General features: G+C 62.7%; 100 protein-coding genes and 2 pseudogenes (2 of these 102 running past the window's edge). 61 read left to right on the top strand and 41 right to left on the bottom strand.

The window, feature by feature from the left end; translation table 11 throughout:
* The 12 genes and pseudogenes from ACVWW6_RS34415 to dhaK all read left to right on the top strand — a co-directional run.
* Nucleotides 1–711, top strand: partial view of an ABC transporter substrate-binding protein gene (locus ACVWW6_RS34415; RefSeq protein ID WP_011086348.1) — the 3' portion only. It extends 648 nt beyond the left edge of the window; 711 of the gene's 1359 nt are visible here — the last part of the coding sequence; its start codon lies off the left edge, out of view; it ends in the stop codon at nucleotides 709–711.
* A 70-nt stretch (nucleotides 712–781) separates the two neighbouring features.
* Nucleotides 782–1756, top strand: a complete 975-nt coding sequence (locus ACVWW6_RS34410; protein WP_011086349.1) for a carbohydrate ABC transporter permease — start codon at nucleotides 782–784, stop codon at nucleotides 1754–1756.
* Complete coding sequence (locus ACVWW6_RS34405; RefSeq protein WP_051000396.1) at nucleotides 1753–2730, top strand: carbohydrate ABC transporter permease; 978 nt, start codon at nucleotides 1753–1755, stop codon at nucleotides 2728–2730. The genes ACVWW6_RS34410 and ACVWW6_RS34405 overlap by 4 nt, the downstream gene beginning before the upstream one ends.
* Nucleotides 2727–2927, top strand: a complete 201-nt coding sequence (locus ACVWW6_RS34400; RefSeq protein WP_011086351.1) for a hypothetical protein — start codon at nucleotides 2727–2729, stop codon at nucleotides 2925–2927. Before ACVWW6_RS34405 ends, ACVWW6_RS34400 begins: the two co-directional genes overlap by 4 nt.
* Nucleotides 2928–2937: 10 nt before the next feature.
* Nucleotides 2938–4036 (top strand): annotated as a pseudogene (locus ACVWW6_RS34395) (ABC transporter ATP-binding protein).
* On the top strand, nucleotides 4029–5057 hold the full coding sequence (locus ACVWW6_RS34390; RefSeq protein WP_011086353.1) for an ABC transporter ATP-binding protein: 1029 nt from the start codon (nucleotides 4029–4031) through the stop codon (nucleotides 5055–5057). The pseudogene ACVWW6_RS34395 and the gene ACVWW6_RS34390 overlap by 8 nt, the downstream one beginning before the upstream one ends.
* 12 nt (nucleotides 5058–5069) lie before the next feature.
* The gene (gene dhaL, locus ACVWW6_RS34385; RefSeq protein WP_051000397.1) at nucleotides 5070–5693 is read left to right on the top strand and encodes a dihydroxyacetone kinase subunit DhaL; all 624 of its coding nucleotides are present in this window, start codon (nucleotides 5070–5072) and stop codon (nucleotides 5691–5693) included.
* Nucleotides 5690–6082, top strand: coding sequence for a dihydroxyacetone kinase phosphoryl donor subunit DhaM (dhaM, locus tag ACVWW6_RS34380; protein ID WP_011086355.1), 393 nt, complete (start codon nucleotides 5690–5692; stop codon nucleotides 6080–6082). The genes dhaL and dhaM overlap by 4 nt, the downstream gene beginning before the upstream one ends.
* A 25-nt stretch (nucleotides 6083–6107) precedes the next feature.
* The gene (locus ACVWW6_RS34375) at nucleotides 6108–6413 is read left to right on the top strand and encodes an HPr family phosphocarrier protein (protein ID WP_011086356.1); all 306 of its coding nucleotides are present in this window, start codon (nucleotides 6108–6110) and stop codon (nucleotides 6411–6413) included.
* A 4-nt stretch (nucleotides 6414–6417) separates the two neighbouring features.
* Nucleotides 6418–8037: a phosphoenolpyruvate--protein phosphotransferase gene (gene ptsP / locus ACVWW6_RS34370; protein WP_456682238.1), complete on the top strand. Its 1620-nt coding sequence runs from the start codon at nucleotides 6418–6420 to the stop codon at nucleotides 8035–8037.
* Nucleotides 8030–8461 carry a hypothetical protein gene (locus ACVWW6_RS34365; protein WP_456682237.1) on the top strand — a complete coding sequence of 144 codons (432 nt, stop codon included), beginning with the start codon at nucleotides 8030–8032 and terminating at the stop codon, nucleotides 8459–8461. The genes ptsP and ACVWW6_RS34365 overlap by 8 nt, the downstream gene beginning before the upstream one ends.
* 29 nt (nucleotides 8462–8490) lie before the next feature.
* On the top strand, nucleotides 8491–9474 hold the full coding sequence (gene dhaK / locus ACVWW6_RS34360; protein ID WP_456682236.1) for a dihydroxyacetone kinase subunit DhaK: 984 nt from the start codon (nucleotides 8491–8493) through the stop codon (nucleotides 9472–9474).
* Nucleotides 9475–9644: 170 nt separating this feature from the next.
* Here dhaK and ACVWW6_RS34355 read toward each other — a convergent pair whose 3' ends face one another.
* Entirely contained in the window at nucleotides 9645–9968 is a 324-nt protein-coding gene (locus ACVWW6_RS34355; RefSeq protein WP_011086360.1) for a response regulator, read from the bottom strand.
* A gap of 136 nt (nucleotides 9969–10104) precedes the next feature.
* Complete coding sequence (locus ACVWW6_RS34350) at nucleotides 10105–11154, bottom strand: hypothetical protein (protein ID WP_456682235.1); 1050 nt, start codon at nucleotides 11152–11154, stop codon at nucleotides 10105–10107.
* Between the two features lie 509 nt (nucleotides 11155–11663).
* On the opposite strand from ACVWW6_RS34350, the gene ACVWW6_RS34345 reads away from it, so the two are divergent.
* Nucleotides 11664–12566: a hypothetical protein gene (locus tag ACVWW6_RS34345; protein ID WP_456682234.1), complete on the top strand. Its 903-nt coding sequence runs from the start codon at nucleotides 11664–11666 to the stop codon at nucleotides 12564–12566.
* A gap of 119 nt (nucleotides 12567–12685) precedes the next feature.
* Here ACVWW6_RS34345 and ACVWW6_RS34340 read toward each other — a convergent pair whose 3' ends face one another.
* Together ACVWW6_RS34340 and ACVWW6_RS34335 are read right to left on the bottom strand one after the other, a co-directional pair.
* Entirely contained in the window at nucleotides 12686–13684 is a 999-nt protein-coding gene (locus tag ACVWW6_RS34340) for a hypothetical protein (RefSeq protein ID WP_231166683.1), read from the bottom strand.
* A gap of 212 nt (nucleotides 13685–13896) precedes the next feature.
* Nucleotides 13897–14775: a hypothetical protein gene (locus ACVWW6_RS34335; protein WP_456682233.1), complete on the bottom strand. Its 879-nt coding sequence runs from the start codon at nucleotides 14773–14775 to the stop codon at nucleotides 13897–13899.
* A 135-nt stretch (nucleotides 14776–14910) separates the two neighbouring features.
* Here ACVWW6_RS34335 and ACVWW6_RS34330 point away from each other — a divergent pair, with 135 nt between their 5' ends.
* Nucleotides 14911–15606, top strand: coding sequence for a hypothetical protein (locus ACVWW6_RS34330; RefSeq protein WP_456682232.1), 696 nt, complete (start codon nucleotides 14911–14913; stop codon nucleotides 15604–15606).
* Between the two features lie 89 nt (nucleotides 15607–15695).
* Here ACVWW6_RS34330 and ACVWW6_RS34325 read toward each other — a convergent pair whose 3' ends face one another.
* From ACVWW6_RS34325 to ACVWW6_RS34285, 9 genes are all read right to left on the bottom strand, one after another.
* Nucleotides 15696–17282, bottom strand: coding sequence for a methyltransferase regulatory domain-containing protein (locus ACVWW6_RS34325; protein ID WP_456682231.1), 1587 nt, complete (start codon nucleotides 17280–17282; stop codon nucleotides 15696–15698).
* A gap of 5 nt (nucleotides 17283–17287) precedes the next feature.
* On the bottom strand, nucleotides 17288–19927 hold the full coding sequence (gene tssH / locus ACVWW6_RS34320; RefSeq protein ID WP_028170695.1) for a type VI secretion system ATPase TssH: 2640 nt from the start codon (nucleotides 19925–19927) through the stop codon (nucleotides 17288–17290).
* Nucleotides 19928–20024: 97 nt separating this feature from the next.
* Complete coding sequence (tssG, locus tag ACVWW6_RS34315; RefSeq protein ID WP_011086369.1) at nucleotides 20025–21089, bottom strand: type VI secretion system baseplate subunit TssG; 1065 nt, start codon at nucleotides 21087–21089, stop codon at nucleotides 20025–20027.
* The gene (gene tssF, locus ACVWW6_RS34310) at nucleotides 21053–23020 is read right to left on the bottom strand and encodes a type VI secretion system baseplate subunit TssF (RefSeq protein ID WP_028170696.1); all 1968 of its coding nucleotides are present in this window, start codon (nucleotides 23018–23020) and stop codon (nucleotides 21053–21055) included. The genes tssG and tssF overlap by 37 nt, the downstream gene beginning before the upstream one ends.
* Nucleotide 23021: 1 nt before the next feature.
* Nucleotides 23022–23570, bottom strand: a complete 549-nt coding sequence (gene tssE / locus ACVWW6_RS34305; RefSeq protein WP_082756541.1) for a type VI secretion system baseplate subunit TssE — start codon at nucleotides 23568–23570, stop codon at nucleotides 23022–23024.
* A gap of 182 nt (nucleotides 23571–23752) precedes the next feature.
* Entirely contained in the window at nucleotides 23753–24238 is a 486-nt protein-coding gene (locus tag ACVWW6_RS34300; RefSeq protein ID WP_011086373.1) for an Hcp family type VI secretion system effector, read from the bottom strand.
* Nucleotides 24239–24288: 50 nt separating this feature from the next.
* Complete coding sequence (gene tssC / locus ACVWW6_RS34295) at nucleotides 24289–25791, bottom strand: type VI secretion system contractile sheath large subunit (RefSeq protein WP_038967726.1); 1503 nt, start codon at nucleotides 25789–25791, stop codon at nucleotides 24289–24291.
* A gap of 16 nt (nucleotides 25792–25807) precedes the next feature.
* Complete coding sequence (gene tssB / locus ACVWW6_RS34290; protein ID WP_063713277.1) at nucleotides 25808–26335, bottom strand: type VI secretion system contractile sheath small subunit; 528 nt, start codon at nucleotides 26333–26335, stop codon at nucleotides 25808–25810.
* Nucleotides 26336–26474: 139 nt separating this feature from the next.
* Nucleotides 26475–27788, bottom strand: coding sequence for a type VI secretion system protein TssA (locus ACVWW6_RS34285; RefSeq protein WP_456683216.1), 1314 nt, complete (start codon nucleotides 27786–27788; stop codon nucleotides 26475–26477).
* A 347-nt stretch (nucleotides 27789–28135) separates the two neighbouring features.
* Between ACVWW6_RS34285 and ACVWW6_RS34280 the strand changes: the two genes are divergently transcribed.
* The 9 genes from ACVWW6_RS34280 (at nucleotide 28136) to ACVWW6_RS34240 (ending at nucleotide 41746) form a co-directional block, all read left to right on the top strand.
* Nucleotides 28136–30004, top strand: coding sequence for a type VI secretion system Vgr family protein (locus tag ACVWW6_RS34280; protein ID WP_456682230.1), 1869 nt, complete (start codon nucleotides 28136–28138; stop codon nucleotides 30002–30004).
* 5 nt (nucleotides 30005–30009) lie between these two features.
* Nucleotides 30010–30573 carry a DUF6931 family protein gene (locus ACVWW6_RS34275; protein ID WP_011086378.1) on the top strand — a complete coding sequence of 188 codons (564 nt, stop codon included), beginning with the start codon at nucleotides 30010–30012 and terminating at the stop codon, nucleotides 30571–30573.
* A 12-nt stretch (nucleotides 30574–30585) separates the two neighbouring features.
* A complete protein-coding gene (gene tagH / locus ACVWW6_RS34270; protein WP_456682229.1) occupies nucleotides 30586–31965 on the top strand; it encodes a type VI secretion system-associated FHA domain protein TagH in 1380 nt (459 codons plus the stop codon).
* A 48-nt stretch (nucleotides 31966–32013) separates the two neighbouring features.
* Nucleotides 32014–33351, top strand: a complete 1338-nt coding sequence (gene tssK, locus ACVWW6_RS34265; protein WP_456682228.1) for a type VI secretion system baseplate subunit TssK — start codon at nucleotides 32014–32016, stop codon at nucleotides 33349–33351.
* A 287-nt stretch (nucleotides 33352–33638) separates the two neighbouring features.
* Nucleotides 33639–34874, top strand: a complete 1236-nt coding sequence (gene tssL / locus ACVWW6_RS34260) for a type VI secretion system protein TssL, long form (protein ID WP_456683215.1) — start codon at nucleotides 33639–33641, stop codon at nucleotides 34872–34874.
* Between the two features lie 43 nt (nucleotides 34875–34917).
* On the top strand, nucleotides 34918–38460 hold the full coding sequence (gene tssM / locus ACVWW6_RS34255) for a type VI secretion system membrane subunit TssM (protein WP_456682227.1): 3543 nt from the start codon (nucleotides 34918–34920) through the stop codon (nucleotides 38458–38460).
* The gene (tagF, locus tag ACVWW6_RS34250; protein ID WP_011086383.1) at nucleotides 38457–39158 is read left to right on the top strand and encodes a type VI secretion system-associated protein TagF; all 702 of its coding nucleotides are present in this window, start codon (nucleotides 38457–38459) and stop codon (nucleotides 39156–39158) included. The genes tssM and tagF overlap by 4 nt, the downstream gene beginning before the upstream one ends.
* Nucleotides 39159–39164: 6 nt before the next feature.
* Nucleotides 39165–39941, top strand: coding sequence for a PP2C family protein-serine/threonine phosphatase (locus ACVWW6_RS34245; protein WP_028170703.1), 777 nt, complete (start codon nucleotides 39165–39167; stop codon nucleotides 39939–39941).
* Nucleotides 39938–41746 (top strand): protein kinase domain-containing protein, encoded by a 1809-nt coding sequence (locus ACVWW6_RS34240; RefSeq protein ID WP_456682226.1) that lies wholly within the window; start codon nucleotides 39938–39940, stop codon nucleotides 41744–41746. Before ACVWW6_RS34245 ends, ACVWW6_RS34240 begins: the two co-directional genes overlap by 4 nt.
* Nucleotides 41747–41755: 9 nt before the next feature.
* On the opposite strand, the gene ACVWW6_RS34235 is transcribed toward ACVWW6_RS34240, so the two are convergent.
* Entirely contained in the window at nucleotides 41756–42739 is a 984-nt protein-coding gene (locus ACVWW6_RS34235) for a DUF4424 domain-containing protein (protein ID WP_038967721.1), read from the bottom strand.
* Between the two features lie 98 nt (nucleotides 42740–42837).
* On the bottom strand, nucleotides 42838–43095 hold the full coding sequence (locus ACVWW6_RS34230; protein ID WP_236842226.1) for a hypothetical protein: 258 nt from the start codon (nucleotides 43093–43095) through the stop codon (nucleotides 42838–42840).
* Between the two features lie 183 nt (nucleotides 43096–43278).
* On the opposite strand from ACVWW6_RS34230, the gene ACVWW6_RS34225 reads away from it, so the two are divergent.
* The 3 genes from ACVWW6_RS34225 to ACVWW6_RS34215 are packed head-to-tail and all read left to right on the top strand — an operon-like array spanning nucleotide 43279 to nucleotide 47506.
* Nucleotides 43279–45000 (top strand): hypothetical protein, encoded by a 1722-nt coding sequence (locus ACVWW6_RS34225; RefSeq protein ID WP_456682225.1) that lies wholly within the window; start codon nucleotides 43279–43281, stop codon nucleotides 44998–45000.
* A 39-nt stretch (nucleotides 45001–45039) separates the two neighbouring features.
* Nucleotides 45040–46839 (top strand): caspase family protein, encoded by a 1800-nt coding sequence (locus tag ACVWW6_RS34220; RefSeq protein WP_011086389.1) that lies wholly within the window; start codon nucleotides 45040–45042, stop codon nucleotides 46837–46839.
* Nucleotides 46840–46858: 19 nt separating this feature from the next.
* Nucleotides 46859–47506, top strand: coding sequence for a DUF4384 domain-containing protein (locus ACVWW6_RS34215; protein WP_011086390.1), 648 nt, complete (start codon nucleotides 46859–46861; stop codon nucleotides 47504–47506).
* 27 nt (nucleotides 47507–47533) lie between these two features.
* Here ACVWW6_RS34215 and ACVWW6_RS34210 read toward each other — a convergent pair whose 3' ends face one another.
* Nucleotides 47534–48526 carry a hypothetical protein gene (locus tag ACVWW6_RS34210; RefSeq protein ID WP_456682224.1) on the bottom strand — a complete coding sequence of 331 codons (993 nt, stop codon included), beginning with the start codon at nucleotides 48524–48526 and terminating at the stop codon, nucleotides 47534–47536.
* Nucleotides 48527–48666: 140 nt separating this feature from the next.
* A complete protein-coding gene (locus ACVWW6_RS34205) occupies nucleotides 48667–50442 on the bottom strand; it encodes a caspase family protein (RefSeq protein WP_038967716.1) in 1776 nt (591 codons plus the stop codon).
* A 974-nt stretch (nucleotides 50443–51416) separates the two neighbouring features.
* Between ACVWW6_RS34205 and ACVWW6_RS34200 the strand changes: the two genes are divergently transcribed.
* From ACVWW6_RS34200 to ACVWW6_RS34140, 13 genes and pseudogenes are all read left to right on the top strand, one after another.
* A complete protein-coding gene (locus tag ACVWW6_RS34200; protein WP_370204074.1) occupies nucleotides 51417–52052 on the top strand; it encodes a zinc metalloprotease in 636 nt (211 codons plus the stop codon).
* 888 nt (nucleotides 52053–52940) lie between these two features.
* Nucleotides 52941–53900: a hypothetical protein gene (locus tag ACVWW6_RS34195; RefSeq protein ID WP_456682223.1), complete on the top strand. Its 960-nt coding sequence runs from the start codon at nucleotides 52941–52943 to the stop codon at nucleotides 53898–53900.
* Nucleotides 53901–54499: 599 nt separating this feature from the next.
* Nucleotides 54500–55684, top strand: a complete 1185-nt coding sequence (locus ACVWW6_RS34190; RefSeq protein WP_027544772.1) for an ABC transporter substrate-binding protein — start codon at nucleotides 54500–54502, stop codon at nucleotides 55682–55684.
* A 12-nt stretch (nucleotides 55685–55696) separates the two neighbouring features.
* A complete protein-coding gene (locus tag ACVWW6_RS34185) occupies nucleotides 55697–56569 on the top strand; it encodes a branched-chain amino acid ABC transporter permease (protein WP_011086396.1) in 873 nt (290 codons plus the stop codon).
* A 43-nt stretch (nucleotides 56570–56612) separates the two neighbouring features.
* Nucleotides 56613–57600 (top strand): annotated as a pseudogene (locus tag ACVWW6_RS34180) (branched-chain amino acid ABC transporter permease).
* On the top strand, nucleotides 57597–58367 hold the full coding sequence (locus ACVWW6_RS34175) for an ABC transporter ATP-binding protein (RefSeq protein WP_456682222.1): 771 nt from the start codon (nucleotides 57597–57599) through the stop codon (nucleotides 58365–58367). The pseudogene ACVWW6_RS34180 and the gene ACVWW6_RS34175 overlap by 4 nt, the downstream one beginning before the upstream one ends.
* Complete coding sequence (locus ACVWW6_RS34170; RefSeq protein WP_011086399.1) at nucleotides 58360–59100, top strand: branched-chain amino acid ABC transporter ATP-binding protein; 741 nt, start codon at nucleotides 58360–58362, stop codon at nucleotides 59098–59100. The genes ACVWW6_RS34175 and ACVWW6_RS34170 overlap by 8 nt, the downstream gene beginning before the upstream one ends.
* 54 nt (nucleotides 59101–59154) lie before the next feature.
* Nucleotides 59155–60363 carry an aspartate transaminase gene (locus ACVWW6_RS34165; protein ID WP_028170717.1) on the top strand — a complete coding sequence of 403 codons (1209 nt, stop codon included), beginning with the start codon at nucleotides 59155–59157 and terminating at the stop codon, nucleotides 60361–60363.
* A gap of 155 nt (nucleotides 60364–60518) precedes the next feature.
* On the top strand, nucleotides 60519–61457 hold the full coding sequence (nac, locus tag ACVWW6_RS34160) for a nitrogen assimilation transcriptional regulator NAC (RefSeq protein ID WP_404522856.1): 939 nt from the start codon (nucleotides 60519–60521) through the stop codon (nucleotides 61455–61457).
* 162 nt (nucleotides 61458–61619) lie between these two features.
* Nucleotides 61620–63686, top strand: coding sequence for a hydantoinase/oxoprolinase family protein (locus ACVWW6_RS34155; RefSeq protein ID WP_456682221.1), 2067 nt, complete (start codon nucleotides 61620–61622; stop codon nucleotides 63684–63686).
* A gap of 12 nt (nucleotides 63687–63698) precedes the next feature.
* Complete coding sequence (locus ACVWW6_RS34150; RefSeq protein ID WP_456682220.1) at nucleotides 63699–65381, top strand: hydantoinase B/oxoprolinase family protein; 1683 nt, start codon at nucleotides 63699–63701, stop codon at nucleotides 65379–65381.
* A gap of 7 nt (nucleotides 65382–65388) precedes the next feature.
* On the top strand, nucleotides 65389–66192 hold the full coding sequence (locus tag ACVWW6_RS34145) for an SDR family NAD(P)-dependent oxidoreductase (protein WP_011086404.1): 804 nt from the start codon (nucleotides 65389–65391) through the stop codon (nucleotides 66190–66192).
* Between the two features lie 16 nt (nucleotides 66193–66208).
* Complete coding sequence (locus ACVWW6_RS34140; RefSeq protein WP_011086405.1) at nucleotides 66209–66910, top strand: HpcH/HpaI aldolase family protein; 702 nt, start codon at nucleotides 66209–66211, stop codon at nucleotides 66908–66910.
* Nucleotides 66911–66987: 77 nt separating this feature from the next.
* Here the strand turns inward: ACVWW6_RS34140 and ACVWW6_RS34135 are convergent, their stop codons facing one another.
* Complete coding sequence (locus ACVWW6_RS34135) at nucleotides 66988–67680, bottom strand: SDR family NAD(P)-dependent oxidoreductase (RefSeq protein WP_011086406.1); 693 nt, start codon at nucleotides 67678–67680, stop codon at nucleotides 66988–66990.
* Between the two features lie 237 nt (nucleotides 67681–67917).
* Here ACVWW6_RS34135 and ACVWW6_RS34130 point away from each other — a divergent pair, with 237 nt between their 5' ends.
* The 9 genes from ACVWW6_RS34130 (at nucleotide 67918) to ACVWW6_RS34090 (ending at nucleotide 76680) form a co-directional block, all read left to right on the top strand.
* The gene (locus ACVWW6_RS34130) at nucleotides 67918–68721 is read left to right on the top strand and encodes an SDR family oxidoreductase (RefSeq protein ID WP_404522852.1); all 804 of its coding nucleotides are present in this window, start codon (nucleotides 67918–67920) and stop codon (nucleotides 68719–68721) included.
* Nucleotides 68714–69916, top strand: a complete 1203-nt coding sequence (locus ACVWW6_RS34125) for a pyridoxal phosphate-dependent aminotransferase (RefSeq protein ID WP_456682219.1) — start codon at nucleotides 68714–68716, stop codon at nucleotides 69914–69916. The genes ACVWW6_RS34130 and ACVWW6_RS34125 overlap by 8 nt, the downstream gene beginning before the upstream one ends.
* 218 nt (nucleotides 69917–70134) lie before the next feature.
* Nucleotides 70135–71067, top strand: a complete 933-nt coding sequence (locus tag ACVWW6_RS34120) for an ABC transporter permease (RefSeq protein WP_039184219.1) — start codon at nucleotides 70135–70137, stop codon at nucleotides 71065–71067.
* Entirely contained in the window at nucleotides 71067–71870 is an 804-nt protein-coding gene (locus tag ACVWW6_RS34115; RefSeq protein WP_456682218.1) for an ABC transporter permease, read from the top strand. The genes ACVWW6_RS34120 and ACVWW6_RS34115 overlap by 1 nt, the downstream gene beginning before the upstream one ends.
* Nucleotides 71871–71898: 28 nt before the next feature.
* Nucleotides 71899–72963 (top strand): extracellular solute-binding protein, encoded by a 1065-nt coding sequence (locus ACVWW6_RS34110; RefSeq protein ID WP_231166689.1) that lies wholly within the window; start codon nucleotides 71899–71901, stop codon nucleotides 72961–72963.
* An 11-nt stretch (nucleotides 72964–72974) separates the two neighbouring features.
* A complete protein-coding gene (locus ACVWW6_RS34105; protein ID WP_456682217.1) occupies nucleotides 72975–74069 on the top strand; it encodes an ABC transporter ATP-binding protein in 1095 nt (364 codons plus the stop codon).
* Nucleotides 74070–74207: 138 nt separating this feature from the next.
* On the top strand, nucleotides 74208–74903 hold the full coding sequence (pxpB, locus tag ACVWW6_RS34100; RefSeq protein ID WP_039185074.1) for a 5-oxoprolinase subunit PxpB: 696 nt from the start codon (nucleotides 74208–74210) through the stop codon (nucleotides 74901–74903).
* Nucleotides 74900–75877: a 5-oxoprolinase subunit C family protein gene (locus ACVWW6_RS34095; protein WP_456682216.1), complete on the top strand. Its 978-nt coding sequence runs from the start codon at nucleotides 74900–74902 to the stop codon at nucleotides 75875–75877. The genes pxpB (ACVWW6_RS34100) and ACVWW6_RS34095 overlap by 4 nt, the downstream gene beginning before the upstream one ends.
* 35 nt (nucleotides 75878–75912) lie before the next feature.
* Complete coding sequence (locus ACVWW6_RS34090; protein ID WP_028170730.1) at nucleotides 75913–76680, top strand: LamB/YcsF family protein; 768 nt, start codon at nucleotides 75913–75915, stop codon at nucleotides 76678–76680.
* Here ACVWW6_RS34090 and ACVWW6_RS34085 read toward each other — a convergent pair.
* From ACVWW6_RS34085 to ACVWW6_RS34060, 6 genes are read right to left on the bottom strand one after another with little or no spacing between them, the layout of a single operon-like run.
* The gene (locus ACVWW6_RS34085) at nucleotides 76673–77098 is read right to left on the bottom strand and encodes an acetyl-CoA carboxylase biotin carboxyl carrier protein (protein WP_011086416.1); all 426 of its coding nucleotides are present in this window, start codon (nucleotides 77096–77098) and stop codon (nucleotides 76673–76675) included. The two genes, ACVWW6_RS34090 and ACVWW6_RS34085, sit on opposite strands and share 8 nt — an antisense overlap.
* A complete protein-coding gene (locus ACVWW6_RS34080) occupies nucleotides 77083–78066 on the bottom strand; it encodes a 5-oxoprolinase subunit C family protein (protein WP_011086417.1) in 984 nt (327 codons plus the stop codon). The genes ACVWW6_RS34085 and ACVWW6_RS34080 overlap by 16 nt, the downstream gene beginning before the upstream one ends.
* Entirely contained in the window at nucleotides 78063–78725 is a 663-nt protein-coding gene (pxpB, locus tag ACVWW6_RS34075) for a 5-oxoprolinase subunit PxpB (protein WP_011086418.1), read from the bottom strand. Before pxpB (ACVWW6_RS34075) ends, ACVWW6_RS34080 begins: the two co-directional genes overlap by 4 nt.
* On the bottom strand, nucleotides 78722–80077 hold the full coding sequence (gene accC, locus ACVWW6_RS34070; protein WP_011086419.1) for an acetyl-CoA carboxylase biotin carboxylase subunit: 1356 nt from the start codon (nucleotides 80075–80077) through the stop codon (nucleotides 78722–78724). The genes pxpB (ACVWW6_RS34075) and accC overlap by 4 nt, the downstream gene beginning before the upstream one ends.
* Nucleotides 80077–80523, bottom strand: coding sequence for an acetyl-CoA carboxylase biotin carboxyl carrier protein (locus tag ACVWW6_RS34065; RefSeq protein WP_028170732.1), 447 nt, complete (start codon nucleotides 80521–80523; stop codon nucleotides 80077–80079). The genes accC and ACVWW6_RS34065 overlap by 1 nt, the downstream gene beginning before the upstream one ends.
* A gap of 47 nt (nucleotides 80524–80570) precedes the next feature.
* On the bottom strand, nucleotides 80571–81329 hold the full coding sequence (locus tag ACVWW6_RS34060) for an SDR family oxidoreductase (protein ID WP_011086421.1): 759 nt from the start codon (nucleotides 81327–81329) through the stop codon (nucleotides 80571–80573).
* Nucleotides 81330–81515: 186 nt separating this feature from the next.
* Here ACVWW6_RS34060 and ACVWW6_RS34055 point away from each other — a divergent pair, with 186 nt between their 5' ends.
* The 3 genes from ACVWW6_RS34055 to ACVWW6_RS34045 all read left to right on the top strand — a co-directional run bounded on the left by ACVWW6_RS34055 (nucleotide 81516) and on the right by ACVWW6_RS34045 (nucleotide 84296).
* Nucleotides 81516–82502: a LysR substrate-binding domain-containing protein gene (locus ACVWW6_RS34055; RefSeq protein WP_051000296.1), complete on the top strand. Its 987-nt coding sequence runs from the start codon at nucleotides 81516–81518 to the stop codon at nucleotides 82500–82502.
* Between the two features lie 96 nt (nucleotides 82503–82598).
* A complete protein-coding gene (locus ACVWW6_RS34050) occupies nucleotides 82599–83270 on the top strand; it encodes a 4-carboxy-4-hydroxy-2-oxoadipate aldolase/oxaloacetate decarboxylase (protein ID WP_011086423.1) in 672 nt (223 codons plus the stop codon).
* A 39-nt stretch (nucleotides 83271–83309) separates the two neighbouring features.
* Complete coding sequence (locus tag ACVWW6_RS34045; RefSeq protein WP_028170733.1) at nucleotides 83310–84296, top strand: peptidyl-alpha-hydroxyglycine alpha-amidating lyase family protein; 987 nt, start codon at nucleotides 83310–83312, stop codon at nucleotides 84294–84296.
* 762 nt (nucleotides 84297–85058) lie between these two features.
* Here ACVWW6_RS34045 and ACVWW6_RS34040 read toward each other — a convergent pair.
* The 4 genes from ACVWW6_RS34040 to ACVWW6_RS34025 all read right to left on the bottom strand — a co-directional run bounded on the left by ACVWW6_RS34040 (nucleotide 85059) and on the right by ACVWW6_RS34025 (nucleotide 90493).
* The gene (locus tag ACVWW6_RS34040; RefSeq protein WP_456682215.1) at nucleotides 85059–86021 is read right to left on the bottom strand and encodes a hypothetical protein; all 963 of its coding nucleotides are present in this window, start codon (nucleotides 86019–86021) and stop codon (nucleotides 85059–85061) included.
* Nucleotides 86018–86932: a hypothetical protein gene (locus ACVWW6_RS34035; protein ID WP_456682214.1), complete on the bottom strand. Its 915-nt coding sequence runs from the start codon at nucleotides 86930–86932 to the stop codon at nucleotides 86018–86020. The genes ACVWW6_RS34040 and ACVWW6_RS34035 overlap by 4 nt, the downstream gene beginning before the upstream one ends.
* A gap of 148 nt (nucleotides 86933–87080) precedes the next feature.
* Entirely contained in the window at nucleotides 87081–88922 is a 1842-nt protein-coding gene (locus tag ACVWW6_RS34030) for a glycosyltransferase family 4 protein (RefSeq protein ID WP_011086428.1), read from the bottom strand.
* Nucleotides 88919–90493, bottom strand: a complete 1575-nt coding sequence (locus ACVWW6_RS34025) for a glycosyltransferase (RefSeq protein ID WP_456682213.1) — start codon at nucleotides 90491–90493, stop codon at nucleotides 88919–88921. The genes ACVWW6_RS34030 and ACVWW6_RS34025 overlap by 4 nt, the downstream gene beginning before the upstream one ends.
* 257 nt (nucleotides 90494–90750) lie before the next feature.
* Here ACVWW6_RS34025 and ACVWW6_RS34020 point away from each other — a divergent pair, with 257 nt between their 5' ends.
* Nucleotides 90751–91389 carry an acetyltransferase gene (locus ACVWW6_RS34020; protein WP_049832365.1) on the top strand — a complete coding sequence of 213 codons (639 nt, stop codon included), beginning with the start codon at nucleotides 90751–90753 and terminating at the stop codon, nucleotides 91387–91389.
* Complete coding sequence (locus ACVWW6_RS34015; RefSeq protein WP_456682212.1) at nucleotides 91386–92528, top strand: DegT/DnrJ/EryC1/StrS family aminotransferase; 1143 nt, start codon at nucleotides 91386–91388, stop codon at nucleotides 92526–92528. The genes ACVWW6_RS34020 and ACVWW6_RS34015 overlap by 4 nt, the downstream gene beginning before the upstream one ends.
* On the opposite strand, the gene ACVWW6_RS34010 is transcribed toward ACVWW6_RS34015, so the two are convergent.
* The 3 genes from ACVWW6_RS34010 to ACVWW6_RS34000 are packed head-to-tail and all read right to left on the bottom strand — an operon-like array spanning nucleotide 92525 to nucleotide 94462.
* A complete protein-coding gene (locus ACVWW6_RS34010; protein WP_011086432.1) occupies nucleotides 92525–93307 on the bottom strand; it encodes an ABC transporter ATP-binding protein in 783 nt (260 codons plus the stop codon). The genes ACVWW6_RS34015 and ACVWW6_RS34010 overlap by 4 nt on opposite strands.
* Before the next feature lie 9 nt (nucleotides 93308–93316).
* Nucleotides 93317–94165 (bottom strand): ABC transporter permease, encoded by an 849-nt coding sequence (locus tag ACVWW6_RS34005; RefSeq protein WP_456682211.1) that lies wholly within the window; start codon nucleotides 94163–94165, stop codon nucleotides 93317–93319.
* Nucleotides 94166–94198: 33 nt separating this feature from the next.
* Nucleotides 94199–94462, bottom strand: a complete 264-nt coding sequence (locus ACVWW6_RS34000) for a hypothetical protein (protein WP_456682210.1) — start codon at nucleotides 94460–94462, stop codon at nucleotides 94199–94201.
* 533 nt (nucleotides 94463–94995) lie between these two features.
* On the opposite strand from ACVWW6_RS34000, the gene ACVWW6_RS33995 reads away from it, so the two are divergent.
* Complete coding sequence (locus ACVWW6_RS33995; protein ID WP_456682209.1) at nucleotides 94996–95463, top strand: hypothetical protein; 468 nt, start codon at nucleotides 94996–94998, stop codon at nucleotides 95461–95463.
* Nucleotides 95432–96304, top strand: a complete 873-nt coding sequence (locus ACVWW6_RS33990) for an O-antigen ligase family protein (RefSeq protein ID WP_456682208.1) — start codon at nucleotides 95432–95434, stop codon at nucleotides 96302–96304. The genes ACVWW6_RS33995 and ACVWW6_RS33990 overlap by 32 nt, the downstream gene beginning before the upstream one ends.
* Before the next feature lie 600 nt (nucleotides 96305–96904).
* Here the strand turns inward: ACVWW6_RS33990 and ACVWW6_RS33985 are convergent.
* The 9 genes from ACVWW6_RS33985 to ACVWW6_RS33945 all read right to left on the bottom strand — a co-directional run bounded on the left by ACVWW6_RS33985 (nucleotide 96905) and on the right by ACVWW6_RS33945 (nucleotide 108123).
* On the bottom strand, nucleotides 96905–97612 hold the full coding sequence (locus tag ACVWW6_RS33985; RefSeq protein ID WP_060911475.1) for an SDR family oxidoreductase: 708 nt from the start codon (nucleotides 97610–97612) through the stop codon (nucleotides 96905–96907).
* Entirely contained in the window at nucleotides 97609–98439 is an 831-nt protein-coding gene (locus ACVWW6_RS33980; RefSeq protein WP_011086437.1) for a sugar phosphate isomerase/epimerase family protein, read from the bottom strand. Before ACVWW6_RS33980 ends, ACVWW6_RS33985 begins: the two co-directional genes overlap by 4 nt.
* 10 nt (nucleotides 98440–98449) lie before the next feature.
* Nucleotides 98450–99064, bottom strand: coding sequence for an NIPSNAP family protein (locus ACVWW6_RS33975; protein WP_060911476.1), 615 nt, complete (start codon nucleotides 99062–99064; stop codon nucleotides 98450–98452).
* 17 nt (nucleotides 99065–99081) lie between these two features.
* Entirely contained in the window at nucleotides 99082–100809 is a 1728-nt protein-coding gene (locus tag ACVWW6_RS33970; RefSeq protein WP_060913035.1) for an FAD-dependent oxidoreductase, read from the bottom strand.
* A 13-nt stretch (nucleotides 100810–100822) separates the two neighbouring features.
* On the bottom strand, nucleotides 100823–102547 hold the full coding sequence (locus ACVWW6_RS33965) for an FAD-dependent oxidoreductase (RefSeq protein WP_060911477.1): 1725 nt from the start codon (nucleotides 102545–102547) through the stop codon (nucleotides 100823–100825).
* A gap of 5 nt (nucleotides 102548–102552) precedes the next feature.
* Nucleotides 102553–103362, bottom strand: coding sequence for a shikimate dehydrogenase family protein (locus tag ACVWW6_RS33960; protein WP_456682207.1), 810 nt, complete (start codon nucleotides 103360–103362; stop codon nucleotides 102553–102555).
* A 17-nt stretch (nucleotides 103363–103379) separates the two neighbouring features.
* A complete protein-coding gene (locus ACVWW6_RS33955) occupies nucleotides 103380–105911 on the bottom strand; it encodes a branched-chain amino acid ABC transporter ATP-binding protein/permease (RefSeq protein WP_456682206.1) in 2532 nt (843 codons plus the stop codon).
* Complete coding sequence (locus ACVWW6_RS33950) at nucleotides 105908–106777, bottom strand: branched-chain amino acid ABC transporter permease (protein ID WP_028170747.1); 870 nt, start codon at nucleotides 106775–106777, stop codon at nucleotides 105908–105910. Before ACVWW6_RS33950 ends, ACVWW6_RS33955 begins: the two co-directional genes overlap by 4 nt.
* Nucleotides 106778–106860: 83 nt before the next feature.
* Nucleotides 106861–108123: an ABC transporter substrate-binding protein gene (locus ACVWW6_RS33945; protein WP_456682205.1), complete on the bottom strand. Its 1263-nt coding sequence runs from the start codon at nucleotides 108121–108123 to the stop codon at nucleotides 106861–106863.
* Between the two features lie 178 nt (nucleotides 108124–108301).
* On the opposite strand from ACVWW6_RS33945, the gene ACVWW6_RS33940 reads away from it, so the two are divergent.
* From ACVWW6_RS33940 to ACVWW6_RS33925, 4 genes are read left to right on the top strand one after another with little or no spacing between them, the layout of a single operon-like run.
* Nucleotides 108302–109357, top strand: coding sequence for a Gfo/Idh/MocA family protein (locus tag ACVWW6_RS33940; RefSeq protein ID WP_271613244.1), 1056 nt, complete (start codon nucleotides 108302–108304; stop codon nucleotides 109355–109357).
* Nucleotides 109354–110226: an IclR family transcriptional regulator gene (locus tag ACVWW6_RS33935; protein WP_011086446.1), complete on the top strand. Its 873-nt coding sequence runs from the start codon at nucleotides 109354–109356 to the stop codon at nucleotides 110224–110226. Before ACVWW6_RS33940 ends, ACVWW6_RS33935 begins: the two co-directional genes overlap by 4 nt.
* Before the next feature lie 21 nt (nucleotides 110227–110247).
* Nucleotides 110248–111141: an NAD-dependent epimerase/dehydratase family protein gene (locus ACVWW6_RS33930; protein ID WP_456682204.1), complete on the top strand. Its 894-nt coding sequence runs from the start codon at nucleotides 110248–110250 to the stop codon at nucleotides 111139–111141.
* On the top strand, nucleotides 111138–111968 hold the full coding sequence (locus ACVWW6_RS33925; protein ID WP_456682203.1) for a sugar phosphate isomerase/epimerase family protein: 831 nt from the start codon (nucleotides 111138–111140) through the stop codon (nucleotides 111966–111968). Before ACVWW6_RS33930 ends, ACVWW6_RS33925 begins: the two co-directional genes overlap by 4 nt.
* Before the next feature lie 16 nt (nucleotides 111969–111984).
* On the opposite strand, the gene ACVWW6_RS33920 is transcribed toward ACVWW6_RS33925, so the two are convergent.
* Nucleotides 111985–112872: a helix-turn-helix domain-containing protein gene (locus tag ACVWW6_RS33920; RefSeq protein WP_456682202.1), complete on the bottom strand. Its 888-nt coding sequence runs from the start codon at nucleotides 112870–112872 to the stop codon at nucleotides 111985–111987.
* Nucleotides 112873–113054: 182 nt separating this feature from the next.
* Here ACVWW6_RS33920 and ACVWW6_RS33915 point away from each other — a divergent pair, with 182 nt between their 5' ends.
* Both ACVWW6_RS33915 and ACVWW6_RS33910 read left to right on the top strand, forming a co-directional pair.
* Entirely contained in the window at nucleotides 113055–114758 is a 1704-nt protein-coding gene (locus ACVWW6_RS33915) for an FAD-dependent oxidoreductase (RefSeq protein WP_028170752.1), read from the top strand.
* A gap of 68 nt (nucleotides 114759–114826) precedes the next feature.
* On the top strand, nucleotides 114827–115343 hold the 5' end (the start) of the coding sequence (locus tag ACVWW6_RS33910) for an ABC transporter substrate-binding protein (protein ID WP_011086451.1). It continues 716 nt past the right edge of the window; 517 of the gene's 1233 nt are visible here — the first part of the coding sequence; the start codon lies at nucleotides 114827–114829; its stop codon lies beyond the right edge, outside the window.

The raw sequence follows: 115343 nt of genomic DNA, 5'->3' as shown, positions 1-115343 counted from the left end.
GAAGGCATAACCATGGGCGTGACCAACGTGCTCTACAATTACGGCTTCAGCTACGACAATCCAAAGAAGCCGTATCAGATGCAGGGCGTCGTCAATTCACCCGAGGCGGCCAAGGGGCTCGAGTTCTACAAGGAACTTTACAAGTGCTGCACCGCGCCGGGCATGACCAACGCCTACATGCAGGAGGGGCTCGATGCCTTCAAGTCCGGCCAGGTGGCGATGCAGATGAACTGGTTCGCCTTCTTCCCCGGCCTCTACAAGGATCCGAATGTCGGCGGCGACAAGATCGGATTCTTCGTCAATCCGGCCGGCCCGAATGGACACTTCACGCAGCTTGGTGGACAGGGCATCTCCGTGGTGGCGACCTCCGACCGCAAGGACGACGCGCTCGCCTATATCAAATGGTTCGCGCAGCCCGCTGTGCAGCAGAAATGGTGGCAGCTCGGCGGCTACTCGGCCCTGAAAGCGGTGGTCGATGCGCCCGACTTCCCGAAGAGCGCGGCGTTCGCGCCGCAATTCTTGGAGTCGATGGGAATCGTGAAGGACTTCTGGGCCGAGCCGTCCTACGCGCAACTGCTACTCGACATGCAGAAGCGGGTGCACGATTACGTCGTCGCCGACAAGGGTACCGCGCAGCAGGCGCTCGATCTCCTGGTCAAGGATTGGACCAAGGTCTTCAAGGAGCAGGGCAAGCAGGTCGCGTCGCAATAGGCGCGGCGCTCGCATCAACTGAACCGGTTTCCCCGGGGGTGTCCCCCGGGGAAACCGAACCAGCCAGCCGATGGACCAGATGACGACGATCCTTCAACCTGATGATGCTACGATTGCCGGCATGAGCGAGCCCGCCAAATCTCGCGACGCACGGCGCGTGCGCGGCCTTTCCGACCGCACCATTGCGTGGCTGTTCGTTGCGCCGACGATCGCGCTGTTGCTGGCGATCAACATCTTTCCGCTGGTGTGGATGATCCGGCTGTCCTTCACCAGCCTCAACCTCAGCATGTCCTATCTGCCGCTGCGGTTCGTCGGGCTCGACAATTTCACCGACATCCTCACCGACGAGGACGTCTGGTTCCGGCTCCAGACCACGGCGCAATTCGTGATTTGGTCTGTGGCACTACAGGTGGTCATCGGCTATGGCCTGGCGCTGTTGATCAACCGCCAGTTTCGCGGTCACAGCTTCTGGACCACGATCATCCTGCTGCCGATGATGTTGTCGCCGGCGGTGGTCGGCAACTTCTGGACGCTGCTGCTGCAGCCGCAGATCGGGCCCTTCAACTACGTGATCAGCCTGTTCACGGGGGTGCCGCCGAGCTCGTTCAGCATGACCGGACAGGTCTCGCTCGCGTCCTGGACCATCGTACTGGTCGACACCTGGATGTGGGCGCCTTACGTCATGCTGATCTGCCTCGCCGGGCTTCGCTCCATTCCCCACTACATCTATGAGGCGGCCGAGGTCGATCGCGCCTCGCCGTGGCGGCAATTCTGGTCGATCACGCTGCCGATGACGGTGCCGTTCCTGATGCTCGCCGTGCTGTTCCGCGCAATCGAGAACTTCAAGATGTTCGACATGGTCAACCTCCTGACGTCGGGAGGCCCGGGATCGACCACGGAGCTCGTGTCGATCACGCTGAAGCGCGCGGCATTCGAGAAATGGCGCACCGGCTATTCCTCTGCGCTCGCCATCATCCTGTTCGTGACCGTGTTCGGTGCCGCCAACATCTACGTCAAAGCGCTCAACAAGGTGAAGCAACGATGACCGCTGCACTCGCCAAGTCAGTCCTGGCCAAGTCCACCGCTCATTCCATCGTCGAAGCCTCGCCGCGTTCGAAGGCCGTGGCAGGTGGCCTCGTCATTCTCTATGCCGTGATCACGATCCTGCCGCTACTCTGGATCGTCGCTACCGCATTCAAGTCGCAGAGCGACGCCATCGCCTATCCGCCCAAGGTGCTCTTCGAGCCGACCCTCGAAGGCTATGTCAACCTTTTCACCGTGCGCACCCGCCAGACGCCGGACTTCATCGCCAAGCTGCCGCCGCCGGAGACGTGGTACGACACGCTCGTGCGCCAGCGGGACATGGTCATTGCCGGGCCATCGAAGGTCGTGCCGCGCTTCGTGAACTCGCTGATCATCGGGTTCGGCTCGACGTTCCTGGCCGTGTTTCTCGGCACGCTCGCGGCCTACGCTTTTTCGCGCTTTCGCATTCCCCTGGCTGACGACCTGCTGTTCTTCATTCTCTCGACGCGAATGATGCCGCCGGTCGCGGTCGCGATCCCGATCTATTTGATGTACCGCCAGCTCAATCTGACCGACACCAGGCTCGGAATGATCCTGCTCTACACCGCCGTGAACGTCTCGCTCGCAGTCTGGCTGCTCAAGGGGTTCATCGACGAGATCCCGCGCGAGTATGAGGAGGCCGCTCTCGTCGACGGCTACACGCGACTCCAGGCCCTGCGCAAGGTGGTATTGCCGCAGGCCGTCACGGGAATTGCGGCAACCGCGATCTTCTGCCTGATCTTCTCGTGGAACGAATACGCCTTCGCGGTTCTCCTGACGAGCGGCGAAGCGCAGACCATGCCGCCATTCATCCCATTCATCATCGGCGAGGGCGGGCAGGATTGGCCGGCGGTGGCTGCCGCGACTACGCTGTTCGTTGTCCCGATCGTCCTGTTCACCGTGTTGTTGCGCAAACACCTGTTGCGCGGCATCACATTCGGAGCTGTGCGCAAATGAGCGGTTCTGCGGTTGCCAAGGGCGGAGTGTCTCGCTGGTTCCGTCGCGGGCCTTGGGAGGCCGGCGCGATGACCCTGATCGGAGGCGGCATCATCATGCTGGTGCAGCCCTGGACGATTGATCTGTACAGCTATTCGTTCGTGACGATCCTCATCGGCACGGTCGGCTACGTGATCGTGAGCCATTTTCCGGAATAGGGCGGTCAACATGGCACAAATTCGCGTCGAAAACCTGCGCAAGTCGTTCGATCAGTTCACGGCCGTGCAAGGCTCGAACTTCACGATCGACGACGGCACCTTTTTCGCGATGCTCGGGCCCTCCGGCTGTGGCAAGACGACCACGCTGCGCATGATTGCGGGCCTCGAGCTGCCGACCGAGGGCAAGGTCCTGCTCGACGGCGAGGACGTGACGTTCCGCCGTGCCGCGGCCCGCGACATCGCCTTCGTCTTCCAGCTTTTCGCGCTCTATCCGCACATGAATGTTGCCGACAATATCGGCTTTCCCCTGAGGTGCCAGGGCATGGGCCGGCGTGCGGTCCGCGAGCGCGTGCAGGAGACGGCGCGGCTCCTGCGGATCGAGCATCTCCTGTCGAGCAAGACGTCAAAGCTGTCGGGTGGCGACCGCCAGCGCGTGGCGCTGGGGCGCGCTATGGTCCGGCGGCCCAAGGCCTTCCTGATGGACGAGCCGCTCGGGGCGCTCGACGCCGAGTTTCGGCATCTGATGTGCGGCGAGCTTCGCGACCTCCATGATCGCATTGGTGCAACTACGGTCTACGTGACACATGACCAGCTCGAGGCGATGTCAATGGCGGACCGGATTGCCGTCATGAACAAGGGGCGCGTCGAACAGATCGGCTCGCCGCAGGAGATCTATGACCGGCCCGCGAGCATGTTCGTGGCCGATTTCATCGGCTCGCCGTCGATGAACTTCTTGCGCTTTGAGGGCGGCCTACGATCCGGAGATCGGGCCATCGCCTTCCATGATGCCAGCATCGCGGTCCCGGAGATCCGCGAGGATCGCGCGAGCGCGCCGCTGGCGCTCGGGATACGCCCGGAGCATATCCGTTTCGCCGATGCAGCACCCGTCCGCGGCGAGGTGTTCGGCGCAGAATATCTCGGCACGACGCAGATCGTCACGGGTCGACACGGCGCATGGACGCGTCGCTGCCCGGCTGCCCTCCAGCGCGTCGGTGCGGATCGGCGAGACGGTCGGTCTCGAATTCCATTCCGAGCGACTGGCGTTGTTCGATGTTGGCAGTGGCATGGCGATCCGGACCGCCAATGAGGGGAGCCCGCGCCATGGCTGACGTCATTCTGCGCAACATCAGCAAGCGCTTCGGCACGATAGAGGCGGTGCGCGAGCTCTCGCTGGCGATCAATGACGGGGAATTCCTGGTCCTGCTTGGGCCGAGCGGCGCCGGCAAGACCACGACGCTGCGGCTGATCACCGGGCTCGAGAGCCCCGACACCGGTTCGGTCATGATTGACGGCCATGACGTGACGCATGATCCGCCGGGATCGCGCGATATCGCCTTCGTCTTCCAGCAGTACTCGCTGTATCCGCATCTCACTGTCTATGACAATCTGGCATTCCCGCTACGCTCGCCCGCGCGGCGCGTGCCCGAGCCCATCATCCGCAAGCGTGTCGAACAGACGGCGGAGCTGCTGCATATCGCAAGCAAGCTGAACAACCGTGCAACCCGCCTGTCCGGCGGTGAGATGCAGCGGGTGGCGATCGGCCGCGCATTGGTTCGCGATCCCGCGATCTACCTGATGGACGAGCCGCTCTCGTCGCTGGATGCGAAGCTCCGTTCGGAGCTGCGTCTCGAGCTCAAGCGGATCCAGCTCGAGCTTGGCGCGACTATCCTTTACGTGACCCACGACCAGGTCGAGGCTATGACCATGGCCTCCCGGATCGGCGTGATCAAGGATGGCCAGCTCCTTCAGCTCGGCACGCCGCGGGAGATCTACGAAAGCCCCTCCAGCTCCTATGTCGCCTCGCGTCTCGGTACGCCGCAGATCAATTTCCTTCCGGCACGTCTCTTGTCCGACGTGTCGGTGCCGCCGGAAACGGAGACCGTCGGCATCCGTACCGAGCATCTGAAGGTCGGTGCGCGCAATGGCGGACGGATGGTCGGCCGCGTCCACCGGGTCGAGCACCTCGGCGAACAGAATCACGTTCATCTGGACTATAAGGGCGAAATGCTGGTGACGCTTGCGGATCCGCATCAGCAGCCGCTAAAGGCAGGTCAGGAGGTCGAATTGCACCTGGTACATCCGCTCTGTTTCGATCGCGCGGGGCGACGCATCCCCGCGATGATTCTCTAGAGGATCATGTCGATGTCGCTGCAACCTGGGACGTTCAAGTCGTTGATCAAGGTGGCCGCAGAGCAGGTTATCGCCAGTGCGCCGGAGCTGACGAGCCTGGATCAGGCGATCGGCGATGGTGACCACGGAATCAACATGAAGCGCGGATTCGAAGCGGTTCTGGGCAAGCTCGATGCGATCTCCGCGCAACCGCTCGACGAGGCGCTGAAGATGATCGGCAAGACCCTGGTGATGACGGTCGGCGGCGCGTCCGGGCCGCTTTACGGGAGCTTCTTCCTCGCCGCCGGCGAAGCGCTCTCGCACGACAAACACTTACCGGACGACCTCGCGGACGTTTTCGGCAGTGGCGTGAACGCGGTGAGCGCGCGTGGCCGGTCGCAGGCCGGTGAGAAGACGATGCTCGACGTGCTTGTTCCCGTCCTGGAAACGCTGAGGACTGCGGCCGGCCAGCCGGATCTGATCGCGCGCGTCCGGACCACCGCTGCCGAGGCGGTCGAGCGGACCGCGCCGATGCAGGCCACCAAGGGGCGGGCGTCGTTCCTCGGGCCACGCAGCGTCGGGCACGTCGACCCCGGCGCCCGCTCGAGCTGCGTACTCGTGCAGGCGGTCTGCGCGAGCCTGGAGGGACAGCAATGACCGACACTGTGGGTATCGTGATCGTCTCGCACTCGAAGGACATCGCCAAGGGCACCGCCGACATGGTGCGGCAGATGGTCGGCAGCGAGGTCAAGGTGGCTTTTTGCGGCGGCAATCCCGACGGCGGATTGGGCACCAGCGTCTCCCTGATCATCGACGCCATTAATGATGCCTGGTCTGCCAAGGGCGTCGCAATCCTCGTCGACCTCGGCGGGGCCGAAACCAACAGCGAAATGGCGGTCGAGATGCTGGAGCCTGCGCGGCGCGATCTCGTTGTCGTATGCAACGCGCCGATCGTCGAGGGCGCCGTGATGGCGGCAACCGAGGCCGCAGGCGGCAGCTCACTGGCCCAGGTCAAGGCCGTGGCCGAGGAACTCTCTGCCGACTGAGACGTCGGCGAAGCGATGATGGAAGATGAGCATGCTGGACAAAGCGGACGGAAAGATTTTCACCGGAAATGTGCGGCTGGTGCACGCGGTTGGCATGCACGCGCGCCCCGCGGTCAAGCTGACCAAGCTCGCCAAGAAGTTCCAGGCCCAGATTTCCGTGCGGGTCGCAGGCGCGGCCGAGTGGATCAATGCCAAGAGCGTGGTCAAGATCATGGCGATGCGTGCGGCCCACGGCAGCACGATCGAGATCAGGGCGTCCGGCAGTGATGCGGAAGCCGCCGTTGCGGCGCTGGTCGACCTGATCGCAACCGATTTTCCGGACGGGGCTTAGCAGCATGCAGGGTAGCGCGACAGGACTGGCCTACCGCGGCAGAACCGCCTCGATCGGCTTTGCCCATGGCCCGCTCGTCCGGGTCGGCGCGGACACCAACGGCGAGCGTGTCGCGGGCAACCTGGCTGAAGAGGCGCTTGCGCTTCGTGCTGCGATTGACGCGGCAAGCGGGCAGATCGCGGATCTCGCCGGGATCGCCGGCGGCGAGGCTGCACAGATTCTCGAATTCCAGGTCGCGCTGCTGGAGGATGAGGATTTCATCCAAGCGATCTTCGCATCGATTGGCGATGGCGATCCGGCGGATGTCGCATGGCGTTCGGCGCTCGACGCGCAGATCGCGGACTACAATTCAGCTGCGGACGAATATCTGAAGGCGCGCTCTTCGGACCTTGCGGACCTGCGCGACCGCGTGATCAACATTTTGCGGGGCGATGGGGGCCCGGCGCTGGAGATTCCGAGCGGCGCCGTCGTCTGCGCCGACGATCTGCCGCCCTCGCGATTCCTGGAGATCGACTGGTCCGGCGGCGGCGGTCTGGCGCTCTTGCGTGGCAGTCCCACGAGCCACGTCGCGATGCTGGCGCGCGCGCGGGGCATTCCCATGGTCGTGCAACTCGGCGCCATTCCGGACGTCAGAGCCAACGCGCTGCTCGATGGTGAAGGCGCGACGCTCGAGCTCGATCCCAGCGCGGAGCAGGTTCGCCTGTTCGAGAAGCGGCGCGAAAGCCATCGCAAGAGCAGGGCGTCCGCCCGTGCGATCCTGCGGCGGCCCACCGCATCATGGCGCGGCGAGCGGATCAAGCTGTTTATCAACATCCAGCGCGTCGACGATCTCGAGCATCCCGACGCGCAATATGCCGATGGGATCGGCCTGATGCGCACCGAGTTTCTGCTGACGGAGAGGGGCAGTTTGCCCGATGAGGAGACACAGTTTCAGGCTTACGATGCGGTGCTGCGTTGGGCCGACCAGCGCCCGGTCACCATTCGCACGTTTGACGCGGGCGGCGACAAGCCGGTCGCCGGCTTTACGCTGGACGGCGAAGCCAATCCGTTCCTCGGAGTTCGGGGCTTGCGGCTTTGCCTGGCCCGGCCCGAGATCTTTGCCATTCAGCTCCGCGCGCTGGCACGGGCCGCCGTGCGCGGAAACCTCAAGGTCATGTTTCCGATGGTCACGTCTGCGGCTGAGCTCGAGGCGGGGCGGAAGCTGTTTGCCGATGTCGTGCAGCGCTTGCAGGCGGACGGCATTGCCGCGATGCTTCCCGAGCTGGGAATCATGGTCGAAGTCCCGGCGGCGGCCCTGGCTATTACGAGCTTCAAGACGTCCTTCTTCTCGATCGGCTCGAACGATCTCGCGCAATATGTCCTCGCCTGCGATCGTTCCAATGGAGCGCTTGCCCCCTTGATGGACCCGCTGCATCCGGCGGTGCTCGAATTGATCGCGCGGACCGCCGAGCATGGGCGGCGCGCCGCGATCAGCGTCAGCCTATGCGGCGACATGGCAAGCGATCCGCGCTGCCTTCCCGCATTGCTGAATTGCGGCTTGCGCGAGCTATCTGTGAATGCATCGGCGCTCGCGCAGATCAAGCAGACGATCGACCGGCTGAGCAGCGGAGGGGGCCTTGGCTGACACGGCGATCGATGAGCCAGCAGAAGCCGGCGCTGTTGCAGTTTACAAGCGCATCTTCAAGGAAGTGCTGGAGAGCCGCCCCTCGGGCATGCGGCTGCGTCTGGCGCATGCCATTGGGAAGAACCGCAGCTTCGTCAGCCAAATCAGCAATCCCGCCTATCCGGTGCCGATACCCGTGCAACATCTCAATACGATCTTCGATGTCTGCCACTTCTCTCCGCAGGCGAAAACCGCCTTTCTTCGCGCCTATGCACGCGCGCATCCGCGCCGGATCGGCCGACTGACCGAAGGATCGCATGAGCGGACCTTGACGCTGCATTTGCCAGATCTCGGCAGTGCGAAGCGGAACGCCGAGCTCGATGCGCTGCTCCAGGAATTCGCGCGGCGCTTGATTGCCATCATGCGGGAAAAAAATAAGGCGTGAGGCCAAAGGGAAGAAGCGGGGAGGAGACAATGAAGAAGTTCATCAATTCGGTCGACGGCATGCTTGCGGAGAGCCTCGACGGACTTGCGGCCGCGCATGCCGATCTCGTCGCGCTTGGGCCGGAGCGGAAATTCGTGCGGCGCCGTGAGCTGAACCCGAAGAAGGTCGCACTCGTCTCGGGCGGCGGCAGCGGGCATGAGCCGCTGCATGCGGGCTTCGTCGGCTATGGCATGCTCGACGCCGCCTGCCCGGGACAGGTCTTCACGTCGCCGACGCCGGACCAGATCGTCGAGGCCGCTCAGGCGGTTTCGGGTGAGGCCGGCGTGCTGTTCATCGTGAAGAACTACGCGGGTGACCGCATGAATTTCGAGATGGCGGCCGAGATCGCCGAGGGGCTCACGGCGACCATCGTCACCGACGATGACGTCGCGGTCGAGAACTCGACCCACAGCATCGGGCGTCGCGGCGTGGCTGGCACGCTCATCGTGGAGAAGATCGTCGGCGCGGCGGCCGAGAAGGGCGCCGACCTCAAAGGCTGCGTTGCGCTCGGCGAGCGCGTCAACGTGCGCACGCGTTCGATGGGCGTGGCGCTGACGAGCTGCACGGTCCCGGCTGCGGGCACGCCGACCTTCTCGCTCGGCCAGGACGAGATGGAGATGGGGGTCGGCATTCACGGCGAGCCTGGACGCCGCCGCGTCAAGCTGGAGCGGGCAGACGCGATCGCGGACGAGATGACGACGGCGATCGCGCAGGATCTCGACGCGCGCGACGGGGCCGAGGCCCTCCTGCTCGTCAACGGATTTGGCGGAACGCCAACGATCGAGCTCTATCTGATGTACAACGCGGCGCGCCGGATGCTCGAGAAGCGCGGCTTGCGCATCGCTCGCTCGCTGGTCGGCAGCTTCGTCACCTCGCTGGACATGGCCGGGTGCTCGCTCACCGTCAGCCTGCTCGATGCTGAGACGACCGCGCTCTGGGACCATCCCGTGCGCACGGCGGCATTGAAATGGTAATCGCGGTTGTGAGCGGCAGGTGATCGCTTTCGCGCCGGCGAAGGATCAGCGGCGACGGCCCACTCCCGCTTCGGATTGTGCCAGTCTTCCCTCACTGAAACTTGCCGCGTCTCGCGGACACGGCGTCTCTTTCGCATTGACTGGGAAGCGTCGATGCAAAGTGTGTTGCCTCAAAGAAAACGCAGCGATTTGGAAACGTACCCCTTGACGCCGATGTCGATCGCGGTTGCCACGAATACAGGATCGTCGTTGACGCTAAACATCACGATGCGCGCTTCGGCATCTCTTCCAAAGATCTGTCGAGCGAGCTCCATGCCGGAGACAGATGGCAGGTTGATGTCTATGGCGCAGACCTCAGGAGGTCCGGCAATAAAGGACGCCAATCCACTGGCCGCATCTGCCGCTCCTGTGACGATGAAGCCTGCCTCGTCGGCAAACAAGGCCTGGCAAGCAGCTATGATGATGGGATGATCGTCGACGATCAGTACTCGCATCAGGCTCCGTGCAGCGATATTGGTGGCCTAGACGATGTTGCAGTAACGCGCATCGCAGGCGGACATTACCGACGGATTACGACCGCGAGGCCCGCGCGGCCTCAACGTGCTGAAGGGATGCCGAGAATGATTGTTCTCACCATGCGTTGAAGTTGGTGACGAGTTGCTTATCCAAGGACAAGCTTTCCATGCCACTGGCAAGCAAAATACCGCTTCGGTTATGGTGTCCACTCCCGGGCATGGTTCGTTTGTGGTGCAAGAAGTGCCCGATCTCGTGCGCCATTACACCAATGAACGGTTCGCCAAGATCGAACACGGGTGGATTACCTTGGTCAACAACCACGAATACCTGCTCATCAGGTAGATACTCCCCAGCCGCCTCAGTATCCATTGCAGCATAATCACCGACCAGAAAGCAGGTGAGATCGGCGCCGTGCCTCTTCAATGGTGCGATATCCTTTCGAAAAACATCCCGCGAGATTTTTGGTCCTAAGGCTTTCTGGACCGTAATCCATTTGGCATCGACCAGCGTGAAAAAGATGTTCGTCTGAGCCCCGAAGACCCAGTTCAGCCTGGTGAGGAACCAGGGCACGTCATCCGGCGTCCATTTCGTGGCGTTGATGACTTTGCCTGACTGATCGAGGTGCTTGAGAAATCTGAACGCGATCGTGAAGTCTTTGCGCTGCAGAATGGCGACCTCCAACTTGATGGCCGTGTTGCCGCGCGCGGCTTTGAGTTCCGGAATACCTACACCTTTGGCAACGACCTTGAGGCCGCGCGCACTGCCATCCAGTCGCGCGGTGCCATACAGCGCTGTACGCAGGCGCAGCAATTGATCATCGCGCTCCTGACCTTTTTGCTCTCCATAGCGACTGTTGATGTATTCCTGAGCGACGCGTTCGACTTGCTCGAAGCGCACATCCTCAACCTGTAACCGGTCGCGATCATACGATAGGTGAACGTCCTTGCTGTCGCGCAGGCAGACCAAGTTGAAGCCTCCCCGAGGAACGATCATGAAGCTTTGCGCCGCGTACACACCAGAATCCTGCAAGAACTGAGCGAAGCTTGCCATAGCTTTCCCAAACCTTAGATCACGATAGTGTCGAGCCCGGACCACCGCGCCGGGGATAACTATCCGTGACCATTGCTCGCCGGTTGAGCCAGCAACATACTGGAAATTAGCCATGCGGGGCAATGCGCTGGCGTCGATTTTGCGGTCTGGACTTCGTTGGTGGTTGCGAGGGCGAGCGAGTTGTACGTCGAGTGGAAGGTATTCTGACAGCGGATGTCGTTAGCTATTCACGCCTTATGGCGGTGACGGGCGCGGCGCGCTAGCGACGCAGAAAACCGTCTGCCAAGACGTCGTAGACTCAACGATTGCGAGCCACGGCGGGCGCATCTTGAAGACCACCGATGACGAGTTGCGGTTCATTAGGTATACTGGCGATGCGAGCCGCCTGCTCTTCGACGGAACCATGCCTGGCGTTGGCGACACATGGAAACGCAGCAACACAACTGCCGATTTTCATCGGGGAACATCATACGCTCCCGGCTGGATGCGGGCCGCACGTGAAGGAGAATCCCGGCAAATCTTCCCGACTACACCGGCCGAAGTCCAGTTAGGAGTAACCTGCCGTTTCTTTTGCCGGAGCGTAGTCGGACGACTATTGCTCAACCACGCAAGGAAGGTAGGTCATGCCACTGACCGAAGGCGACGTCCTGGACACACTCAGCGACTCGGTTGCGCTTGGCATCGAGTTTTACGTCGACAAGATCCATATCAAGGGCGAATACTTGACGACAGTTCGCGATCACATTCGTGTCGGTAATATATTGGTGAAGGGCGGCACTCAGGATCTCGCCTTCTACGATCAGGCCACGGATATTCTCTTGACGCAGAAGAAGTCGCCTCCCGCAAATGATAGCGATCGGGCGCTACTCCTGCATGAATGCGTCCACGCCATGATCGACGTCTATGATCCTGACGGCGCTGTTACGCGCCACATGGGCGAACTGGCGGCCTACCTCACTCAAACGACATATAGCGTTCGCAGGAATCCGTCGTCTAACCGCAACGGCACCGCCCCCTGGGACAAATTCTGGTGCGACCTCTACGCCACGGTGCGCGCCAACAAGCTCGACACCAGCGCGGGCAATGGCGTCCGGATCCCGTCGGCGACGCTCGAAAGTCTGCGCCGGCAACTCGCTGCGCTGCCTTTTGTGAACTATGGAAAGTTCGCTAAAGAGGCGACCGGCGTGTCGGATGGGCTGATCCGCAGGAACTTATTTCTGTCGAGCGATGAACCTGTATCCATGCGATCATCGAGCGTTTCCCACGAAGCTTACGTTGATCCGAGCGATGACTATTTGATACGCACCCTGATGGAGGCCTACGCGAGCACCGATGTTAGAGGTTATGGCAGCCGCCTGCGCCGGCTACGTCGTGATTTTCTCTATTGCTCGCTGTCTCGCGCCCATGAGCTCCGGAAGAGGTTCTCGGTGCGGAAGCGTGGAGACCGGCTCTCCGAACTGTTTCACGATCGCCTGTCGCATGGCGGCCGCGCAATTCTTCTCCGTGTGCTTGCGCTGCGAAGCTGACCAGCACGCTGGACGGAAAAGCGCTCTCGAGAGGAAGAATGCGCTACCGCACCGCGTCGAATTCTCGGTGTGTTGGTGCATCATTAAGTAGACTCCCGACCACGCCGTTGCTGCGGATTCTAGTCCAGGTGCCTTGTGCGCAGATCTTGAAGGTCCTTTTTCAATGCCACCAGATCCAGCCCGCGAGGAAAAGTGAGGCGTCCAGAGCGGATCACGAGCCGGACATACGGATACCGTTCTTCGGCAAGCATCGGAGAACTAATCTTGTACTTGTGCCAATCTTCGACGATGTGTGCCTGTTGTTCGACGTTGTATGAGTCCCAGCTATCCCCGGGCGTGTAGTCGTAGCCGGCACCGACCGTCTGCGCCCAGAAGGAGCGTGCCATTGTCCAGTTTGAATCGTTGAACGCCTGCCACACGTGGGTCATTTCGTGCACGAAGAGGTCGCAAATGCGACCGAAGTCGTCGCACAAGAGGCCGAAGGTGGGGCTAGGCGATGCCAGGTTACTGAACGCGACATTGCCAAGATTGATGGCATACCGCATGCTCGGCACCATGGGATTGCTTCCTCTAAAGAATGGTCCATCGTTCGTCCACGGTCTTCCGCCTGCTCCCAGGCCATTGGTAATCGCGATGGTCTCCCATGGCGGCAACGTCGGGCCAAAGACGTTGCGCGCGAAATCCCGTTCGCTGACGTCTAGGACGCGCGCGAAGTCGGGTCGGCTTCCTCCACATTCCGGCGGGGTCGGAGCCGCTGGGGTGGGCGCAACCGGTGGAGTGGGCGCAATCGGTGGGGGAGGCGGCGTACCTGGCGGCAGATAGATGAATCCCCCTCGCCATCCACCTTTCCCGCCGGTCGTACCGGATGAAAACGCAAAATTCTGGCGGTCGGGCGACATCGCGCGGCAGCCTACATACTCGGCCAGGTACCAGTTCACCTGCCGTGTGGCTTGTTGGAAATCGCGCTGTTTGACGAGCTTGATGCCCGGAAAATTGAACTCGATGAGGTCCCAAGGGTCGATGCCGATCCGCTTGGCGAGGGATATCCAGGTCTCGCCTGCCGTCACCGCATGCCGGATTCCTGCTGGCGGTACATAGCTTTCGACGATAGGCTTCAAGGGCCTTTCCTGGTTCGGCAATGTGAGATCTCCCCCCTGCTGGTTCCTGCGGAACTACGCGGTCTCGCCACCAATATCGTGGTCGCCGCTACCTCGAGGCGGTTCGATAGTTCCATTCATCCGAGCCACGAACTGGCAGTGGCAAATCGAGGAGCCTCATTCGTAGCTTGGAGGCGTAGACACGGAGCAATGCCGAACGAGCAATGTCCGCTTTAGCGCCTGCCTTTCGACTTCGAACCGAGCAGATCATGCGTTCCGCTGATGCTCACCGTTCCCGAGCACTCGAAACCACCGAAAATTCCGCAGGAGCCGGTGACCGTAACGCGCAAGTCTTTGCGTTGGTACATGTCGACCGAAATGCCCACGCGCGAAAAGTCGTTCGCGCTGTTCGGCAGGATCAGATCGATGTGCTCCGCGGCCCACTGCGGTATATGCTTGTTGCTCTTCCAGAACAGTTCATTGCCGGCGTGATGCACGAAGTTCGGCCCGACCGTAAGCGCACCGTCCACGCCCTCGAACACGAAGCCTGTTTCGTCGATGTGCACGTTCACCCGATCGGGTGCTACGGCGAAATGCAGCGAGGTGATGTCCTGGGGCTGCGGGTCCTTGCCGAATTGCGAGCTGTAAGCGTCGCTCCATTGTCCGCGGTCGCGCCCGAGCCCGAAGCCGTGGCGGCCCGGGAGATCCCGCGTTGAGAGTGGCTTGTCGGACAGCTTTGGGCGCCAGATCTCCCGAAACCCCTTGCCGATCGTTGCCGCCATCGACAGATCGAGGGCCCAATGCGACGCCTTCTCCGGGCTTTGCCCTTCGGCGAATGCGTCGAATCCGTCCGTCGTCTTGGCAATGCGCAGCTTCTTGATCAACTCTTCCCAGTCCTTGGGCAGGAAGGTGACGCCATCGAGCGTGGTCGTCGTGGCAGCGACACCATACTTCTCGAGTTGGTGTCGGATGTAGGGCTTCTCGTCATAAAGGCGCACATCCGGGTTGGGGCCGGCAAAGTAATTCTTCAAATCGATCTGCGGCCGAAGCATGGTCAGTCGCGCCGCGATCTTCCGGTACGTGTCGGTCGTCGTCGGATCAGTCGTCGTCATGGAACGCCCTCCGAGCCAATCCTTGCCTCAGATTGGTCTCACCCGAACGGGCTCGGGTTCAATGCCGGCTCGCTCGATCAAGCTGCCGCCCGGCCCAGGTCATTCGAATTCCTGGCGCGCCAGCGCAGTGACTGTTTGAACCTGCCGATCGGAGATGGCGACCACCATCCGTGGGGTAGTGTGAACAACGAGGACGATCAAATGTCACTGCGGAGCAGGGTGTTAGACGTACTCAGTGGCCCGGCCGTCGCACGCATGCGGTTCCGGTTTCCGATCCGCGGCAGCCATGTGACGATTGCGCCGCAAACGTTCCATCACGTCGCCCGCGCTATCCGGTTGGGGCAGGTTACCGTCAGACCTCCGACGGATCTCGCGGCAGGCGTTGCTGCACAATACAACGATGTCGCGAGAACCAGGGCGGACGGCACAGCGGTTGCGGCGAACACGCTGGAGGTCGTGTCGGCGACGGGGCGGCTGGACGAGGCCTATATCGTCCACGAAAGCCTGCATGCGGCATATGATCTGTTGCGTACCAGCCTTGATGCCAATGCGGAAGAGGCGTCTGCGTACGTCTGCACGGCGCTCTATTGCCGCATGACAGGCCTGCCCCGCCCGCGCTGGGCCAACGGGCCGATCTACGCCAATGCCGCAGAGGTCGCCCGAACGCTGCTGTCCCAGTATCAGAAGGGCGATCCCGGGATTCCCTGGGTCGGCGAGCATGAATGGAAGATGCTGCGTGCAGGTGTTGGCCTCGATCCGGTCTATGCCAGCGGACCCGGCGGTATTCTCACGGGATGGCTCCTCGGCCAACAATATACCCACGACGGCTAGAGTGACGGGGGCCGCATCCGCTTCAGGAAATGGCAGGAGCTTCCAACCCCTGCCGTGCATCGCCAACGGAGCCGACGCACTTGAGCGCGTCATGCGACCAGCAGGCCCAGCTTGCCGACCATCGCAAGCGAGCGTTGAACACTTTCTCGCGTTGACAGCAACAACGGATCGGCAGGCTTCCCGGCACTATCCTTCTGGTCTACCTGGATGGTCGGGCCGAATTTTTCGGTCATTTCGGCCGTGATCTGGTCGATGGTCCGCGCACCGTCGAGCAATTGCAGGAAATCCCTGGTCCGGTCGTCCTCCAACTGTACCGTCTGGTGGAGGAGGTTGGTGACGAGCGGACCTGTTTGCGCTTGTCTTCGTGCGAGCAGGCTCGCCTGCGGATGCTCGGTAGCTTCCTTCGACAGAAATGGGCGCGACAGCAGGAAAGAGACCTCGCCGCTGCAAGCCAGGATGAACATTGCCTCCGTCAGCACCTTTTCGGCATCATCCGTGTGCCGGCCGCCCAGCAGCGCGCGGGCGCCATCGAGCAGCTCGCCAAATGATAATGCGCGCGGCCAGGCCCGGCCGAGACATAGATACGCAGCCTTCAAGAGCGGATTGGTTACCGTGACCCTGCTGCCGTCCTGGTTCTCGAATTCCATCGCGGAATCGTCGGTCACGCAGGCGTCGGGGTCAACCGGGTTGGTCGTGCTCAGCAAATGGAACCTGGTGATGAAATCGAGGTCGATCTGGCGGGATAGCGAAATGCTGTCGTGGCAGAGCAATGTGCGCCGAAAGCCGTTGCCGTCGATGAAGTCCTGATATTGATCGCGCGCCATGAACTCGCTCTCCGGGAAGCGCTGCAGCGTCGCGCGAACCTCCTCGGAATAGCCGGCAAGATAGCGTCGTGAGAAATCAGCGTCGCTCAGATATTGCAAGCCGTGGCGGCTTGCGTCTTCGGCAACCTCATGCAGCAGGAAGGCCTCGGCGCCATCATCGAGATCGTCGTGAAATAAGAGCTCGTCGGGGGACTTGAGGACGCGGTTGTACTGGTCGCGCATAACTGCGCCGTGCACCGAGTTGGCCTTCGAGCCGTCGCTCAGGAACTTCAAGATCGCGCGGGCCTGTCCTACCTTCTCCCTCATGTCGGTGAGACGGCGGGTGTGATACCGCATCATGTCGCGGACCAGGTCGCGAAGATGCGAGAACGGGTGCGCGTTGTAGCTGACGTAGCAGACCCCGCGCGGAGCCATGTTCTGCTTGAAGATCATCATCATCTTCTCGCGCACCGCCGGCGGAACCCAGGAATACACGCCGTGCGCTATGATGTAGTCGTATTGCCCGAAGCTTTCGTCGACATTCATGATGTCGCAGTGCAGGAGCTTGATATTGCTGAGGCCCAATGTGGCGATATTTCGCTGGCCGCGCTCGATCGTCACGCCGCTCAGGTCGACACCGACGAATTCGCTGTTTGGATATTGAAAGGCCATCGGCAACAGGTTGCCGCCAACGCCGCAGCCAAGCTCGAGCACCCGGCAACGCTCGACCGGAGCCGCCTGCATGCCGTAGACGGCAGCAATGGTAGCGAGATGGTTCGGATGAGTGAGCCCGTAGACGTGGCCAGGGTAGTAGACCTCGTCGTATGGCGTGGGACCGGTGCTCGGGTGGCGATGCTCGGTTTGAATGTTCATCGTCCTCAATTCCACGAATATGCGAACTTGTCGTTCTCGATCGAGACCCGCGCTTGCTTGACTTCTTCCTTGGCAAGCGACTTGCTGAGGAATTCGCGTGACAGCTCCGGGAGCAGGGTGTTGGTGATGATGTTGTCAATCATTCGCCCGCCAGAGTCCGGGTCGTTGCAACGTGACACAATGTGCTCCACGACCGCGTCATCGTAGCTGAATGCCGCGTTATGGTTGTCACGGAGGCGTCGTCCGATCCGGTCGAGCTGCAACCGAGCGATCCCGGCGAGCATTTCGTCGGATAGCGGGAAGTACGGTATCGAGACGATGCGTCCGAGCAGCGCTGCCGGAAACACCTTCAGCAATTCCGGCCTCAGCATCTTGGCGAGCTCTTCCGGTTCGCTGCGATACTTTGGATCTCGCGAGAGGCCCATGATCAGATCGGTGCCGACGTTGGTGGTCAGGATGATCAACGTGTTCTTGAAGTCGATCCGCCGCCCGTTGCCGTCCTCCATGGTTCCCTTGTCGAACACCTGGAAGAAGATCTCGTGGACGTCGGGATGAGCTTTCTCGACCTCGTCGAGCAGGATGACGCTATAGGGCTTGCGCCGGACAGCCTCGGTGAGGCGTCCACCTTCTCCATAGCCGACATAGCCGGGAGGCGCTCCCTTCAAGGTCGAGACGGTGTGCGCTTCCTGGAACTCCGACATGTTGATCGTGATCATGTTCTGCTCGCCGCCGTAGAGGGTCTCGGCAAGCGCCAGGGCGGTTTCAGTCTTGCCCACGCCGGATGGACCAGCCAGCATGAACACGCCGATCGGCTTCGACGGGTTGTCCAGTTTGGCGCGGCTGGTCTCGATTCGCTTGGCGATCATCGTCAGCCCATGGGACTGGCCGACGACGCGGCGGTTGAGGATCTCCGGTAGTTTCAGCACGGTTTCGATCTCGTCGCGCATCATCCGGCCGACCGGGATGCCAGTCCAGTCAGAGACAACGGACGCCACCGACTGCTGGTCCACATAGGCATAGACCATCCGCTTTTCCGGATTGATGCTCTCAAGCGTGTCGAACTTGCCGCGCAGCTCCGCGCGCCTGGCAGCCGGATCGTCGCCTTCCATGGGTTCGGACAGGATCTCCCGAATGCTCCGGATGTCCTTGACGAGCTCCTGCTCTGCGGCCCAATCGGCTTCGAGGTTCGTCAGCTTGTCCTTCAATGCTGCGATGTCGTTGTCGATCGCTACGATGCGCTCGTCGTCCTCAATCCCAAGATCGCTGTCGCTGACGAGTGCTGATCGCTCAGCTTCACGGGCGGCAATCGCAACGCGTGCATCCTCGATCAGGGCCGGAGTCGCGCTCTGGCTGATCGCCACGCGCGCCGAGGCGGTATCAAGCAGGCTGACCGCCTTGTCGGGCAACTGCCGTGAAGGAATGTAGCGGTGGGACAGGTTGACCGCTGCGACGATCGCGGCATCCGAGATGCGAACGCCGTGGTGCTTCTCCATCGGACCGAGGAGTCCGCGCAGCATGATGCAGCAGGTTTCCACATCGGGTTCATCGATCTGGATCGGCTGGAAGCGTCGTGTGAGCGCGGGATCTTTCTCGATATACTGGCGATATTCTGCCCACGTGGTGGCGGCGATCGTGCGCAGCGTGCCACGCGCAAGGGGAGGTTTCAGGAGATTGGCTGCATCACCGGTGCCGGCCGCGCCGCCGGCGCCGATCAGTGTGTGGGCTTCATCGATGAACAGGATGATGGGGGTGGGTGAGCTCTGGACCTCGTCGATCACCGACCGCAAGCGCTGCTCAAACTCGCCCTTCATGGAGGCACCGGCCTGCATCAGGCCGATGTCGAGCGCACAAAGCCTTACACCGCGGAGCGGTGGCGGCACGTCGCCGGCGGCGATACGCTGGGCGAAGCCCTCGACAACTGCGGTCTTGCCGACGCCAGCCTCGCCGGTGAGGATTGGATTGTTCTGCCGCCGACGCATCAACACGTCGATCAGTTGGCGGATTTCTTCGTCCCGACCAAGGATCGGATCCATCTCGCCCGATTTGGCCTTGGCGGTGAGATCCTGGGAGAACCGGTCGAGCGGCGTCGTCCCCTTGGGACCCGCTTGGGCCGCGCCTTCCGTGACGGCGCCGACCAGGCCCGAACCGTCCATCGGTCGCATGGTCTCCTCGTCGGAGCCGGCCCAGACGGCGCGACGCTCCGCGGCCAGTGCGTCGACGTTGACCTTGGAAAATTCCTGCGAGAGGTTGTTCAGCGTGCGACGAATATCGTTCGATTTCAGGCCTGCCACAAGCAGATGACCGGTGCGGATCTGGGTCTCGCCAAAGAAGAGCGTGGCATAATGCCAGCCCCGATCGAGCAGATCGATGACCGAATTGGCGACGCCCGGCATGTCGGTTTCGTTCTTACGAAAGCCATTGATCACGCCGGCAAGGTCCGACAACAAGCGTGCGCGGTCGAGCTTGTAATGATCGACCGAGAGGCTGAGATCGTTGCGTTCCTGCTGCAGGATATGAAACAGCCAGTGCGCAAGCTCGACGTTGCGATTGCCGGCGCTCTTTGCGTGGCGCAGGGCCTGTAAGAAGGCATCATAGCCGGCCCGGTTCAGCTTGCCCGTTACAGCTTCAATGCTGATGTCGGTCACGGCGGCTCCTCCTGCTCAATTCCTCCGCGGATGCGTGCCATCATGCGGAAATTGCCTCAAATTCCATAGCATTAGGCGATCAGCGCGATGGATAGGTTCAAATCGCCGCGGCATTCGCTGTGGCACTCCGGCGGGCTCTCAATCGTTCGCCGAGCTGAAAGCGGGCATCGCGGCGATATTCTTCCGTGGAGGCCCAGTTCGGCGAGACCCAGGTGGTCCATCCAAGTCGCCCACTCTGTCCAAGCCTGACCGGGACGACCTCTCCCGCCGGAATGGCGAGCTCGACCTCCCATTCCAATTCGTCGCCGATATAGAAGAAAACGGCGTCGGCCAGCGGCGCCGACAGGTTGGGTGTTTCGGTCGGCAGGAATTGTTCGTACTGAGCAAAAGTTCTGACAAAGACCCGAACTCTGATCTTGTCCTCGACGCTGAACACACGCGAGCCGAGAAGGGCGTCCTGGCCGAGCCTCGCATGCGTTCCGCCGAGCCGGCTGCAGTGACTTGGGTCGAATGAGAGCCAGGTGCCGACGAATTCGTCGATCTCGACTTTGACGTCGAACAGTCCTTGCAGGAACCGCGTCAACCGTGATGCACACTTCGCCCTGGGCGCGACCAGTCCAGCGAAGCTGAGCTTCGCCATGTCCGGAACCGCATCGCGATCGGCGAAAACATCGGAGCCCAAGCCGGCGAAGGAGCCGACATAGGCAATGAAGCGATCGTCCGCCGGGCGGTCATGCTGCGCGATCGGGCGCGCGTCGGCCCAGGCACGAAAGAAGAGTTGCAGGAAGCGTCCGTTGAGGAGGTCGAGAAAGCGGGGGAAGGCGTCATCCCGCATCAGCCACCAGCTGAGGCTTTCATCGGTGGTGGCAAGGGGCAGGGCGCCCTGCGGGCCCAGGAGGCCGAGAAATTTGACGAGTATCCTGAGCCGGGCACCCTGGTCGTCCACCGCCGCGAGGTTCGAGGCGGGGAACTCCAGATAAGGCACCTGGCCGAGGTCGATATATTCGTCGCGACGCGCGGCACTGTCGCCGATCCGCGGTCGATCCGGGTTGGCGCGCTCGAACTGGCGTAACGTATGGAAGAAATCGAAGCGCCAGGGCTCGGCCTTCATCTGGTCGATCAGCGTCATAGCGGTCTCCGCGTGCCCATGCGCGGTGGCCACCGCATGATCTCGCCGCGCTCCGGCGTCGAGATGACCGTCTGAGTGAAGGTGTTGAAGCCCGAATAGTCGGCGAAGAAGCGCTCCAGTATTGCCCCGAGCAAAAACACGCCGCTGCCCTCAAATGCCTTCTCGTCGAGCGTAACGGTAATCTCCAGGCCCCGTGCTGCGCCGCTACCCGTGCGCTCGCGCACGCGCCGTACGACAGGTCGGCTTTCTATGCTGCGCACGCCGCGGATCTTGCGCTCCGTGGCGTCGTCGAACTGATCGGCGAACAAGGCCAGCATCTCGCGCAGCGCTCCGGCGTTCTTGCCGCCACCGCGTTCGACGAGGCCAAGATAGTTGAGGCTGAGCATGTTGATCAGCCGCCAGCTGACAATCCCACTGTTGGCGATTTCGCTGCGGCTGCGCAGTTGGGCAACCACCGGCTCACGCGGTGGCGTGGGACCAGCGACACACATCAGATCAAGGGAGGTATCGTCCAGCAGCCGAAAGTCGGCGCCGCCCTGGCCGACCGGCAAGTGCTCGGTGAGATGGCGATTGGAGCACAGAGCCCGGACGCTCAGTTCGGCGACGGAGCCTCCGCCACTCAATTCGCCGGGCTCAAGCAGCGACAGGAACATGTCCGTTCCGGTGTAGTCTGAGGAAGTACCGTATGTCTTCTCCTCTACTGTGCGGCGCCGGGGTAAGCGGCGGACGGTGAAATAGAGCCCGTCGACCGATCCGCTGGTCCGGTCGACGGCGGCCGAATAGAGCGGGCGCACGGGCCGCTTATCCTTCTCTGCCGGCAGGTGCGCGTAGACCTCGAGCACCTGGTGCGGTTCGTATTCCAGATAGCGGCTGCGATCTGGCACCACATGGTACTCGTAAGTATTCGACTTGACAGGAATGCGATCGCTCGTTTTCTCGAACAGATTGATCGCCGGTGCAGTATAGAGCCTGAAGGTCTCGGGGCGCACCGAGGCAGCCAGCCGCGAATTGTGTTCATCGAAAGCGAAGACAATATCGATCGATTTGCTGCGCAGTCGCGACATCACGCTGCGTAGTCCCGTTAGGTTTATGCCGAGGAACTTGCGTGGAAACATGAAATATTCTCGCAGCAGCTCCGAGCCGCGAAATATCCGATTGTCGTTAGGGAACAGCGACTCGTTTTCGTCGAAGCCAATTTGCTGCACGCAATCATGGGGCGCACGAGTCACCACCGGATCGCCGAAGTCGTCGAGATGCCGGAAGTAGACTCCCTTGCAATTCGAGATCAATTGCTCGTAGAGCGCGATGGCGTCGGATTCAGCGCCTGAGAGGTAGATCGGAAGTTCGCTCACGCGGCAGCCTGCGAACCAGGTTTCCGGCTTGGCTCGGGCCTCTGCGTCCGGTAGTTCCTCGTCGAGCCGGGCTGCGGTACGATGGGTCAGCGACAGCTTCAGCCCCGCGATGACGTCGCCTCCGACCGGGATCCCGAGCGCCTGCAGAGTGCCCGCTGTGGAGAAATACTCTGCGCTGGTGACGTCGAACGGCCAGAGCACGATGTCGCGGCAAAGTCGAAATCGGCAGGAAAGACTTCGTTCTCTCTCGCGGTAGGTCGCGTCGAAATAGGCGCCGCGTACAATCTTCTTGCCGTCGCGCAGCGCTGGGTCAGCGTAAGGTGGCCGTGCCGCGACGAGCATCGCCGACGGTGTGGGCGCAAGATAGTTGGGTACCAGCTGCTCAAGCAGGTTTGCAGTGAATTCCGGGAATTCGTGCTTGAGCTTGAGCTGAACGCGGGCGGCAAGAAACGCGGCGCCTTCCAATAGTCCCGTGATCATCGGGTCCGAGCGGTCCCGGATGAGGCCGCCGAGGCGCTCTGCGATGCCAGGATATTCTTCGGCGAAATCTCCTGCCTGCTCGTATAGCAATGACAGTTCACGATTGTAGAAATCGAGGAATTCGCGATTCATGCTAAAGTCGATTGATTTGGATGTCGCCGCTGTCGAGGTCGACGTCGGCGACAAATTCCACGGGGACGTTGAGCGGCTCAGCCTTGAGGTCGGCGTGAACGATGAAGCGCAGCTTCAGCTGCTCAGGACCGACCGAGCCGTCGCGACGGACCCGGATCGTCTTGCGATCGAGTCTTGGCTCGTACGTCGTCAGAGTCTCGCGCAGGGCGCCGGTGAGTTCGTCGTCCGTGACCTCGTCGATCGAACGGTGGGCGATATCGGGGAAGCCGTAGTTCAGGATCGAGGTTCGAACGCTATCCCGCCCGCTCAGATCCAAGGTCGATTCCAGAGCAATGGTATTGAGGAGCGTTTCAAGGTCATGGGAGACCTCCCGCCGCAACAACGTTTCCGAGATCGGAAAGCGGCCTGCGCTGCGCCGCCCGGCAATGATCCGCTCACCGAATTCATCGCGCAGATTGAGCTTCTTGCGCGCATCGCGTGCTTCATGAGCGGAGCGAAAGGCCAGCATAAATGGGGGAGAGAGCCGATCCCTCTTTGGAGCAATGGTCATTGACTGTCCCCAAGATGTCCGGCTCGCTATGCTGTTTCGCGGAGCAATAGCTGGTCTCCGGGATGATGTCGCCTCAGCAGGCGGTCGGGCCCGCAACCGGTCAAGTCGAGACTTGCGACCGCAATCGCATCGCCTGGCGCCGGTTCGCGCTTATCGCAACCGGCGCCAGGTAGGGCCGACAATCAGGCCCATTCCTTGTTGGCGGGAACGTCCCAGCCAAACACCGGCGCAGCTCCAGCGCCGCCTTTTTCTGTCTGGGTCTTGTAGGTCATCTTGACCTTCGCGAAGTTCAGACTCACGTTTTCGGTGAGGCGATCTTCACCGTGCGATCCGCCGGTCGATACGCTGGTGACTAGGATGTGCTTCATCTCGATCTTGAGATACTCCAGCGGATTTTCGCCCGCCTTGCGGACCGTGAGGATCGCCGTATCAATGTGCTTGCCGTTCGCGCAGACCTTGAAAAGCTCCGGCGTGGCCTTGTCGACGAAGTGCGTAAAGTGGAGATCCTGGACGCTGACCTTGCCGGCGCCGCCGCCCGAACCGCTGTGGAAAGTGCCTGACTGGCTTTCGCCGAAAGACCAGCTCAAAATATCGATTTCGTCCTTGTGCTTGTCGTCCAGCGACTCGCCCTTGATCGGATCGAGTTTCAAGAAGATGTCGACAGCCATAGCGTAGTCCTCTCAAATTTCTGCGTGGTTACGGTTGCGATGTTGCGGCATCAGGAAGCGGGGCCGGGTAGGCGTGAAACCAGGCTGAGGCCGACGTCCATCGCCTCCAACTGAAAGTGTGGACGAAGAAAGAAGCGCGCGTTGTAATATCCCGGATTCTCCTCGTTTGCGATGACTTCAACCTTCGCAGCGGCCAGTGGCTTGCGCGCTTTCTGAGCTTCTGACGAGAGGGCTGGGTTGGCATCAACGTATTCGTTGATCCAGGTTTGCAGCCAGATCGTCAGCTCATCCTTCTCCTTCATGGATCCGATCTTGTCGCGAACCATGCACTTCAGATAGTGGGCAAAGCGGGACACTGCGAACATGTAAGGTAGTCGTGACGACAAGTTGTCGGACGCGGTGGCATCCACGCCCTTTTCGCCGAAGTACTTCTTCGGCTTGTAGAGTGACTGGGCGCCGATGAAGGCGGCCTTGTCGGTGTTCTTGCGATGGATCAGCGGGATGAGGCCCGCCTTTGCAAGTTCGTGCTCGCGGCGATCACTGATGGCGATCTCGGTCGGGCATTTCAGGTCGACGCCGCCGTCATCGGTCGGGAATGTGTGCGTCGGCAGGTTGATGACTTCGCCACCGGACTGCACGCCGCGGATCCGCGTGCACCAGCCAAATTCCTTGAAGGCGCGGTTGATGTTGACCGCCATTGCGTAGGCGGCGTTGATCCAGCCGTATTTATCGCCGGTGTGTCCGTCCGTCTCCTCTTCGAAGGCGAACTCTTCCACGGGCTCCGATTTCGCGCCGTAGGGGAGGCGGCCGAGCGCGCGGGGCATGCACAGGCCGAGATAGCGCGAGTCGTCCTGATCGCGCAGCCCCTTCCATGCGGCATACTCCGGCGTGTCGAACACCTTACCGATGTCGCGAGGGTTGGACAGCTCGGTCCAAGAGTCCATTCCCATCAGCGTCGGCTCGGCGCCGCTGAAGAAGGGAGCGTGCGCGGCGCCAGCGATCTTGCTGAGATCGCGGAGCAACTGTACGTCGGTTGGGAGGTGGCTGAAATAGTAGTCGCCGATCAGGCAGCCAAACGGTTCGCCGCCCAGCTGGCCGAATTCATACTCGTAGATCTGCTTGAACAGGGGACTCTGGTCCCAGCGCGCATCGGGGTAAAGCCGCAGATTCCGATACAACTCGTTCTTGGAGACGTTCATCACCCGGATCTTGAGGTTGGCGTCGGTCTCGGAATTGAAGACGAGGTAGTGGAGGCCGCGCCAAGCACTTTCGATTGACTGGAACTCAGGTGTGTGAAGAATTTCGTTCATTTGCGCGGTCAGCTTCTGGTCGATCCGCGCGATCATCTCCTCGATGGTGTCGAGGACGTCCGACTTGATGACGCTCGTGTCCTTCAACGCCTCTTGAACGAGCGTGGATACCGCGTTTTCGACTTCGGTCGCTGCGCGTTCTGTGCGGGGTTTGAAGCTTTGCTTCAGCAGAGTGGCAAACTCGTCAGCTTCGACGGTCTTGACCTGGGTGGTGCTCTCTTTGTGAACAGCTTCTTTTGCCATGGTCCCCATTCCTTCCTTAGCTCTCGGTGCCAGGTTCGGTCGACTGGCTTGTCGCGCGTTCCCGAAGCGCCGCCATCAGTTGAGGATCGGCGAGAAGTTTTTTGAGCTGGTCCTCGGCGGCCACCTTGCCATCCATGTAGCGCAGCAGGTTGGCGAGTTGTTCGCGCGCCTCGAGCAGCTTGGCAGCAGCCGGCACCTGGCGGGCGACGGCCACCGGCGTGAAGTCTGCCATCTTGTTGAAGCGCAGGTTGACCGAGATCTTTTCGTCGGATCCATCGCTGAGGCGATTGGCGACACGCGCCGTCACGCCGGGCTGGATTGCCGCCATGCGGTTGTCGAAATTGTCCATGTCGAACTCGAGGAACTTGCGCTCCTCGACCTTCGTCTTCTCGACGCCAGGGTTATTGCCGGAGAGGTCGGAGAGGACGCCCATGACGAACGGCAGTTCGATCAGCCGCTCGGCGTCGTAAGGATCTTCGTATGTGATGTGCACGCGTGGTGCGCGGTTTCGCCGAATGAATTTTTGACCGCTGTCTGTAGCCATGGTTCCCTCACTACGAAATCGCATTAGACATCGAAAAAGACATCGAATTTGCGCGACGCAGATTGGCTAGGGCGCTTCAAGTTGCTGCGGTCGGCAAACATCCTTGTGTCCAATTAGTGCCCTCGAGCGAAAGCTGGGTTCAATGCGATCTGTCGATTGTTTTAAGGGCTCCCTCAGGAAGAACATCATTCAAAAGGCTGAGAAAATCTCGTTGCGCGAGGTCGCGCGCGCGATCGACCAAAAAGGGGATGGGGCTGGACGGCTCCGCGGTTCGGAAAAACGACGCCACCTTCGTCAGCAGGCCTAAGGCCTGCGCCCTGTTTTCTATTGAAAATACAATATCTTGAGCGCTGCTCTCTGCCGTCGATGAGAGCGAGGTAGCGAGTTCCGCCATCCGTTCGATCGGCAGGTCGAAGACCTTGTCGCGCCCGATGTTGATCGCAGCGCTCTCCACGTGCGCAGGCACCAGCATCCGCATAACTTCAATGAATGACTTGCCCACCATCTCCTGCGCTTGACGCACCAGCAACAGTGCCGGGTTGGATGGTTCCATTCGGGCAAAATAGTCGGCCGCCGCTGCAAGCGCTGCAGATGCCTGTGCGGATGAAGTCACCACCCCGCTCGTGTCTGACGGCGCCTGTGTATCGACAGGACCGACATCTTCCGCGGTTGCAGCGATCGCGGCCGGATCGCGCAACGCGACAAGACCCGCAAGCCAGGCAGCCATGCCGTTAACCAGGCCGGAGAGCCTGTCGAGGCTGATCGGTTGCCCCGCGTTCAACTTCTCGTGCCAGGTTTGTTTGATACCCGCGATTTCAGCCGCGACCGCGGAGCACCGCGCGCTGGTTGCCTTGAGAGTGTCGAGATCCGTCTCGCTGACGATGCGCTCGATGGCCGCCAGATCAGGTCCGTCGGCGTCGGCGTCGCCGGCGGGAATTTCGCCCATGGCAACCTGATAAGCACGGTAGTTGAGGTTGCCGTGTCTGCGGTTCTCGATCAGGGGAAGGAACTGGAGCGGGTTGATCACGGTCGGGAACACGTCGATTGCCTCGACCGTGACGGCGCGAAGTGCGTAGTCGCCGTCCTCGCCCTTCGGATGCACCGCCTCCCACTGCTCGCGCAGCAGCAAGTTGGTCGCCTTCAGGCAGCAGAGAAAGCCGTCGAGATCGCGGTTGAGGATTGAAAACTTGGCCAGCAGCAGGTTTAGGCGCAGATCGCGGGTACGCTCCAGGAGGGGCTGCGCGGCGGCGAATTGGCCGGCAAAATCGACTGCCTTTGGATCGAAGCGTCCACGCTCTCCGTTGGCATTGACGACCTCGAAGAACGACATCGGCAGCAGCGATTCCGCACCTGCGAAGAAGTTCAGATACTGGATGTCTCCGATGGCGTCGAGATCCGGCCCGCAGGGATCGTCAGCGGCAATGGGGTGCGTCAGGGAGGCGACATCAAGCATACGACGATCGTCCATCTGCTCGGTCACGGCCCCGCTGCCGAGCCCGTGGCGACTGCCGGATCGCGGGGGGATCCATGATCCGAGTCTATATCCATGGGTCAGATGCCTGCTGGTGTTGGTTCATTCCCGAAGATCATGCCATTTTCGCGTGAACCGGCAAGCTCTTGGAGCCGACTACTTGATGACCGGGGCGGTTCCTTGGACCGCTGTTGTGGAACGTCCGGACCAGCCCTGGGGCGGACCTGCCGGCACTGCCGGGGGCGGGCAGGATTTCCGTGGTTCTTGCATAGCGTCTGATCAGCTCTTCGCAGCGGGTCATTCGATCGAAGGAGGGAGTTTAAGCCCACATGGGCCAGCTTACTCAGGATACCCGCCTCTGCGAACTCAAGACGCCTCTTGGCAAGGACGTTCTGGTTTTTGCCGGGTTCGAAGGCTCGGAAGGTCTCAGCGAACTGTTCGAGTATCGCATCGAGTGTCTCAGTGAGGATGCCGACCTCGACTTCGATCGTGCCATCGGTCAGCAGTGTACGCTGACCATAAAGCTGCATGAAAAGGAGCGCGAGTTCAGTGGCATTCTGACGGAGGCCCAATGGCTCGGGGTGAAGAACGACTATTTCAGCTACCGGATCGTTCTGAGGCCCTGGCTATGGCTGTTGTCGCGGACAACTGATTGCCGGATCTTTCAGGACAAGAAGGCGCCCGACATCATCAAGGAAGTATTCAACGAACGTGGCTTCACCGACTATGAATCCAAACTGACCGAAGAGGGTTCCTGTCCGAAGCTCGAATACTGCGTTCAGTACCGCGAGACCGACATGAATTTCGTGTGCCGGCTGATGGAGCAGCACGGCATCTCCTACTTCTTCAAGCATGAGGGCGGCAAACACACGCTGGTGTTGGCGGACTCCAAATCGTCGCACAGCCCGATCAAAGGTCTTGCTACGATTCCCTACATCCCGCTGACGGGTGCCGATCGTCGAGGCGAGCAACACATCTATGAATGGGTGTCGGAGCGCCGGTTTCGCACCGGCAAGATCGAACTCAACGACTACAACTACCAGAAGCCAAACGCTCAGTTGATCAGCGATGCCAAGGTCTCCGAGCATTACACTCGGTCGGAGATGGAGTATTACGACTATCCCGGGAAGTTCAAGGAAAAGTCCGACGGCGAGCGCTACGCGAAGATCCAGCTCCAGGCGGAGCAGGCGATGGACCGGCGGCGTCGCGGCAATGGTGACGCGGTCAACCTGTTCCCCGGTGGGCTGACGAAGCTCGAAAAGCACTCCAAGGACTCGCAGAACGTGGAATATCTCGTGGTGCGAGCCACGCACTCGTTCTCGCTCGAATCTTACCGCACCGGCGGTCCCGGCGACGCCGGGCAACATGTCTATTTCGGTAGCTATGAGTTTCTGCCAAGCGATCGGCCGTTTCGAGCGCTGATGATGACGCCGAAGCCAAGGATTAACGGCATCCAAACGGCCAAGGTGGTGACCAAAGACGATAATTCGAACGAGGAAATCGACGTTGAATCGCTGGGCGAAATCTATGTCCGCTTTTTCTGGGATCGGAAGAAGAAGCGGTCGTGCCGGTTGCGCGTGGCTCAGGTTTGGTCTGGCAAGCGCTGGGGCGGCCAGATCATCCCGCGCGTCGGACAGGAAGTGGTTGTCGAATTCCTGGAGGGGGATCCGGACCGGCCCCTGGTGATCGGCACCGTGTACAACGACGAATACAAGCTGCCCTATGATTTGCCGTCGAAGAAGACGGTTGCAGGATTGAAGTCCGACTCCACCAAAGGTGGTGGCGGCTTCAACGAGTGGAACTTCGAGGACAAGAAGGGATCCGAGAAGATCACGGTGCATGCTGAGAAGGACCACGACGTGACGGTCCGCGACACCGAGACACGGACCATCGGCGAAGCTGCATTCGGCGGCGACACCCGCAAGACCACGCTCAAGAAAGGCAATGATAAGCTCGATATCGAATTGGGCGGTCAGCACATCACGCTGGCCATGGACCAGTCTGTCAAAGCGGGCATCAGCATCACGCTCACGGCCAATGCCAATATCACCCTACAGGTTGGTCCCAGCCAGATTATCCTGAGCCCGGCGGGCATCGTCATCAACGCGCCGACGATCGCCATGACAGCGCAGGCCGGCATGGCGCTTGCAGCCGGCGGTCCGCTGGTCGCGCACGGCACTCCAACTCTTGTCGGCTGACGGTCATGGGGCAGGTTCGGTTCGGCACGGTACGGGATCTGTTTCAAGCCTATCCCTTGGCGCGTTATGATGTCGGCAAAGCCGATGCCGACAAGCCTTCGCTGGATTTCCTTCAGGAGGCCGCCGATGCCCGCAACTGGTACCAGGCCGTATCTTACTGCGCCTATCTGCTTCCCAGGCGCGTGGCGATCGCCTGGGGATGCCGCTCTCTGCGACGGATGTTCGACCATTTCGACGCCTACGACAGCAGGTCGCTGAATGTTGTGGAGACCTGGGTCCGGCAACCGGACGAGCAGTCCCGGAACAAGGCGCTGGCCGTCGGCAATGCCAACGATCCTGAGCAGCCAGCGACATGGCTGGCGCTGGCGGCCGGCTGGTCCGGTGGAAGCGTGGTTCCCCCGGAATTTGCGCCCGTGGAAGCCAAGCCAGATCAGGCCGCACGGGCGGTGCGTGCAGCGCTGCTGATTGGCCTCTGCCGGCTCCCCCGTGACTCCCGGGACCAGATAATGACGTCATGCCTGGAGGATGGTATTCAATTGGCGCGCGGCGAACCGCGCCCTCCGCGCTAACGAGACGATGTGATGGTGCTTCGCTTTAATATCGAGAACGAACCGAACCTTCCGGACGGCGGACCTGTGTCGTTTACGGTCACCGGCAGGCGCTCGGTCGATATTGGCCGGGATCGTCACCTCGACTGGACGCTGCCGGATCCGGCGCGGACGATTTCCGGAAAGCACTGCGAAGTGCACTTTCGCGACGGCGGCTATTGGCTGCACGACGTCTCGACCAACGGCACCTTTCTCAATGGTGCCGACCAGCGCATGCGGGGGCCCCACCGCTTGCGCGACGGCGACCGACTGACGATCGGTCACTACATCATCGGAGTTTCGCTGGAGGATGAGGCTGGCGGGCGCAGCCCAAACCATGAGGCGCAACTGCACGAACCCTCGGTCCAGCAGCATGCCGATTACGGAGAGCTTTGGACGGCCGATCGTGACGTTCCGCCGCCGATCGATCCGCACCTGTTGAAGAAGCCACGCGAGGCTGCGCGGCCCGTCAATCCGGGGTTCCTGGATTGGGCGGCGAGCGTCCCGGCGCCGGGTGTAGACCCATTTCGACCGTCATCGCCGACGTCTCCGTACCAACCGTCCGTGCAGGACGACGACATGAACTGGGCAGCGGGTCCGGTCACCGCGCCGAAACCGCAAGTCGAGCGCCCCCCAGTCAAGCCGACCCCACGCCGGCCGTCGGTGTGGATCGATGATGAACCAGTCGGTGCACAGCCGCCGGCATCGCTATCACACCAAGAGGTTGCGACGCCGCGCCAAACGCAAGCATCAGGCGAGGGGCCTGTCACGGCCAAGCCAGTCGGCGGTACCGAGTTCGCGCGACTGGTGGCGCGCGCTGCAGGATTGCCGGACAATTTCTTTGCCAACAAGTCCGACGCCGAACTCGCCGAACAGCTTGGCATCATCTTGCGTATGACCGTGGATAATCTCATGGCGCTGCTGCAAGCGCGAACCCAAGCCAAACAGCTGACCCGCAGCACCAGCCAGACCACCGTCCAAGCCCTCGAAAATAATCCGCTGAAATTCTCGCCGACCGCGGAAGAGGCGATGCGCATTCTCTTTGGGCCGCCGACGCGCAGCTACCTCGACGCACAGCGCGCCTTTGCACAGGGCTTCAGTGATCTCAAATCACATCAGTTGAAGACCTACATGGCGATGCAGCACGCTGTCCATGAGCTGATTGCGGACATAGATCCGACGCTGATGGCGCGCGAGCTCGAGCTTCAGCGTGGCGCAAGCTCCTGGCTCGGCACGAACAAGGGCAAACTCTGGGACGAGTTCTTGACGCGCTGGAAGGCGCATCTTGGCCGCGATAACAGCGCGCCGATCGAAATCTTTATGTTGCACTTCTCGGACTATTACGACCGCGGCGACAAGCCCGGTTCAAAGTAAGCTGTCGGCGACCATGCGGTCGCCGACATTTTCTAAGTGGATGTAGGAATGTCTTGGTACAGCAAGGTTTTCTGGTCGGAAGGTCTGTTTCTGCGGCCGCATCATCTGCAGCAGAACGACCGCTACATCGAACACTTGCTGGAAAAGCGCGTTCGCTACACGACACCATACCCCTGGGGCTTTGCCCAGCTGGAGATCGATAAGGATCTTACCGAACAAAGCAAGTTCGCGGTGCGCAATGCGTCCGGCGTTATGCCGGACGGTACGCCGTTCGATATCCCTGCGGACAGCCCAATTCCCGAAGCGATCGATGTGCCGGAGACGGCCGCAGGCCAGATCGTCTGGCTGATGATGCCTGTCGCGGCACCAAACACCCGCGAGGTCGACGAGGACCGCACCGACAGCGCCAGTCGTTATGTTCGTACTTCGGAAACCTTCATTGACTCGACCTCGGCGCTACGCATCGAGGAAGAGATCGACATCGCCTATCCGCGCTTGTCGTTCGAACTGCGCAAGACCAGCAAGCCCGGATACATGGGCCTCGGCATCGCGCGCATTCTGGAAGTGCGCGACAAGAACATCCTGTTCGACGACAAGTTCGTGCCGCCGATGCTGGTCTGCGCCGCGCATCCGATCATCGATGGTTGGCTCAACCGCATCATCGGCTGGGTTGAGACCAAACTCGACGAGCTGGCGCGTTACGCGGTCGATCCGTCATCCGGCGGTGGGTTGCAGAGCGTCGACTATCTGGTCCTGCAAGTGCTGAACCGTACCATTCCCGTGCTGACTCATTTCCAACGCTCCGGCAGCGTGCACCCCGAGCGCCTGTACGAGGAATTGCTGAGGTTCGCGGGTGAACTTGCGACTTTTTCCACGGCGGAACGGCGGGCGCGCAACTATCCGGCGTACGATCATGACGATCTCGAGAACGTCTTCACACCATTGGTGAGCGACATCCAGGACTTCTTGAGCGCGCGGCTGGGCCGGCGGGCGATCCGCCTGGAGATCATCGAGCGCGCGCAGAATGCGTTCGTATCGCCGATCCGCGATCGAGCGCTATTCCGAAATGCGACCCTGGTGCTGGAGGTTGCCGCACGGCGGCCACTCGTGGAGATCCAGAACGATTTCCCGCAGCTGTTCAAGGTCGGGCCGAACACCAAGATGAACGAGATCGTGCACGCAAACTTGCCGGGCCTGACCTTGGTGCATTTGCCGACGCCACCGCCGCATATCCGGGCCATCACGGATCACGTCTATTTCTATCTCGACCGCAAGTCGCCGCTGTGGCCCGAGTTCAGCACGGCGGCCTCGATCGGAATGCACTTCTCCGGCGACTGGCCGGAGCTTGAGCTGTACCTTTGGGCTATCCTGGAAGACAGGCCATGAGCGACAGGGACAAGCCGGTCAATCCTTTCGGTCGGGGCGAACGGACGATCATCCGTCCCAACCCCGGCGGGAAGTTGCCGCCGGCGCCGACCTCTCAGCCTCCGCCGGGCGAGGGGCCTGCAGCACGTCCGGCCTATTCGCCGTCACCCGTACCTTCTCCCGGCGCGCCAGCGCCACCATCATCCTTTTCGCCCGTTCCACAGGGCTCGCACTACGCCTCCGCGCCGGCCAGCCATCCAACCGAGGAATGGATCTCGACACCCGCGCAAGGCCAGGTGCCGCAACCCATGCTGCCGGCAGGGCCGCCGTTACGCGTCGACGATCTCGTCGCGCCAAATGCCAATCCAGTGATGCGCGCTGCGGGCCCATTGCTGCAACTGCTCGGTCGGTTGCGGGTGGCGCTCATGCGCGCGTCATTCGCGAGCCTGATGGAGCAGGTCGCAGACGCTATCAAATTCTTTGAGAAGGACATCCGTTCAGCGGGCATTTCCGAGCACCAGGCCAACACAGCGAAATATATCCTGTGTGCCACTGCCGACGATATCGTGCAGCACATCCCAACCGAGGAGCGTCACGTCTGGACGCAATACTCGATGCTGAGCCGCTTCTTCGGCGAGCGTGTCGGCGGCGTCCGTTTCTTTGAGATCCTCGACCATTTGAAGATTGATCCACTGGTCAATTATCCGGTCCTCGAACTTCAGCACGCCTGCTTGGCGCTTGGTTTTCAGGGCATTCACCGGACGTCAGGGGGCGGACTTGCGAACCTGCAGCTGATCCAGCGTAACCTCTATGAATTGCTGCGCCGGGTCCGGCCGAAGACGATGACCGACCTGTCGCCCAACTGGCGCGGGCAGGCGCTGGCGGCGCGCCGGCAGCGTTTGCGTGTTCCGGTCTGGCTCGTGGCGGCCGTCGTCGCCGCGCTGCTGACCGGGTCCTATTTCGTCCTGCGGACGCTCCTCGCTGGCCGGGCAGAGAATGCTGCCGAGGTCGCGCTCGCGCTCCATCCGGCCGGCCCGATCGAGCTCAAGCGCCAGGTCGTTGCACCACCGCCGCCACCTCCGCCTCCGCCGCCACCGGATCGCATCACCCAGTTGCAACGCATCCGCAACGCGCTCGCGAAGGAGAACACAGCCTGTGCCATGACCGCAGACCAGACCCCCAGTTTCATCGTGATCAGGGTCTGCGATCTGGCCTTGTTTGCATCGGGCCAGGCGACCATCCTCGACGGTTTCAAGCCGATCGCACTCCGCGTCGCAGCAACCCTCGACAAGGAGCCGGGACGGATCCGGGTCGTCGGCCATACCGACAGTTCGCCGATCCGCACAGTCCGCTTCCCGACAAATTTCGAGTTGTCGGTCGAGCGCGCCAAGGCGGTTGCCGCGGCACTGAAGCCTGGCTTGACCGATGGTTCGCGCGTCGACGTCGAGGGCAAAGGAGCAGATGCGCCAATCGCCAGCAACACGACACCCGAGGGACGCGCCAAGAACCGGCGCGTCGAGATCTTTATCGAACGCAGCGAATAGGCAGATTCCACCGGGTCAGGTGGTTTGCGACAGGTACGGTTAGATGCTTGCCAAGGACATTCTTCGCATCGTTCTCTACGGGGTCGGGCTCAGCTCGCTCGGAGCGGTGATCTATTTCGCCGGTCCCTTCATTGCGTTCGGCGATTGGCGGCCGCTGGAGAACCATATCGTCCGGCAGATCGCTATTCTGCTGCTCACCACGATCGTCGCAGGCATCGTTGGCCTCAATCTGTTCAAGCGGCGCAAGGGTGCTAAGGCGATTGCCGATGGCATCGCTGGTGCGGACCAGCCCGTCAGCGATGAACCGGTGCTCAAGGAGCGCATGAAGGATGCGCTCGCGACGCTGAAGACCGCCAGCGGCAACAAATCGGGCTTTCTCTACGATCTGCCGTGGTACGTCATCATCGGTCCGCCCGGCGCCGGCAAGACCACGGCGCTGGTCAATTCCGGGCTCAAATTTCCGCTCGCGCGCGGGGCGACGCCCGCGGCGATCGCGGGGGTCGGCGGTACCCGCTACTGCGATTGGTGGTTTACCGAGGAGGCGGTGCTGATCGATACCGCCGGCCGCTACACCACCCAGGACTCCAATAGCAAGGCCGACAAGGACAGCTGGCTGGCGTTCCTGGACATCCTGAAGAAAAGTCGATCACGCCAGCCGATCAACGGCGTCCTTGTCGCCATCAGTATCGAAGACATTCTAACGCTGCCGAAGCAGGAGCTCGCACTTCACGCCGATGCCATCAGGATGCGCCTGCTCGAGCTGCATCAGAGGCTCAAGGTCAGCTTCCCGGTCTACGCGCTATTTACCAAAGCCGATCTCGTTGCCGGCTTCACCGAGTATTTCGCCTATCTCGGGGATGCCGGCCGCCGCCAGGTCTGGGGGGCCACGTTCCAGACCGCCGACAAGACCCAGAATCTGGTGGGGCAGATCCCGGTCGAGTTCGACCGTCTGCTGGAGCGCCTGAGCGAGGAGACGCTCGACCGTCTGCAGGACGAGCCGACGCCCCAGCACCGCGTGCAGTTGTTCGGCTTTCCGGCACAGATGGCGCGGCTCAAGCCGCAGATCCACGATTTCCTCAACCTGATCTTCGAGCCGACGCGCTATCACGTGAACGCGAACCTGCGCGGTTTCTACTTTACCTCGGGTACGCAGCAGGGCACGCCGATCGACCAATTGATCGGGTCGCTGGCACGTACGTTCGGCGCTGAGGAGGTCGGTTCCGGATCCTATTCGGGCACGGGCAAGAGCTTTTTCCTCGCCGATCTGATTTCCAAAGTCATCATCGGCGAAGCCGACTGGGTCTCGACCGACCGTGCCGCGGTGCGCCGCGCGCTAATCCTGAAAACCGCGGCCCTATCATTGATCGGCCTGGTCTCGATCGGACTGATCGCAGCCTGGCTGACGAGCTACAAGCGGAACTCCGATTTGATTGAGCAAAGCCTGCAGGCCGATAGCGAGTATGCAGCCGCCGGCGCACCAATTATCAAACAGACGCTGATTGCTGATCATGATCTAGACAAGGTGCTGCCGCTACTCTACCGGCTGCGCAACGCCCCGGCAGGCTACGGATCGCGCGGCGAGTCGGTGCCTCTGTCGGCTCGCTACGGGCTCAGTCAGCACGCCCGGCTGTTGTCGCCCTCGAAGGCGGCCTATCATACGGCGCTTGAGCGCATGTTCCGGCCGCGGCTGCTGTATCGCCTGGAGGAGCAGCTCAATGCGCGCATAAACGAGCCTGCCTTTGTCTACGAGGCGCTCAAGGTCTATCTGATGGTCGGCGGCCTGCAGTCGCCGGACCGCGAGTTGATCCGCTCCTGGACGCAACGTGACTGGGCGGACAACCTCTATCCTGGCGCCACCAACGCGGAAGGGCGGCGTCTGCTCGACGAGAACCTCGTGGCAATGTTCGACCTCGAGACCGAACAGCAGCCGCTGGTCGAACTCGACGGCCGGTTGATCAAGCAGGCCCAGAGCTCCTTGGCGCGCCTGAGCGTGTCGCAACGTGCCTACGAGTTTCTGAAGTCGGAGGCTCGCGCATCGACCGCTGGCGACTGGATCGCCAGCCGCCATGGCGGACCCGACATGGGTGTCGTGTTCGAAACCACGACGGGGCAGCCTTTGGACGCCGTGCGGGTACCCGAGTTCTTCACGTATAATGGCTTCCATCAGAAGTTCGTTGCCCGGCTGTCCGGATTGTCTGAGCGGATGAAGCGGGAGCGATGGGTTCTAGGGGATGCCGGCCAGCAGTCGGCCATCGACCAGCAGTACGACAATCTGGCCGGCGATCTGCTCAGCATCTATTCCAACGATTTCGTGACGACCTGGCGAACGGCGCTCGGGAGCCTGCGCCTGAAGAAGCTGCTCGCCGACAAGCCGAAATATGAGGTGCTGCGGGCGCTTTCGGCGCCGACCTCGCCGATGCGGCAAATTCTGGAATCGGTGCGCGACGAGACGGTGCTAACCAAGGAACGGGCGAAGCCGGCGAGCGCTTCGGCAGCCGCCGCCGCACCGGCGCCAGCACTCTTCACGAATGCCCAGGATGGACCGCCTGGCGCGATGATCGAGGCGCAGTTCAAACCTTACCACGCGGCGCTCGAAGGCGAGAGCACCCGCCGGCCGATCGACTCGACCGTCGCGAACCTGAACGACATCGCGCAGAACCTGACGCTGATCATCGAGAATCCCCAACTGACCGCACAGGCCACAGCTGCGCTTCAGACCCAGGTCGCAGCGCTCCGCAACAATGCCTCGCGCATGCCGCCGCCATTCTCCGACATGCTGCGAGCAGCAGCCGCGGAGTTCGAAGGCAGCATTGCGGCTTCAACCGCCGGGCAAATCCTTCAAACGTTGCGCGATCAGGTCACGCCGGTCTGCCAACAGACCGTGACCAACCGCTACCCGTTTATCCGCAGCAGCAGCCAGGAAGTCCCGCTGGCGGATTTTGCCAAATTGTTCAGTCCGAACGGCGTTATGGACAAGTTCTTCACCCAGTATCTGGCACCTTATGCCGACACGTCGCGATCGGACTGGGTTTGGCGAAAGGAGAGCCCCGTTGGTCGGTCGTTCTCGCCGGATACGCTCAAGCAATTCCAAAATGCGGCCTATATCCGCGACGCCTTCTTCCAGACCGGCGGCGGTTTGCCGGCGGTATCGTTCGCGATCCGGCCGCCTGGGGCAGCCGGGCCAGGCGTGACCGTCAAGACCGAGATCGGCGGCACCACAATTACAAGCCCAACCACACCTGGTCCAGCGACCTCATCCTTGTTCGGCGGTCCGCAACCTACGCCACCGCCACCGCCACAGCCACAGAGCAACTCGCCAACGACCGTCCTATGGCCGGGCCCCGCGCCGCGAACTGCAATTTCAGTCAGCAACGACACCGGCCCGCCATCCGTGCTTGAGCGCATTGGTCCCTGGTCGTTGTTTCGGATGCTGGAGGCTGGCTCGTTAGTGGTGAAAGCGGAAACGGCCAGCGCGACTTTCATCGTCGCCGGGCGCGAGCTCAGCTATCAAATTTCGACTGGATCGTTGCGCAACCCGCTGAATCTGTCAGTGCTGCGTGAGTTTCGTTGCCCGACCGGGATATGACCATGCGTTGCGGGTTATTCGGCAAAATCGGCGCGAAGCGTGACTTCATCGCGATCGCAACTCCGCGCAGCTTCCTGGAAGCTTGGGAGCCGTGGGTACAGGCTGCGCTGTCAGCAAGTCGCCACCAGCTTGGCCCAGGATGGCAGCAGGCCTTTCTGACCGCGCCGGTCTGGCGGTTTTGGCTCGGTGCCGCAATCTGCGGAACGACGGTGGCGGGGGCGATTATGCCCTCGCTCGACGGGGTGGGGCGATACTATCCCTTGACCCTGCATGCGGTGACCGGCGAGGCCGTCTCGCTGCCGCCGCCGAGCATTGATCCGCAGGACGAATGGTTCGGGCAAGTGGAGGCGTTCCTGCTTTCGACCCTGGATCGGGCCGCGACCTTCGAGCAGATCTCCGATGGACTGGACCGGCTTGCGGTGCCACGACTGCAGGAGACCATCGCCAGCGGTCCGCCGATCACGTCGCTTGGTACTGCGGCAATGGGGAGGGCTTCGGCGGTCGACGCCTTCGCGGGGGCGTTTGCAGCACTTTGCGCCGCCAACCCACAGGTCTACGCCGCGGCTAGCTTCTGGTGGACCGCCGGAGGGGAAGGCTTTCCGCCAATGGCGCTGAGTTGCCGAGGATTACCAGATCCGTTTCACTACATTACGCTGCTGACCGGTGATCCCGGCCTCGCGGCATCCGGGAATGGATGACGCACGATGGTGCATACCCCATCCTTGTTCGATGTTGGTAGCATTACCCATGCCGGAAGGGTGCGGGAGCGGAACGAGGATTCATGTTTGGTACGAACCGACGTTGGCCTGTGGGCCGTCGCCGACGGTATGGGTGGTCACGAGGCCGGCGATCTCGCCAGTCGCATTGTAGTGCAGTCGCTTGACGCGATCGGCACGCCAGAATCAGCCGCAGACCTGCTGGCGGAATGCGAGGAGCGGCTATTCAGCGCAAACCGGCAGATACTGGCGCTTAGTCGTGAACGACAGGGTGCCACCGTCGGGACTACAGCGGCGGTTCTGCTCGTTCGCGATAGCTACTATGCCTGCATATGGGCGGGTGACAGCCGGGTTTACTTGATCAGTCGCGGCGCAATTAGCCAAGTGTCGCATGATCACAGCGAACTGGAGGAACTGATCGCCGAAGGTGCGCTGTCGCGCGAAGACGTGAATGATTGGCTGAGCAATGCCATTACTCGCGCCGTCGGTGTCGCCGATGATCCGGAATTTGAGGTGGTAACAGGCCCGGCCGAGCCGGAGGATGTCTTCGTGATCTGCAGCGATGGCCTGACCAGGCACGTGCGGGACGACGAGATCCTGCAGCACGCGGCTACGCGACGCGCCCAGGCAGCTTGCGATGACATGCTCGCGCTGGCTCTTGATCGTGGCGGGCTTGACAACGTAACGATTGTGATCGTGCGACTGCTGACGCCACGATCTCAGGAGGCGACAAGATCTCCGCTTGATCGCGAGCCGCAACCATGACCCCGAACGATCCGTTCCGACCGTCCTATCAGGGCGTGCCCCCCGGCACCCGTCTCAACGGTATCTACGAGATCGAAGCGGTGATCGGCGCGGGCGGCATGGGTGAGGTCTACAAATGCCGAGAGATCCAAACTGGATCGCCTGTTGCCGTGAAAATGCTATTGCCCGACATGGTCGATAACGAGGCGGCGCTCGCGCTGTTCCGTCGAGAGGCCGCGGCACTCCACAATCTTCCGCATGACGCGATCGTTCGCTACTTCCTGTTTACGGTGGAGCCGGTGCTGCAGCGACCGTATCTCGCGATGGAGTTCGTGAATGGCCGCTCGCTCTCGAACATGCTCGACGATGGACCGTTGACTTTCGAGGCGCTGATCAAGCTGATGCTGCGCGTCGCATCGGGACTGGAGGCTGCCCATGAGCACGGCATCATCCATCGCGACGTTTCTCCGGACAACATCATTGTTCCGCTCGACGACGTCAGGCGGGCTAAGATCATCGACTTCGGCATAGCCCGGTCGACCCAGATGGGTGACAAGACCATCATCGGCTCGGGCTTCGCTGGCAAGGACAACTACGCATCGCCGGAACAGGTAGGGTTGTACGGCAATGACGTGACCGCGAAATCCGATGTCTACAGCCTCGGTCTTGTGCTGTTTCACGCTCTGACCGGACAGAAGCTCGACATGGGTGGCAGCCAGTTTCAACTGGTGGAGAAGCGTCGGCGTGTTCCCGATCTCGGTGCGGTGGATATGCGCATCCGGCCTTTGCTGGAGCGGATGCTGCAGCCTGATCCGGCATTGCGCCCGACCATGGGAGAGGTCGCCAGCTGGAAGCCGACCGGTTTGGTGCAGACGCCGGCCGCGCCGTTATATGGTTTCGATCCGCTGCGGCGGCCGGAAGGCGCGGCGCCGGTGGCGCAGGACAGGATGCCGTCGACCGCGCGGAGTCCGCGCGGCCGCTGGCTGGGGGCGGGCGTGGCGGCTCTGTTACTGCTGGTCGGCGGTGGTGGATATGCCTTCTACAAGCTGGTCTGGTCAGCGCCCGGCACCGCGGTCTTGCCGCCACCTCCAAAACTCGCCGGAACAATGGCGCCGCCGAAGGTCGAGCCCGCTGGACCACAGCCCGGGCGCCAAGAGCCGGAGAAGTTGTCTGCGCAGCCGACGGCGACGCCGTCTCCGGCACTCGATGGGGCGGGGCGAGCTGAGCGCATCCGCAAATACGTGGCCCAATATTCTGGCGGTGACTGCTTCTTTGTCTTGCCGATTGCCGTGAGCCCAAATGCCGCTGTCATCGAAGGGTTCGGTGCCTCGACCGCCCCATTCGACACCTTCGACAAAGCGTTTCGGCGTGAGCAGGGTTTCGAGGCTTCGATCGGCGTCAGGCAAGTGACCCAGGCGCAATGCCCAGCCGTCAGGTTCTTGAGTCAGGTCGGGAGCGATCAGGCGCGAATCCCACGCATCACCCTGTCAGCGACAGAGCTGAAGGGGGGTGAAGCCCTCAATGGGACCATTGAGAATTTTGCCAACCGCGTGGTCGAGCTGCTCATGGTGTCGGATCGCGGCGAAGTCCAGAGCCTGTCTTATCTTCTGAAGCCGGGCATCGACTCGCTTTCGTTTACGCTCCCGACAGCGCGCGCGAGCGGTCCGCAATTGCTGTTGGTCGTGGCGGTTCCGCAGGTTCTGGACTCATTGCGCCAGCCGCGACCGATAGCTGCCGATACGTTCTTCCTCCAGGCGCTGAGCGAGGCTCAGCGCAACAAGGTGACCATCATCGCGGCCGCGCGCTACGTGCTGCTCACCAATTGACCGGCACGCTCAGAATGTTCCGATCACCAGGATTTTCAGGTCGGCATCCGGCTTGAAGTCGTTTGCCGTATATTCAAGCGTATTTCCGGTAGCAGACGATGCCTTGAGCCGCCCAGGACAGAAGCTCACCAAGCGGTCGTTGCCGCCTGGGTCGATAGTCAGCTTGAACGACCGGATCGGCCCGGCCCAATTCGCGCCGGTCTTGAGCACGTATGATATGCGCCTCTCCTGCAGGTTTGCGCTGTTGATCTGGTTACTGCCCGCGCGCTTGTCGAGCTCGGCGAGGAACGTATCCTGGACGCAGTATTCTTTCCGGTAACGGGCGACTTGCTGACCCAGTGCGCTGCTGCGGCGTAGGCTCGGGCGCAGGATGGTGTCAGGACTGGAGCCGACGCTCGGCCGGTACTGGTGTTCGACCGTGACGGTGCGCATGGGCGGAAACACCTGCTGGCGCACAGCCGAGGTCTTGATAACCCAGCCTGGCGCATACTGCTGGCGACCGTTGTCGCTCATTCCGGCAGGCATCATAAGTCCGTCGTCCACGAGCCGGGTCCGAGTCGCCGCGGGCAGGTCGCTCAGCCGGATCTCGCGGCCACCAATCGGCAGCAGCGGTAGCTTGAGTTCGCGGAGCAGGGCACTGACATCCCTGTTGCCAACCATGGCGCGCTGATCGACGGTCAGCGGCGCCGGGCTGCCGTCGACCCTGGTCTCGAAGTCGACGAAGTTGATCGGATCATTTGAAGGTAGTGCAATGTTCTCAGCCTCCGACAGGTCAATGTCGGGCAGCGGAAAGGCAACAGTAAGCGTGACCGGCTTGGCAGTGACGTTGGCGAATTGGTAGCGAACACTGATTCTGTCGAGCCCGATACTAAGGTTCTCGCTCTCCATGGCCACGTCATTGGTGCGTACGAACTGGAGCCCGCCGATCGACAATTCCGCAGCCGAGTCGTTGGCGCGTGCCGGCCAGCCCGTCGCAACCAGCAGCGCGACCATCAAGGCCCGTATCCGGAACGACGGTCGGATGCAGGCTCCGTTCGGCAAGCTAGTCTCCATGCGGCGTCGCAACATATGCTGGTTCCATCCGATGCGGGTCAATCGATCGGCTGATAAAGATCGCCCCACTCGGACTTCCAGACCCCGTCTGGATCGCACACCACCAGCGCCAGCTTTACGTCGTTTGCCAGCCGGATCGCGCCGCGAAAAGCATCCTGCGCCGGCAATTGCGCGCTGATCTGGTCGGTGGTCAGCCGTCCCCGGCTCGCGGCGGCCGGCAGCACGATTGATCCGGAGGCGCCGTCATTGTCGCGTTTCAGGAGCAGCGTGATCGCGTCGGGCTGAACTTCGCTCACCTTCTCAAATCTATTCCGGGCCATGTTTTGCACCGCAAGCTGAAGAGAATTCGGACTATCACCGTCAAGTGATAGAATTGAACGTGATTGAGATTGCGCACCACTAATTGACGCGCAGCATTAACGGCATCTCGGATTAGTCGATCCGACGCGGCGATCGGTTCGGGGTACATTGAGGCGAACATGCTTCGTCCAAATCGTTGGATCTGGGTCTTCATCGTTGGCGCTGGCATTTTCGGAACCAATGCGCATGCCGACGATACTGTCGTCCGCAGCTTTGCCAGCGGTTTGGCTGCTTCCATGGTCGGCATCGTTCCGGCCAGCGAGGACGTGGAACTCGCGGGACCACAAGCACTCAGCGCCGACGGGCAGGGCAACCTGTTTGTGCTCGATCAGGTCAACGGTCGCATCCTGCAGTTTGACCCGAAACAGCCGAACTCAGATCCTGACGTCCTCAAGATGCCGAAAGACGTCCAGCCGACCGATCTCGTGGTCCACAACGACGACATCATGGTTTGGGACGGCGGCGTACGGACGCTGAAGGCGGCGCCAGGGCAGTCCACGCGCGGAATCGGTGGTGACGTGATCCAGCTTGAGGAGGTCTCGAGCCGTAGCGCGGACGATCAGGTCGCCGTCTCCGCTTTCGCCCAGATGGGATCGCAGGCGCCCGGCAGCGCGGCCGACTTGCTCAACCAGAATACCCGCGCGGCCATCGTCAAGACGACGCGGCAGCCCGACCGGCAATATGTGGCTTCTCGAAGTAAGGGCTCGGTGATCGCCGATATCGTTCCGGACAAGGGCAATGCCAGCGTAAGGGTCGAGATCCAGACCATGGTCACCAACGAGACGATCGGACAGCTAAGCCTGCGGGTGCGCAACCAGCTCGGAACGGTGGAGTTTCTTGAGATCGACAACGGCGACCGCTTCTATGTGCTTGCCGAGGACGTTCCGCCATCGGGAAAGAACGCCTCCACGTTCGTCGCACGCTATGCTGCGAACGGCCGTCTCGAGGGAATCTATGAGCTTCCTTTGGAAAATACGCCGCTGACCCGGCGGTTCGTCACGGTTTCGGGCGATGGCGATGTCTATTTCCTCCGGACCAAGCCGGACGGAATTGAAGTGGTTGGCGTCGGCTTCCGGCCGCTGACCAACGCTTCCATTATCGACGTGCGGCCGTCGCGAACGGCAGCCGCGCCAGCACCGCAATCCGGCGTCAAATTCGACGCGTCGGCCGCTGTGAGACCTTCCAATCGCCAGCAGGCTATCGAGACCGCGTTTGCATTCGAGGGCATCCAGTGGAAGCTGACGCAGTCGAACTACGGCAGCGATCCCGACAGCCAATGCAGCGGCTTCAGTCGTATTCGGCGGCCGTGGTATCTGCAGGGCAAAGTGAACCAGGAGGTGCGCGGTGTGCCCTATTGCTGGGGCTGCCACGGTTCGCTCGCGAACTTCCGGCAGCGGATCGACAGCGGAGCGCTGGCTGGCAATGTGTGCACTCGCAACGCGCCAAGGCCGGATGTGGCTGGCGTCGACTGTTCGGCATTCGTCAGCGCCGCGTGGGGACTTTCTGTCCACTACACGACTGCCGCTATTCCTGCGATCGCAGCCCCCGTGGCAAATCCCTGGGACCTGAGGCCCGGCGATGCGCTGAACAAGCCGGGCTCGCACGTGATGTTGTTCCTGCGGTTCACGCCCGATCGCAAGGCCGAGGTGATGGAATCCTCGACCGGTGGCTGCAACGGTCGCGTCTGCCGCAACGTCTACCCGTTGGCGAGCCTGCTTTCGCGTGGCTACGTTCCGGTCCGCTTTCGGGCGTTCGCGGATGACCAGGCGACAGTCTCAGCGAGCGCCTATCAAGAGGCCGAACCGCAGCCGGGCCGCAAGACGGCGAGCAAAAGGCGCTGAACCCGGTGTGTCGCTGGCGCTACAGAATGGATAGGAAGGATGTCGAGGTGGATCACGATGCGGATGCCCAGGGAACTTGATTGCGGGATCAAGCGGCTATGCGCCACCATCGGGCTCGCTGCGTTGATCGGGCTGATATCCCCGCACGCGCATGCGACAGGGGGATTGTCGATCAGCAATCCGGACGGGGCGGCGGTGCGCGCGCTCGTGATCGGGATCGATGACTATCAGCACGTGCGGAAATTGAAGGGCGCGGTCGCCGACGCCACTGACATCGTGACCAGCTTGAAGAGCATGGGGGTTGGCGACGTCGTCGTACTGACTAACGCACAGGCCGACAGGGCAAGCATCTTGCGCGAGATCAGTTCACTGGTGGAGCGGACCAAGAACAACGACCTCATCTTTCTGTCGATCGCAGGTCATGGAACCCAGGAGCCGGAGCGCGTCAAGGGCTCGGAGCCGGACGGGATGGAAAACGTGTTCCTGCTGCCAGGCTTTGAAACCACGCCAACCGGGTCCATTGAACGTGTTCTGGGCAGTGAGTTCAACCATTTCATCCGGCAGTTCGAGCTTCGCGGAGCGAAGGTGATCTTCGTGGCTGATACCTGCCACGGCGGCGGTATGGTGCGCGATATCGATCCGCGTGCCGCTGAGATGAGCTTCCGGCAGGTGCCGCGTTACACATTGCTGGTTGACGAACTGAAGCCGGTGTCGGACAGCAACGATCCGAAGTCAGAACTCGATCTTGACCACACGGCGTTCCTGGCTGCGGTGGACCGCTACACCAAGGCGCCGGAAGTCCGCATCCCTGGCATCGATGGCTTGCGCGGGGCTCTCAGCTATGCGGTCGCACGGGCGGTGGAGGGTAGCGCGGACATCAATCACGATGGGAAGGTGACGCTCAAGGAGCTCTTCAGCAATGTTCGACAGGTGGTCTATCAGCTCTCGGACCAGCGCCAGAACATCGTGACCATATCATCGCCGCCTCAGACGCCGGATACCGACATCGCCTTCGAATTGACGCGCGGTGTCGTGCTGATTCAGGGGCCGGCCGCGAGAGCGGCCTCCGGCCCGGCCGGATCCGGGGCGCCCGTCGAGGGACAAGCGCCCGCGCCGCCGGCTGTCACGGCCAAGGCACCAAACATTCCCACCCTTGCCGCGGCGGCGACCAAGGAACTTCCGACCGGCGACGCGCCGGCCCCCCTCCGTCTCGCTGCGCCAATCCGGCTGGCGGCGCTCGACGGCAAGACGAACTATTTTGCGAGCGTGGCGCCAAAGGATGTTCCCGTGCAGGCTGTTCAACCGACGGACAATCCCGACCTGATCTGGGATCCCGTGTCGCACGACGTGATCGCGTGGGGCGACGTAGTCGCCTACGGGATCGACGTTGCCAGCCTGCCGACGGTCGTTGACCGGACAGCGGCAATTCGTGAACTGAAGCGCATTGCGACCCGGTCGCCGCAGATCATGCGCATCTGGCCGGACGATCGCCAACAGCGTGCTGGCCAGACTGTCGAAGTTGATCTGTCTGATGTGGGGTCAAGAGCGGTGTTGCTGTTCAATGTGTCTGGCGATGGCACCATCCAATTGTTGTATCCGGTGGGTTCCGATGCGGCACTGGCCCGATCGGCGAGTTTGCGCCTACCGCTCAGGGTCGGCGAGCCGTTCGGCGCGGAACAGATCGTTGCAGTGACCTCGCAGCAACGCATGGTCGATCTTGAGACAGTCCTGATGCAGCTCAACCGGCGCCGCGCTTCGGGGCAGGTGATCAAGAGCCTCGAGCGGTACTTGCCTGCGGACGCGCGGATCGCCTCGGTCGGCTTCTTCAGTGCTCCCTGACTTTTAGGGAGAGCAGGCCATGCCGTCATCGCAGCCGATCCGCCGGGAGCGACCATGGCTCGCATTCCTGCTGCTGCTGGCGGGTAGCGGAGCTTCGTCCGCAGCACCGTTGCCGTCGGCATCGCTGAATGTCGGCACGACGTATGCACCCTGGCTTTGGCCCGTACAAGCGGCGCGCAGGCAGGCCAATACCGCGAGTGTGTCCCTTCAGATCCTGCCGGGTCAGACCGTCAACCTCGGCGGCAAGGTCACGTTCGGCGTCACCGCGAGGAAGCCGGGATATCTCATTCTCGTCGACGTCGACGCGGAAGGGCGAATGTCCCAGATCTTTCCGACTCCCGAGCTATTGGCGCAGTCGGACGGACGCGACATCAATCTCGTCAAGCCCGGCGTCGAATTTGTCGTTCCAACCCCGGCGGCTCGGCAGCGTGGTTTTGAATATGTCGTCTCACCGCCGACTGGGTCAGCAGTGATGATCGCCATCCTGAGCGAGCGGCGGGTGCAGTTGCTCGATTTGCCGGACTTGCCGCGCAAGCTACAAGATCAGGCCGAGGCGTTGAGCTATCTAACGGCCTGGACCAGTGAGCTGCGCGTGCCGGACAACGGCAGCGGAAAGCTGGTGACGAATAATTGGTCGTTCGACGTCAAATCCTATTCCATCAAGTGAGCCCGGCAAGGCCAAGGCCTGTGAAGGCTAAAGCTTGCTCAGCCGACTGAAGAAGCCACCCCGGGCGATCATGTAATGAATGTCGTTTGGAAAGGGAAAAGCGCTGCGAACGTTGGAAATCGCGCCCTGAAGGAATTCCCCGTGCTGTGGCGCCGGCTTGTGGTGCAGACGCGGCTGGTCAGCGACTTGCGGTATCATGAAGCGATCCACGTAAGCCGGGTCCAGGTCGTTGACCCTGACCATCTGGCCAAATGCCGGGAACAGGTCGTAATGACCGACCCTTACGCTAAGGTTCTTGAGAGCAGGGCGTTGTGGCTGCGCTTGATTGCCATCGGCCGTCGCCAGCCCGCGCCCGATCAGGTCCAGCTTCACCGATTGCGGGAGAGTTGATGGACCATACACGATCTCGAGCGCGCGGCCGCTCTGTCCAGACAACCACTGATACCAGAAGGTCGCATCGTCGGGCCGCGCATTGGCGCCGTAGAGGCAGTCAAATCCCCAACAGGCCGTCAGCTTGCCCTGATACTTTCCAAGGTTCCCGACGAGATTGCGCATGCCGTTACCGCCGCCGGAGTGGCATGCGATGATGAGCTTGCCGATCTGGAGCTGAGGAATGGACGTCGAGGAGAGACCCAGGAACCTGGCAAGAGCTCCAAGGACCTCCTCGAGATAGCGTTCGCCCCAGCTCGCGGTTGCCAGGTCAGACACGTTGTAGTTTCCGGCAAAGGTGTCGCCAACGGCATATTCGTAGCCCAGGAACGGCGCGATAAGCACCACGTCCTTGCCGGAATCCCGGACCTGTTCGCGCAGCCGCGCTGGATCGTTGTGGAATAGGAATTCATGGTTTTTGACATAGAAGCCGTGAAGCCAGATCACGACATCGAACTTGGTGGCAGCTGTTGGGTGCTTTGGCGGAAGATAAACCGCCGTCGGCTTCATGCCGGGTGCCTGCCGCTTCGTGAAGAGCGTCACCCCCGGAAAGGCGTTGGCGTCCTTTTGCTCAAGCTCACACGCAACCACACAGGTCGCTCCGCTTCGGCCAATCCAGGCAAGGACCTGGCTGACCTGGTGTTAAGCTCTGCTGCCCGTCACACATTCTCGACACCAAAATCCGCGCGGCCTCCTGGCCTTCCATGACGCCGTGGCAGCCTTGCGCGTTGCTAGCGGCAGGACTCGACATTACCTACGTTGCCCCCGGGGCCGCCCCCGCCGCGGTATTCGAGGTGGCAGCCGCGACTGACCTGACGGCACAGAGATTGATCACAAACGATCTGACCACTGCCGCCGCCGCTGTTCTTCACAGTTGCTTGCCGCCGCGGAACGTCGGCTGTTGGCTCCGGTCTCTCGCGGGCCGGACGATCCGCACGTGACGGACGCTCGTCCGTGTTGCGCTTCGCAACCGGTTTCTTCCCGCGTCGCTTCTCGCATTCATTGTCGTCGTTGAGGAACGAACCCTCGGCACAGGTGATCCTACTGCACTGGTCGCCGTCGGGCCTGTAGCCGCGATCGCAGATCAGCGGGCAGACCCGCGATGGCCTAAGCTTGATCGCGTCAAGAGCATCCAGACTTGCAAGCTTGACGTCCAGTTTGGTGCCTGCGTGCCGGTTGAAGAGAGCCAACGAGCGCTGCGAGGCCGCATTCCATTGGCCATCGACGGGGCCGGCGAAGCAGCCGACGCGGCTCAATTCGCCTTGTACGGACTTGGCGATATCGGCTCTTGCGATATCGGTCTGGCGCGGCTCGTCACTCAGTGCCGCAAGCTTGGGCGTCTTGCTGTACTCACCGGGCGCAGCGGCCGTAGGGTTATCCGCGACGGTACTCTCAACGGCCGGCTTATTCCCGGAGAGTGCAGCGACGATTGTAGATTCGGATGCAGTCCGTTTCCGTTCCGCCTCGGTGGCCTGCTCCTGCGCCGCTTGCTTCGTCCTCTCGGCGGCAATCCGGGCCTCTTCCGCAGCCTTCAGATCCGCGGCCGCCTTCTCCTGTTCGGCACGCTGGGCGCCCTGGGACATCAGGCGAGCTTGTTGCTGCTCGGCCTGCTGCGCTTTCGCCGTCGCCGCGACGCGTGCGTCCTCGGCCTCGAGCTGATTAAGCTGCAGCTTGGCCAGATTTGAGTAGTATCCGTCTGGATGCTGGGTCAGGAACGCGTTCAGAGCGGGCTTGTTGCGGAGCTGCAAGGCCAATTCGTAATCGCGACGAATTTCCGACTGGGGGTTGGCTGCTTGTATCGGCTCCTCGGCCTTGGCAGCCGGAACAAGTGCAACGTCTTCGCCGCCCAGCGAGCCGTAGACATAGGGCTCCTGTCGGTTGCCCGTGGCTTGCAAGACATCGTCGCGGACGAAGCCGAAAGCCCTGCGCAAGTCGAGCCCCGGCTTTGCAATATACTTCACGAGAGCCGTCGCGTACGGACTATTCTTGCTGTTGCCATCGAGTGCGGTTAGTCCGGCTTTCGCCGCAAACGCGATCAGTGTGTTGGAGACGGCGGGTTCGACCCTGGCCAGCCCGCGGCTGATTGATCGCGAGGCAACTGTACGCTTCATTGAGTCGGCAAACGGATTGTTGCGGCACGCGTCGACGATCACAACGCGCAGCTGCCTCGCAGGCTCGATCGCCAGCAGGACACGGTCGAGCGAGAATGCTTCGTCATAGATATCCGTGTCACGCTCGAGTCTGGCGTCTGTCGGGATCAGATAGTTCGTCCCGTCGATCTCGATACCGTGGCCAGCATAGTACACCAAGGCAATGTCGGCATTGCGGGCCTGATCGGCGAATTCTCTCAGGGCCCGCCGCATGTCGGTCGCGGCGAGGTTGAGCCTTGAGTCAACCACATCGAAACCTGCGCCCTTCAAGGTCGCGGCGATGGCCGCAGCGTCATTGGCCGGGTTTGGAAGCAGTGGGGCGTTTTGATAGCTGGAATTGCCGACCACCAAAGCCACGCGCTTTGTCGCCCAGGCTGGCTGAGAGGCCAGGAACAGCGAAGCGGCGAGAAGAAGACAAACCCTGAGGTGCCTGTACAATCTCATGGCGAACACCCAACCTATGCCCGTAGAATGGTGACGTCGCGAGGACGGCCGCGTAAGAAATAATTCCTGAATTCGTACGCTACTGGCGGCTGCCTGTCTGCATACAGTACCGATCTCGAGCCCGATCCATTCCTATGTGTTGTTTTGAAATGCGGAGGCGTTCAAAAGGTGCGGAGGATTATTGCGGCCGGGCGTTGTGCGCCGATTCATGTGGATGATGGGCGCCCGCCAATGTTGTGCTGTCGTGCGACCTCGGTATAAGATGTTGATGTAAAACAGTTATTACATTCTTGCTGGCCTGCACGCGGCAGCGCACCAGAAGGCTCTGACGTGGTTCAAACGAAAGTTCCGCTGACGGCGATCGAGCGGACGTGAAGTCCAAGGACGGGCTCGCGGATCGACCGTCTCGGTCGCAGCTTGCAATCAGGTCAACAGCGCGGAGCAAGGCCGTCAGTTCGGCTTCGGGCAGTGATGGACTTTGCGAAGAATTCGACTCGTCCATCGAGCTATGGCTTGGCGACCACGAAGCCGTAGAAGTTCTCCAGGAGCTGATCCTCCGTGAGAGAGGACGTTCTTGTGGCCTTTGTACTCTTCATCTCCCCAAATGAAGACCGTCATTTTCAAGTTCCCGAGCGCAGCACGATCCAATGACGAGCTTGAGCCACATCGAGCCCGACGTCGCCTGATCCGACGCGTCGAGCAGACTGGGCGTCGATAAGCAAACAGACGCGGTAGCCCGCGGCAAATAGCCGGCTCGCCCTATCTATACTGCCGGTGCCCGACGGTGAAACACGAGATCGGCGTCTTCTTGGATGTCGGTGTAACCGGTGCGGTGAATCTCCATCGGGGTCATGTCCCCCGGACATTGTTCCTTCGGTAGAGTCGAAATGAAATCAGTCCTCCGAATTGCGGAGGACAGCACGCGGAGATACAATCGCAAATTCCGAACTTCGGAGAAGCTAATGCCTATTCCCTTGAGGATTTACATCACGCCATTTGCCGAGAGAGGGGTCGTTGAGCCCAGGCAATGGAGCAGCGACACGGCCAAGAAGGCGCTCGACGTGGTCAATACGATCTGGTCAAAGGCCAAGATCGCGTTCGTGATCAGCGATTGCTTGATGGAGAAGCCGCTCGACATGGCAAAGAGCGCACGCAGCAATGATCAGCGATTGCTGGGTGTTCTTACCTCTCGGCACGATCCGGACAATGCCATCCACATCTACCTCGTCAATTCGATCGAAAATCTGTCCGCTGGCGGAGGCTCATACCCCAATAGCGAACCCGAGCCGGCAAGCTTCGTCCAGTGGTATGGCAATGACCACGCCAATGGACGCGCCTGGGCTCACGAGCTTGGTCATCTGATGAGCCTTGATCACGTCGAGATCGATTATTCCAATGAGAAGCAGGCGGCGCAGCGCGTCAAGAACCTCATGACGATAGGATTGAGCGCCGGCTCCGACTTGACTGGCCAGCAGATCGATGCAGCCAAGGGCTCAAAGCTGGTCAAGCGATTTGGTGGATAAGTCGTTGGCCGACCGCAGAAGTCGTCGCCTCCGTCGTCCTGCAGGTCGCGCGTCCGCGCGAAACGGTCCGAACGTCCTCTGCGCGAGGCGGTCTCCACTGAATTCAGCCAAACGATCACATTGTGGCAATCGACGCAGTCGTGTGCTCCCGGCCCGACGTCGAGGCGGCAAGTTCCATCGCGCCGGGCCTCGTAGGCGGAGCCCTTGGCGAGCCCCTTGTCGGAAATTGAAAAGCAACTGAATGACTGCGTTTCGCGCATGGCAGCGACAGCCTTAGTGAGAGTAGATCGAGCAGACGACGCCAGGTTCCTGTTCGCGAGAACCTCGTCGCTCCAGCTCAGACGTTTAGCGCGAGAGTCCATGATTGCGATCACAGAACCGGTGACCACTTCGCCTGCTTTGCGCAAAGCCATCCGCAATTGACACGCAATGCCAAATCACCAACGAGCACACCAAGTGCTTCCGCGATATTGCGCTGCGGCTGCTGGGCGACGCCTACCGTTTCGCTTTGTTTTTGATGGGGATCAGGCAGACGCAGAGCAAGCCGGCAAAAGTACTATCTAGATGCGCTGTCGCTTTGACAGCGGTCGGGTAGGGGCTTCGAGGTCTAGGGAAATTCCGCGAAGTCGTCGTGCTGTACGAGTTCCACGGCCTGTCCTACCGCGACCCCTCCTAGGTCGTCACTGCTCCGATCGCGACAATGATGTCGCGTTGCACAGCGCACACTGCTTCGGCGCCAGATCGAAATGGGAAGAAGATCACAACCTTCGTTGTAGCTACCGATTTCATGAACTTCTCTTCTCTTGCCCGCACTAAAAACAAGGCGGTCCTGCGCCGTCCGGCCGATCGCCGACGAGTTGCTATCTGTTCACTGCAGGTCGAAGAGACATGTTTCACAAAACTGGTCCGGGCAGGGTTGACGTCGATCTGGATTTTTCAGGAGTGGGGGTTCTGCACGCGCGGCTCTGGAATTTCGATTTCGATGACTTTGCCGGCTACCAGTTTCGGGGCTTGAAGAAAGAGCATTCCGAATTTCTGAAGAACAAAGTGGTACCCCTACTCGAGGATGACGCCGGTCAGATCTGGATGACGGGCTCCGCGAGCCGGATCGGTGCGGCCGATTGGAATATGACGACGTCGGCCAACCGCGTGATTACAGTCGCGCGGTCTCTGTCCGAGATGGGCATCCACCCGGAGCAAATGCAGACGCACGCCATCGGCAATACGCAGACGGCAAATCACAGGCTGGACGAAGACAGCGATAGATCAGTGGTCCTTTGGGTGCTCCCGAAGGTCTATTTCGAACCGATCATAAAGCCAGACTTGCCGCGACCCGTTCCGCCGAAGCCAAAAGTCAGTCGAAATTTCAAGATAGCCATGCTGCTTGAGGTCGACGGTTCGATCTCGTTCGCCGCGAGAGTGGCCATCAAGCGCATCGTGAAGGGCAGGGCTGGAGCCGGGATTGCGTTTGCCAGCGCCTTGTTCTCCATATGGGACACGGAAAACAATTTGAAGTGCACCTACGTCTATGCGGCGGTCGGCCTGGGCTTTGGCTTAAGCCTTCCGAAAACTGGCGGTAGATCGGGTACCCTGCATGGCCCGTGGAATTCGTTTACGACTGAAAAGCCAATCTCCTGTTCGCAGTTCGGCAAGTCGATGCGCTTTACGACAATCGGCATAGGCGATGTGAGCAAGAACTGGATCCTGCTGGAAACGCCCAAGGGGGTGAAGGACGTCTACTTGAGCATCAGCACCGGCACGACCATAGGCGGCGGCGCGTCGACATACCCAGCCCATCTGAGCGCTTTCATCCCGCTGGAGAGACCAAAGCCGTTTGGCGGGCCGTGAGCATGCCGAGGCCGACAAAGCCCGCATACAGTGGTTCATGTCCCGAGCTAGCTTTTGTTGGCTGGACCTAGTTCAAACTTCCCCATGATGGATTGGAGCGAGAGTTCAGATCTTTCAGATAGTTAGAGGGCGGCATGTGCACTACGTGTGCACCGGGAGATCAAGAAAAATCTCCTCACAGCTAACGTGATCGGGCCTTCCGATGTAGATGGCGCCGCCTCGGTGCGATCGACTGGTCGTCCGCCTGCACTTTTCGACAGTTTCGGTCGAGGCGCGGGGTAGCAGATGCGGCGTCCGCGCCGGTCTGCGCGGGCCCGCAAGAGGCCGTTTGGAACTGAGCGCAGGGCGAACGCGATTCAAGCGGGGATTTGTTGGCAGCCGCTCTCGCGCGCGCAGCGCTAGCTGCATCGAGCGACAAATCGAAAGCGCAGGGGCGCCATAAGAATTCGCTATGGCGGCAGACCGCAGTCATGCTTCCCCTGTCATCGAACGTAAATCTATTTTTTACCGTCGGCCGCAGAAGAAAATTCCAAGAGCAAGACCACGGAAGTGGCGGAGATCGCGGGCGCATCATTTTGTAGCGGCAACGGAGCGGGCACATGACAATCGAATTGAGCCGACGCGGATTTTGCATGGGAACCGCACTGATCGGCCTTCAGGCCGTCTCCTCCAGTGCCTTCGCCCGAACCGAGGACGGCACCGTCAAGCTCGGCCTCGTCGCGCCGATGAGCGGGCCGAATGCCCGCTATGGCGCGTTCTCGCTGCGTGGCGCCCAGATGGCGGCCAAGGAGATCAACGGCGCCGGCGGCATCGGCGGGCGCAAGATCAACGTCCTGGCCGGTGACAGCCAGGGCACGCCGGTCGAGGGTGTCTCCGCAACCCGCCGTCTCATCGACCAGGACCAGGTTGATTTCATCATCGGCGACGTATCGAGCTCGGTGACGCTCGCGATGCAGCCGGTCGTGGAGGATGCCGGTGTGCTTCTCCTCAATGCCGCGTCGTCGAATCCGAAGATCACCTACAAGGCGGGCGTCGGCGGCTTCAAATGGACCTACCGTAACTATCCGACCGACGAAAACCGTGCCCTGATCGTGCTGCAATACGCCGCCGAGAAGAAGGGCTTTACCAAATACGCCGTGCTCTCGGTCGACAGCGATTATGGGCGCGCGGCCATCGAGTTCACCAAGAAGTACCTTCCTCGTTTCAAAAGCCAGATCCTGACGGAAGACTATTACAAGGAGGGCGAGGTGGATTTCCGCAGCGTGCTGTCCAAGATCCGCGATTCCGGCGCCCAGGCCATCATCATGTACGGCAACGCCGATTCCACGCCCATCGTCGGGCGTCAGATGATGGAGGTCGGGATCGCAGGGAAGATTCCGCTGATCGGCAATGCCGAGTTCAATACCGAGAAGACCATCAAGGCGGCGCCGAAGGCGCTCGAAGGTGCGATCGAGGCGGCGGCCTGGCTTCCCGCCTACGAGTCGGAGAAAAGCAAGGCGTTCGTCGACAAGTTCACTGCCGAGTTTCGTGAAGCCCCCAACAACCACGCCTATGTGCACTGGGAGACGACGCATCTTCTGGCCAAGGCGATCGAGCAGGCCCAGAGCATCGACCGCGAGAAGGTCCGCACCGCGCTGTCCAAGATCCATTATGCGAGCGCGGTCGGCGAGGTGACCTTCGACGATCACAATCAGGCGCGCCTGCCGATGATCCTGCTCGAGATCGAGAACGGCAAGCCGGCCATCAAGGGAGCCTATTCGGCCGAGATCGATTATCCCAAATAGGGCGCCACGCACATGTTCTACACGATCATAGAGCAGGTCGTTAACGGCATCGTATCAGGATCGGTCTATGCGATCGTTGCGGTCGGCATGACGATGATTTTTGGCGTGCTGCGCGCCATCAACTTCGCGCATGGCGAATACTATATGCTCGGCACCTTCGGGGCCTGGTTCGCCATCGAATATTTCGACCTGCCTTATCCGGTAGCAGTCGTGATCGGTGTGGTCGCCACCGCCGTCATCGCCGTCGTGGTCGGCAATTTCGTGATGCAGCGGATCGTCGGAGCGCCGGCCGAGGCCGGCGTGCTCGCGACCCTCGGCGTCGCGCTGATCCTGCAGAACACCGTCATCCTGGTGTTCGGTGGCAGCTACAAGTTCTTCTCCGGCGGCTATATCGAGCCGGTGACGCTGTTCGGTTTCACACTGGCCGAGCAGCGCATCCTGATCATCATCGTCAGCCTCATCGTGTTCGTCGGCCTCGAGCTGATGGTCACCTACAGCCGGATGGGCAAGGCGATGCGCGCGGTGTCGCAGAACATCGAGTGCTGCGCTGTGGTCGGTATTGACGTCCGTCACATCGCGCTCTGGACCTTCATCCTCGGGGCTGGGTTGGCGGCGCTCTCGGGCGTGTTGACTGCGCCCGTGAACGTCAGCGTCTACGGCGGCATGGGCGAGCTCATCACCTTCAAGACGCTGCCCATCATCATCATGGGCGGACTCGGCAACGTCCGGGGCACGTTCGTCGCGGCGATGATCCTCGGTATCGCGGAGAGCCTGGTTGCCACCTATGTCGGGCTGCAGTTCCGCGACACCGTGGGATTTGCGACCCTCATGCTGGTGCTGATGTGGCGTCCGCACGGGCTCTTCTCCGCGCAGGCCCGCTTCTGACTACCATGGATGTGACATGACTGAGATCGTCCGAGACCAGACCATGGCACCAGCCGAACTCCCTGTTGCGGCGACGGGACGGGATTTTCGCGTTCCGTTTGGCCTCGCGCTCGGCGCGCTGGCATGCGTCGCACCGCTATTCCTCGGCAATTACCCGCTGCACGCGATTATCATCGCGCTGATCTTCCTGCTGCCGGCCCATGGTCTCAACCTGCTGCTGGGATACACCGGGTTGCTGTCGCTGGCGCAGGCAGCGTTCTTCGGCATTGGGGCCTATACGTCGGCGCTGCTGGCAGTCCAATTTCGGCACGCCGTTCTATCTGAATTTCCTCGCCGCCGGCCTTGTGACGGGCGCAATTGCGGCGCCGCTCGGAATTCCCGCTCTGAGGCTGCGTACGACGTCGTTCGTGATGTGCACGCTTGGCTTCGTCATCATCGGTCAAGCCATCGCTAAGAACTGGATCAGCCTGACGCGCGGCGACATGGGGTTGGCGGGGATCCCAAAACCCTATTTCGCGCTGGGGCCCGCCTCGTTCACGGTCTCCGGAACCGTCGCCTTCTACTATTTGACGCTCGTCATCGCTGCGCTGGCAACGCTGGCCGTCTACCTGATCGTTCGGTCGCCGGCGGGCCGCAACATGATCGCCATTCGCGAGAACGAGACGCTTGCCGAATCCGTTGGCATTCCGACCTGGCACTACAAGCTCGTCGTCTTCATGATCAGCGCTGCCTTTGCGGGGCTCGGCGGCAGTCTCTATGCGCATTATCTGACCGTGGTCAGCCCGCTGACCTTCCAGATGTACTATTCGACGACGATGCTGATCATCGTGCTCGGCGGCGGGGCGGGGACCATCTCGGGCGTCATCTTCGGCAGCCTGCTGTTCGTCGGGCTCACCGAAGCGCTGCGCGTCGCCCCGGAGCTGCGCATGATCGCCTATGGCTTCTTCCTGCTCGGCCTGGTGTTCTGGTTCCCCAGCGGATTCGCGCCGCTGATCGGCCGCTTCTGGTCATTCCTGGAGAAGCGCAAATGAACGGGCTGCCGATCCTCGATATCTCCGGCCTCTGCAAGTCCTACGGCGCCGTGCGCGCTGTGGACTGGGTGGATCTGCATGTCGACCGCGGCGAGATCTGCGGCTTGATCGGCCCCAACGGCTCCGGAAAGTCCACCTTCTTCGATTGCGTGACCGGGCTCGCAAGACCGAGCGCGGGAGCTGTGAAGCTCGACGGTCAGGACATCACGGGCTGGTCGCTCAACGATATCGCCCGTGAAGGCCGCATGCTGCGCTCGTTCCAGAAGACCGTGGTTTTCTCCGCGCTGGACATCGAGGAAAACCTCGTGATCGCCGGCCAGATGTTCACCTTTCCCGGCATCTGGTCGACGTTCGGGATCGGCGCCGCCGCGGGCAATCGCGTCGCGGCGCTCAGGGAACGGGCACGCGAGCTGATCAGGATCGCCGGTCTCTGGGACGTGCGTTTCCAGCCGGCCGGCAAGCTCTCGGGCGGCCAGCAGAAGCTGATCCAGTTCGCCTCGATGCTGATGCCAGAGCCGAAGCTCATTCTGCTCGACGAGCCCATGGCCGGCATCAATCCCAAGCTGATCGAGCGTGTGGTCGAGAGCATCCGCCTCGCCAACACCTCGTTCGGCGTCAGCTTCCTCATCATCGAGCACAACATCGACGTCGTCACGAGCCTGTGCAAGCGCGTGGTCGTGCTCGACCAGGGCCGCAAGCTCGCGGAAGGAACGCCCGACGAGATCGTCCGGAACCAGGCGGTGCGGGAGGCCTATCTCGGTGGTTGAACCCTCTCTCTCGATCAAGGGCCTGCGGGCCGGCTACGGCTCGCTCGACATCCTCAACGGCGTCGATCTCGACGTGCCGCAGGGACAGTTCGTCGCGCTGATGGGGCCGAACGGGGCGGGCAAGTCGACGCTTCTGAAGACGCTCTATGGCATGACCACGGTCAAGGGCGGCAGCATCAACTGGCAGGGCAAGGACATCAGCGCACTCAAGTCGCGCGCGATTCTCGCCGAAGGGATCTCCTGGGTGCCACAGGGGCGCTGCAATTTCCCTGTCATGACGGTCGACGAGAACCTCCAGATGGCCGCCTATACGCTGCGCGACAGCAAGGTGAAAGCGGAGCGGGATTATGTCTACAACCTCTTCCCCATCCTGAAGACGCGCCGCAACACGCTGGCCGGTAACATGTCGGGCGGCGAGCAGCAGCTGCTCGAAGTCGCGATGGCGGTGCTGCAGCGGCCAAAGATCCTGCTCGTCGACGAGCCCTCGGTCGGTCTGTCGCCGACCGCGATCGGCATCGTGTTCGATGAGCTGCTGCGCATCAACGCGGCCGGCCAGACCATTCTGTTGGTCGAGCAGAACACCAAGAAGGCCATGGCCGTGGCGCAGCGCGCCGTCATCCTGCGGCTCGGCAAGGTGATCTGGGACGGGCGTCCCGCCGACATCACCCATGACGAGCTGGGCGAGCTCTTCCTCACCGGCCGCATGCGCGGTGAGACCGACGTCGAACAATGATCTAGGCGTCCGCCCGGCAGGTGGACGGCATTCGCAACGCAAAGGACGACAACAGTGACGATCTTCGTGCCGGCCGCGCGCGTCTCGCGCATCAAGATATCTCCGACCACGGCGGCGTCCGCCCGCGTGCGCGAGCTGAAGGCCGCCGGCCGCGACATCGTCGACATGGCGATCGGCGAGCCTGATTTCGACACGCCGGATCACGTCAAGGCGGCCGCGCACGAGGCGATCGATCGCGGCGAGACCAAATATACCGCCGTCAACGGCACTGTCGCCCTGCGCAAGGCGATCATCGCCGACTACAAGCGCCGCCTTGGCCTCGACTATGCCGACAACGAGATCTGCGTTGGGGGCGGCGCCAAGCAGATCCTGTTCCTCGCGCTGATGGCGAGCGTGGAGGAGGGCGCCGAGGTCATCGTTCCCGCGCCCTATTGGGTCTCCTATCCCGACATGGTGATCGCCAATGACGGCAAGCCCGTCATTGTCCGCTGCTCCGAGAACCAGGGGTTCAAGCTAACGGCGGAGGCGCTGGAAGCCGCGATCACGCCGAAGACGCGCTGGCTGATCCTGAATGCGCCCTCGAACCCGACCGGCGCGGCCTATTCCCGCGCAGACCTCAAGGCGATCGGCGACGTGCTGCTGCGTCATCCCGACGTCCTCGTGCTCTCGGACGACATCTATGACCAGATCTGGTACCGCGACGAGCCGGCGACGACGCTTGCCGCCGCGGTGCCCGAGCTCAAGGACCGCGTCCTGCTCGCCAACGGGGTGTCGAAGACCTATGCGATGACCGGCTGGCGGATCGGCTATGCCGCCGGTCCCGCGCCGCTGGTCGCCGCCATCAACAAGCTGCAATCGCAGATGTCGTCGTGCCCATCGTCGATCAGCCAGGCCGCGGCCGCCCATGCGCTGACCAGCGACCAGTCGTTCGTTCGCGACAGCGTCAAGCTCTACAAGGAGCGCCGCGACTATGCCTGCGCACGGCTCAATGCGATCCCCGGCCTGTCCTGTCTGGTGCCTGACGGTGCCTTCTATCTCTATCCCGGCTGCGCCGGCGTGATCGGCAAGACCACCCCGGGCGGCAAGGTCATCGAGAGCGATCTCGATTTCGTACTCTATCTGCTCGATGATGTCGGTGTCGCCGCCGTGCAGGGCGCGGCCTACGGGCTCTCACCTTATTTCCGCCTCTCGATTGCAACTTCGATGGAGGCCATCAAGGCCGCCTGCGACCGCATCGAGAAGGCCTGCAGAGCGCTGCGCTGAGTGCGAGGCCGGACTTGCCTGCCAAATCGGCGCGCAAGCGAAGAAACCGATTGAAATCAATAGGCTAGATAAAGGATAGTATCGATCCAGACCGTGTTTCCATGAACGGCCGAGCGGGCGCTGCCCGTTCGGTTGAGGACCAGCGTTCGACACAGATGAGCGTCGATTTCAGGAAGCTCAAGAGCTTCGTCAAGGTGGTCGACGCCGGCAGCGTCTCGCGCGCCGCCGGCCTATTGCGCACGGCGCAGCCGGCGCTGTCGCAGCAGATCGCAGCGCTCGAGAGCCATTTCAAGCACAAGCTGCTCCTGCGCAGCAATCACGGCATCGTCCCGACCGAGGCTGGCCTCATCCTCTACCGTCATGCGCAATTGCTGCTGAAGCAGATCGAGCAGGCCCAGATCGACATTGATCAATCGAACAAGGCGTTGGCCGGCCGCGTCTCGATCGGCCTTGCGACCTACTCGGCGTCAAGCACTCTGTCGCTGCCGATCCTGAAGGAGATGTCGACGCTGCATCCCCAGATCATCGTCCATATCAACGACAGTTTCGGCCATGTGCTGAGCGAGCTGATTATGACCGGCAGAATGGACATGGCCATGATCTATGGCTCCGGCCCGATCAAGGGTGTCAAGCTGCAGCCGCTGTTCCGCGAGGAGCTGTTTCTTGTTTCGCCTGCTGGGCCGGGCGCGAAGAAGCCGGCGGACGAGCCGCTGCCACTGTCGGCGCTGGCCAACGTCAAGCTGTTGCTGCCGAGCCAGGGGCACTTCCTGCGTCGGCTGATCGACGAATCGCTGGCGCGGGCCCGGGTGGCGCCGAACGTCGTCTCCGAGATCGAATCCGTCTCCGCGCTCGGTGCGGCCGTGACCGAGGGTCTCGGCTCGACCATCCTGCCGGCCTCGGTGGCCGCGAGCGCGTCGAGCTTTGGCGGTGTCGAGGTGCGGCGGCTGGTTCGCCCTGCGATCGAGGCAACCGTCTCGCTGTGCATCTCCGACCATCTGCCCTTGTCGGAGCCTGCGCTCGCCACGCGATCGGTGCTTCTAACCGTGGTCGAGAAGCTAATGCGCAGCCATCCGCAGGGCATTCGATCGGTCTAGGCGCCACGGCCGAACGTCAAAGCCGCGCGCCTGCATGCGCAGTAGCCGCAGCGCGTCGGTTTCGCCAGGCCATAAACAAAACCTATGGCGGCAGACGGGAGTTGTGGTGGTCGGTCGCAATCGCATTTTCTACGCTCGAAGACAATCGCTTCGAGGAAACAGATGGCCAAGCTCGCATTCGATACCGGGGGAACCTTCACCGATTTCGCGCTGCTCGACGACAAGGGCGAATTGCATCTCCACAAGGTGCTGAGCACGCCAACTAACCCTGCCGAGGCCGTGGTTCGCGGTGCGTCCGAGCTGCTCGAACAATTCGGTAGTGCCGTCGATCTCAACGGGCTGCAGGTGCTTGGCGCCACCACCGTCGTCACCAATGCGGTGCTGGAGCGCAAGGGTGTCAAGACCGGCTTCATCTCGACAGCCGGCTTCCAGGACATGCTGCGCATTCGCAACGAAGGCCGCTACGACCTCTACGATCTGAACTTGAAATATCCGGATCCGCTGGTGACGCGTGCCAACAGCTTTGGCGCGGTCGAGCGTATCGCGGCCGATGGCGAGGTCATCACCGCGCTGGAGGAGGAGACGGTCCGCGAGATCGCCGGCCGGCTGCGCGAGGAGGGCATCAAATCCGTCGCCGTCTGCCTGCTGCACGCCTACAAATATCCTGATCACGAGCAGCGAATCGCTGCGCTGCTTCGTGAGGAAGACCCGGACGTCTTCGTGTCGCTGTCATCGGAGGTTTGCCCGGAGGTGCGCGAGTTCGACCGCGCCTCGACCACTGTCGTCAACGCCTATACGCGGCCGCAGATGTCCGGACACGTCGCCCATCTCGAACGGGAGTTTGCGGCCAGGGGTATCAATCGCCAGGTGCTCTGGATGACCTCGTCGGGCGGTCTCGTGCCGAGCATCCGCGCCGCTGAGCTGCCGGTGCGCCTGATTGAATCGGGGCCAGCCGCGGGCGCGGTCGCGGCCGCCGAATTCGGCCGCATCGCCGGCGAGGGCAGCGTGCTGTCCTTCGATATGGGCGGCACCACTGCAAAACTGTGCCTGATCCCGAACAGCGAGCCGACAGTCGGCACCGATCTGGAGGTCGCGCACTATCATCGCTTCCGCAAAGGCTCGGGCTTCCCGCTGAAGATCCAGTCGATCCGCATGATCGAGATCGGCGCTGGCGGTGGCTCGATCGCCGCGAAGAACCCGCTCGGCCTGCTCGATGTCGGACCGCGTTCGGCGGGCGCGCTGCCGGGACCGGCCGCCTATCAGCGCGGCGGCACCGAGCCGACGGTGACGGACGCGGATATCCTGCTCGGCTATATGGGCACCGGGTCCTTCGTCGGTGGCTCGTTCAAGGTGTCGAAAGATGCCGCGCTCACGGCCATGACGAGGCTTGCATCCTCGCTTGACGTCAGCGTTCCCCGCTGCGCCTGGGGTATCCACGATCTCGTCAACGAATCCATGAGCAAGGCGGCGGCGGTGCACGCGACCGACCTCGGCGTCGATCCGCGCAGCCTGCCGATGGTCGCCTTCGGCGGCGCAGGTCCGGTGCATGCCTATGGAATCGCGCGCAAGCTCGGCATCAAGCGCATCATCTGCCCGACGGGCGCCGGCGTCACCTCGGCGATCGGCCTGCTGATCGCGCCGGTCGCGGTCGATCTGTCCGCGAGCTTCCCGATGCAGGTCGACAATTGGGATTTCGCGGCGATGGATCGCCTGCTCGGCGATCTCGCGGTCCAGGGCGCCGAGGTGGTCCGTGCCGCTGGCGTTGCGCCGGAGACGTTCACCAACACCTACACGGTCGACATGCGCCACGTCGGCCAGGGGCACGAGATCACGGTTGCGCTGCCGGATCGCAGCTTGCCGCCAAAGCAGTTCCACGAGGAATTGCTCGGCAATTTCTACAAGCTCTATCGCGAGCTGTTCGGCCGCACCGTTGCGGGCTCATCGGTCGAGGTGATCACCTGGCGGCTGCGATCCAGCGGCCAAAAGGATCAGGTGACCCGCCCGCACACACGACATGCCGCCGAGGCCAGGAAGGGCACGCGCTCTGTCTATTTCAGCGAGCGCGGCGGTTTCGTCGAAACGCCAGTCTATGACCACTACAAGCTGCCCGTCGGCGAAGAGATCCAGGGGCCCGCGATCGTCGAGCAGCGGGAGTCCACCGCGGTCATCGGACCGAGCGGCACGGCTCACGTCGACATCAACGGCAATCTCGTGATCAATATCGCCTGAGGACGACGCACCATGTCCGTGAACGCTGCCGATTTCAACGATCCGATCAATCTCCAGGTGATGTGGAATCGATTGATCTTCATCGCTGACCAGGCCGACATCGTGCTCGGCCGCACCGCGTTCTCGCCGATCGTGCGCGAGAACCACGACTATGTGACCGTGCTGCTCGACAGCCGCGGCCGCGCGCTTGCGCAATGCACCTGGTCGATTCCGGTGTTCATCACCTCGCTGCCGGTGGCCGCGCAAAAATATTTCCTGCCCAGGTTTCCGGCTGAGACTCTGGAAGAAGGCGATGTGCTCGCCACCAACGATCCGGAGATCGGCACCGGGCATCTGCCTGATGTGACGATGATCACGCCGATCTTCAAGAACGGCAAGGTCGTGGCCTATGCCGGTTCGATCGCGCATCTGCCTGATATTGGCGGCGCTCCCCTGCATTCCGAAGCCAGCGACATCTTCGAGGAGGGAATCCGCTTCCCGATCGTGAAGCTGCACAAGGCAGGCGTTCCGAACAAGGACGTGCTCGACATCATCGCCGCCTCGGTTCGCCTGCCGACCGAGGTGATGGGCGATCTCGAATCCATGGTTGCAGCCAACAATGTGATGGGCCGCGAACTGGTGAAATTCCTCGACGAATACGACCTCGACAGCATCGACGAACTGGCCGACGCCATCCATACGCGATCCGAGGCGCAGACGCGGCGGGCGATCCGGCAATGGCCTAATGGGACCTATTCCGCCGAGGTGCTGCTCGACGGCTACGACACGGATGTGACCTTGAAGGCCTCCGTCATCGTCCGCGACGATTCCATCCACGTCGACTATGCCGGCACGTCAGACCAGGTGCTCCATTCCATCAACTGCCGGACCAATTACCGCTACGCCCATTCGGTCTACGCACTGAAATGCCTGCTCGACCCGGATACGCCGAACAACGAGGGCTGCATCACCCCGATCACCGACGAGGCGCCGCTTGGCTCGATCCTCAATCCGGAGCAATGGACGGCAGGCAATTCGCGTAATCTGATCGGCCACGTCATTCCCTCGCTGATCTTCAAGGCGCTGGAAGGCGTGGTGCCGGTCAAGGTGATGGGCGACAGCGGCGGCGCGCCGATCTGGGCCGCCAACTGCGTCGGCCGGCGCGACGACGGTTCGCAATACGGCTCGGTGCAGAATTTTCACGGCGGGCAGGGCGCCCGCGCCGAGTTCGACGGTCTGGACACGCTGAGCTTCCCGTCCAATTGCAGGGTCACCGCGATCGAGATGTTCGAGATCGCCGTCCCCGCGCTCACCGAGTGCAAGGAGCTGATTCCGGATTCCGGCGGCGCCGGCAAAAGCCGGGGCGGGCTTGGCCAGCGCGTCATCTTGCGCAATCTCGGGCGTAATCCGATGAACATCTATCTTGCCTCCGAGCGGGTGCGTCATCCCTGCTTCGGGGTCGTCGGAGGCCGGTCCGGCAGCGCCGGCAAGGTGCACAAGAACGGCGAGCCGCAATTTCCCAAGGGCAAGGTCGTCCTGAAGACGGGTGACCGCCTGGAGGTCGAGACGCCGGGAGGCGGCGGCTGGGGCAAGACGTCGGAGCGCTCCGCGGCCGCGATCGAGCTCGATCTCGCGGAAGGGTTGATCACGCCGCAGGCCGCGAGGCAGATTTACGGCCATCAGCGCTCAAGCCTGGCGGCGACGGCCGCCGAATAGGAGAATCATGAGTCTGCTCGACGGAAAGATCGCGCTCGTCACCGGCGCGGGAACGGGGATCGGACGCGAGACCGCGATCCTGCTCGCCCAGGAAGGTGCGAGGGTTATCCTGACAGGACGCCGGATCGGCCCGCTCGAGGAGGTCGTCACGTCGATCGAGAAGGCGGGCGGCAAGGCCATCGCCCGCGCGTTCGATGTCGGTTCCCGGGACGCGATCCTGGAGACGGTTGCCTGGGTGAAGAGCAATGTCGGACCGATCGACATTCTCGTCAACAATGCCGGCAGTGCCAGCAAGGTGCTGAACGCGCGCTTCATCAGCGAGGCCGAGTGGAACGCCACGGTGAACGTCAACCTCACCGCCGTGTTCAATCTCACCCAGGCCGTGCTGGAGGACATGATCGCGAGGAAGGAAGGCACGGTGATCACGGTGTCGTCGCTCGCGGTCGTCAATCCGAACCTGCTCGGCGGCGCGGCCTATGGCGCGGCCAAGGCCGGCGTGAAGAATTTTATGACCTTCCTGCACAACACCTATCGCAACCAGGGCATTCGCGCGACGACGATCTTGCCCGGCGAGACCGATACCCCGATCATGGACAATCGCGCCCGGCCGCCGCTCGAAGGCGAGCGGGCCGTGATGCTTCACCCGCACGACGTTGCACGCGCCGTGCTGCTCTGCGCCAGCCTGCAGAAGGGCGCAGTGATCCCCGAGTTGCACATCTGCCCAACCTTCATGCGCGACACCTCGGCCGATATCGAGATGGCCCGGTGGGTCGGTGCGCCAGAAGGGCTGAGCGACAAGCCAAAGATCTGACAGAGAAGGATCTCCCATGAATGGAGCCAAACTGCGCGAGCGCCTTGCCAAGGGCGAGGCGGTCACGATGCTTACACCGCATCACGCTTCGTCGGGCCTGGCCGTCCGTCTGGTCGAACTCGGTGCCGATGCAATCTTCGTCGATTGCGAGCACGGGACCTGGAGCTTTGAGGACGTGCGTGTGACGGCCCAGGCCATTCGCGGCGCGGGCGGCGCCGCCATCGTCCGTCCGCACTCGCATGAACGGCCGGTTCTGATCCGTTATCTCAATGCCGGCGCCGACGGCCTGATGGTGCCAATGGTCGATACTGCCGACCAGGCGCGTGCGATCGTCGACGCCGTGCGCTACGCGTGCCCTGCCGACCACGAAAAGCGGTTGATCGTTGCAATGATCGAAACGCCGAGGGCGATTGACGACATCGATTCCTTGCTCGCGGTGGAAGGCATTGATGTTTTCTTCATCGGGCCTGGCGACCTGTCCCAGAACATGGGTTATCCGCCGGCTCCGCCCTTCGGAGAGCCGAGACCCCAAGCCGTCGTCGAGCGGGTCGATCTTGCGGTCAGGAAGATCCGCGCCGCCGGCAAGATCGCCGGGACACTTGTGACGTCTGACGAACTACCGTTCTGGCGCGACCGGGGCGTCAAATATTTCTACATCCATTCAGACCCCTTCCTGCGGATCGGTTTGGCCGGCATCAAGACATTGCTTGGGCGGTGATAGGCCCCGGGGCCGGACTTGTCCGGGTTGCCGGCGATTTGCTCACCCGCTGCGAATGTCATCGTCGCGCCCGGGTTTTAAAGCATCGGTTCGAACTGGCAGTGCACGAGCATCTCGGAGACCGACGCGTTGTTCGGCAGCATGAGTGCGGTTTCCACCAGGCGGGCGATGTCGCCCGGCTGGCTCATCTCGTGGCGGGGAATCTCGTCGTCGTTCAGCGTCATGTCGGTGGCAACATAGCCCGGGCAGATCACCGTCGCCCGGATGCCGGCCGCACGTCCCTCCCGGCGAATGCCGTGGGTGAGCGCAACGACAGCGAACTTGGTCATGGCATAGCCGACATTGCTTCCCACGCGCTTGCCGGCGAGGGACCCCAGATTGATGACCCGGCCATGTCCGCACACGGCCAGATGGGGCAGGGTCGCCCTGACGAGGCGCAGGGGCCCCTTGACGTTCACGCGCCACATCTCATCGAGCTCGTTCTCGCCCTCGTCGGAGACCCGGACCTTCGGATTGATGCCGGCCGCGTTGACGATGGCGTCGATCCCGCCCCACCGTGCGACTGTCGCGTTGACCCAGGAGATCGGGCTCCTGGCGTCTTCGGCATCATAGCGGTACGTCATGAGCCTCTCGCTCTCGGCGAGGCGGCTCGGATCGCGAAGCCCCGCCGATACGCGGAAGCCCGACGCCAGTAGCCGGTCGACGACCGCACGCCCAATGCCGCGCGAAGCTCCGGAGACCATGACGATCCGATTGCCGACTTCCAACATTCTGGTCCGTTTCCCGGGGGTGAGAATAGCGTTGCAAAATGTAGGGCGATACGCGCGAGGACGAGTAAGAGAAATTCACTCTGCCTGCATCGGGTGGGCTTATGGCTCGTGCACCCGACGAGTTAAGGCCGGGATATTGGATGTCCTTATGAGGGCAGAACAAATCCGCTGTATGCCTGCGTCGATCTCCGCACGTAACTTCCCGCCGCTCGGCCTGACTGCAAGAGAGCCCTGCGGATGGGATTTTCGGACTACCGAACGGCGTTGGTGACGGGCGCGTCCTCGGGAATCGGGGCTGCGACGGTTCGTCGCCTCCGTGCCGAGGGGCTCGAGGTCCACGCGCTGGCGCGGGATGTTCGCCGGCTAGCCAGCCTGTCGGCCGAGACCGGATGCCGCGCCGGTGCAGTCGACGTGAACGACCACGACGCCTTGATGCGCCTTGCCGGTTCGGCCGAATTCGATGTTCTCGTCAACAATGCCGGCCAGTCGCGGCGCGGCAATATCCTGGAGATGGCATCGGATGATGTCGACACGCTGGTCGACGTCAATCTGCGCGCGGTCCTGCACCTGACGCGATTGATCGCACCTGGCATGGCGAGGCGCAACCGTGGCCACGTGGTCAACGTCTCCTCGATCGCGGGCCATTACGCCTTCGGCGAAAACGCCACGACCTTCAACTCATCCGTGGCCTATCACGCGACGAAGGCGGGCATTCATTCGCTCTCGCAGCAATTGCGCGTCGACCTCTACGGCACCGGCGTTCGCGTCACCGAAGTCTCGCCCGGGCGCGTGGCGACGAGCATCTTCCAGAACCAGAACACCACCGACAATCCGGATGCCCGGTTCGTCGGCGGCTTCGAGACGCTCCAGTCCGAAGACATCGCCGACGCCATTGCGTTCGCGGTGGGATCGCCGGCGCGGATGAACGTCGCGATGATCGAGGTCGTACCCACGTTCCAGGTCGTTGGCGAATTGCGATTTGCGAGCCGATCCGAGGCCGCGCGTTTGAAAGAAATGAGAAGTGGAGCTGACAATGCCTGAACTCGCAAACCGCCTCAAGACTGTGAAGGTGTCGGCCTCGGCGGCGATGACGGACAAGGCGCGCGAGCTCCGCGACGCGGGTGTCAAGATCGTCGGCTTGTCGTCCGGCGAGCCCGATTTTCCGACGCTGCCGCATGCGATCGAGGCCGCACATCGGGCCGCCCTGGCCGGCGATACCAAGTACCCGGCGCAGCCGGGGACTGTCGCGTTGCGGACCGCGGTCCAGCGCAAGTTCAAGCGCGAGAACAATCTCGACTACGCCCTCGACGAGATCCTGATCGCCAACGGCGGCAAGCAGATTATCTTCAACGCGCTGTTCGCCACCTGTAATCCCGGCGACGAGGTCGTCATTCCCGCGCCCGGCTGGATCACCTATGCGGACATCGTTCTCCTTGCAGAGGCGACGCCCGTCGCCGTGCCGTGCCCGGAGAACAACCAGTTCAAGCTCCGCCCGACGGACCTGGATGCGGCGATCACGCCGCGGACGAAGTGGCTGATCCTGAACTTTCCCAACAATCCGACCGGCGCGGCGTGCACGCGCGACGAGATGCGCGCGATCGCCGACGTCATGCTGAAGTATCCCGACGTCTGGATTCTCACCGACGATATCTACGAGCACCTCACTTATGATGGTTTCGAATTCTGCACCATCGCGGAGGTTGAACCGAGACTGAAGAACCGTGTCGTGACCGTGAACGGCGCGTCAAAGGCCTACGCCATGACTGGCTGGCGGGTCGGCTATTGCGGCGGCCCCAAGGACCTGATCGCTGCGATGAACAATGTCCACGGTCAGGCGACCGGTGGAATCTGCACCCTGAGCCAGGCGGCGGCGGTTGCGGTCCTGGATGGGCCGCAGGAGTTCCTGAAGGAGCGTGCGGACATCTATCGCGACCGGCGCGATCTGGTGGTCAAGCTGCTCAATCAGATCCCCGGCATCACCTGCCACAAGCCGGAAGGGGCCTTCTACGTGTTCCCGAATATCGCCGGTTGCATCGGCAAGACCACAAAGGGCGGGCGCCGGCTGGACACCGATGCCGACTTCATTTCGGCTCTGCTGGAAGAGCAGCATGTCGCGGCCGTACCGGGCGGCGCCTACGGCATGAGCCCGTACTTCCGGATCTCCTACGCGACCGATACCGAATCGCTCAAGGAAGGCTGCCGGCGTATCGCGAACTTCTGCGAAAGCCTGCGCTGACGCGTCGATATGTCAGGGGGCTTGGCCCTCGGCGGAGAACCAAAGATGCAGCCAGCGGCATTCGTCGACCAAGATCGGAGCAGTATGCCGAACCAATTGTCATAATCCTTCCTGATGCCCCTAAACGAAGATGTTCTTGGTCCTGTAGGGTGCCGACGCATAAGCTTTGTGCAAAGAGGGGTATTGCCTTGGTATCGCGCAGTCGAGGACGGCCAGCGATGACCACCAGCGACGATGCGGTGGCGATTTTGAGCGTTGAAGCTCCTCCGGCAGCCCGGCGGCGACCGCGGTGGCGCCTGGCTTTGCCGGTCGGGCTCCTTGCCGTCCCGATGCTGGCATTTCTCACATACTTCTTCTTCTATCCGGCGCTGGGGCTGCTGCTCTCGAGCATCCAGACGCAGGACAGCCGCGGCATCATCGGGCGCCCGTTCACGCTCGCGCACTACGCGCGTCTGATCAACGTCGAGCTCTATGCGCGCGTGCTTTGGACAACGCTGCGGATCAGCATCATCACCTCGGCGCTCGCGACCGTGCTCGCCTATCCGGTTGCGCTGGTGATGGTCAAGAGCCGTCCGATGGTCACGCGGATCATCACGCTGATCGTCATTGCGCCCTTGATCGTCAGCGTCGTCGTTCGTGGATACGGCTGGCAGCTGGTGCTCCAGAACGGCCCGAAAGGGATGTTGAACTGGATCTTGATGACGCTGCACGTCGTCGACGCACCGATATCGGTTCTCTACACCGAAGTGGCCGTCGTCATCGGATCGCTGCACGTGTTCTTCCCGATGATGGTGCTGCCATTGGCGTCGGCGCTCGGCAAGATCGATCCCAATCTCGAAGATGCCGCCCGCATGCTTGGCGCTCCATGGTGGAGGGTGTTCCTCCGGGTGACGTTGCCGCTGAGCATGCCCGGCTTCGTGGCGGGCTTTACCCTCGTATTCTCGCTCACGGCCGGCTCCTTCGTCATTCCCGCGATCCTGGGCGGCGCCTCGGCGGTCATGCTCGGCAACCTGATCGAGCAGCAGATCTTCGTCGTCTACGACTGGCCGTTCGGCGCCGCGATCGCCGTCGTTCTCGTCGGCCTCGTCCTCGCGGTGAACGGCGTCTCGATGTGGCTTCTGGAAGGCCGGCGTCTCAGGAGACCCGACTGATGGACGAGCGGTTTTCAGGCTACGGCGCCTTCATCCTCTACACCATCACCGCTGGCATGATGCTGTTCATCCTGGCCCCGCTGCTCCTCGTCATGGCGGTGTCGGTCTCCGATTCCTATTTCGTGACCTTCCCCCCGCAAGGCTTCACGCTGAAATGGTACGCCAAGGTTCTCCAGGACCGAGACTTCCTCGAGGCGATGAGGCTGAGCATTCTGCTCGCGCTCGGCACGACGGCGGGCTCGCTCCTGTTCGGCGTGCCCGCGGCCTTTGCGCTGGTGCGGGGCAGGTTCTTCGGCCTGGCGGCGATCAAGGGGTTCTTGCTGTCGCCGCTGATTTTCCCGGCGCTGGTCACGGGCCTGGCGCTGCTTCAGGTCCTGACCAAGCTTGGCTCGCAGGATGCGCGGCTCAATCTCCTGATTGGGCACGTGGTCGTGACGTCGCCCTATGTCATCCGCACCGTCGTCACCAGCCTTCAGCTGGTGGATGAGAACCTGGAGGATGCCGCGCGCACCCTCGGCGCAAACCGGCTGACGACCTTCTGGCGGGTGACGCTGCCGCAGATCGCCTCCGGCGTCGCCGCCGGCGGGCTGTTCGCCTTCATGGTGTCCTTCGACAATTACCCGGTCACGATGTGGCTGGCGAACTCCGAATACTCGCCCGTACCGCTCGTTCTGATGCGGCAACTGGTCAACGTCTTTGACCCTTCCGTGCCTGCAATGTCGACGATCATCATCCTCATGGCGATGGTCGGTGTCCTGCTGCTTGAAAAGCTGGTTGGCCTTCGCCGCGCGCTGGCCGCCTGATGTGCATTGGTAGATGGAGATTGGACCCATGAAGCTGACACGTAGGACTCTCATTAAAGCCGGTGCATCTGCGATCGCCTTCCCGACGATCATCAGCCGGGCGTCGGCGCAGGATGCCAAGCAACTGCATGTCGGCGTCTACAATTCGGCGCTCGGCAAGCTTATCCAGAAAGAGGTCATTCCCAAGTTCGAGGCCGAGTTCAAGTGCCGCGTCTTCACGATCGAAGGTGCGACGCTCTCCAACATCGCCGCTCTTCGCGCGACCCGCGACACGCCGCGCTTCAGCATGATGATGATGGACGACGTCGGCATTCCCCAGGCCAAGCAGGAAGGGCTGATCGACAAGCTCGACGCGAGCAAGATTCCCAATCTTGCGAAGGTCTATCCGCGCTATCTGTTCGAGGAGGATTATGGCGTCGGCTTCTCGATTTCGAGCGCGGCCATGTTCATCAATCCGCAGGTGACGAAGCCGCTCGAGAGCTACGAGCAGATCTTCGACGCCAAGTATCGCAAGCAGATCCTGCTGAATACGCCCAAGAACACCCAGAGCGTGCTGATGCTCATCGTGGCGACGGCGCTCACGACGGGCAAGCCGCTGAAGGAGGCGCAATACCTGGTCGATAGCGGCTGGGACAAGCTCGCAATGCTCAAGCCCAACGTCCTGACGATCTACGACAGCGAGGCGCAGGTGCTTCAGGTGGCGCAGGGGCAGGCGACCATCGGCGGCATCGAATATTCGAAGGCGATCTATCCGCACACGGCGAAGGGCATGCCGATCGACATGACCTTCCCCAAGGAAGGCGCGTTCACCGGCATCAACAGTATGACGCTGGTCAAGAATGCGCCTGAGCCGGAGCTCGCCTGTGCCCTGATCAACCGCATTCTGGAGCCCTCGGTCGCCAAGATGCTGTCCGAGCAGACTCTCAGCGCGCCCTCGGTGGGCGGTATCGACTTCAAGCCGGAGACGGCCAAGTTCCTTGCCTATCCCGACACCAAGGCAACCGATCTCGGGCTGTTCACGCCGGACTGGAAGTTCATCGTTCCGCGCCGCGGTCCGTGGCTCGAACGCTACAATCAGGTGTTCACGAGCTAAGGCAGGGTGCCATGAGGTCTTCCGAAGTCAGGCTTGACCGCCTCAGCAAGGAATACAACCGCACCGTCGCGGTCGACGATGTCTCGCTCACGATCGAGCCGGGCCACATGGTTGCGCTGCTCGGTCCGAGCGGATGCGGCAAGACGACCTGCCTGCGCATGATCGCGGGGCTGATCCGTCCGACATCCGGCGACGTCTTCGTGAACGACAAGAAGATGACGGACGTTCCGGTGCACCGCCGCAACGTCGGGATGTTGTTCCAGAACTACGCGCTGTTTCCTCACCTGACCGTCGAGGAGAACATCGCATTCGGTCTCGAGATGCGCGGGATATCCAAGGCCGCTGCCGCAAGGAAGGTGGGCGAAGCCCTCAATCTGGTCCAGCTGTCGAGCTTCGGGAAGCGCTATCCGGCGCAGCTCTCCGGTGGTCAGCAGCAGCGCGTCGCACTGGGGCGCGCCCTGGTGATCGAGCCGGCGATGCTGCTGCTGGACGAGCCGCTCGGGGCGCTCGACAAGGGACTTCGCGAAAGCATGCAGGTCGAGCTGCGTGCCCTTCAGCGCAGGCTCGGGTTGACCACCATCATGGTGACCCACGACCAGGACGAAGCCCTGACGATGGCCGACAAGATCGTGGTGATGCGCGATGGCAAGCTCGAGCAGGTCGGCTCGGCGACCGAAATCTACCAGCGTCCGGCCTCGAAATTCGTCGCGCAGTTCATCGGCGCGTCAAATCTGTTTGAGGGTCTCATCGAGCAGCGAAACGGAAGCGGAGCGGTCATTCGTGTCTCGCCCGAATTGAGCCTCCAGGTCGACCAGATTCCGCAATCGGCAAGCGACGTGATGGTCTCGATCAGGCCCGAGGCAATCGTGGTCGAGCGCGTTGGCCAGAGCCCGACGGCGCAACGCGCCAATAGCGTGACGGCGCGTGTCGACCAGGCCATTTATCGCGGGTTTGTCAGTCACTACTACCTCAAGACGCCGAGCGGCGGCCAGATCATCGTGTTCGAGCAGAATCAATCGCAGCAAGCGGGACTTCGATACGCCGTGGGCGAGGAGGTTGTCGCGCGATGGGAGTCCCCGAGCAATCACGTCATTGCCCGTCACTGAAGCTCGGAACGAACGCGACGTCTCGCGGGCAATCGACATCCCTTATACCCGCAGACGAACATCGTCTTGGATCGGCTTGCGCCGCTTGGCTAGATCTAGGGGTGGCAGCGCCACGTGCGTTCGATCAGCGAGGCCCTTTTGTCGATTAATCAGCCCAACGCCCCTTTTGTCGGCACGATCGAGAAAAGTCCGAAGATCAGCCTGATCGGCACACTTGCAATGCTGGTTGAGGCACCGGGTGACTTCGACCTGGTCCAGCAGGGCCGCATCTGGGCCCTTGCGGATGCGGTTTCTACCTGGCCCAACGTCCAGGAGGCCGTCATCGGCGTCACCAATGTGATGCTCGTATTCGAGCAGCCGCCGGCGGATATCGGCATGCTCGGCGCCTCGATCGTCGAACTGTGGCATCGCGTGCCGAGCCGAAAGGCCGACGGCCAGCTCATCGAAATTCCCGTGATCTACGGCGGGGAGCTCGGCTTCGACCTGCCGGCGGTTGCGAGACGCGCCGGATTGTCCGAGCGTGACGTCATCAGGATTCACAGCGAAGGCGAATACACCGTGTGCGCCGTCGCGAGTTCGCCGGGTTTCGGATATCTCCACGGTCTCGATCCGCGCATTCACATGCCGCGCAAATCCGTGCCGTCGCTCAACATGCGGGCGGGCTCGGTGACGATCGGCGGGATGCAGACGGGCGTCGCGGTGCTGACAAGTCCGAATGGATGGAACGCGATCGGATGGGCATCGGTCACCATGTTCGATCCACAGAGTGAGCAACCGTCCCTGATGCTTCCGGGCGATCGCGTCAGATTCATAATCGATCGAGTCGAGCTGTGATCGAGATATTGACCAGCCCCGCCTTTAACACCATCCAGGATATTGGCCGCCACGGCGCGCGTCGTTTCGGCGTGAGCACGTCCGGCGCCATGGATCCCGTCGCGCTCGCCGCCGGCAATGCGCTGCTCGGCAATGAAGATGGTGCGGCCGGCATCGAGATTCAGACCTTTCCGTTCCGCCTGCGCTTCCAGACAGATACTACGTTTGCGCTCACTGGCGCCGATCACGACTCGACGCTGGCGGGATCAACCGTCCGGCCGTGGTGGTGCACGCAGGCAAGGGCGGGCGACGTTCTCGCGATCACCGCGCCGCGACGTGGCGCGCGGGTCTACACGACGTTCGGCGGCGGCATCGATGTTCCGCGCGTGCTGGGCTCGCGTAGCACTCATCTGCGCGGCGGCTTCGGCGGGCTCGAGGGCCGTACCTTGCAGGCGGGCGACGTCGTGCCGATCGGGAGTTCGTCGCGCGGCAGCGTGGGCCGCTTCGACTTCGGTGTGGCGCCGCCGGATGTCGCGATTCCAGGCGCCGCTCCGGCGGATGACCGTGGGCTGCGGTTACGCGTCATGCGGGCCGGCGAGTTCGACCTGTTCTCGGAGGAGATGCGGGCGACGTTCTGGTCGACGCGATGGAAGATCAGCGGCCAGAGCGACCGGGGCGGCTACCGTCTCACCGGCGGCAAGCTGACATTGGATGCGCCGGTCGAGATGCGCTCGCACGGCGTGGTGGCTGGCGTCGTGCAGGTGCCGCCGGCCGGCGAGCCGATCATCCAGATGAGCGACGCCAATACGGCCGGTGGCTATCCGAAGATGGCGGCCGTGATCCAGGCCGATCTCTGGCGCCTCGGCCAGGCGGCGCCGGGATCGTTCATTGCCTTCAGCGAGGTGAGCTACCAGGACGCGGTCGCGGCCATGGCTCCGGTCAACGACTACCTCGCGAAGTTGCGTGCGACCGCGGATCTCTATCGAGAGCTTTGAGTGGACGTCAACAATAACAAGAGCAGGGTACGAACATGAAAATCGGCATCAATTCGGACATGGGTGAAGGATTCGGCAATTATCGCATCTGCGACGACGAGGCGCTGATGAGCATCGTCTCATCGGCCAACGTGGCGTGCGGTTTCCACGCCGGCGATCCCATCATCATGGATCGCATGGTTCGCCTGGCGAAGCAGAAGGGGGTCGAGGTCGGCGCCCATCCGGGCCTGCCCGACCTTCTCGGATTTGGCCGCCGCGTGATTCAGATGGACGCCGCCGAGCTCGAGAAGCACATGGTCTATCAGATCGGTGCGTTGCAGGCGATCGCGGCCAATGCCGGCCACCGCGTGACCCATGTCAGCTTCCATGCTGCGATGGGCAACATGGTCAATGCGGACCCCGATATGGCTGATGTCGTCGCCCGCGCGATCGCGACCATCAATCGCGATTTCATCGTGTTCTCGCAGCCTGATGCCGAGATCGTGCGCGCCGCGCGCAAGGTAGGCCTGCGCATCCTGACTCTGTTCCTGGCTGATCGCGCATATGACGAGAACGGCCATCTGGTGTCCCGCAAGCTTCCCAACTCGGTCGTCACCTCGACTGAAGCCGTGGCGGAGCGGGTCAAGCGGTTCCTGGACAGCGGGACGGTGCAGACCATCGAAGGCAAGTCGATCAAGGTCGAGGCGCGCTCGATCCTGATCCACAGCGACACGCCCGGATCGGTCAACCTCGCCGGCACGGTGCGCCGCGTGATCGAGCAGGGCGGCGGCGAAGTCACGCCCGCAACTGTCCTGCTCAATTGATAGGGCTGCTCCCGGCCAGCGGGCGGATGCGCACAATCGGCGTGCCGTAGCCGACCGTTGCGCCAGGCTCCGCGATCACGGCATCGACGGTGCCGGCGGCCGGTGCCACGATGGGCGCATACAAGAGCCCGATCTTGACGAGGCCGACGACCGCGCCGGCCTCGATGCGTTGACCCTGTGCGACGAACGGCTTGTCCCGCCAGGGATGAGCCGCAAGGAAATGCCCTGCGACGTCGGCTTTGGCGATGACGGAATGGTCTGCAGCGGGGGCAGCAAGCGTCGGTGACGCGGCCATCCGCGGACCCGTGTCGACGACCAGCTTCAGGGACTGGCCGGGCTCCTCGATTTCGATGGTGTCGACGCCGGATTTTTCGAGGATTTGCGCCAGACGCGCGATGTCAGTCAGCTCGATCGGCATGTTCTGGTCTCCTCGACAAGGTGAACATTGGTCCTGAGCCGATCGAGATAGGCCGACATCTCGGCCTCGGCTGCCAGCGCATCGGTGTAAGCCGTTTGTTCGAACCGCAGCTTGCCGCCGAGCCGCGCCTGCCCGACACGCCACAAGTCGGCCCGGATCACGGTTGCGATCTTCGGGTAGCCGCCAGACGTCTGCGCGTCGCGCATCTGGATGATCGGCTGTCCGTTCGGTGGAATCTGGATGACGCCAGGGACGATGCCGTGCGAGCGCTTCTCGATCGGCACCTCCGGCTTCACGGTGGGGCCTTGCAGGCGGTAGCCGTAACGGTTGCTCTGCGGCGTGATCTTCCAGCTGCTGGACCAGAACAGCGCCTGCGTGGTGGCGTCGAACCCGTCATATTCGCCGGCAATCACGACCCTGACGACGGTCTCGTCCGGCGTAGCGTTCGGCCGCACCAGCGTGATCTCGGCGGGCTCGACCCCGAGCTCACCGATCGTAGCGGTGGATGCCGTACAGGACAGGATGTCGCCGGCCTGGAGCGGCCGTCCGTGCCAGCCGCCGAACTCGCCGCGAAACTGCGTGCTGCGTGAGCCCAGCACCATGGGCACGTCGATGCCGCCGCCGAATGTCAGATAGCTTCGCGCACCGCGGGGCATTGCCTTGACGGTCAGGATATCGCCGGTACGGGCGTGCGACCGCCACCATGGCGGGATCACGCGTCCGGCGATCTCCGCCTCGACATCGGCGCCCGTGAGCGCAAAGGCCATGTCCCGGCCGAAACGAAGCTTGAACGGCAGCATCGGGATTTCGATGCCGGCGGAGTTCTCGTCGTTGCCGAGAAGGATGTTGCCGGCCCGCAGGGCGACATCGTCCATCGCACCCGACGTGCCGACCCCAAAGCGATACTGATCGAAGCGGCCGAGATCCTGGACGCTGGCGGGCCCCGTGACTGACACAATCTCGATCACCGGATCACCCGTTCGATCTCGAAGCGGATCGTATCGCCCGGCGCGAGTGCGGCTGGCGTCGGCCAGGACGGATCGAAGAAGGTCCAGCTCGTATGCCCGATGGCGTGCCAGCCGCTCGGCCCGGGGGAGGCGGAGACACCGGTCTGCGATCCGCCGATCGAGACCGAGCCGCCCGCGGAGCGTTGCAGCGGCGTCTGACGGCGCGGCATGGTGATGCGTCGATCCATGCCGCCCAGATAGCAATAGCCGGGATGGCTGCCGAGCGCGAACACCGTGTAGAGCGGGGCGGCGTGGATCGAGACCACGTCGTCGACAGACAGGCCGCAATGATCGGCGACGGACTGAAGAGACGATCCGATCTCGCCGCCATAGGTGACCGGCAACCTGATCTCGCGCCCGCTGATCGTGAGGCCTTCCGCCGCGTCCCAACCGTCGTTGAGAGCGGCGATCAAGGCGTCCAGCTCGCGCGGAGGGGTAGCGAAGGTCAGCATCAAATTGGTGATGCCGGGAATGGCCTCGCGGATCCCTGGCCATTTCGATGCAGTGGCCGCCAGCGACCAGATGCGCCGCTGGTGCGGCAGGTCGAATGCGCCCGGTGCCTCGAACAGGAGGGCCGATGTCCCGAGCAGGCTGATCCGCGGTCGGTCCGGGGCCGTCATGGCGCGGCCGCCCGCGCATTCATCCAGTGCTCGAGATGGTGGATGTCGTAGCCGCCACGGCAAAACGCGGGATCGGCGAGGATCGCCTGATGCAACGGCACATTGGTTCGGATGCCTTCGGCGCGTAGCTCGGACAAGGCGACGCGCGCACGCGCCATAGCTTCCTCGCGGCTGCCACCATGAGCGATGAGCTTGCCGATCAGCGAGTCATAGTGCCGGGGAACGGTGGCGCCGGCGGTGATATGCGAATCGACGCGGATGCCGATGCCGCCGGGAACATCCCAGCGCGTCACCATGCCGGGCGAGGGAGCGAAGGTGGTGGGGTCTTCGGCATTGATGCGGAATTCAATGGCATGGCCTACACGTGCGATGTCGCCTTGCGCGATGCCCAACGGCTCGCCTTGCGCGATGCGGATCTGCGCCTTGACGATGTCGATCCCCGTCGTGGCCTCGGTGACGGGATGCTCCACCTGGACGCGCGTGTTCATTTCGATGAAGAAGAATTGGCCGTTCTCGTAGAGGAATTCGAATGTGCCGGCGCCGCGATAGCCGATCCGCCGGCAGGCTTCGACGCAGCTTGCGCCCACCCGCTCGATCAGAGCGCGATCGATGCCGGGCGCGGGGGCTTCCTCGACCACCTTCTGGTTCCTGCGCTGAAGCGAGCAGTCGCGGTCGCCGAGCCAGAGATGATTGTCATGCTGATCGCACAACACTTGAATCTCGATATGGCGGGGCTTTTCGAGGAATTTCTCGATGTAGACCGCAGCGTTCTTGAAGGCCTTGCTGGCTTCCGCGCGGGTCAGCGCCAGCGCGTCGTCCAGCGCGCCTTCGCTGCGCACGATCCGCATGCCGCGTCCGCCGCCGCCTCCGGCGGCCTTGATGATGACGGGGTATCCGATGTCCCGCGCGATCGCGTGCACCTCGGACGGATCCTCCGGCAGGGCGCTGTCCGGCCCGGGCACGCAAGGCACGCCCGCCAGCCGCATCGCGCGCTTGGCCGCGACCTTGTCGCCCATGGTCCGAATACAATCCGCCGGCGGGCCGATGAAGGCGAGGCCGGCGCGCGCGACCCGATCGGCGAACTCCGCACTCTCCGAGAGGAATCCGTAACCCGGGTGGATCGCCTGGGCGCCGCTGACCTCGACTGCGAGCAGGATCGCCGCAACGTTGAGATAGGTGCTGCTTGCCGGCGCCGGCCCGATGCAGAGTGCCTCATCGGCGAGTGCGACATAGCGTGCGTCGCGATCCGCCTCCGAGTGAATGACGACCGTCTTGAGACCCATCGCCCGACAGGCGCGCTGGATGCGAAGCGCGATCTCGCCCCGGTTGGCGATCAGGACCTTGTCGAACATCAGGATGAACCCGCCGGCCCAATCCGGAACAGAGCCCGCCCGGCCTCGATCTCCTGACCATCCTCTGCGAGGATCGCAAGCACGACGCCGGGCGCCTCGGCGGCGATGTCGATGAAGGTCTTCATCGCTTCGATGATGCAGATCTTCTGCCCGGCCTCGATCCGCGTGCCGACCTCGACCAGCGGCGGCTCGTCCGGCGCCGCAGCCCGGTAGAAGATGCCATGCATCGGCGCCGGCACCACGATGTCGGCGGCAGCCTCGGGAGCTGGGCTGTCCGGATGATCGAGAGCAGGGGCCTCGACCGCTGCCCGGTTTGCAGGCGGACCCAGGGCCGCAGGCGCGCGCTTGAGGATGCGGATGCGGGTGCCGTTCTGCGTGAGGTCCAGCTCGGCGATGGAGGAACGCGTAACGAGATCGACCAGTTGTTCGATTTTGGAGAGGTCCACGGTCACGCTCCGCGTTGACGGCCTGTCGAGTTCGGGGCGTTCATGCGTCACTCGGCCGGCGGCCGGCTCTTCTGTGCAAAATTGAGGCCGCCGACGACCTGCTGGGTCGGCAGGACTTCCATGAAGGCAACATTCATGCGTGCCGGGGACCCAACCGCGAACGCGATCGAATTGGCGATGTCCTCGGGCTGGAGAGCATCATAATCGTCAAAGAAGCGGCGCTTGGCTTCGGCCAGATCACCCAGCAGCCGTCCGAACACTTCCGTCTCGACCCGGGCCGGCGATATCTCGGTGACGCGAACCCTGGTCCCGTAGAGGTCGACGCGCAGTTGCTGCGACAGCGAGTGAATGCCAGCCTTCGTGGCGTGATACACGGTGTTTCCGCCACCGAAAGCGTAGTGACCTGCGATCGAGGAGATGTTGACGACATGGCCGCGGTCGCGGCGCGCCATGCCCGGCACGATCAGCCGCGTCAGATGCAGGACCGCGCGCAAATTGACGTCGATGAGGGCGTCGACATCCTCTGCCGTCGTGTCCAGAATATTGCCGCGGCGGGACTGGCCGGCGTTGTTGACCAGGACGTCGAACTCAGCCGACTTCGCCAATGCCGCAAGCGCATTGAGGTCGCTGATGTCCACGGCGCAGGGGCGGCAACCGGTCTCCGCAGATAAGGCGCTGAGGCGAGCGGCGTCGCGGGCCACAGCGTAGACCTCGAGCCCTTCTGCACTCAGGCGGCGAACCGTCGCAGCCCCTATTCCGGAGGATGCGCCCGTCACCAGGGCCGTCCGATAGTCCGAAAATCCCATCCGCGAGGGCTCCTCTGCTACCGTCCAACCCGCTGGTGGCGTCGGCTGCAACGCGAGCGGCGGACGAGTTCAGCACTAGCTATAGGCCCCTCAGGTTCCCAGTGGTAAGAACAATTCCTTCTGATCCCATAGCTTCAGCCTATTGCTGCTGCATTGCTCCCTGCCTGGATATCCGGAGAGGCCGTATTGGATACGAAACGTTTGGAGGCCTTCATCAAGGTCGTGGATCTCGGCAGCATGACGAGCGCGGCGAAGGTGCTGAATGTTGCGCAGCCGGCACTGAGTCAGCACATTGCGAGCCTGGAGGCGGATTTCAAGTGCAAGCTGCTCGACCGCAGCGCCCGCGGGGTCAAGCCCACCGAGGCCGGACGAATCCTCTACCGCTATTCCAAGTCGATCCAGCGGCAGATTGAAGAAGCCAGGCGCACCATTCTGGACAACAAGCCGGAGCTGACCGGCAACGTCACGATCGGTCTGGCCCCGCTCAGTTCGGCGGCGTTGCTGGCGACCCCATTGCTCACGCAGATCCGCGAACGCTATCCCGGCATCGTGCCGCACATTTATGACAGCTCCGGGGTCATGCTCAGCGAGATGATGCTGAAGGGGAGCATGGACATGGCTGTCCTTTACGGCGAGCGCCCGGTGACCGGCCTCGATTACAAGCCGCTGATGCGCGAATACTTCTATCTTGTCGCGCCCCGCGGCATGTATCCGGAGCAGATGCCGCCGGAGGAGGTCTCGGCGGCGGAGGTCGCACAATTCGACCTGCTTCTGCCATATCGGGAATCCTTCCTGCGACAGACCGTGGAGCGCGTCTGCGCCGAGGTGGGCCTCCGCCCGCGCATCGTCGCCGAGATCCACTCCCAGTCGACCCTGTCTTCGGCGATTGCAGCCGGAGTGGGGGCGGCTGTGCTGCCCATGTCGATCGCAAAGGAGTTGCCGAACCTCGACGAACTCTGCATTCGGCGGATCAACGCGCCGTCGGCCTCGCAACAGATGTCGCTATGCATTTCCGACAATGCCGCGTTGTCCGACGCCGCATTCGCCGTCTACAAGATCCTGCTCGAGATCATCGTCAAGACCTGGGGGCCGTTCGAGGCCCAGCTCGGCTCGGTTGCCATCGCCTCGGGTGGCCCAGCGTCGCCTCCGGATGAGCCGAAGGACGAGCCATAACGAAACACGATGCGGCAATCCTAAAATCTGAATTTTCCGCCCAAAGGCGGTTGGTTATGGAGGTGTAACGGAGATCGCGACCGCAAGGAGGTTACCATGGTGCATGTAATCAGGACATTCGATCGGCCCGCCGCCGAGCTTGTCGAGCGCATCAAGAAGTTTCCTCCGTCCACCCTTCACGAAGCGCAGGGACGATCGGGTGCGCTGACCTTCCGCATCAAGCCGATCTATTCCGGGATGCGCGCTTGCGGACCGGCGCTGACGGTGAGCTGCCATCCCGGCGACAATATGATGTTGATCACGGCGATTTCGTTGGCAAAGCCGGGCGACGTGCTCGTGGTGAGCGCGGGCGAACATCCCGAGCAGGGCGGCTTCGGCGAGGTGCTGGCGACGGCCTGCGTCGCCAAGGGCATCGTCGGCCTGGTCACGGATGCGGGCGTTCGCGATGGCCTTGCCGTGCGCGACACCGGCTTCAACGTCTTCTCCTACGGCCTGTGCATGAAGGGCACCGTCAAGGAGACCCTCGGCACTATCAATCAGCCGATCGTCATCGGCGGGATCGCCGTCCGCCCCGGCGACATCGTGAGCGCCGATGACGATGGCGTCGTCATCGTGCCGAAGGAGAACATCGCCGACGTCTGCGTCAAGTCGGCGGCGCGCGAGGACAAGGAAGCCGACGTGATGAAAGCGCTGAAGGCCGGCGGGAACATCCTCGAGCTGTCCGGCATCGGCAAGGTGCTGGAATCCAAGGGCTGCACCTTCGCCTGAGCGATCAGGCGACGCAGGCGCGTAACAACAGGAAAACGAGTGTCAGCCATTCTCGGCTCGGGCGAGCACCGCTACCGCGTCGTCGACAATTGGGCGAAACTGCCGGATGGCTGGCAGCTCACCGACGTCGCTTCCGTCGCGGTCGACAGCCGCGACCGCATCTACGTCTTCAACCGCGGCGCCCATCCGATGGTGGTGCTCGACCGCGACGGAAATTTCCTGCGCAGCTGGGGTGAGGGGCTGTTCTCCCGCGCGCACGGCCTGCACATCGACGCCGACGACAACCTCTATTGCACCGATGACGGCGACCACACCGTGCGAAAGTGCACCACTGACGGCAAGGTGCTACTGACGATCGGTGTTCCCGAAAAGCCCGCGCCGTTCATGAGCGGCGAGCCGTTCCATCGCTGCACCCACACCGCGCTGTCCCCTAAGGGAGAGATCTACGTCTCCGACGGCTACGGCAATGCCCGCATCCACAAATTCACGCCGGACGGCAGACTGATCAAGAGCTGGGGCGCGCCCGGCACCGATCCCGGCCAGTTCAACATCGTGCATAATATCGTCACCGACGCCGATGGTTGGGTCTATGTCGCCGACCGCGAGAACCATCGCGTGCAGGTGTTCGACGGCAACGGTAAATACGAGGCGCAGTGGAACAATCTGCACCGGCCGTGCGCGCTGTGCTGTTGCGGTGGCGGCAAGAGCCCGACCTTCGTGATCGGCGAGCTCGGCCCTGCCATGCCGGTCAACCGCAAGGTACCCAATCTCGGCCCGCGGTTGTCGATCGTGGACGCCAAGGGCAAGCGTATCGCGCGCCTCGGCGGCGAGGATGGCCCCGGTCTTGCGAGCGGCAAATTCCTCGCGCCGCATGGCATTGCGCTGGATTCCAAAGGCGACATGTATGTCGGCGAGGTCGGCGTGACCGACTGGAAGACTAATTTTCCTGACGAGGACATGCCGACCGTGGTTCGCACCACGCGCTGCTTGCAGAAGCTGCAGCGCGTGGCGGAGGTGCCTCGCTAGAGGGCGATCTGGCTAGCCGATCATCGCTGGGGAAGGTTCGATTGGAGGCAGACGGCCGACGCATAAGTGCGGCATAAGAACGCGAATTATACTCACATCGCTCGATGAGTATAACCGAGCCGATCTCGTCAACCGGTATGCCAGGAAGATCCAGGATGCACGTTATGCGAGCGTCGCGTGCAATTTCGCATGTGTGTGCAAGGCCGTGTGCACCGAGACTCCGAAAGCCGATTTCCGCTTCCATTTTGTGCATATCGTCCTACAAGAACCGATCGGCGACAGCTTGATCAAAGCAGATTTTTCAATCGGTCCAATCACGCTGAGGATCGGTCGAAGTCAAAATATATCAATGAAATGAATGAATTAGATCGAAAATTCGCCACGGCCCCCATGATGGATTGGAGCGAGAGTTCAAGTTTTTCAATCGGTTAGAGCGCGGCGTGTGCACGACGTGTGCACCGGGAGATCAAGAAAAATCTTACGACATCTAACCTGAGCAAGCGTGCTGAAGTGCGGGCGCAGGGCGCCCCTTTCTGGCGCCGCATTCGCGCAGCAGAACTTGCAGCTTAATAGATCAATGATGCGGAAACCTGGGATTGGAGCGGCTGACTCTTAATCAGCGGGTCCCAGGTTCGAGCCCACCAAATCAATAGCTTGGCGAGCAAAACCGTTTGAGCAGCTGATTTTTCAAACGGTTCTTTCTTGCGGACAACGCACTGCCGAGCAGGCGGGGACGACGTTGGCCGGGCAAATGTCGCCTGGCTACATCCGATCGCCGTTCTCGACGTGGAAAGCCCTCAGCATCGCAAGACAGGCGCTCGTTGCAGCGCCCACTTCCAACGCGTTGGATACGGCGGCCGACAGTGCTTGCACGTTTGCGATCGTCACGGTGATGAAACCGGGCTTGGCAACCAGGCCCGCTGCGACGGCCTCCGCGATAGCATGCTCGTTCGATGCATAGGAAAGGAGCTTAGAGTTCTGGTCGGCGGCAAGCTGGGCCGCATCAATGAGATACTGTCCAGGCGCGCGCGCGTCGCCATCGGCCGGAAGGACCGCAAGCAGGTTCATCGCTTGCGACAAGCGTTCGAGAATGAAATAGCCGCCCTTGGCATCCGCGAGCACCTCGACGGGATGCGGCCGCTCGAGAAACTGTCCACCGAACTCACCGATATCCGGGTAGGTGAATCGTAGACCGCGTTGTGCGCGACGGTTCACGCGACGAAACAGCTCTTCGATGAGACTGCTCGTCAGGACGCAAGGTTTCAATTCGCCCGGCAATCCGTCATTCCAGCCAGCGGGCGTGGACACATAGGCGGTGGTTGCCGCCATCGCGCCTGCGCGCAGGAGCTGAAGGCCGCTCGACTTATTCTGCGGCATGAAGCCGAGCGCGACGGCGCCGCCGCGCTCGGCAATCCGCCGCATCGCTTCCGATATCACGTGCATGTAGGCGCCGCGGGCGGACTTGACCGGAAGCGACCACGCCGCCGTCAGGATTCCGGCCAGCAGAGTTCCGCCGTCGGGCGTGATCATTCGCCGATAGGAGATGCCCGTTCCAGCAATCGCAGCACCGTTCACCTCGGCGACGACGATATCGGCCGGTTCGGACAAGGATGACCGCGCAAAACACCACCGCCAGCGGCGCCCGTCGCCCCAATCGCCGAACGATCGGTTCAGGGCGGCGAGATGCTCGGCTTCAAAGCCTGCGGGGTTGATGCTGACCTTCACAGATCATTCGCCTTGCCAATGGATGCCTGCGGCAGCGCCGCAACGCAGCGCGCGGCAATCTCGCCCATGCTGGTCCACCAGAGGTCCTCGCCGACTGTCTCCAGGTAATCAAACACCGCATGCAGGTGATCGCAATATTCTTCGCCGAGCCCATCCAGCGCAACATAGGATCCGGCCCTCTTGATGACATGCGCCTTGATCGCAAGCAGACCACCGTGATCGATAATTGACCTTGCCCGGTCGATGGTCGACGTCGCCTGATAGTTGGTCGTGAAGTTCAACAATCCACCGGATATCCATTGTGGCGCGATCAGTGACGTACCGGTGAGCCCGCTCATACCGCTCCGCGCTTCACGATGCACGGCGCTCACGAGGTCGCGCGAGGAGCCGACGAAGGTCAGGCCGGCGTCCCGCATTGCCCTCGCAAGTCCATGGCTCAGGTACCAGCCGGGCGGCGACATTCCCGGCACGAACGCCAGGTTGGCGGCGTGAAAGATTTGGAAGATCCCCGCCAGACTGCGCCGGCATTCCTCCTCGCTCGCATCCAGATATTCGAGATGCGTGGGGTGGCGTCCGCGGTTGTGCGTGAGGCCGTGCAGCCCGATTTCAGCCCTTGGCAGGTTCTTGAGGAATTCGATGAAGCGTGGAAACCTGTCGATGCGCATCGTGCCTTCGGGCAACGTATTCCATTCGCACCAAAGACGCCGCACACCGGGAATGTGCATCAGCAGCGGGTGCGAAACGGATGGGTGTTTTGCGCGCCAATCGGCCGTCACGAACAGAGTAGCGCGCAGCTTCGAATGAGCGGTCAGCAGGCGGATCAGAAAACGAAGCTGCCCATGGTCGAGGTCGCCGCCAGCCTCATAACTGTCGCGAGAGGTACCGGGATGGACGTCGTCGATGGTGAACACGACGGCAGCCTTCTTGCCCGGCGGAAGCCAATCGGGAGGGATACCAGCCAACCCGCGTGCCGGCAGCCGTGCAAACGAAGTGCTCTCGCTTCTGTCGGGCGCGAAGGGGGGTAGGGAGGCCGGACGCACGGAAGTCACGGCATCAACCTCACTCGGCACTGTCGCAAACGGGCGGCTCAATCGGTGTCTGCTGCAGCGCCGCTTGTCCGGGTCCATTCGGCTGCAACCCGCGCCGCAGTTCCGCAAGCTTCCGCATCAAGCCCCAACCGGGGGAATGTTTGCCGAGCCAGGACACCGTCTGCTGGCGATACATGCGCAAATACATCGGCGCTTCGACCCATCGACGCGACGCGTGCAGGCCAGCGGTGACAAGTTGACCTCTGAGAGTCGAAAGATGACTTCTGACCCATGAGGTCAGCCGTTGCCGGTACATTCGCAGATGCATCGGCAATTCGATGTGCCAGCGCGCAAGGTGCAAGCCAGCGGTCACGCGACGATTGGCCCATCGGATTCGCAGCGGCAGCAACGTCCCGGGAGGAGGCCCGTACGGAAGCTGGTTCGCGATTGACCGCCAATACGTATCGAAGCTGAAGGTCGTATCGAGAATGCTCTTCAGGCGGTTGCGATGCGTCGGCCAGTGCGAGGTCATGTAAAAATCCCTGTGCGCGACGCGTAGTACGAACCAGGCAAGGATCGGGACGCCGATCGCACAGCGTGCAAGGCTCACCAGCGGATTGTAGAAGCGACGGCGTAGGACCGATCGTTCCGACCGGTACAATTGATCGAGATCGGCGCATGTGCGCGCCAGGCTGAAGCGCTCCCGGGCAAGAAGGCCACCGTTCGCGGCAAGCGCGCGAGCGCGCGGCCGGTCACACAGCATGTCGTTGATACCGCGCGCCAGGTCCGCAGGGTCGGAGGGACGCACGAGAATGCCCGTCTCGCCGTCGATCACGCAATCGACCATGCCGCAGACCGCAGTTGCAACTGTCGGGCATTCTACCATGAGGGATTCGATCACCCCGCCCACGTTCTCATAGAGTGAGGCCTGAACCGCCACATCGGCGCCGCGAAGGATTCCGGCCGTGTCGCGACGAAAGCCGGTAAAGATGATGCTCTCGGAAAGGCCGAGATCCTGCACCAGGTGCCGCACCTCCTCCATGTAGGCGGTCCCAGGCTCCCCCCAGCCATTGCCCACGAGCACGACCTTGGTTTCCGGATGCTTGGCAAGAATAGCCGGCGTGGCCCGAACGAGGTCGACAAAACCCTTCGGGTTCTTTCCGCGTAGGACGGCGGGCACCCAGTCGTTATCCGACATTTTCGCATAGAAATAGGCGACCTTCACGACGATCTTGGTCGACGATGGCCAGCCATACTCCGCCCGCAGGTCGACGGCCGGGGTTTTGTCCGGATCGTACTGATCGTTGTCCGCGCCGTAGTAGATCACCGCGCGGCGCGCCGAGGCGACACCGAGACGGGCGAGGATGTCGTCGGTGTACTTGCATGATGCGATGAGACGCGTCTCCGTCCACCACGTCAATCGGTCCATCCAGAACGTCCGGGGCACTTCGAGATGGAAAGGCGAGGCATACATCGCAAGCCGCACCGGGACGTCGGCAAACCAGGCCGCGAACCGCGTCGCAATCATCGCAAACAGCAGATGCGACTGCACGACATCGAAGCGTTCCCGGCGCAGCCACCATGCAAGCCGCCAGACCGCCGCCGGCAGCCGCAGAACCGAAGCGACGCTATCATAGGCGCCGAAGCCCTCCTCGGCGTGAACCCGGATACCGGCTTCCTTCAGCATGTCGATCAAGGAGCCGTTCGAACCGCCCACGACCGCCGTGACATCATGTCCATAACGGTCTCGCAGCCACGACAACTGCTCCACGGCCCAGCGAGCGCCGTTGGTCGCCGAGACGAGGTGACAGACTCTCAACGACCCGACCTTGTCTCCACCGCCAGATGCGCGATTGATTGTTCGCATGGTCATCGGTCCCGCGCCTCGCTGTCTGGCTCGGCAGCAGAGCCGAGCAGGCGACGGAACTTGGCACGCAGACGCCTGCGAAGACCCCAGCCGAGCTTTTGTCGACCGACGAATGCATAGAAGCGGTAGAGCATCATCCGCCCGGCAAGCCTCAGTCGCGGAGCAATCGGCGCTGGAGGCTCGATCGTCACAGAGATGAACTGCTCGTTCGCGGGTGCGGCCGCGTAAGGCGCAGGAGCAGATGCAGTCCTGGATCGCAGCACCGCGTTGATCAGGCGCAGCATCAACCGGCGCAACGCGAGGAAGTGCCACGGCCGCCAACCGGCATCCCAGGCTGGCAGCAGATTGCTGTCGAACACCGTATAGCGGAACGCCAGGTAACCACCGACGAGGGCCCCACAAAACAACCGAAATGCGCGGCGAACGGAGCGGTAGCCGGCCGGTGCCCGTGCATACAGCCGCTGATAAAGCCGGTGCTCGTCCTCCACCGTCGTTCGCAGCGTAAACCTCTCGAGCATGCGCGCCCGGCCGTGACGACCGAACTCCCTTGCGCGCGAGGGGTCGCGCAATAGTTCGAGAATGCCCCTTGCAAGCTCGGCCGGATCGGCTGGGCCGACCAACACGCCGGTATGGCCGTCGATGACACTATCGACGAGGCCGCCAACTCGCGTCGCGACCATCGGACATTCCATCAAAAGGCCCTCGATCGAACCTCCGAGGTTTTCGCTAACCGAGGCCTGAACGGCGACATCGAGCGATTTGAGCACGGCGGGAATGTCCGTGCGGTAGCCGGTGAAGACGACGCTATCGGAAAGACCGAGTTCGGCGACCAAAGCCTGCATCTTGGCCATATATTGCCGGCCGCCTTCCTCCCAGCCCGACCCGACCAACAACAGTTTGGCATTGGGAAACTCGGCGAGCACCGCAGGCATTGCCCTGATAAGGTCGACGTGGCTCTTGACCGGGCGCCCCTGCGCGGCCGGCGGCGTCCATCGGTTGACGCCGAGTTCGGGATAAAAATAAGCGACCATCCCGATCAGCGGCGCATCTGCTGCCCAGCCATGCTCGGCGCGCAAATCCGCGGCGACCTCACGCGACGGCTCGAACCTGGTCTCGTCCGGCCCGTAATAGATGACCTCGAGGCGCTGCTTGCGCACGCCCATTGACAGATACAGTGAACGGCTGAACTCGCAGGACGGGATGAGCGCGGTATCCATCCACTGCGTCGAGCCATCGATCCAGCTCGGCGTATAAGCCTCGAGATGGAATGGGCCTGCGATCATCGACAAGCGTACCGGGACATCGGCGAGCCAGGCCGCGATGCGACCGATCACCATGGAATGGAACAGGTGCGTCTGGATGATGTCGAAGCGCTCGCGCTCCAGAATATGCTCTAGGTCCAGGATCCGCTTGGGCAGTGCGAACAAATCGCCACCGCCGAGAAACTGGAAATCGCTCGCAAGGACGCGAATACCGGCAGCATTGAAGCGGTCGACGAGCGCCCCGCTGGTTCCGTTCAAGATGACGCTGACGTCGTACCCGAAACGATCCCTGAGATCCCGCACCTGCTCAAACACCCATGCCGCGCCTTCAGTCGTCGCCGCGATGTGACAGACGCGGAGCTGCCCCGTCGTCGGAGCCGGCATCGTGCCTTTGACCGACGGGCCATGCGCGATCTCGACGGCTTGCCGAGCGGAACCAAGAGTCGTCGTGCGAACAAGCGGCATGTTGCCAACTGTGTCATTTTCCATTACTCAGCACTACAATATTCATCCAAAAGTTTCCAACTGGCTCGGGTACAGCTCCGGCCCGACTCCGGGGAGCAAGTGAAAATTTGAACGCAAATGGCGCGGTACCTAGGATCGCTTGCGTAGGCGCCGGCGGGCACGGAAAGGTGGTTGCAGACGCCGCTCTATCGCTTGCGGGGCATAAGATCGTCGGATTCCTGGACGACAATCCGTCGCTATCGGGTCGTTCGATCATGGGACTTCCCGTGCTGGGGCCGATTTCGGCCTGGCGTGATCACAATATCGATGGCCTCATCCCGGCGATCGGAGCTAATCGCGCTCGGCGCGACATCATGCAGCGCGAGACGTCGCGAAACGCAAAGGCGATCACGATCGTTCACCCCCGTGCGACGGTGAGCACCTGGGCGGAGTTGAAGGCCGGCATCGTCGCGTTCGCCGGTGCCATCGTCAATGCGTATGCGAAAATCGGGCAGAACGTCATCATCAACACAGGTGCGATTGTCGAGCATGATTGCGAGATCGGCGATCACGCTCATGTGGCGCCGGGGTGCTATCTGGGCGGCGAGGTGAAAATCGGCGAGGGAAGTCTTCTCGGGCTGGGCAGCCGCGTCCTGCCGGGAGTGAGCATCGGAAATTGGTGCGTCATCGGGGCCGGCGCAGTCGTAACTGAGGATGTCGCCGATCATGCGACGGTCGTCGGAGTGCCAGCACGGAGAGTGCGATGAATGAGAAAGGCATTATCAGCACGCCGATGTCGCAGCCCGATATCACCGAGGGCGATATCGATCTCGTCGCACAGGTGCTGCGAAGCGGCCGGCTCAGCATCGGAGCCTATATCGAAGAGTTCGAGAAGCGCGTACGCGACTATGTTGGCACGCGATATGCCGTCGCGGTCGCCAGCGGCACGGCTGGCCTGCACCTGTGCATGCGGCTTGCCGGCGTGAAGGAGGGCTCGGAAGTCGTCACGTCACCCTTCAGCTTCGTCGCCTCAGCCAATTGCATCCTCTACGAGCACGGAACGCCGGTGTTTGTCGACATCGACGAAGACAGTTTCAATATCGATGCGGATGCGATCGACGCGGCGGTGAACGACCGGACGGTCGCAATCCTTCCGATTCATGTCTTCGGCCGTCCCGCGCGCATGGACCAGATCTGCCGCACCGCCGACCGGCGCGGGCTTGCCGTGATCGAAGACGCCTGCGAAGCGATCGGCGCGGAGTTCGACGGCCGCAAGGTCGGCGCGTTTGGGCGCGCATCCGTCTTCGCTTTCTATCCCAACAAGCAGATGACCACCGGCGAGGGCGGCATCGTAACCACCGACGATCCGCAATGGGATCGCGAGCTGCGAGCCTTGCGCAATCACGGACGCGCCGGCGACGAATGGCTGCAACATCATCAGTTGGGGTTCAACTACCGCCTCAATGAACTCAGTGCCGCGCTGGGTCTCTCGCAGATCTCGCGCCTCGACGACCTCTTGGACCGGCGAGCTGCGGTGGCAGCGGCTTACAACGATCGCCTGGCGCGCATCGCGGGCGTCAAGCCACTCAGTGCGGCTGCGAACACCACGCAGATGAGTTGGTTCGTGTACATCGTGCGGTTGGATGCTCGCCTGTCGCGCGACAATATCGCGTCGCGGCTTGCGGAACGCGGGATTCCGACGCGAAATTATTTCCCGCCGATCCATCTTCAGCCGTACTTCGCCGAGCGTTACGGCTACCAACGCGGCCAGTTTCCTGTGACCGAGCGGGTCGCCGCCAGCACGCTGGCTCTCCCCTTCCACACCAACATGCCGGAGCAGGCGGTCGACCACGTCTGTCGCGCGCTTCAAATGGCGATCGACCAGGAAACCTGTCGTTCAGCCTAGGAGGACTGCCGCGCAAGGTCGAGCTGCATCTCTTGCAGCACAGCGTCGATCTCACCCGCCGCTCGAATACGGCCCCGCTCCATCCACACGGCTTTGGTGCACCATTTCCGGCAGATGTCGAGATTGTGGGAGGCCAGCACCAGGATGTTGGCACGCTCGACAAAGGATTCGATCCGGCGTTGCGCCTTCGCGAGAAAGCTCGCATCTCCCGCCATAATCCACTCATCCATCAGGAGGATTTCGGGCGAGAAGCAGGTGGCGACGGCGAAGGTCAGGCGCGTCATCATGCCCGAGGAATAGGTTCGCACGGGAACGTCCAGATAGTCTCCGAGCTCGGTGAAATCGGCGATATCGGGGATATAGGATTCGATCTCGCCGGCACTCAGCCCCAGCAGCATGCCGCGCAGGCGGATGTTATCGTAGCCGCTCAGATCGCCGTCGATTCCGACAGCGATATCGAAGATCGGCGATATGCGACCGCACGACGTCGCGATCCCCAGCGTCGGCTCATAGACGCCGGCCATCACGCGTAACAGGGTGGTCTTGCCGGCGCCGTTGGCGCCGACGAGCGCAATGCGTTCGCCTGCGGCGATCGACAGGGAGACGTCTCTCAACGCCTCGACGACGATCCGCTCGTTCGCATCGCTGGCGAGCTGCCCTCCGGTTCCGTGGAACAGCAGGTGCTTCTTCAGCGAACGAGATCCACCCTGGTAGATCGGGAAGGACACGCTGACCTTCTCCAGCGTCACGAGCGGCTTGCCCCGAAGGCCGTCAAGCATTGATGTCTCTCAAACCCAATACGCGATCCGCGCCCGATAACGGGAGAACAACAGTCCCGACAAGGCAACGTTGATCAGCGTGACCAGTCCGACCGCCGCGTAGTTGGAGGCTGTCGGAACCTCCCCGAGCAGCGGCGCGCGAACGATTTGCAGCAGGTGATAGACCGGATTCAATTCCGTCACATAGGCCGGAATCTTCACCGCATCGGGCTTCCACATTAAGGGCGTCACGAAGAACAGGATCTGCACGACGGAGTTGATCACTTGTGGGATATCGCGAAAGCGCGCCGAAATCATCCCGATCGTCAGGCTGATGGCCATCCCGTTGAAGGCGACGATGCAGAGCGCGGGTATCGCCAGAAGCGCAGCTGCGCCCGGCCAGATACGAAAATACAGGATGATGCCGAAATAGATGATGAAGTTGTGGGCCAGCATGATGAGCTTGGCCCAGCTTGCCCGGTAGACATACAGCGAGAACGGCAGGCTGATTTGCTTGATATAGGCTTCGGCCCCCGAAAACAGCGTACCACTCTCCGTCAAATAGCTCGACATGAAGCCCCAGATCAGAAGCCCGATGCCGCAATAGGGCAGGAACTCCTCGACGGGCTGCTGGAACAACCTGGCATAGAGCAGACCCAGGGAGCCGATCAGGATGCCCATGCTGACCGTGAGCCAGAGCGGCCCCAAGATCGAACGCTGATAGCGTTGCCGGATGTCGTTCCAGCCGAGACGGCCCCACAGCCGCCAGAGTAACAGCCCGCATACGATATCAGCGCGCGCGGCGGCCAAGGTGGAGCGATCGGTGCTTCGCACGACCGAACCGCTTCGCAGTGCCCCCTGGATGGTGCCGCGGGCCATGCCCGATATCTCCAAAATGATGCGCGGCCGCGATTAAGCAGGTTCATGCGGCCAAATCAAAGCTTTCGAGAGGAACGGCAGTAGACCCCGGCTATGGCCGATGGCAAGGCCGTGGTGCCGGTGATCGGCAGCGGCCGCTACGGTAACCTGTCGGCTGAAGAACTCGACGTCGGGCTTGAGGATGCCGTCGCAGGACGAGCAGGACGGCACGTTGAATGACGAGAAGTCCGCGGCCTCGAGATCGGCATCGCCTTCGGGCGCGTCTAGGGCGTCAAGGTCGAGCCAATCGGCGTTCATGCACTCGCCTGAAATGCGGCGCGCTGCGTTTTCGCTGTCAATCGGCTTGCGAATTTTGCAAGCCGATTGACGGACGGGGCCACGTGGCGCCCGATGTTTCTAAAGTCGAGGCCCGACGGTATCGGCCGCACTCAGCGCGGCACAAGGCACCGGGCGGAGCGGTCTGATTATCGTGATCTGACTGTCTGGCCTCATCGGGAAACAGTGCGCCTTGGTAACCAAGCTAGTGAGAGGGCACGTCCTGTTCCTGGCAAATAAACGATCCTCAATGGTCGGCAGTGAACGTTGGTGCATGGCCGGTGGCAGCCTTGGCATACGCTGGCCAGCTGCAGACTTGAGCTCGCCCCCTGTTGGCGATGGCTATGACCTTTCGATCAGGTCGCGCGAGCGCTCCATCGTTGCCAGCAGCCCGACCCGCGTCGTATATGCCCATAAACCGATACAGTACATGCGAGATGGCGCGCGCTAGATCCTGAAGACAAATGGTGACTTCTGCGGCAAAGCACCTGAATACGCTCGACCCTGTGGGCCCAATGGATACACTTGAAACAACGTCGACAAACTCGCAGCCGAGCTGGTGGTCATATCCAGTCCGCACGCAATTTACCAATGATCTCCTCGGAACGGCAACTTTTACGATGCTGCCTTGGTCGACCACAGGCTTCCAGATCATCTTGCTCATCTGGCTGACCGGGATCTTGGGGGTCTCATTGCGAGAGGATGGCGCTGCGATCCTGCTGCACTTGCGTCGCCCTCACTGCATGTTTCCACTGCTGATATTCGTGCTTGCCCTCGCCGGCACCGCTTGGAGCGAAGCACCCTGGCTGACCGGCGCTCTACACCATCAAATCGACCGCCAAGTTTATCGCCCTGCCTTTGATCGCCTACCATTTCGAGCGATCGCAACGGGCGACTTGGGCACTTGCTGCTTTCTTCATCTCCTGTTCTCTGTTGATGGCGCTTTCGTGGATGTCGTATGTCGAGCCGTCGATCAGACTTGAGGCGTCAAAGAATGCCGGCGTACCAGTCAAGAACTACATCGACCAAAGTCAGGAATTTGCGCTTTGCATGATCGCAGCGGCGCCGCTCGCGATGGAGTTATTCAAACAAGGGCGGATCGCCATATTCGGCGGGCTTGTGACCTTGATAGCCGCCTTCTTCACCAATATGATTTTTGTCGTCTCGGCTCGCACAGCGCTAATCTATATCCCTGCTATGTTGGGCGTTCTCGCACTTCAATTTCTAACCCGCCGACAATCGATGACGCTGCTGCTTGCCGCCCTTACGGCCGCCGCGGCCTTATGGACAACCCCATCGTTCTTGCGAACAAGAATCGCGGATGTTTCGCGTGAATATCAGCTTTATCTTGAGAATGTCCCGCGCTCGACAGGGCAGCGCCTCTACTACTGGCAGGAATCACTGACGTTCTTTGCGGCAGCGCCGATCATTGGGCACGGTACCGGATCCACGGAGATTTTGTTTAGCCAGAAGGCACAGGGAAAAATGGGCCTGGAGGCCGAAGTGACGCGGAATCCTCACAATCAAACGCTGAACATGGCGGTTCAGTGGGGCGTGCTGGGCATTGCCGTGCTATATGCAACGTGGATTTGTCACCTGCTCCTCTTTCGTGGGAGGGGCTTTGCAAGCTGGCTCGGGTTTCTTGTTGTTACACAGAATATCTTCAGCTCACTGCTCAATTCCCACTTGTTCGACTTTCAAGAGGGATGGATGTACGTCCTAGGCGTGGGCTTGGGTGCTGGCGTCCTCACCAAAGAGGGTCGGGATGGCGAGGTACACGTGATTGCCACGCACCCACGAACAGTAGCAGACGGCAGATGCTGAGATCTCGCCTCGGATCGCGACTTTTCGCTCGATATCAAGTCACGTGCGCCGATGGGGCTCTCGGCATGCGAGATCTGCAGCTGCCGCGAAATGGCAGCGGGCGACGTATGCGGCCCTTCCTCGGACGGCGTCACGCGATCGTCAATGAGCGAAGCGACAGAGAATCAAGTCAATGTTCAAGTCTTTCAGTCGGTTAGAAGGCGGCGTGTGCACGACGTGTGCACCGGGAGATCAAGAAAAATCTAGTGATAGCGAGTTTGAGCAGTCGAGCTTCGACGCAAGCCAGCAGTGCAGGTGGCTTCGACCGAGAAGCGGATTTTGTTCGCCGGCATGGTGAGCGGGCCAGTGTTGGGTCGCTGGGTGGGGCAGGGGCTGCTGGTCAGCGCGCAATAATGAAAAATGCTGATGTCGGGGGGGGGGCGAGTCGCTCCCCGACTACCAGGGGCCACGATTTTGTGCGCCAATCTATGATTTTAAACGATTTCACGCGCTCGACAGACGCGGTTTGCCGCGCGTAATTATTTCATCGGCTTGCCAAGCTGTGACAGCTTGCCCCTCATCAAATGGCGATGAGTTCGAGAGGGAACTTCGGCAGGTGGCTCAGTACGTCGCTCGCCCACCAGACAGGTCGAAAATCGCGCCAGTCGAAAATGAGCATTCGTCGGAGGCGAGCCAGGTGACCAGCGCCGCTACCTCGTCCGGTCGTCCCGCACGTCCGAGCGGTATCTTTGCCAGCACGTTTCGATAGGCTTCGTCCGACATCTGCTTGACGAGATCGGTGGCGATCACGGCGGGTGCGATGGCGTTGACCCGGATATCCGTGCCGGCCAGCTCCTTGCCCAGAGATTTCGTCAGCGCGATCACGCCCGCCTTGGCAGCGGAATAGCCGGTCATGCCGGCATTGCCTTCCTTGCCGGCGATCGAGGCCAGGTTGACGATGCGTCCGGCGTTCTTCCGTCGCATCGGTGCGACGGCCGCCTTGCAGCAGAGGAACGTGCTGGTGAGGTTCACATCGAGCACGCGCCGCCATTCAGCAAGGCTGTACTGCTCGATGTTGACCGTAGGGCCCGTGATTCCCGCGGCATTGACGAGGATGTCGATGCGGCCGAAGCGCGCGAGGAGGCCCGTCATCACGTCATTGACGGCGGCCTCGTCGGTGAGATCGATCCGCTGGTCGGCGCCATCTGCGACGTCCCAGACGACGACTTTCGCGCCCGAGGCGGCAAGCCGCTCGCGAACGGCCTGGCCGATGCCGCCGCAGCCGCCGGAAATGACGGCGATGCGCCCGGAGAGATCGAGGCCGCTCATGTCGTCGCTCGTCTATCCGCGGCGCGCGCGACGATGCTGCGAGCCGCCGCCAGCGCGCGTCGTCCCCATTCCTCGGCGCCGAGCTTGGGCAGCCACTCATCGTTCGGAATCTCGAGGCTCAGCGGAAGGTCGTCCGGCAAGGCGCGGACGACCCCGGCGAGGTCGATGCCGCCGTCGCCCGGGAGAAGCCGGGCGCACCGTGCCGTGTGGATCAGTTCGTCGTTGCTGGCGGGGATCCCTGCGGGCGCGTCACAGAGCTGGGCGTAGCTCAGCAATTCCCGCGGCAGGCCTACGATATCGTCAAGGGTGGTAGCCGAGCGCGCGGCATGCAGCGCGTCGACCAGCACGCGGCCGTTCGGCTCGCCGGCGTTGGTCACGATACGAAGGGCGGCCCTGGCGTTCTTCACCGCGGTCCACGGCATGAATTCGATATCCGCGGTGAGGTCGTAGGGTGCCGCGGCGCGACAGAATGCGGCGAATGACTCCGTCAGTCGGGCTTCGTCCGGATCGTCACCGGCGACGAGGATCGCGCGCGCCTTCAGCCTGCCCGCGGTTTCGAGGAAGGCTGCGAAGTGGTCCGCTTTGAAATCCGCGCCAAGCCGTGCAATTTCGACGTCGAACACCGGCACGCCGGTGTCCTCGATGCACCGGATGGTTTCGCGCAACAGGGCGGGATCCGTGGCGAGCGGCGAGAAGTCGCCGCCGGGGGCGGCGGGCGCGATGCGGACCCCTATCGCCTGGTAGCCGAGCTTTTCGGCCAGGACCAGCGCGTCCGGAGGCGCCATCGGCGCCGAGGTGAGATAGGCGAGCGAATAGATGTGCGTCATGGCGATCGCCTCACGCCAGCGGAGAGATGGCGGTCGGCAGCGCGATGATCGAGCGCATCTCGCCGGTCAGCCAATCCGGCCCGCCCTTCGGCGGCCACACGCCCCTGGCGACGGATTCCGCGCGCACCGCGACGCGGGCATCGAGGCTTGCGAACGGCCAGATATGGGTGAAGCGCGGCGGCCCGTCGAGCGCATACATCGCGATTGAGAGCGGCGACAGCTTGCCTCGCTCGGGCATCGCGGCTTCCCACGCGACGATCGTGGGAGGAACGCCGCCATGCTTGAGGCGATAGGTGCGGATCTCGTAGACACTGCCGTACTTGCCCGGCACGACCGGCGGCAGGAATGGAAACGGCGCATAGGTGTCGAAGCTCATCTGCGTGATGGCCTCGCCGGCATTGAAGGGGTTGGTGGTGCGCAGCGCGCGCTCGCGCTCGCCGCGCCATGCCTCCTGGTCCTCAAACGAGCGCAGCACCAGGAGCTGGTTGAGCTCGCCGATCTCGCTCGCCCAGCAGCCGAGCAGCGTGCCCTTAGCCTCCGGCGCCCCGACATAATCGCCGATCCCGGCCACGGCCTTGGCGGCTGTGCCGAGCTTCACCGTCAGCGTTGTGATCTCATAGAGCATGTTTCTTCTCCTTGCGGTCAGGCGGCGGCCGACCGGTTGTTCTCGAGCGGAATTCCGCCGGCGTGGTGCGCGGCGATGTAGCCGAAGGTCATGGCGGGGCCGAGCGTGATGCCGCCGGACGGATAGCGGCCGGCCATGATGCTCGACATGTCGTTTCCGACCGCGTAGAGGCCGTCGATAGGCCTCTCCTGCGCATCGAGGACGCGGGCATGTTCGTCGGTATTGAGGCCTGCAAAGGTGCCGAGGCTGCCGGCGACGATCTTGACCGCATAGAACGGACCGGAGACGATCGGTGCGACGCAGGGGTTCGGCAGATGCGCTATGTCTCCCTGCACACGATTGTAGGGCGTGTCACCGCGTCCGAAGGCTGGATCCTCGCCGCGCGCTGCAAATCGGTTGTAGTGCTCGATCGTTGCCTTGAGCCCTTCGGCGGAGATGTCGCAGGCGCGCGTCAGCGCCTCGATGCTCGCACCCCGTTTCAGGTAGCCGTTGCGAATCCACGGCATGATCGGGAAGGGCGGAGGGCGGACGCGGCCAAGGCCGTAACGCCTGAGGAATTTTGCATCGCAGATCGCCCAGGCCTCGGCGGGCGTGCCCGCAGGCGTGGCGGCGAACAGCGCCTTCATCACGTCGTGATAGGAGTTGGCCTCGTTGGCAAAGCGCGTGCCGTCGCTGCGCACCATGATCAGTCCGGGCTTCGCGCGTTCGATCAGATGCGGAAAGCGGCCAACCGAGCCGTCGCGATGCGGAACCAGCGAGACCGGAGCCCAGGCTCCGGGATCGCTGAGATCGGTCCGCAGCTCCCCGCCGACGCTCTCTCCAAGGCGGATGCCGTCGCCGGTGTTGCCGGCCGGTGCTGCCGACCAATGCTCATGGCCGCTCGGGGCGTGAGCGAACAGTGCTGCCTTTCGCGCCGTATCGTGCGGGAAGCCGCCGCAGGCGAGCACGACGCCGCGACGGGCGCGAATCTCAACTGTCGCGCCGTCAAGAACGACGCGCGCGCCCGTGATGCGGGCTCCTTCGCTCAAGAGCGATCGGGCGGGCGCCGCCGTCATGATCCGAACGCCAAGCGCGTCGGCGGATTTCAACAGTCGGGCCACAAGCGCGTTGCCGTTGACGAGATGCATGCCGCGACCGAAGCGCAGCATGTCGACCAGATGCCGCGCGAGCCGGCGCGCGACATGCCGGAAGGAGGCCAGCGAGGAACGGGCGTTGAGAAAGTACCGGAGATCCGCGCCCGACGCGATGGCCATCCCGAACGGGGCGACTTCATCCAGCGGCGGCTTGAGATCGCGGAGGCGTGGACCGAGCTCACGGCCATCGATCGGCGCCGCGCAGAGCGAGCGGCCACCCGTGACCGCGCCCGGGCTCTTGCCGTGAAAATCCGGGATCTGGTTGCCATCGATGAAGGCAAGATGAGTCTCGCGCTGGAAGAACTCGATCATGCGCGGGCCTTGATCGAGGAACATGTCGACGCGGGCTGTGTCGTAACCATCGGCGAGCTCGTGCCGCAGATAGAGCTTGGGCTGCTCGGGGGCTTCCACGATGCCTGCCGCTCTCGCCAGCGGATTGCGCGGGATCCACATCCAGCCGCCGGACCACGCTGTGGTGCCGCCAAGCTGCGCCTCCTTCTCGACCACGATGACGTCGAGACCGAGCGAGGCGCCCGTAACCGCTGCAGCCAAGCCGCCCGCGCCCGAGCCGATCACGAGCAGATCGCAGTCGAGATGTTCGTCGCTTCTCACGTCAGCCTCCGGTTCACGCGGCGCGACGCGCCTGGGACACCCCGAGCGCATGTCGCGCCGCGCGATAGGCAAACGCGATGGCCGGACCGATGGTGATGCCCGGGCCCGGATAGGTGCCGCCCATGATCGAATTCGCCTCGTTGCCGCAGGCATAGAGTCCCGCGATCGCGCTGCCATCGGCGCGCATGACCTGTGCCCATTCGTTGACGACGAGACCGGTGGCCGCGCCGATGTCGCCGGGATAGAGTCGCACGGCATAATAGGGCGCGGTCGCAATCGGACCGAGCGTCGGGTTGGGTCCGATCGACGCATCGCCGTTGACGCGGTGATAGGGCGTGGTGCCGCGCCCGAAGTCCGGATCGATGCCATCAGCGGCATAGCGGTTCATCGCCGCGATCGTGCCTTCGAGGTTGGTCGCGGGCACGCCGATCTTGCCGGCGAGCTCACTGATGGTCGCGCCCTCGGTCAGATAGCTGTCGGCGAGGTAGGGAGCGAGGTTGCGCGTGCCCATCCGTACCATGCCGAGGCCGTATTTCTTGAGGCCTGTGGCGTCGGTGATGATGAAGCAGGGAATGCAGGGCACCTGCTTGTCGTGCTCGAACATCGCGCGACCGAACAGGTGATAGGAGACGGATTCGTTGACGAAACGACGGCCGGTCTGATCAACGCAAACCGTGCCCGGCTTGCTGCGGTCCATGACGAAATGGGGGAAGCTCGCGGTGCTGCCGTCGGCGCGCCGTCGGATCGAGACCGGCGCCCAGAACGCATTGTCGAGATTGCCTTCGCCGAGGCGCGCGCCGAGCCGCAAGGCGATGTCCTGCATGGTGCCGGTGTGCCCGGGAGCGGAAGGGCTGTATGTCTCGCCCTTGGGCAGCAGCTCGCCGCGGCGTTGCGGATGCCGATTGAAGCCGCCGGCGGCGAGCACGACGCCGTGCGTGGCCGCTACGCGGCGGCTCGTTGTGCCGGACTTGAGCACCGCACCGGTCACAGTGCCGTTCTCGGTGACGAGATCCTGCACCTCGGTGCGGATCAGGATATCGACGCCGCGCGCATTGAGCGAGGCCAGGAAGCGGCCGATCAGCGCATTGCCCATCACCAGGCGGGACCCGCGTCGGCCCTTAAGCCGATCGCCGGCGTAATGAGCGAGGATCTTGATGGCATGGGCAAACGAGCGCGCGGACTTCTTGAGGGCGAGCAGGTGGCCGATATCGGTGCGGTCGACCATCATGCCGCCAAAAATCGTGAACTCCGGGATCGGCGGACGGATCTTGCCGAGATCGGCGCCAAGGTCGCGGCCGTCGAACGGCACCGGTTCGAGAGCGCGGCCGCGCATCGTAGCGCCCTCGAACTGCTGCTCGTAATCTGGATGGGTCGCATAGGGGCGGAACTTGACGATGCTGTTGGCTTCGAGCGTTGCGACCGCGTCCGGCGCGCTGTCGAGGAAGGCCTCGCGCATCGACGGGGCAGAATGATTACCGACCACGCCGTCGAGGAACTTGCGGACCTTCTCCCGGCTGTCATCGGGATTGACGCTCTTCGAATGGTGCGAGTTGGGGATCCAGGTGGTCGCCGCCGAAAGCGCGCTGGTGCCTCCGACATATTCGGTGCGCTCGACCAGCAGGACCTTGCGGCCCTCGATGGCTGCGAACAGCGCAGCCGCCATGCCGGCCGCACCCGAGCCGATCACGATAAGATCGTAGCGGGCATCGTCGGAAATCGCTTCGATGTTCTTGAACATGGCCGTCACCTCGATCCGTCGCGCGCGAGCAGGAAGTCGACCATCGAGCTCTGCAGTGCGTTGTACATTTCAGTGCCCGTCGACGTCTTGCAGCCGAGGCGCCGCGCCGCCTCGACGAGCGGCGAGACCGCCGGGCTGGTGATGACGCAGCCGACAAACGTGCTGGCTTCGAGCTTCGATGCGTCGAGCGGAAGCGGGTCTCCGGCCTTCATGCCGAGCGGCGTTGCGTTGGCGACGAGGTCGAAGCCGGACGGATCGGCCGAGCCTGGCCCGATCCCAGCCTTGCCGAGTGTGGCCAGCTTCGCGATCAGCTGGTCCCGGCGGGCAGCTTCATTGTCGTGAATGGCCAGCGAGCGAACGCCGGCTTCGACCAGCGCCATGGCAATCGCCGATCCGGCGCCACCCGCGCCGACCAGCAGCGCGCACTTACCGGTCGGGTCGTAGCCGTTGGCGCGTACAGCTCCGACAAAGCCGAGCCCGTCGACGTGGTCGCCATGCCAGCCGCCTTCGCGGCGTCGGCGCATGATATTGACCGAGCCGAGTAGACGGGCGCGGTCGGTCGAGGTTGCGCAGAATTCGTAGCAGGCAAATTTGTGCGGGACCGTGACGATGATGCCGTCGAGATTGCGGACATCGGTCGCGGCCGCCAGGAACGTCTTGAGACGGGCGCCGTTGATCTGCACCGGCACCAGGATGCCGTCATAGCCGCGGTCGATGAAGGCCTGCGTGACGCCGGCCGGCGATTTCACCTGGGCGATGGGGTCGCCGACGATGATGTTGAGGCGCGTGGCGCCGGTCAGGTTGAGGTTGATCATTCTTCTTCTCTTCTTGGCTAGGCCGCCCCGCGAGCCTGCGCCGCTTCGGCCTGGACCACACCGAGCAGGCGGGCCTGCAGGTCATGGTCGCGTTCGAGGATCGCTGCATCGCCGGCAAAGGCAATTTGGCCGTTCACCAGCACATAGGCGCGGTCGACGATCGGCAGCACGGTCTCGGCGTGATGCTCGACGATCACCATGGCGACCTTGCCGCGCAGCTTGACGAGGGCGTCCATGACTTCCTTGACGACGGCCGGCGCGAGGCCCTCGAACGGCTCGTCGAGCAGGATCAGCTTGCTCGGCACCACGAGGGCGCGCGCGATCGCGACCATCTGCCGCTCGCCGCCGGACAGACTCTCGGCCTTGGCGGCACGACGCTCGCGCAGGCGCGGGAACAGTTCGAACACCTCGTCCAGGGCGATACCGCCGGGACGCGTGGCGAGCTGCAGGTTCTCGACGACGGTGAGGTTGGGGAAGAGCCGGCGTCCTTCGGGAACGAGCGAGATGCCGAGGCGGTTGATTTCGTAGGGCTTGAGGCGCGCGAGTGGCTTGTCCTCGAACGCGATGCTGCCGTTACTTATGGCAAGCGTGCCGCTGAGACCGCGCAGCAGCGTCGTCTTGCCGACGCCGTTGCGGCCGAGCAGGGCGACGGCTTCGCCGGCGTGAACGGCAAGATCAACCGCTTCAAGGACCGTGCTGCCGCCGTAGCCTGCCGACACGGCGTTGGCCGCAAGCAGTACTGGCGCTTTCGCATGGGCCATCCGCTCGACCGACGGCGGCGGCGACTGCGTGCCGTCCTTGGCGGCCCCGAGATAGGCCGCGACCACGTCGGGATTGGCGGCTACGTCGGCCGGCTTGCCGTCGGCGATTATCCGGCCCTGGTGCAGGACCGAGATGCGGTCGGAGATCGCAAGGACGCGATCGATGTCGTGCTCGATCAGGAGGACGCCGAGGGTCTGCGCGAGCTTCCCGATGAGATCGGCCACGACGACGCGGTCGGCCTCGGCGAGCCCGGCCAGCGGCTCGTCGAGCAGCAGCAGCTTGGAATCGATCGCGAGCGTAATGCCGATCTCGAGGAGACGCTTGGCGCCGTGGGGTAGATTGATGCATGGTTCGGCCGCGACGTCGGCAAGGCCGACGGCATCGAGGATCGACCAGGTCTTGGCGTTGACCTCCTCCATCGCATAGGCATCGGCGAGCATCTTGGCCGATCCCGTGCGCTGAGCCTGCACGGCCACGCGGACATTCTCGAACACGGTCAGGTTCTGGAATATCGACAGGATCTGGAACGAGCGCCCGATGCCGAGCCGGGCCCGAACATGCATCGGCGTCCGGGTGACGTCGCTGCCGTCGAACAGAATGCGCCCGCCGCTAGGCTTCAGTGCGCCGGACAGCATGTTGAAGAACGTGGTCTTGCCGGCGCCGTTCGGCCCGATGATGCTGTGAAGCACGCCGCTGTGGACCTCGATGTCGATGCTTTTCGCCGTCACCAAGCTGCCAAAGTTCTTGCTCAAGCCGATAGTCTGCAGCAGCGGCTTGCCGCGGTCGACCTTGGCGGCGCTGCTTGCGAATGGAACGATGGCGGCAGGTCGGGGCGGGATGTCGAGACGCACGAGCGTCCAGCGCTGCCGGCCGAAGAGCCGCTGCCACAGGCCCTGCATTCCTTCCGGAGAGGTCAGCGCGAACAGCATCAGGATGGGTGCGAAAACCAGCCACCAGTTCTCCGTGATGGCTGACAGGCGGTCTTCCAGCAGAATGAAGGCGATGGCGCCCCATAGCGGCCCGAGCACGTGATGCACGCCGCCGAGCACGGTCATCAGCAGGGAGTCGCCGGCGTGCTGCCAGCTCAGATTGTTGGCATAGACGCCCTCGAGCATAAGGGTGAGCAGGCCGCCGCCGAAACCGACGAAGGTGCCGGTAAGGATCAGCGCGCCATGCCGGAAACGATGGACGTTGTAGCCGAGGCTGCTCGCCCGCTGCTCGTTGTCGCGCACCGCCTGGAGAACGCGGCCGAACGGGGAGTGGGCGATCCGCCACATCAGCCAGATGCAGATCACGGTGACAGCGACCACGAAGACGTGGAACGACCACGGTCCGGCAAAGCTCGTGCGATAGACGCCCTGCAGCCCGTTCTCGCCGCCGGTGACGCCGGTCCATTTGAAGGCGATCTCGAAGGCAATCTGCGAGAACGCGAGCGTCAACAGCGAGAAGTACAGTCCCCTGCGGCGCAGGATGATGGCGCCGACCACGAGCGCCAGCAGCGCGGAGAACACCGTCGCCAGCAGCAGCGAGACGAGATCGTTGCCGTAGCGGCCGAGGATGAAGAAGGCGGCCGCATAGCTCGCGCAGCCGAAGAACACCGAGGCGCCGAAGGGGACGAGCCCGGTGTAGCCGACGAGAAGATTCACGCCGGCGCCATAGAGCGTGTAGATCGCGATCTGCGTGATCAGCGAGATGGGCGCGCCGAGCAGCGCCCAGGCTGCGGTGAGCGCGGTGAGAACGAGCGCGGCGACAAACGCCGGATGGCGCAACAGAGCGAGACTTTTCACTCGAATCTCTCCCAGCGTTCGCCGAACAGTCCGCGCGGGCGGACGAGGAGAATGGCGGCCATCAGGATGTACATGGCTGCGCCCGACCATTCCGGCTGGAACTGGATGGTCATCGCCGTGGTGATGCCGACCAGGAGGCCGGCCACGACGGCACCCAGGAAGGAGCCGAGGCCGCCGATGGTGACGATCACGAAAGCCGGCATGATGGCGCCCGCCGCCATCGACGGCGTGATGGTCCAGAGCGGTGCCGCCAAGAGCCCGCCGAGGCCGGCGAGCAGGCAACCCATGCCGAACACGCCGCTAAAGACGATCGGCAGGTTGATGCCGAGTAGGCCGACCATCTCCGGATCACGCGACCCGGCGCGGATGATCCGGCCGTAAGGCGTGTAGGCGAGAAAGGCCCAGAACGCGACCAGCGTCAGCGCGGTCGTGAGCAGCACGAACATCCTGTATTTGGTGATCAGGATCGGGCCGTATTCGACGAAGCCGGCCAGGAATTTCGGCGCAGCGAAGGGCACGGGCGCGCCGCCGAAGATCAGCCGCAACACCGCCTCCGCCAGCAGTGCGAGCGCGAAGGTCAAGATCAGCCCGAGCAGCGGTTCCTTGCCATAGAGGTGCCGGATCAGGACCATCTCGACGACGACGCCGATCGCGCCGGTCAACAGCGGCGCGGCAAGCGCCCCCCACCAGCCGAACTCCTTGGCCAGGGCATAAGCGAGATAGGCGCCGACGGCGAAGAAGGCGCCATGCGCGAAATTGACGATGCCGAGCATGCCGAAGATGATCGACAGGCCGATCGCGATCAGAACGTAGAGAAAGCCGAGCACAAGGCCATTGACGGCCTGCGACAGGATCATGTCGAGCATGGCGTCATCCGTTTTCGGATTTGGGCCGCGCGATGGCGCAAGCGGATTTGCCCGCGTCATCGCGTTTCACCCGGGGTCAAACCTCAGAGCGTGTCCATCTTGCAGGCGCTGTCGCCCGCCGAACCGAAGGCCTTGGCGATGTCGTCCGGCGTCTTCGGCAATTCGGCCTTGACGTCGAAATAGTCCCACTTGTCTGATATCTTGGGCTGAATGCCGGCAACCAGGAGGCGGCTCGTCATCTGGTGATCGAAGTCGCGATAGCCGATATCCAGGTTGCCGCGGCGATACTTCCAGTTCTCCAGCGCCCGCACGATCGCGCCGGGCTCGGTCGACTTCGCCATCTCGATTGAATCGAGCAGGCTCTTCATGCCCAGCCAGCCCATCCAGGCCTTGTCCGCCGCTGGCCTGTGGTATTTCTTCTCATAGGCCGCGGCCATCGCCTGTTCTTCAGGCGAGTTGTTCGGATTCTTGTACCACCAGGTGATGGTGTAGAGCCCATCGGCGGCTTCGGGGCCGACGCCCCACAGGTCGGTGTTGCCGACAGAGATCTCGGCGAATGGAATCTTGCCCTTCATGCCGAGCTCGTTCCACTGCTTCAGGAAAGTGGTGAGGTCGCTGGCAGCAATGCCGCCGATCACGACGTCGGGCTTGGCGGCGCGAATCTTCAGGATGAAAGACGAATAGTCCGGTGTGCCGACCGGCGCCTCGTCGGCGCCGACCACGGTGCCGCCATTGGCCGTGATGTAGTCGGTGAAGGCGCGCTTGATGTCTTGACCGAAAGCGTAGGACGCGGTCAGGAGGTACCACTTCTTGCCGATCGCAGCGCAGTAGGGGGCGAGAACGCGGGCATGAACATCGACCGGCGGCTGCAGGCGGAAGGTGTACTTGTTGCAGGACTTGCCAGTGAGGTCGCCGGTGGCGGCATTGGCCGCGACGTAAGGGATCTTGGCCTTCTTGGCGACCGATGAGATCGCGAGCGCGAAGGAGGAGAGCGCACCGCCGACCATGCCGACGACCTTCTGCTCGCCGACGAGGCGCTCCGCGCTCTGCTGAGCACCCTGCGGATTGGGCTCGTCGAGCCAGACGATCTCCGCGGGCCGCCCCAGGAGCGTGTTGTTGCGCTGTTCCAGTGCGAGCATGCCGCCCTGGGCGAGATATTCCGCCTGATCGACGATCGAGCCCGTCTTGGCCCAGATCATTCCGATCTGGATCGGCTCGGCGGCTGCCGCGTTGCCGATATACGGCATACCGAGGCGCGATGCCGCGAGCGACGTTGCGCCCAAGAGCAGGCCGCGCCGGCCGATGCGCAGGCCGGTTGCCGCTCGTGTCTTCTTCAGGTCCGTCATTGTCTCACCTCCCCTTCTGACATTGCGCCGGGCCGTGCATGCGGCTCTTGGGGCTTGCCCTACCATGACTGGAATTGGATTCCAATATCAAAAATCGAAAAATGGAATCCAATTCCAATTCTGATCAGCTCGTGCTAGAAGCCTCGCCGGGCGCAACGCAAATCAAAGAGGATGCGGAATGAGCAGGGTCGCCGTGGCGGTGATTGGGGCCGGCGCAATCGGACGGGCCCATTGCGAGACGATCCGCCGATCGGAGAGCTGCAGGCTCGCGGCGATCGCCGAACCTGCCGCAGCGGGAAAGACTTACGCGGAGAGCCTCGGCGTGCCCTGGTATGCGGATGCGCGCGATCTGCTGGGTGCAATGAAGCCGGATGCGGCGATCATCGCCACGCCGAATGCGACCCATCGCGAGTTCGCGATCGCCTGCATCGAGCGCGGCATTGTGGCACTGGTCGAAAAGCCGATCGCGAGCACGCTCGCTGATGCGGCGGCGATCGCGGCTGCCTCGGAGCGCGCGGGCGTGGCCGTTCTGGTCGGGCACCATCGGCGGCACAATCCGATCACGCGGCGAGCCCGTTCCATGATCGCCGAAGGCGCGCTCGGCCGCCTGACCAGCGCGACCGTGCTTGCGACCTTCTATAAGCCCGCCGATTATTTCGAGGTGGCATGGCGACGAGAGCCCGGCGGCGGGCCGGTGCTGATCAACCTCATTCACGAGATCGATCTGGTGCGCCACCTCTGCGGCGAGATCGCCTCCGTGCAGGCTGTCGTCTCCAACGCGGTGCGAGGCTTCGACGTCGAGGACAGTGCGGCGATCCTGCTCCGGCTCGCTGGTGGTGCGCTGGTGACGCTGAGCCTCAGCGACACCGCGGCAAGCCCCTGGAGCTGGGATCTCGCCAGCGGCGAGAGCCTGAACTATCCGCCGCAGCCGGCCGCGGTGCAGACGCATTTCCTCAGCGGCACCGAAGGCGCGCTGGCGCTGCCGACGCTCGACTATTGGCACTATTCGTCGGCGAAGAGCTGGTTTGCCCCGATCTCGCGCGACTCGGTTGGCGTCGAACGCGGCGATCCCTACCTTGCGCAGATCGATCATCTGGCGCGGGTGGTCCGTGGCAGCGAGGCGCCACTGATTACCGCCCGCGACGGCATGCTGACCCTGCGAGCCACGATGGCAGTTCACAAAGCGGCCAAAACCGGTCAGATAGTGCGGCCTGATCAGGAGATGGAATTGTGAATCAGGATGCTGCCTTGATGCTGAAGAACCCGGATCCCGTCGATGCGCCCAGCGGCCTTTTGGAGCGCACGCTCGGCGTGCTCGAGCTGCTCGCGACGAATGCCCGTGGCATGCAGTTATTCGAGATCGCCGACTCGCTGCACATTCCGCGCAGTGCCACGCACCGCGTGCTGACGAGCCTGATCGAGCATGGCTATGTCAAGCAGGAACGCGAGCAGGGCGCCTACCAGCTCACCGCCAAGATCGCCTCGCTTGCCTTCACCTTCCTCGCCGGCAGCGGCATCACCGATTTCGCCCAGCCGCTGCTGGATCACCTGGCGCGCGAGAGCGGCGAGCTGGTACGTCTCGCCATGATCGATGGTCGCGAGCTCGTATGGGTGGCTAAGGCGCAGGGCTCGCCCGCCGGCCTGCGCTACGATCCGGACATGGGCCAAGTGGGACGGCTGTCCTGCTCGGCGAGCGGTCACGCCTGGCTGTCGTGCCTGTCGGACGAGGACGCGCGCGCGCTGGTCGAGAAGCAGGGCTATGGGCTGCGCAAGGATTATGGCCCGCGCGCGCCCGAGAGTTGGCCGGCGCTGCTGAAATATCTGCGCCAGTCCCGCAAGCGCGGCGTCAGCATCTGCGTGCAGACCTATACGCCCTGGATGAGCGCGTCCGCGGCCCCCATCCGTCATCCCAAGTCCAAGGAGGTGACCGGGGCCGTGGTAATCGCCGGTCCCCATATCCGGCTGACCGAGGAGCGCATGCTCGAGTTGGCGCCGGCGCTGCTGCAGACGGCGCAGGAGCTGTCGATGGCGACGCTCGCCTCGCCCGGTCTCTACGGCCGTGCCGCGCGGCCGGGCGAAAGCTTCTTCGGCGCTGGCAGCTGATCGGCGCGGAGACCTGACATTATGCAGATTCTGATCACTGGCGGCGTCGGTTTCATCGGAGCGTGGCTGGCGCGACGGCTCGCGGGCGATGGTCATCGGCTGCGCGTGTTCGAGTCGGTCGAGCGCTCGGCGCAGTTCAACGGGATTGTCGGAGCTGCCGCCGCGTCCGTGGAGTGGCGCATCGGCGATATCGCGGATGGGCAGGCGGTGCGTGCCGCAGCCGAAGGCTGCGACGGAATTGTCCATCTCGCCGGCGTGCTGACGCCGGCCTGCAAGGCCGATCCCGTGCGCGGCGCGATGATCAACCTCGTCGGCACGTTGAACGTCTTCAACGCCGCGCAAGCGCTCGGTATCCGCCGCATCGTCTATACGAGCAGCGCCGGCGTCTACGGCCCTGACGACGAGACGACGCCGCGGCCCATTACCCATTACGGGGCATTCAAGCTCGCCTGCGAAGGCAGCGCGCGGGCCTATTGGGAGGACCATGGCATCGCCAGCATCGGCTTCCGGCCCTATATCGTCTATGGCTATGGCCGCGAAACCGGGTTGACTGCGGGCCCATCGCTGGCCTGCCGCGCGGCCGCGCGTGGCGAGACCTATATCATTCCCTATATCGGCACGGCTGGCCTCGTGTTCGTCGACGATGTCGTCGCGGCCTATTACGCCGCGCTTCGCCGCGAGCCTCATGGGGCGCACGTCTTCAACTTGCCGGGCGAGGTGGTTTCGAACGACGACGTCGTCGCGGCCGTGCGTGACGTCGTCCCCGGTGCGAAGATTGGGATCGATGGTCCCGTGCTTCCATTCGCGGAGGACATCGGCGAGGGCGACTTGCGGCGCGCGCTTCCCGGCTTGCCCTTGACCTCGTTGCGCGACGGCATTCGTCGCACCATCGAGCTTTACCGGGCGGCCCCATGACGCTTCCGGTGCTCGGCGCCCACACTTTCGGCTTCGCGTGGGACTGCGTCGCGGAGGACGCCATCGAGCGGCTCGCCGCTGCGGGCTATCGCACCATCCAGTTGATGGCGACGCCGCCGCACTTCGATCCCTGGGTACAGGACGCCGCGCGCACGCGGCGAATTCGCGCGCTGATCGAGCGGCATTGCCTGTCGCTCCTGGCGCTCGACCTCGCCAGCAGCGACATCAATCTCGCAAGCCCGTCGCAACACGTGGTCGATTTTGCGGTTTCGTCTTATGTGGCCACGATCGACCGCGCCGCCGAGCTCGGCGCGCGCTGGATCTGCGTCGGCTCCGGCCGCCGGCACGCGCTGCTTGCCAAGGCCAACGACCGATTGATGGTGAGTTTTCGCGACGCCTTCGCCCGCATTTACGACAAGGCGGAGCGCGCCGGCGCGCCGGTCATCCTCGAAAACCATCCGCAGGGGCTGCTCGCCAGCGCCGCGGACATCACTCGCTTTCTCGATGCCGAAGGCTATGCCGGGATGCCGGTGATCTACGATGTCGCCAATGCCGTTGCGATTGGCGAGGATCCGGTCGAGGGTCTTAGGGCGCTGTGGCCCCGTCTCGGCATCGTTCATCTATCGGACAGTCCGAAGGGGCAGTGGCGACACGATCCGATCGGCTCGGGCGAGATCGATTTTGCGGCCATCGCTGCGCTGCTGAGGCAGCGAGCCTATGAGGGCAGGGTCGTGCTCGAGATCCTGTCGGACCAGCCGCTCAAGGACATCGACGAAGGCGCCGCGATACTCAAGCGGCAGGGCCTGGCCTTTTCTCTCGCCGGCTGATCGCGCAATGCCAGCTTCAGCTGGCAGCCGCGCGGGTCTCGTCGGAGAACAGCCGCTCGCGGAAGCGGCCCGGCGACAGGCCGACATTGCGGGAGAAGAAGCGGTTGAAATAGGCCGGATCGGCGTAGCCGAGTGCTGCGCCGATCTCGTTCACGGTCATGTCGGAGTAGAGCAGGTTGCGCTTGGCCTCCGTGAGCAGCCGATCATTGATCAGCGCCAGCGAGGACTTGCCTGTCGTCATCCGGCAGCAGGCGTTGAGGCGCGCGGCCGTGACGCCGAGCTTGCGCGCGTAGACATCGAGCGAGGGGTGATCGCGATAGTGCTTCTCGACCAGCTCGCGAAAGTGCATCACGGTCTCCGCCTCCCGTGCGCTGGAGATCGGACGGACACGCTCCTGCTCGAGCAGCCGGCGAACCGTTACTGCGAGCAGTTGCAGATAGGCCTTGATGGCGGTGCGGCGGCTAGGTGCCGACCAGACGAATTCGTGCTCGAGCGAGGCGAACAGGCCGACGAGGTCGATGTCGCGGCCGATCTGTTGCGACAGGAAGCGGACCGGTACGCGAAAGCCGTCGATGAGGTCGGCATCGTCATCGAGCGCGGATTGCAGGAAGGGCAGCGCCACGGTGGCGACATAGCCGTCGGTGCCGGGTCTGAAGCGGATGGCATGGATCGTCAGCGCCGGGATGATGACCAGCGCCGGCGGCGAGACCTCCCAGCTCACGCCCTCGACCTCGATGGCGCCGCCGCCCTTGCTGATCACCAGGACCTGGTGATGGTCGGGATGCGTGTGCGTCCGGATTGTCCAATTGTGCCTGCCGCTGCGCACCGGGATCGGCTCGATATGGAGGAACGACGGTTCGACCTTCGAAGCCGCTTCCTCGTACAAAAAATAGTGCGGAATCATGCTTGCGGTTCCCTCCGCGGCAGTGGCGGTTAGTTCCGGTCGCTGCACTGCACTTATGAAAAGTACAATACAAAAAGAGTTTCGTCCATTGGCGGCGCCCGCGGTCGCGCCTATCGAGAATACGAGCCGTCGTCAGACCCAAACAAAGCAACGGCGCGGCGAGACCACGGGAGGAAACGGCAATGTCAGGACAAGCGCGTGATTTGTCGTGCGACGTGCTGGTCGTGGGCTCGGGCGCCGGCGGATTGTCCGCCGCGATCACGGCCCGGAAGTGCGGGCTCGACGTGATCATCGTCGAGAAGGACGAGTACTTCGGCGGCACCACGGCTTTTTCCGGCGGCGTGCTGTGGATTCCCGGAAATCGCCATGCGCGCGATGCGGGCGTCACGGACAGCCGCGACGCGGCGCGCACCTATCTCAAGCACGAGACCGGCCATCATTTCGACGATGCGGCGATCGATGCCTTTCTCGATGTCGGCCCGCGCATGCTCGATTTCTTCGAGAAGGAGACCGAAGCGAAATTCGTGCTGTCGGCCTATCCCGACTATCATCCAGACGTCGAGGGCGGCACCAAGCTCGGCCGCTCGGTGACCGCGGCGCCCTACGACGCCCGCGGGCTCGGCACGGAGATCCGCCGGCTGCGGCCGCCGCTCGAGACCATCACCTTCATCGGCATGATGTTCAACTCGTCCAATGACGAGCTGAAGCATTTCTTCCGCGTCACGAGTTCGCTCGCTTCGGCAATCTACGTGGCCCGGCGGCTTGCCAGCCACCTCTGGGATCTCGCCCGCTATCGCCGCGGGGTCAAGATCACCAGCGGCAATGCGCTGGCGGCGCGGCTTGCGAGGACCGTCTTCGATCTCGGGATTCCGCTGCTCACGGCAACGCCCGCGCAACGGCTGATCAGCCGGAACGGCGCCATCGCGGGCGCGATCGTCGGCGATACGCAGGGCGAGTACGCGATCACGGCGCGCCGCGCAGTGGTGCTGGCGAGCGGCGGTTTTCCGCACGATCAGGCGCGCATTGCGCGCGCCTATCCGCATCTTGCCCGAGGCGGCGAACATTTGTCGCCGACACCTGCGGCCAACACCGGCGACGGCATCCGCATGGCAGAGGTGGCCGGCGGCAGCTGCGACATCCGCTTTCCGAGTGCGGCGGCGTGGATGCCGGTGTCGCGCGTGCCGCTCGGCAATCGCACCGGCGTGTTTCCGCATCTCGTGGACCGCTACAAGCCCGGTGTGATCGCGGTGAACAGGCAAGGGCGGCGCTTCACCAACGAGTCCGAGTCCTACCACGACGTCGGCGCCGCGATGATCGCCGATGGCGCCGGTGGTAGGGAGACCGCGGCCTGGCTGATCTGCGATCACGCCACGATCCGCAAATACGGCCTCGGCTATGCCAAGCCGGCGCCAGTGCCGGTCGGCACTTTTGTGCGCAACGGCTATCTGAACCGCGGCGCGACATTGCGCGAGCTTGCCGCGGCCGCGGGCATCGATGCCGGCGGCCTGGAAGCAACGGTGCGCGAGTACAATGAAGGCGCGGTCCATGGCATTGACCGCGCGTTCAAGCGCGGCTCGACGGCCTTCAACCGCTATCTCGGCGACGCCGAGCACAAGCCAAACCCGAACGTGGCCCCGATCGGCACCGGGCCGTACTACGCGCTGAAGCTCATCATGGGCGATCTCGGCACATTCGACGGTCTGACTACCGACCTGGTCGGTCGCGTGGTGCGCCACGACGGTACGGCGATCGCCGGACTCTATGCCGTCGGCAATGATCGTGCCTCGATCATGGGCGGCAACTATCCTGGTGCCGGCATCACGCTCGGGCCGATCATGACCTTCGGTTACATCACCGGCCGTCATCTGGCTGGCCAGCAAGCCTGATCGACACCATCCAAACGGGATCAACAACGGTCCATGCCGGAAGGCAGGGCAGGTGAGGAAGAAACGACATGACCATGACACGCCGCAGTTTCGTCGGTGCCGGCCTCGCCACGGCGTTGGCGCCGCGCCTCGCCCGGGCGCAGTCCGACAACACGATCCGCATCGGCGTGATCACCGACATGTCCGGCATCTATCGCGACGTGTCGGGGCCCACGACAGTCGCCTGCGCACAGCAGGCGGCTGCCGAATTCATGGCGGCCAACCCTTCCATCAAGGTCGAGATCCTGGTCGCCGACCATCAGAATAAGGCCGACGTCGGCCTTGCGATCATCCGCAAATGGTTCGATCAGGATGGCGTCGACGTGATCGAGAATGTCGGCAACTCCTCGATCGCGCTCGGCGCCAAATACTTGATCGAGGACAAGAACAAGGTTGCCTTGATCACCACCGCCGGATCGTCGGACCTGACCGGCAAGAGCTGCAGCGCCAACCTCGTGCACTGGTCCTGGGATTCCTGGTGCCTCGCCCATTCGACGGCGACCTCGCTCGTGCGCACCGGCGGCTCGAAATGGTTTTTCCTCACCG

The sequence above is a fragment of the Bradyrhizobium sp. USDA 3311 genome (genome assembly GCF_054062495.1).
This window is presented reverse-complemented; position numbering and strand designations above follow the sequence as displayed.

Coding starts and splice junctions, on each gene's coding strand:
- ACVWW6_RS34405 (WP_051000396.1), top strand. CDS start 1,753: ATGACCGCTGCACTCGCCAAGTCAGTCCTGGCCAAGTCCACCGCTCAT.
- ACVWW6_RS34400 (WP_011086351.1), top strand. CDS start 2,727: ATGAGCGGTTCTGCGGTTGCCAAGGGCGGAGTGTCTCGCTGGTTCCGT.
- ACVWW6_RS34285 (WP_456683216.1), bottom strand. CDS start 27,788: ATGCTTGATGTCGCCTCCCTGACGCACCCCATTGCCGCTGACGATCCC.
- nac (WP_404522856.1), top strand. CDS start 60,519: ATGAGCGTCGATTTCAGGAAGCTCAAGAGCTTCGTCAAGGTGGTCGAC.
- ACVWW6_RS34085 (WP_011086416.1), bottom strand. CDS start 77,098: ATGCCGATCGAGCTGACTGACATCGCGCGTCTGGCGCAAATCCTCGAA.
- tssM (WP_456682227.1), top strand. CDS start 34,918: ATGCTTGCCAAGGACATTCTTCGCATCGTTCTCTACGGGGTCGGGCTC.
- ACVWW6_RS34050 (WP_011086423.1), top strand. CDS start 82,599: ATGGTGCATGTAATCAGGACATTCGATCGGCCCGCCGCCGAGCTTGTC.
- ACVWW6_RS33985 (WP_060911475.1), bottom strand. CDS start 97,612: ATGAGCGGCCTCGATCTCTCCGGGCGCATCGCCGTCATTTCCGGCGGC.
- tagF (WP_011086383.1), top strand. CDS start 38,457: ATGACCATGCGTTGCGGGTTATTCGGCAAAATCGGCGCGAAGCGTGAC.
- ACVWW6_RS34130 (WP_404522852.1), top strand. CDS start 67,918: ATGGGATTTTCGGACTACCGAACGGCGTTGGTGACGGGCGCGTCCTCG.
- ACVWW6_RS33960 (WP_456682207.1), bottom strand. CDS start 103,362: ATGATCAACCTCAACCTGACCGGCGCCACGCGCCTCAACATCATCGTC.
- ACVWW6_RS34300 (WP_011086373.1), bottom strand. CDS start 24,238: ATGGCTGTCGACATCTTCTTGAAACTCGATCCGATCAAGGGCGAGTCG.
- ACVWW6_RS33915 (WP_028170752.1), top strand. CDS start 113,055: ATGTCAGGACAAGCGCGTGATTTGTCGTGCGACGTGCTGGTCGTGGGC.
- ACVWW6_RS34005 (WP_456682211.1), bottom strand. CDS start 94,165: ATGGCCCGCGGCACCATCCAGGGGGCACTGCGAAGCGGTTCGGTCGTG.
- tssE (WP_082756541.1), bottom strand. CDS start 23,570: ATGACCATTGCTCCAAAGAGGGATCGGCTCTCTCCCCCATTTATGCTG.
- tssB (WP_063713277.1), bottom strand. CDS start 26,335: ATGGCTACAGACAGCGGTCAAAAATTCATTCGGCGAAACCGCGCACCA.
- tssK (WP_456682228.1), top strand. CDS start 32,014: ATGTCTTGGTACAGCAAGGTTTTCTGGTCGGAAGGTCTGTTTCTGCGG.
- ACVWW6_RS34000 (WP_456682210.1), bottom strand. CDS start 94,462: ATGAACGCCGATTGGCTCGACCTTGACGCCCTAGACGCGCCCGAAGGC.
- ACVWW6_RS33950 (WP_028170747.1), bottom strand. CDS start 106,777: ATGCTCGACATGATCCTGTCGCAGGCCGTCAATGGCCTTGTGCTCGGC.
- ACVWW6_RS34115 (WP_456682218.1), top strand. CDS start 71,067: ATGGACGAGCGGTTTTCAGGCTACGGCGCCTTCATCCTCTACACCATC.
- ACVWW6_RS34140 (WP_011086405.1), top strand. CDS start 66,209: ATGAATGGAGCCAAACTGCGCGAGCGCCTTGCCAAGGGCGAGGCGGTC.
- ACVWW6_RS34275 (WP_011086378.1), top strand. CDS start 30,010: ATGGGGCAGGTTCGGTTCGGCACGGTACGGGATCTGTTTCAAGCCTAT.
- ACVWW6_RS34245 (WP_028170703.1), top strand. CDS start 39,165: ATGGTGCATACCCCATCCTTGTTCGATGTTGGTAGCATTACCCATGCC.
- dhaM (WP_011086355.1), top strand. CDS start 5,690: ATGACCGACACTGTGGGTATCGTGATCGTCTCGCACTCGAAGGACATC.
- tssC (WP_038967726.1), bottom strand. CDS start 25,791: ATGGCAAAAGAAGCTGTTCACAAAGAGAGCACCACCCAGGTCAAGACC.
- tssL (WP_456683215.1), top strand. CDS start 33,639: ATGCTGCCGGCAGGGCCGCCGTTACGCGTCGACGATCTCGTCGCGCCA.
- ACVWW6_RS34060 (WP_011086421.1), bottom strand. CDS start 81,329: ATGGGATTTTCGGACTATCGGACGGCCCTGGTGACGGGCGCATCCTCC.
- ACVWW6_RS33980 (WP_011086437.1), bottom strand. CDS start 98,439: ATGACGCACATCTATTCGCTCGCCTATCTCACCTCGGCGCCGATGGCG.
- ACVWW6_RS33920 (WP_456682202.1), bottom strand. CDS start 112,872: ATGATTCCGCACTATTTTTTGTACGAGGAAGCGGCTTCGAAGGTCGAA.
- ACVWW6_RS33940 (WP_271613244.1), top strand. CDS start 108,302: ATGAGCAGGGTCGCCGTGGCGGTGATTGGGGCCGGCGCAATCGGACGG.
- ACVWW6_RS34200 (WP_370204074.1), top strand. CDS start 51,417: ATGAAATCAGTCCTCCGAATTGCGGAGGACAGCACGCGGAGATACAAT.
- dhaL (WP_051000397.1), top strand. CDS start 5,070: ATGTCGCTGCAACCTGGGACGTTCAAGTCGTTGATCAAGGTGGCCGCA.
- ACVWW6_RS33925 (WP_456682203.1), top strand. CDS start 111,138: ATGACGCTTCCGGTGCTCGGCGCCCACACTTTCGGCTTCGCGTGGGAC.
- ACVWW6_RS34240 (WP_456682226.1), top strand. CDS start 39,938: ATGACCCCGAACGATCCGTTCCGACCGTCCTATCAGGGCGTGCCCCCC.
- ACVWW6_RS34150 (WP_456682220.1), top strand. CDS start 63,699: ATGTCCGTGAACGCTGCCGATTTCAACGATCCGATCAATCTCCAGGTG.
- ACVWW6_RS34155 (WP_456682221.1), top strand. CDS start 61,620: ATGGCCAAGCTCGCATTCGATACCGGGGGAACCTTCACCGATTTCGCG.
- ACVWW6_RS34190 (WP_027544772.1), top strand. CDS start 54,500: ATGACAATCGAATTGAGCCGACGCGGATTTTGCATGGGAACCGCACTG.
- ACVWW6_RS34375 (WP_011086356.1), top strand. CDS start 6,108: ATGAGCATGCTGGACAAAGCGGACGGAAAGATTTTCACCGGAAATGTG.
- ACVWW6_RS34350 (WP_456682235.1), bottom strand. CDS start 11,154: ATGGCTAATTTCCAGTATGTTGCTGGCTCAACCGGCGAGCAATGGTCA.
- pxpB (WP_011086418.1), bottom strand. CDS start 78,725: ATGACGGCCCCGGACCGACCGCGGATCAGCCTGCTCGGGACATCGGCC.
- ACVWW6_RS33975 (WP_060911476.1), bottom strand. CDS start 99,064: ATGCTCTATGAGATCACAACGCTGACGGTGAAGCTCGGCACAGCCGCC.
- ACVWW6_RS34135 (WP_011086406.1), bottom strand. CDS start 67,680: ATGTTGGAAGTCGGCAATCGGATCGTCATGGTCTCCGGAGCTTCGCGC.
- ACVWW6_RS33990 (WP_456682208.1), top strand. CDS start 95,432: ATGTCGTATGTCGAGCCGTCGATCAGACTTGAGGCGTCAAAGAATGCC.
- ACVWW6_RS34355 (WP_011086360.1), bottom strand. CDS start 9,968: ATGCGAGTACTGATCGTCGACGATCATCCCATCATCATAGCTGCTTGC.
- ACVWW6_RS34175 (WP_456682222.1), top strand. CDS start 57,597: ATGAACGGGCTGCCGATCCTCGATATCTCCGGCCTCTGCAAGTCCTAC.
- ACVWW6_RS34335 (WP_456682233.1), bottom strand. CDS start 14,775: ATGACGACGACTGATCCGACGACGACCGACACGTACCGGAAGATCGCG.
- ACVWW6_RS33995 (WP_456682209.1), top strand. CDS start 94,996: ATGGATACACTTGAAACAACGTCGACAAACTCGCAGCCGAGCTGGTGG.
- ACVWW6_RS34225 (WP_456682225.1), top strand. CDS start 43,279: ATGCTTCGTCCAAATCGTTGGATCTGGGTCTTCATCGTTGGCGCTGGC.
- ACVWW6_RS34185 (WP_011086396.1), top strand. CDS start 55,697: ATGTTCTACACGATCATAGAGCAGGTCGTTAACGGCATCGTATCAGGA.
- ACVWW6_RS34325 (WP_456682231.1), bottom strand. CDS start 17,282: ATGAACATTCAAACCGAGCATCGCCACCCGAGCACCGGTCCCACGCCA.
- ACVWW6_RS34110 (WP_231166689.1), top strand. CDS start 71,899: ATGAAGCTGACACGTAGGACTCTCATTAAAGCCGGTGCATCTGCGATC.
- tssF (WP_028170696.1), bottom strand. CDS start 23,020: ATGAATCGCGAATTCCTCGATTTCTACAATCGTGAACTGTCATTGCTA.
- tagH (WP_456682229.1), top strand. CDS start 30,586: ATGGTGCTTCGCTTTAATATCGAGAACGAACCGAACCTTCCGGACGGC.
- ACVWW6_RS34215 (WP_011086390.1), top strand. CDS start 46,859: ATGCCGTCATCGCAGCCGATCCGCCGGGAGCGACCATGGCTCGCATTC.
- ACVWW6_RS34410 (WP_011086349.1), top strand. CDS start 782: ATGGACCAGATGACGACGATCCTTCAACCTGATGATGCTACGATTGCC.
- ACVWW6_RS34120 (WP_039184219.1), top strand. CDS start 70,135: ATGACCACCAGCGACGATGCGGTGGCGATTTTGAGCGTTGAAGCTCCT.
- ACVWW6_RS34105 (WP_456682217.1), top strand. CDS start 72,975: ATGAGGTCTTCCGAAGTCAGGCTTGACCGCCTCAGCAAGGAATACAAC.
- ACVWW6_RS34015 (WP_456682212.1), top strand. CDS start 91,386: ATGAATGAGAAAGGCATTATCAGCACGCCGATGTCGCAGCCCGATATC.
- ACVWW6_RS33945 (WP_456682205.1), bottom strand. CDS start 108,123: ATGACGGACCTGAAGAAGACACGAGCGGCAACCGGCCTGCGCATCGGC.
- ACVWW6_RS34145 (WP_011086404.1), top strand. CDS start 65,389: ATGAGTCTGCTCGACGGAAAGATCGCGCTCGTCACCGGCGCGGGAACG.
- dhaK (WP_456682236.1), top strand. CDS start 8,491: ATGAAGAAGTTCATCAATTCGGTCGACGGCATGCTTGCGGAGAGCCTC.
- ACVWW6_RS33930 (WP_456682204.1), top strand. CDS start 110,248: ATGCAGATTCTGATCACTGGCGGCGTCGGTTTCATCGGAGCGTGGCTG.
- ACVWW6_RS34090 (WP_028170730.1), top strand. CDS start 75,913: ATGAAAATCGGCATCAATTCGGACATGGGTGAAGGATTCGGCAATTAT.
- ACVWW6_RS33965 (WP_060911477.1), bottom strand. CDS start 102,547: ATGTTCAAGAACATCGAAGCGATTTCCGACGATGCCCGCTACGATCTT.
- ACVWW6_RS34125 (WP_456682219.1), top strand. CDS start 68,714: ATGCCTGAACTCGCAAACCGCCTCAAGACTGTGAAGGTGTCGGCCTCG.
- ACVWW6_RS34010 (WP_011086432.1), bottom strand. CDS start 93,307: ATGCTTGACGGCCTTCGGGGCAAGCCGCTCGTGACGCTGGAGAAGGTC.
- ACVWW6_RS34280 (WP_456682230.1), top strand. CDS start 28,136: ATGGGCCAGCTTACTCAGGATACCCGCCTCTGCGAACTCAAGACGCCT.
- ACVWW6_RS34195 (WP_456682223.1), top strand. CDS start 52,941: ATGTTTCACAAAACTGGTCCGGGCAGGGTTGACGTCGATCTGGATTTT.
- ACVWW6_RS34390 (WP_011086353.1), top strand. CDS start 4,029: ATGGCTGACGTCATTCTGCGCAACATCAGCAAGCGCTTCGGCACGATA.
- ACVWW6_RS34235 (WP_038967721.1), bottom strand. CDS start 42,739: ATGGTCGCGCTGCTGGTTGCGACGGGCTGGCCGGCACGCGCCAACGAC.
- ptsP (WP_456682238.1), top strand. CDS start 6,418: ATGCAGGGTAGCGCGACAGGACTGGCCTACCGCGGCAGAACCGCCTCG.
- ACVWW6_RS34345 (WP_456682234.1), top strand. CDS start 11,664: ATGCCACTGACCGAAGGCGACGTCCTGGACACACTCAGCGACTCGGTT.
- ACVWW6_RS34220 (WP_011086389.1), top strand. CDS start 45,040: ATGTCGAGGTGGATCACGATGCGGATGCCCAGGGAACTTGATTGCGGG.
- ACVWW6_RS34030 (WP_011086428.1), bottom strand. CDS start 88,922: ATGACCATGCGAACAATCAATCGCGCATCTGGCGGTGGAGACAAGGTC.
- accC (WP_011086419.1), bottom strand. CDS start 80,077: ATGTTCGACAAGGTCCTGATCGCCAACCGGGGCGAGATCGCGCTTCGC.